This window comes from Mesorhizobium shangrilense (assembly GCF_040537815.1).
GTDB lineage: Bacteria > Pseudomonadota > Alphaproteobacteria > Rhizobiales > Rhizobiaceae > Mesorhizobium > Mesorhizobium shangrilense.
This window is the reverse complement of record NZ_JBEWSZ010000001.1, coordinates 1-108,822: the sequence shown is the minus strand read 5'-3', so window position 1 is coordinate 108,822 and position 108,822 is coordinate 1. Positions and strand designations below refer to the sequence as shown.

General features: G+C 63.3%; 122 protein-coding genes and 3 pseudogenes (1 of these 125 only partly in view). 55 read left to right on the top strand and 70 right to left on the bottom strand.

Annotated elements, in window-relative coordinates:
- Positions 1–792: the 3' portion of a serine hydrolase domain-containing protein gene (locus ABVQ20_RS00625; protein WP_354457568.1), read on the top strand. Its footprint begins 342 nt before the window's first position; 792 of the gene's 1,134 nt are visible here — the last part of the coding sequence; the start codon falls outside the window, past its left edge; the stop codon is at positions 790–792.
- Positions 793–832: 40 nt separating this feature from the next.
- Here the strand turns inward: ABVQ20_RS00625 and ABVQ20_RS00620 are convergent, their stop codons facing one another.
- Positions 833–1,084, bottom strand: coding sequence for a hypothetical protein (locus ABVQ20_RS00620; protein WP_354457567.1), 252 nt, complete (start codon positions 1,082–1,084; stop codon positions 833–835).
- A gap of 11 nt (positions 1,085–1,095) precedes the next feature.
- Here ABVQ20_RS00620 and ABVQ20_RS00615 point away from each other — a divergent pair, with 11 nt between their 5' ends.
- Together ABVQ20_RS00615 and ABVQ20_RS00610 are read left to right on the top strand one after the other, a co-directional pair.
- Positions 1,096–1,491 (top strand): hypothetical protein, encoded by a 396-nt coding sequence (locus ABVQ20_RS00615; RefSeq protein ID WP_354457566.1) that lies wholly within the window; start codon positions 1,096–1,098, stop codon positions 1,489–1,491.
- 245 nt (positions 1,492–1,736) lie between these two features.
- The gene (locus tag ABVQ20_RS00610) at positions 1,737–1,958 is read left to right on the top strand and encodes a hypothetical protein (RefSeq protein WP_354457565.1); all 222 of its coding nucleotides are present in this window, start codon (positions 1,737–1,739) and stop codon (positions 1,956–1,958) included.
- Between the two features lie 72 nt (positions 1,959–2,030).
- Here ABVQ20_RS00610 and ABVQ20_RS00605 read toward each other — a convergent pair whose 3' ends face one another.
- From ABVQ20_RS00605 to ABVQ20_RS00590, 4 genes are all read right to left on the bottom strand, one after another.
- A complete protein-coding gene (locus ABVQ20_RS00605; RefSeq protein WP_354457564.1) occupies positions 2,031–2,438 on the bottom strand; it encodes a GFA family protein in 408 nt (135 codons plus the stop codon).
- On the bottom strand, positions 2,435–2,620 hold the full coding sequence (locus tag ABVQ20_RS00600) for a hypothetical protein (protein ID WP_354457563.1): 186 nt from the start codon (positions 2,618–2,620) through the stop codon (positions 2,435–2,437). Before ABVQ20_RS00600 ends, ABVQ20_RS00605 begins: the two co-directional genes overlap by 4 nt.
- A gap of 323 nt (positions 2,621–2,943) precedes the next feature.
- On the bottom strand, positions 2,944–3,792 hold the full coding sequence (locus ABVQ20_RS00595; RefSeq protein ID WP_354457562.1) for an undecaprenyl-diphosphate phosphatase: 849 nt from the start codon (positions 3,790–3,792) through the stop codon (positions 2,944–2,946).
- Between the two features lie 179 nt (positions 3,793–3,971).
- On the bottom strand, positions 3,972–4,433 hold the full coding sequence (locus ABVQ20_RS00590; RefSeq protein ID WP_354457561.1) for a hypothetical protein: 462 nt from the start codon (positions 4,431–4,433) through the stop codon (positions 3,972–3,974).
- Positions 4,434–4,670: 237 nt separating this feature from the next.
- Between ABVQ20_RS00590 and ABVQ20_RS00585 the strand changes: the two genes are divergently transcribed.
- The gene (locus tag ABVQ20_RS00585) at positions 4,671–5,048 is read left to right on the top strand and encodes a hypothetical protein (protein ID WP_354457560.1); all 378 of its coding nucleotides are present in this window, start codon (positions 4,671–4,673) and stop codon (positions 5,046–5,048) included.
- A gap of 239 nt (positions 5,049–5,287) precedes the next feature.
- Here the strand turns inward: ABVQ20_RS00585 and ABVQ20_RS00580 are convergent, their stop codons facing one another.
- On the bottom strand, positions 5,288–5,707 hold the full coding sequence (locus ABVQ20_RS00580) for a cupin domain-containing protein (protein ID WP_354457559.1): 420 nt from the start codon (positions 5,705–5,707) through the stop codon (positions 5,288–5,290).
- 60 nt (positions 5,708–5,767) lie between these two features.
- Between ABVQ20_RS00580 and ABVQ20_RS00575 the strand changes: the two genes are divergently transcribed.
- Both ABVQ20_RS00575 and ABVQ20_RS00570 read left to right on the top strand, forming a co-directional pair.
- Positions 5,768–6,268, top strand: coding sequence for a MarR family winged helix-turn-helix transcriptional regulator (locus ABVQ20_RS00575; RefSeq protein WP_354457558.1), 501 nt, complete (start codon positions 5,768–5,770; stop codon positions 6,266–6,268).
- A gap of 165 nt (positions 6,269–6,433) precedes the next feature.
- On the top strand, positions 6,434–7,315 hold the full coding sequence (locus ABVQ20_RS00570; RefSeq protein ID WP_354457557.1) for an AraC family transcriptional regulator: 882 nt from the start codon (positions 6,434–6,436) through the stop codon (positions 7,313–7,315).
- Between the two features lie 87 nt (positions 7,316–7,402).
- On the opposite strand, the gene ABVQ20_RS00565 is transcribed toward ABVQ20_RS00570, so the two are convergent.
- Together ABVQ20_RS00565 and ABVQ20_RS00560 are read right to left on the bottom strand one after the other, a co-directional pair.
- Positions 7,403–8,974, bottom strand: coding sequence for a DHA2 family efflux MFS transporter permease subunit (locus tag ABVQ20_RS00565; RefSeq protein WP_354457556.1), 1,572 nt, complete (start codon positions 8,972–8,974; stop codon positions 7,403–7,405).
- A gap of 40 nt (positions 8,975–9,014) precedes the next feature.
- Entirely contained in the window at positions 9,015–10,238 is a 1,224-nt protein-coding gene (locus ABVQ20_RS00560) for an HlyD family secretion protein (protein ID WP_354457555.1), read from the bottom strand.
- A 144-nt stretch (positions 10,239–10,382) separates the two neighbouring features.
- Between ABVQ20_RS00560 and ABVQ20_RS00555 the strand changes: the two genes are divergently transcribed.
- Both ABVQ20_RS00555 and ABVQ20_RS00550 read left to right on the top strand, forming a co-directional pair.
- A complete protein-coding gene (locus ABVQ20_RS00555) occupies positions 10,383–11,048 on the top strand; it encodes a TetR/AcrR family transcriptional regulator (RefSeq protein ID WP_354457554.1) in 666 nt (221 codons plus the stop codon).
- 15 nt (positions 11,049–11,063) lie between these two features.
- Positions 11,064–11,291: a hypothetical protein gene (locus ABVQ20_RS00550; RefSeq protein ID WP_354457553.1), complete on the top strand. Its 228-nt coding sequence runs from the start codon at positions 11,064–11,066 to the stop codon at positions 11,289–11,291.
- Between the two features lie 52 nt (positions 11,292–11,343).
- On the opposite strand, the gene ABVQ20_RS00545 is transcribed toward ABVQ20_RS00550, so the two are convergent.
- The 7 genes from ABVQ20_RS00545 to ABVQ20_RS00515 form a co-directional block, all read right to left on the bottom strand.
- Positions 11,344–12,333, bottom strand: a complete 990-nt coding sequence (locus ABVQ20_RS00545) for an anti-sigma factor family protein (protein WP_354457552.1) — start codon at positions 12,331–12,333, stop codon at positions 11,344–11,346.
- Positions 12,330–12,869 (bottom strand): sigma-70 family RNA polymerase sigma factor, encoded by a 540-nt coding sequence (locus ABVQ20_RS00540; protein WP_354457551.1) that lies wholly within the window; start codon positions 12,867–12,869, stop codon positions 12,330–12,332. The genes ABVQ20_RS00545 and ABVQ20_RS00540 overlap by 4 nt, the downstream gene beginning before the upstream one ends.
- 46 nt (positions 12,870–12,915) lie before the next feature.
- Positions 12,916–13,254: a cupredoxin domain-containing protein gene (locus ABVQ20_RS00535; protein WP_354457550.1), complete on the bottom strand. Its 339-nt coding sequence runs from the start codon at positions 13,252–13,254 to the stop codon at positions 12,916–12,918.
- A 12-nt stretch (positions 13,255–13,266) separates the two neighbouring features.
- Positions 13,267–14,223: a metallophosphoesterase family protein gene (locus ABVQ20_RS00530; RefSeq protein ID WP_354457549.1), complete on the bottom strand. Its 957-nt coding sequence runs from the start codon at positions 14,221–14,223 to the stop codon at positions 13,267–13,269.
- A gap of 243 nt (positions 14,224–14,466) precedes the next feature.
- Positions 14,467–14,886, bottom strand: a complete 420-nt coding sequence (locus ABVQ20_RS00525; RefSeq protein ID WP_354457548.1) for a hypothetical protein — start codon at positions 14,884–14,886, stop codon at positions 14,467–14,469.
- A gap of 81 nt (positions 14,887–14,967) precedes the next feature.
- Complete coding sequence (locus ABVQ20_RS00520; protein ID WP_354457547.1) at positions 14,968–15,474, bottom strand: MarR family transcriptional regulator; 507 nt, start codon at positions 15,472–15,474, stop codon at positions 14,968–14,970.
- Between the two features lie 144 nt (positions 15,475–15,618).
- Positions 15,619–16,149, bottom strand: coding sequence for a dihydrofolate reductase family protein (locus ABVQ20_RS00515; RefSeq protein WP_354457546.1), 531 nt, complete (start codon positions 16,147–16,149; stop codon positions 15,619–15,621).
- Positions 16,150–16,954: 805 nt separating this feature from the next.
- On the opposite strand from ABVQ20_RS00515, the gene ABVQ20_RS00510 reads away from it, so the two are divergent.
- From ABVQ20_RS00510 to ABVQ20_RS00500, 3 genes are all read left to right on the top strand, one after another.
- Positions 16,955–18,037, top strand: coding sequence for an extracellular solute-binding protein (locus tag ABVQ20_RS00510; protein ID WP_354457545.1), 1,083 nt, complete (start codon positions 16,955–16,957; stop codon positions 18,035–18,037).
- A 74-nt stretch (positions 18,038–18,111) separates the two neighbouring features.
- Positions 18,112–19,626 carry an ABC transporter permease gene (locus tag ABVQ20_RS00505; RefSeq protein WP_354457544.1) on the top strand — a complete coding sequence of 505 codons (1,515 nt, stop codon included), beginning with the start codon at positions 18,112–18,114 and terminating at the stop codon, positions 19,624–19,626.
- A 3-nt stretch (positions 19,627–19,629) separates the two neighbouring features.
- On the top strand, positions 19,630–20,700 hold the full coding sequence (locus tag ABVQ20_RS00500) for an ABC transporter ATP-binding protein (RefSeq protein ID WP_354457543.1): 1,071 nt from the start codon (positions 19,630–19,632) through the stop codon (positions 20,698–20,700).
- Here ABVQ20_RS00500 and ABVQ20_RS00495 read toward each other — a convergent pair.
- Positions 20,663–21,739 carry a substrate-binding domain-containing protein gene (locus ABVQ20_RS00495; protein WP_354457542.1) on the bottom strand — a complete coding sequence of 359 codons (1,077 nt, stop codon included), beginning with the start codon at positions 21,737–21,739 and terminating at the stop codon, positions 20,663–20,665. The genes ABVQ20_RS00500 and ABVQ20_RS00495 overlap by 38 nt on opposite strands.
- A gap of 569 nt (positions 21,740–22,308) precedes the next feature.
- On the opposite strand from ABVQ20_RS00495, the gene ABVQ20_RS00490 reads away from it, so the two are divergent.
- Entirely contained in the window at positions 22,309–23,763 is a 1,455-nt protein-coding gene (locus ABVQ20_RS00490) for an aldehyde dehydrogenase family protein (RefSeq protein ID WP_354457541.1), read from the top strand.
- Between the two features lie 100 nt (positions 23,764–23,863).
- Entirely contained in the window at positions 23,864–24,820 is a 957-nt protein-coding gene (locus tag ABVQ20_RS00485; RefSeq protein WP_354457540.1) for a methionyl-tRNA formyltransferase, read from the top strand.
- Between the two features lie 483 nt (positions 24,821–25,303).
- On the opposite strand, the gene ABVQ20_RS00480 is transcribed toward ABVQ20_RS00485, so the two are convergent.
- Entirely contained in the window at positions 25,304–26,230 is a 927-nt protein-coding gene (locus ABVQ20_RS00480; RefSeq protein ID WP_354457539.1) for an NAD(P)-dependent oxidoreductase, read from the bottom strand.
- 243 nt (positions 26,231–26,473) lie between these two features.
- On the opposite strand from ABVQ20_RS00480, the gene yddG reads away from it, so the two are divergent.
- Positions 26,474–27,391, top strand: a complete 918-nt coding sequence (yddG, locus tag ABVQ20_RS00475; RefSeq protein ID WP_354457538.1) for an aromatic amino acid exporter YddG — start codon at positions 26,474–26,476, stop codon at positions 27,389–27,391.
- A gap of 12 nt (positions 27,392–27,403) precedes the next feature.
- On the opposite strand, the gene ABVQ20_RS00470 is transcribed toward yddG, so the two are convergent.
- The gene (locus ABVQ20_RS00470) at positions 27,404–27,529 is read right to left on the bottom strand and encodes a hypothetical protein (protein WP_354457537.1); all 126 of its coding nucleotides are present in this window, start codon (positions 27,527–27,529) and stop codon (positions 27,404–27,406) included.
- Positions 27,526–28,902, bottom strand: coding sequence for a transporter (locus ABVQ20_RS00465; protein WP_354457536.1), 1,377 nt, complete (start codon positions 28,900–28,902; stop codon positions 27,526–27,528). The genes ABVQ20_RS00470 and ABVQ20_RS00465 overlap by 4 nt, the downstream gene beginning before the upstream one ends.
- A gap of 637 nt (positions 28,903–29,539) precedes the next feature.
- Between ABVQ20_RS00465 and ABVQ20_RS00460 the strand changes: the two genes are divergently transcribed.
- From ABVQ20_RS00460 to ABVQ20_RS00440, 5 genes are all read left to right on the top strand, one after another.
- Positions 29,540–29,815, top strand: a complete 276-nt coding sequence (locus ABVQ20_RS00460; RefSeq protein ID WP_354457535.1) for a hypothetical protein — start codon at positions 29,540–29,542, stop codon at positions 29,813–29,815.
- A 65-nt stretch (positions 29,816–29,880) separates the two neighbouring features.
- Positions 29,881–30,849 (top strand): ABC transporter substrate-binding protein, encoded by a 969-nt coding sequence (locus ABVQ20_RS00455; RefSeq protein WP_354457534.1) that lies wholly within the window; start codon positions 29,881–29,883, stop codon positions 30,847–30,849.
- Positions 30,846–31,562 carry a L,D-transpeptidase gene (locus tag ABVQ20_RS00450; RefSeq protein ID WP_354457533.1) on the top strand — a complete coding sequence of 239 codons (717 nt, stop codon included), beginning with the start codon at positions 30,846–30,848 and terminating at the stop codon, positions 31,560–31,562. Before ABVQ20_RS00455 ends, ABVQ20_RS00450 begins: the two co-directional genes overlap by 4 nt.
- 65 nt (positions 31,563–31,627) lie before the next feature.
- Entirely contained in the window at positions 31,628–31,939 is a 312-nt protein-coding gene (locus ABVQ20_RS00445; RefSeq protein ID WP_435528403.1) for a hypothetical protein, read from the top strand.
- Between the two features lie 41 nt (positions 31,940–31,980).
- Positions 31,981–33,456: an MltF family protein gene (locus ABVQ20_RS00440; protein ID WP_354457531.1), complete on the top strand. Its 1,476-nt coding sequence runs from the start codon at positions 31,981–31,983 to the stop codon at positions 33,454–33,456.
- A 46-nt stretch (positions 33,457–33,502) separates the two neighbouring features.
- On the opposite strand, the gene ABVQ20_RS00435 is transcribed toward ABVQ20_RS00440, so the two are convergent.
- From ABVQ20_RS00435 to ABVQ20_RS00405, 7 genes are all read right to left on the bottom strand, one after another.
- Entirely contained in the window at positions 33,503–34,060 is a 558-nt protein-coding gene (locus tag ABVQ20_RS00435) for a sugar O-acetyltransferase (RefSeq protein ID WP_354457530.1), read from the bottom strand.
- 145 nt (positions 34,061–34,205) lie between these two features.
- Complete coding sequence (locus ABVQ20_RS00430) at positions 34,206–34,682, bottom strand: GNAT family N-acetyltransferase (RefSeq protein WP_354457529.1); 477 nt, start codon at positions 34,680–34,682, stop codon at positions 34,206–34,208.
- An 84-nt stretch (positions 34,683–34,766) separates the two neighbouring features.
- A complete protein-coding gene (locus tag ABVQ20_RS00425; protein ID WP_354457528.1) occupies positions 34,767–34,949 on the bottom strand; it encodes a hypothetical protein in 183 nt (60 codons plus the stop codon).
- Between the two features lie 40 nt (positions 34,950–34,989).
- Positions 34,990–35,283: a hypothetical protein gene (locus tag ABVQ20_RS00420; protein ID WP_354457527.1), complete on the bottom strand. Its 294-nt coding sequence runs from the start codon at positions 35,281–35,283 to the stop codon at positions 34,990–34,992.
- A 190-nt stretch (positions 35,284–35,473) separates the two neighbouring features.
- Entirely contained in the window at positions 35,474–35,914 is a 441-nt protein-coding gene (locus tag ABVQ20_RS00415; RefSeq protein ID WP_354457526.1) for a DUF6314 family protein, read from the bottom strand.
- 115 nt (positions 35,915–36,029) lie between these two features.
- The gene (locus tag ABVQ20_RS00410; RefSeq protein WP_354457525.1) at positions 36,030–37,946 is read right to left on the bottom strand and encodes a diguanylate cyclase; all 1,917 of its coding nucleotides are present in this window, start codon (positions 37,944–37,946) and stop codon (positions 36,030–36,032) included.
- Between the two features lie 237 nt (positions 37,947–38,183).
- Complete coding sequence (locus ABVQ20_RS00405; RefSeq protein ID WP_354457524.1) at positions 38,184–38,996, bottom strand: class I SAM-dependent methyltransferase; 813 nt, start codon at positions 38,994–38,996, stop codon at positions 38,184–38,186.
- A gap of 250 nt (positions 38,997–39,246) precedes the next feature.
- Here ABVQ20_RS00405 and ABVQ20_RS00400 point away from each other — a divergent pair, with 250 nt between their 5' ends.
- The 7 genes and pseudogenes from ABVQ20_RS00400 to ABVQ20_RS00370 all read left to right on the top strand — a co-directional run bounded on the left by ABVQ20_RS00400 (position 39,247) and on the right by ABVQ20_RS00370 (position 43,820).
- Complete coding sequence (locus ABVQ20_RS00400) at positions 39,247–39,696, top strand: universal stress protein (protein ID WP_354457523.1); 450 nt, start codon at positions 39,247–39,249, stop codon at positions 39,694–39,696.
- Between the two features lie 131 nt (positions 39,697–39,827).
- On the top strand, positions 39,828–40,523 hold the full coding sequence (locus tag ABVQ20_RS00395) for a VIT1/CCC1 transporter family protein (RefSeq protein ID WP_354457522.1): 696 nt from the start codon (positions 39,828–39,830) through the stop codon (positions 40,521–40,523).
- Positions 40,524–40,612: 89 nt separating this feature from the next.
- Positions 40,613–41,528, top strand: a pseudogene (ubiA, locus tag ABVQ20_RS00390) (4-hydroxybenzoate octaprenyltransferase).
- 166 nt (positions 41,529–41,694) lie between these two features.
- Positions 41,695–42,030, top strand: coding sequence for an ArsR/SmtB family transcription factor (locus ABVQ20_RS00385; RefSeq protein WP_354457521.1), 336 nt, complete (start codon positions 41,695–41,697; stop codon positions 42,028–42,030).
- Positions 42,027–42,530: an SRPBCC family protein gene (locus tag ABVQ20_RS00380; RefSeq protein ID WP_354457520.1), complete on the top strand. Its 504-nt coding sequence runs from the start codon at positions 42,027–42,029 to the stop codon at positions 42,528–42,530. Before ABVQ20_RS00385 ends, ABVQ20_RS00380 begins: the two co-directional genes overlap by 4 nt.
- Positions 42,520–43,347, top strand: coding sequence for an alpha/beta fold hydrolase (locus ABVQ20_RS00375; protein ID WP_354457519.1), 828 nt, complete (start codon positions 42,520–42,522; stop codon positions 43,345–43,347). The genes ABVQ20_RS00380 and ABVQ20_RS00375 overlap by 11 nt, the downstream gene beginning before the upstream one ends.
- An 83-nt stretch (positions 43,348–43,430) precedes the next feature.
- Positions 43,431–43,820 carry a VOC family protein gene (locus ABVQ20_RS00370; protein WP_354457518.1) on the top strand — a complete coding sequence of 130 codons (390 nt, stop codon included), beginning with the start codon at positions 43,431–43,433 and terminating at the stop codon, positions 43,818–43,820.
- A gap of 15 nt (positions 43,821–43,835) precedes the next feature.
- On the opposite strand, the gene ABVQ20_RS00365 is transcribed toward ABVQ20_RS00370, so the two are convergent.
- Positions 43,836–44,891, bottom strand: coding sequence for a hypothetical protein (locus ABVQ20_RS00365; protein ID WP_354457517.1), 1,056 nt, complete (start codon positions 44,889–44,891; stop codon positions 43,836–43,838).
- Between the two features lie 65 nt (positions 44,892–44,956).
- Here ABVQ20_RS00365 and ABVQ20_RS00360 point away from each other — a divergent pair, with 65 nt between their 5' ends.
- Complete coding sequence (locus tag ABVQ20_RS00360; RefSeq protein ID WP_354457516.1) at positions 44,957–46,159, top strand: cytochrome P450; 1,203 nt, start codon at positions 44,957–44,959, stop codon at positions 46,157–46,159.
- A 31-nt stretch (positions 46,160–46,190) separates the two neighbouring features.
- Here the strand turns inward: ABVQ20_RS00360 and ABVQ20_RS00355 are convergent, their stop codons facing one another.
- Positions 46,191–46,991: a hypothetical protein gene (locus ABVQ20_RS00355; protein WP_354457515.1), complete on the bottom strand. Its 801-nt coding sequence runs from the start codon at positions 46,989–46,991 to the stop codon at positions 46,191–46,193.
- 61 nt (positions 46,992–47,052) lie between these two features.
- Positions 47,053–47,925, bottom strand: a complete 873-nt coding sequence (locus ABVQ20_RS00350; protein WP_354457514.1) for a sulfotransferase family protein — start codon at positions 47,923–47,925, stop codon at positions 47,053–47,055.
- A gap of 272 nt (positions 47,926–48,197) precedes the next feature.
- Here ABVQ20_RS00350 and ABVQ20_RS00345 point away from each other — a divergent pair, with 272 nt between their 5' ends.
- The gene (locus ABVQ20_RS00345; RefSeq protein WP_354457513.1) at positions 48,198–48,977 is read left to right on the top strand and encodes a pseudouridine synthase; all 780 of its coding nucleotides are present in this window, start codon (positions 48,198–48,200) and stop codon (positions 48,975–48,977) included.
- A 14-nt stretch (positions 48,978–48,991) separates the two neighbouring features.
- Here the strand turns inward: ABVQ20_RS00345 and ABVQ20_RS00340 are convergent, their stop codons facing one another.
- Positions 48,992–49,534 carry a hypothetical protein gene (locus tag ABVQ20_RS00340; protein WP_354457512.1) on the bottom strand — a complete coding sequence of 181 codons (543 nt, stop codon included), beginning with the start codon at positions 49,532–49,534 and terminating at the stop codon, positions 48,992–48,994.
- An 8-nt stretch (positions 49,535–49,542) separates the two neighbouring features.
- Positions 49,543–49,932, bottom strand: a complete 390-nt coding sequence (locus tag ABVQ20_RS00335; RefSeq protein WP_354457511.1) for a hypothetical protein — start codon at positions 49,930–49,932, stop codon at positions 49,543–49,545.
- Positions 49,933–50,294: 362 nt separating this feature from the next.
- On the opposite strand from ABVQ20_RS00335, the gene ABVQ20_RS00330 reads away from it, so the two are divergent.
- Both ABVQ20_RS00330 and ABVQ20_RS00325 read left to right on the top strand, forming a co-directional pair.
- Positions 50,295–51,041 (top strand): SDR family oxidoreductase, encoded by a 747-nt coding sequence (locus tag ABVQ20_RS00330; RefSeq protein WP_354457510.1) that lies wholly within the window; start codon positions 50,295–50,297, stop codon positions 51,039–51,041.
- A gap of 41 nt (positions 51,042–51,082) precedes the next feature.
- Positions 51,083–52,123: an RNA polymerase subunit sigma-70 gene (locus ABVQ20_RS00325; RefSeq protein ID WP_354457509.1), complete on the top strand. Its 1,041-nt coding sequence runs from the start codon at positions 51,083–51,085 to the stop codon at positions 52,121–52,123.
- Positions 52,124–52,138: 15 nt separating this feature from the next.
- Here the strand turns inward: ABVQ20_RS00325 and ABVQ20_RS00320 are convergent, their stop codons facing one another.
- From ABVQ20_RS00320 to ABVQ20_RS00305, 4 genes are all read right to left on the bottom strand, one after another.
- The gene (locus ABVQ20_RS00320; protein WP_354457508.1) at positions 52,139–52,408 is read right to left on the bottom strand and encodes a cyclase; all 270 of its coding nucleotides are present in this window, start codon (positions 52,406–52,408) and stop codon (positions 52,139–52,141) included.
- Between the two features lie 169 nt (positions 52,409–52,577).
- Positions 52,578–53,159: a histidine phosphatase family protein gene (locus tag ABVQ20_RS00315; RefSeq protein WP_354457507.1), complete on the bottom strand. Its 582-nt coding sequence runs from the start codon at positions 53,157–53,159 to the stop codon at positions 52,578–52,580.
- A gap of 98 nt (positions 53,160–53,257) precedes the next feature.
- A complete protein-coding gene (locus ABVQ20_RS00310; protein ID WP_354462075.1) occupies positions 53,258–53,500 on the bottom strand; it encodes a manganese efflux pump in 243 nt (80 codons plus the stop codon).
- A gap of 78 nt (positions 53,501–53,578) precedes the next feature.
- Positions 53,579–54,490 carry an AraC family transcriptional regulator gene (locus ABVQ20_RS00305; RefSeq protein WP_354457506.1) on the bottom strand — a complete coding sequence of 304 codons (912 nt, stop codon included), beginning with the start codon at positions 54,488–54,490 and terminating at the stop codon, positions 53,579–53,581.
- A 93-nt stretch (positions 54,491–54,583) separates the two neighbouring features.
- Between ABVQ20_RS00305 and ABVQ20_RS00300 the strand changes: the two genes are divergently transcribed.
- From ABVQ20_RS00300 to ABVQ20_RS00270, 7 genes are all read left to right on the top strand, one after another.
- On the top strand, positions 54,584–55,321 hold the full coding sequence (locus tag ABVQ20_RS00300) for an SDR family oxidoreductase (protein ID WP_354457505.1): 738 nt from the start codon (positions 54,584–54,586) through the stop codon (positions 55,319–55,321).
- Between the two features lie 107 nt (positions 55,322–55,428).
- On the top strand, positions 55,429–55,938 hold the full coding sequence (locus tag ABVQ20_RS00295; protein WP_227345979.1) for an Lrp/AsnC family transcriptional regulator: 510 nt from the start codon (positions 55,429–55,431) through the stop codon (positions 55,936–55,938).
- Positions 55,935–57,098: a saccharopine dehydrogenase family protein gene (locus ABVQ20_RS00290; protein WP_354457504.1), complete on the top strand. Its 1,164-nt coding sequence runs from the start codon at positions 55,935–55,937 to the stop codon at positions 57,096–57,098. The genes ABVQ20_RS00295 and ABVQ20_RS00290 overlap by 4 nt, the downstream gene beginning before the upstream one ends.
- A 111-nt stretch (positions 57,099–57,209) precedes the next feature.
- The gene (locus ABVQ20_RS00285; protein WP_354457503.1) at positions 57,210–57,998 is read left to right on the top strand and encodes an ABC transporter substrate-binding protein; all 789 of its coding nucleotides are present in this window, start codon (positions 57,210–57,212) and stop codon (positions 57,996–57,998) included.
- Positions 57,999–58,101: 103 nt separating this feature from the next.
- Positions 58,102–58,773 carry an amino acid ABC transporter permease gene (locus ABVQ20_RS00280; protein WP_354457502.1) on the top strand — a complete coding sequence of 224 codons (672 nt, stop codon included), beginning with the start codon at positions 58,102–58,104 and terminating at the stop codon, positions 58,771–58,773.
- Entirely contained in the window at positions 58,770–59,444 is a 675-nt protein-coding gene (locus ABVQ20_RS00275) for an amino acid ABC transporter permease (protein WP_354457501.1), read from the top strand. The genes ABVQ20_RS00280 and ABVQ20_RS00275 overlap by 4 nt, the downstream gene beginning before the upstream one ends.
- Positions 59,445–59,470: 26 nt before the next feature.
- Positions 59,471–60,229: an amino acid ABC transporter ATP-binding protein gene (locus ABVQ20_RS00270; RefSeq protein ID WP_354457500.1), complete on the top strand. Its 759-nt coding sequence runs from the start codon at positions 59,471–59,473 to the stop codon at positions 60,227–60,229.
- Between the two features lie 9 nt (positions 60,230–60,238).
- Here the strand turns inward: ABVQ20_RS00270 and arsK are convergent, their stop codons facing one another.
- From arsK to ABVQ20_RS00230, 8 genes are all read right to left on the bottom strand, one after another.
- Positions 60,239–61,486 carry an arsenite efflux MFS transporter ArsK gene (gene arsK, locus ABVQ20_RS00265; protein ID WP_354457499.1) on the bottom strand — a complete coding sequence of 416 codons (1,248 nt, stop codon included), beginning with the start codon at positions 61,484–61,486 and terminating at the stop codon, positions 60,239–60,241.
- Positions 61,479–62,891: an NAD(P)-binding domain-containing protein gene (locus ABVQ20_RS00260; protein ID WP_435528402.1), complete on the bottom strand. Its 1,413-nt coding sequence runs from the start codon at positions 62,889–62,891 to the stop codon at positions 61,479–61,481. The genes arsK and ABVQ20_RS00260 overlap by 8 nt, the downstream gene beginning before the upstream one ends.
- 51 nt (positions 62,892–62,942) lie before the next feature.
- On the bottom strand, positions 62,943–63,263 hold the full coding sequence (locus ABVQ20_RS00255; RefSeq protein ID WP_354457497.1) for an ArsR/SmtB family transcription factor: 321 nt from the start codon (positions 63,261–63,263) through the stop codon (positions 62,943–62,945).
- 64 nt (positions 63,264–63,327) lie between these two features.
- On the bottom strand, positions 63,328–63,747 hold the full coding sequence (arsC, locus tag ABVQ20_RS00250; protein WP_354457496.1) for an arsenate reductase (glutaredoxin): 420 nt from the start codon (positions 63,745–63,747) through the stop codon (positions 63,328–63,330).
- Positions 63,744–64,853: an ACR3 family arsenite efflux transporter gene (arsB, locus tag ABVQ20_RS00245; RefSeq protein ID WP_435528312.1), complete on the bottom strand. Its 1,110-nt coding sequence runs from the start codon at positions 64,851–64,853 to the stop codon at positions 63,744–63,746. Before arsB ends, arsC begins: the two co-directional genes overlap by 4 nt.
- A gap of 25 nt (positions 64,854–64,878) precedes the next feature.
- Positions 64,879–65,214 carry an ArsR/SmtB family transcription factor gene (locus tag ABVQ20_RS00240; protein ID WP_354457495.1) on the bottom strand — a complete coding sequence of 112 codons (336 nt, stop codon included), beginning with the start codon at positions 65,212–65,214 and terminating at the stop codon, positions 64,879–64,881.
- 86 nt (positions 65,215–65,300) lie between these two features.
- The gene (locus tag ABVQ20_RS00235) at positions 65,301–66,080 is read right to left on the bottom strand and encodes an IclR family transcriptional regulator (RefSeq protein ID WP_354457494.1); all 780 of its coding nucleotides are present in this window, start codon (positions 66,078–66,080) and stop codon (positions 65,301–65,303) included.
- 36 nt (positions 66,081–66,116) lie between these two features.
- Positions 66,117–67,331, bottom strand: coding sequence for an adenosylhomocysteinase (locus ABVQ20_RS00230; RefSeq protein ID WP_354457493.1), 1,215 nt, complete (start codon positions 67,329–67,331; stop codon positions 66,117–66,119).
- A gap of 158 nt (positions 67,332–67,489) precedes the next feature.
- Between ABVQ20_RS00230 and ABVQ20_RS00225 the strand changes: the two genes are divergently transcribed.
- Together ABVQ20_RS00225 and ABVQ20_RS00220 are read left to right on the top strand one after the other, a co-directional pair.
- The gene (locus ABVQ20_RS00225; RefSeq protein WP_354457492.1) at positions 67,490–68,869 is read left to right on the top strand and encodes a sodium:solute symporter family protein; all 1,380 of its coding nucleotides are present in this window, start codon (positions 67,490–67,492) and stop codon (positions 68,867–68,869) included.
- A 73-nt stretch (positions 68,870–68,942) separates the two neighbouring features.
- Positions 68,943–69,386, top strand: coding sequence for a cytidine deaminase (locus ABVQ20_RS00220; protein ID WP_354457491.1), 444 nt, complete (start codon positions 68,943–68,945; stop codon positions 69,384–69,386).
- A gap of 13 nt (positions 69,387–69,399) precedes the next feature.
- Here ABVQ20_RS00220 and ABVQ20_RS00215 read toward each other — a convergent pair whose 3' ends face one another.
- The 4 genes and pseudogenes from ABVQ20_RS00215 to ABVQ20_RS00200 all read right to left on the bottom strand — a co-directional run bounded on the left by ABVQ20_RS00215 (position 69,400) and on the right by ABVQ20_RS00200 (position 74,843).
- Positions 69,400–72,600 (bottom strand): efflux RND transporter permease subunit, encoded by a 3,201-nt coding sequence (locus ABVQ20_RS00215; RefSeq protein ID WP_354457490.1) that lies wholly within the window; start codon positions 72,598–72,600, stop codon positions 69,400–69,402.
- Complete coding sequence (locus tag ABVQ20_RS00210) at positions 72,597–73,733, bottom strand: efflux RND transporter periplasmic adaptor subunit (RefSeq protein WP_354457489.1); 1,137 nt, start codon at positions 73,731–73,733, stop codon at positions 72,597–72,599. Before ABVQ20_RS00210 ends, ABVQ20_RS00215 begins: the two co-directional genes overlap by 4 nt.
- 191 nt (positions 73,734–73,924) lie before the next feature.
- Positions 73,925–74,053 (bottom strand): annotated as a pseudogene (locus ABVQ20_RS00205) (type II toxin-antitoxin system ParD family antitoxin); the annotation flags it as partial.
- Positions 74,054–74,069: 16 nt separating this feature from the next.
- Positions 74,070–74,843: a sulfite exporter TauE/SafE family protein gene (locus tag ABVQ20_RS00200; protein WP_435528311.1), complete on the bottom strand. Its 774-nt coding sequence runs from the start codon at positions 74,841–74,843 to the stop codon at positions 74,070–74,072.
- 160 nt (positions 74,844–75,003) lie between these two features.
- Here ABVQ20_RS00200 and ABVQ20_RS00195 point away from each other — a divergent pair, with 160 nt between their 5' ends.
- A complete protein-coding gene (locus tag ABVQ20_RS00195; protein ID WP_354457487.1) occupies positions 75,004–75,888 on the top strand; it encodes a LysR family transcriptional regulator in 885 nt (294 codons plus the stop codon).
- Here ABVQ20_RS00195 and ABVQ20_RS00190 read toward each other — a convergent pair.
- From ABVQ20_RS00190 to ABVQ20_RS00175, 4 genes are all read right to left on the bottom strand, one after another.
- Complete coding sequence (locus tag ABVQ20_RS00190; protein WP_354457486.1) at positions 75,880–76,482, bottom strand: methyltransferase family protein; 603 nt, start codon at positions 76,480–76,482, stop codon at positions 75,880–75,882. The two genes, ABVQ20_RS00195 and ABVQ20_RS00190, sit on opposite strands and share 9 nt — an antisense overlap.
- 105 nt (positions 76,483–76,587) lie before the next feature.
- Positions 76,588–77,559: an agmatinase gene (gene speB, locus ABVQ20_RS00185; RefSeq protein WP_354457484.1), complete on the bottom strand. Its 972-nt coding sequence runs from the start codon at positions 77,557–77,559 to the stop codon at positions 76,588–76,590.
- Positions 77,560–77,731: 172 nt separating this feature from the next.
- Complete coding sequence (gene dmeF / locus ABVQ20_RS00180; protein WP_435528310.1) at positions 77,732–78,964, bottom strand: CDF family Co(II)/Ni(II) efflux transporter DmeF; 1,233 nt, start codon at positions 78,962–78,964, stop codon at positions 77,732–77,734.
- Between the two features lie 8 nt (positions 78,965–78,972).
- Positions 78,973–79,251, bottom strand: a complete 279-nt coding sequence (locus ABVQ20_RS00175) for a metal/formaldehyde-sensitive transcriptional repressor (RefSeq protein ID WP_354457482.1) — start codon at positions 79,249–79,251, stop codon at positions 78,973–78,975.
- A gap of 293 nt (positions 79,252–79,544) precedes the next feature.
- Here ABVQ20_RS00175 and ABVQ20_RS00170 point away from each other — a divergent pair, with 293 nt between their 5' ends.
- The 3 genes from ABVQ20_RS00170 to ABVQ20_RS00160 all read left to right on the top strand — a co-directional run bounded on the left by ABVQ20_RS00170 (position 79,545) and on the right by ABVQ20_RS00160 (position 82,479).
- Positions 79,545–81,353 (top strand): glycosyltransferase, encoded by a 1,809-nt coding sequence (locus tag ABVQ20_RS00170; RefSeq protein ID WP_354457481.1) that lies wholly within the window; start codon positions 79,545–79,547, stop codon positions 81,351–81,353.
- Complete coding sequence (locus ABVQ20_RS00165; protein WP_354457479.1) at positions 81,353–81,709, top strand: glycosyltransferase family 2 protein; 357 nt, start codon at positions 81,353–81,355, stop codon at positions 81,707–81,709. Before ABVQ20_RS00170 ends, ABVQ20_RS00165 begins: the two co-directional genes overlap by 1 nt.
- 89 nt (positions 81,710–81,798) lie before the next feature.
- Positions 81,799–82,479 carry a hypothetical protein gene (locus ABVQ20_RS00160; RefSeq protein ID WP_354457477.1) on the top strand — a complete coding sequence of 227 codons (681 nt, stop codon included), beginning with the start codon at positions 81,799–81,801 and terminating at the stop codon, positions 82,477–82,479.
- Here the strand turns inward: ABVQ20_RS00160 and ABVQ20_RS00155 are convergent.
- The 7 genes and pseudogenes from ABVQ20_RS00155 to ABVQ20_RS00125 form a co-directional block, all read right to left on the bottom strand.
- A pseudogene (locus tag ABVQ20_RS00155) lies at positions 82,460–82,768 on the bottom strand (SAM-dependent methyltransferase); the annotation flags it as partial. The gene ABVQ20_RS00160 and the pseudogene ABVQ20_RS00155 overlap by 20 nt on opposite strands.
- Before the next feature lie 146 nt (positions 82,769–82,914).
- The gene (locus tag ABVQ20_RS00150; protein WP_354457475.1) at positions 82,915–83,487 is read right to left on the bottom strand and encodes a hypothetical protein; all 573 of its coding nucleotides are present in this window, start codon (positions 83,485–83,487) and stop codon (positions 82,915–82,917) included.
- Positions 83,488–83,535: 48 nt separating this feature from the next.
- The gene (locus ABVQ20_RS00145; protein ID WP_354457473.1) at positions 83,536–83,832 is read right to left on the bottom strand and encodes a hypothetical protein; all 297 of its coding nucleotides are present in this window, start codon (positions 83,830–83,832) and stop codon (positions 83,536–83,538) included.
- A 271-nt stretch (positions 83,833–84,103) separates the two neighbouring features.
- Positions 84,104–84,832: a class I SAM-dependent methyltransferase gene (locus ABVQ20_RS00140; RefSeq protein ID WP_354457472.1), complete on the bottom strand. Its 729-nt coding sequence runs from the start codon at positions 84,830–84,832 to the stop codon at positions 84,104–84,106.
- A gap of 243 nt (positions 84,833–85,075) precedes the next feature.
- Positions 85,076–85,225, bottom strand: a complete 150-nt coding sequence (locus tag ABVQ20_RS00135; RefSeq protein ID WP_354457470.1) for a hypothetical protein — start codon at positions 85,223–85,225, stop codon at positions 85,076–85,078.
- A 147-nt stretch (positions 85,226–85,372) separates the two neighbouring features.
- A complete protein-coding gene (groL, locus tag ABVQ20_RS00130; protein ID WP_354457468.1) occupies positions 85,373–86,998 on the bottom strand; it encodes a chaperonin GroEL in 1,626 nt (541 codons plus the stop codon).
- Between the two features lie 92 nt (positions 86,999–87,090).
- Positions 87,091–87,405 (bottom strand): co-chaperone GroES, encoded by a 315-nt coding sequence (locus ABVQ20_RS00125; protein WP_354457466.1) that lies wholly within the window; start codon positions 87,403–87,405, stop codon positions 87,091–87,093.
- A 250-nt stretch (positions 87,406–87,655) separates the two neighbouring features.
- Between ABVQ20_RS00125 and ABVQ20_RS00120 the strand changes: the two genes are divergently transcribed.
- The 3 genes from ABVQ20_RS00120 (at position 87,656) to ABVQ20_RS00110 (ending at position 88,748) form a co-directional block, all read left to right on the top strand.
- Positions 87,656–87,910, top strand: a complete 255-nt coding sequence (locus ABVQ20_RS00120) for a hypothetical protein (protein ID WP_354457465.1) — start codon at positions 87,656–87,658, stop codon at positions 87,908–87,910.
- Positions 87,907–88,173, top strand: a complete 267-nt coding sequence (locus ABVQ20_RS00115; protein ID WP_227345958.1) for a DUF1488 family protein — start codon at positions 87,907–87,909, stop codon at positions 88,171–88,173. Before ABVQ20_RS00120 ends, ABVQ20_RS00115 begins: the two co-directional genes overlap by 4 nt.
- A gap of 155 nt (positions 88,174–88,328) precedes the next feature.
- The gene (locus ABVQ20_RS00110; protein WP_354457463.1) at positions 88,329–88,748 is read left to right on the top strand and encodes a GFA family protein; all 420 of its coding nucleotides are present in this window, start codon (positions 88,329–88,331) and stop codon (positions 88,746–88,748) included.
- A gap of 280 nt (positions 88,749–89,028) precedes the next feature.
- On the opposite strand, the gene ABVQ20_RS00105 is transcribed toward ABVQ20_RS00110, so the two are convergent.
- The 7 genes from ABVQ20_RS00105 to ABVQ20_RS00075 form a co-directional block, all read right to left on the bottom strand.
- Positions 89,029–89,247 carry a DUF6500 family protein gene (locus tag ABVQ20_RS00105; protein ID WP_354457461.1) on the bottom strand — a complete coding sequence of 73 codons (219 nt, stop codon included), beginning with the start codon at positions 89,245–89,247 and terminating at the stop codon, positions 89,029–89,031.
- A 94-nt stretch (positions 89,248–89,341) separates the two neighbouring features.
- Positions 89,342–89,533 carry a hypothetical protein gene (locus tag ABVQ20_RS00100; RefSeq protein ID WP_354457459.1) on the bottom strand — a complete coding sequence of 64 codons (192 nt, stop codon included), beginning with the start codon at positions 89,531–89,533 and terminating at the stop codon, positions 89,342–89,344.
- Between the two features lie 31 nt (positions 89,534–89,564).
- Complete coding sequence (locus ABVQ20_RS00095) at positions 89,565–89,768, bottom strand: hypothetical protein (protein ID WP_354457457.1); 204 nt, start codon at positions 89,766–89,768, stop codon at positions 89,565–89,567.
- 117 nt (positions 89,769–89,885) lie between these two features.
- Complete coding sequence (locus ABVQ20_RS00090) at positions 89,886–90,968, bottom strand: diguanylate cyclase domain-containing protein (RefSeq protein ID WP_354457455.1); 1,083 nt, start codon at positions 90,966–90,968, stop codon at positions 89,886–89,888.
- A gap of 162 nt (positions 90,969–91,130) precedes the next feature.
- A complete protein-coding gene (locus ABVQ20_RS00085) occupies positions 91,131–91,973 on the bottom strand; it encodes an enhanced serine sensitivity protein SseB C-terminal domain-containing protein (RefSeq protein WP_354457453.1) in 843 nt (280 codons plus the stop codon).
- Positions 91,974–92,026: 53 nt separating this feature from the next.
- On the bottom strand, positions 92,027–92,728 hold the full coding sequence (locus tag ABVQ20_RS00080) for a gamma-glutamylcyclotransferase (RefSeq protein WP_354457451.1): 702 nt from the start codon (positions 92,726–92,728) through the stop codon (positions 92,027–92,029).
- A 28-nt stretch (positions 92,729–92,756) separates the two neighbouring features.
- A complete protein-coding gene (locus ABVQ20_RS00075; protein WP_354457450.1) occupies positions 92,757–93,545 on the bottom strand; it encodes a helix-turn-helix transcriptional regulator in 789 nt (262 codons plus the stop codon).
- 142 nt (positions 93,546–93,687) lie between these two features.
- Between ABVQ20_RS00075 and ABVQ20_RS00070 the strand changes: the two genes are divergently transcribed.
- The 6 genes from ABVQ20_RS00070 to ABVQ20_RS00045 all read left to right on the top strand — a co-directional run bounded on the left by ABVQ20_RS00070 (position 93,688) and on the right by ABVQ20_RS00045 (position 100,348).
- Positions 93,688–95,031, top strand: coding sequence for a glutamine synthetase family protein (locus tag ABVQ20_RS00070; protein ID WP_354457449.1), 1,344 nt, complete (start codon positions 93,688–93,690; stop codon positions 95,029–95,031).
- Positions 95,032–95,073: 42 nt separating this feature from the next.
- Positions 95,074–96,222, top strand: coding sequence for an ABC transporter substrate-binding protein (locus ABVQ20_RS00065; protein WP_354457447.1), 1,149 nt, complete (start codon positions 95,074–95,076; stop codon positions 96,220–96,222).
- A 77-nt stretch (positions 96,223–96,299) separates the two neighbouring features.
- Positions 96,300–97,424, top strand: coding sequence for an ABC transporter ATP-binding protein (locus ABVQ20_RS00060; RefSeq protein ID WP_354457445.1), 1,125 nt, complete (start codon positions 96,300–96,302; stop codon positions 97,422–97,424).
- Positions 97,425–97,427: 3 nt separating this feature from the next.
- Positions 97,428–98,300 (top strand): ABC transporter permease, encoded by an 873-nt coding sequence (locus ABVQ20_RS00055; RefSeq protein ID WP_354457444.1) that lies wholly within the window; start codon positions 97,428–97,430, stop codon positions 98,298–98,300.
- Positions 98,297–99,127 carry an ABC transporter permease gene (locus ABVQ20_RS00050; RefSeq protein ID WP_354457442.1) on the top strand — a complete coding sequence of 277 codons (831 nt, stop codon included), beginning with the start codon at positions 98,297–98,299 and terminating at the stop codon, positions 99,125–99,127. Before ABVQ20_RS00055 ends, ABVQ20_RS00050 begins: the two co-directional genes overlap by 4 nt.
- Before the next feature lie 51 nt (positions 99,128–99,178).
- On the top strand, positions 99,179–100,348 hold the full coding sequence (locus ABVQ20_RS00045; protein WP_354457441.1) for an iron-containing alcohol dehydrogenase: 1,170 nt from the start codon (positions 99,179–99,181) through the stop codon (positions 100,346–100,348).
- Positions 100,349–100,461: 113 nt separating this feature from the next.
- Here the strand turns inward: ABVQ20_RS00045 and ABVQ20_RS00040 are convergent, their stop codons facing one another.
- From ABVQ20_RS00040 to ABVQ20_RS00025, 4 genes are all read right to left on the bottom strand, one after another.
- Positions 100,462–101,658 (bottom strand): NAD(P)/FAD-dependent oxidoreductase, encoded by a 1,197-nt coding sequence (locus tag ABVQ20_RS00040; protein ID WP_354462071.1) that lies wholly within the window; start codon positions 101,656–101,658, stop codon positions 100,462–100,464.
- 142 nt (positions 101,659–101,800) lie between these two features.
- Positions 101,801–102,601 (bottom strand): amino acid ABC transporter ATP-binding protein, encoded by an 801-nt coding sequence (locus ABVQ20_RS00035; protein ID WP_354457440.1) that lies wholly within the window; start codon positions 102,599–102,601, stop codon positions 101,801–101,803.
- Between the two features lie 4 nt (positions 102,602–102,605).
- Entirely contained in the window at positions 102,606–103,346 is a 741-nt protein-coding gene (locus ABVQ20_RS00030) for an amino acid ABC transporter permease (RefSeq protein WP_354457439.1), read from the bottom strand.
- A gap of 17 nt (positions 103,347–103,363) precedes the next feature.
- On the bottom strand, positions 103,364–104,278 hold the full coding sequence (locus ABVQ20_RS00025; RefSeq protein ID WP_354457437.1) for a substrate-binding periplasmic protein: 915 nt from the start codon (positions 104,276–104,278) through the stop codon (positions 103,364–103,366).
- Between the two features lie 131 nt (positions 104,279–104,409).
- Between ABVQ20_RS00025 and ABVQ20_RS00020 the strand changes: the two genes are divergently transcribed.
- The gene (locus tag ABVQ20_RS00020) at positions 104,410–105,096 is read left to right on the top strand and encodes a GntR family transcriptional regulator (protein WP_354457435.1); all 687 of its coding nucleotides are present in this window, start codon (positions 104,410–104,412) and stop codon (positions 105,094–105,096) included.
- A gap of 309 nt (positions 105,097–105,405) precedes the next feature.
- Here the strand turns inward: ABVQ20_RS00020 and ABVQ20_RS00015 are convergent, their stop codons facing one another.
- Positions 105,406–106,152: an SDR family NAD(P)-dependent oxidoreductase gene (locus tag ABVQ20_RS00015; protein ID WP_354457434.1), complete on the bottom strand. Its 747-nt coding sequence runs from the start codon at positions 106,150–106,152 to the stop codon at positions 105,406–105,408.
- A 118-nt stretch (positions 106,153–106,270) separates the two neighbouring features.
- Here ABVQ20_RS00015 and ABVQ20_RS00010 point away from each other — a divergent pair, with 118 nt between their 5' ends.
- Both ABVQ20_RS00010 and ABVQ20_RS00005 read left to right on the top strand, forming a co-directional pair.
- Complete coding sequence (locus tag ABVQ20_RS00010) at positions 106,271–107,161, top strand: LysR family transcriptional regulator (protein WP_354457433.1); 891 nt, start codon at positions 106,271–106,273, stop codon at positions 107,159–107,161.
- Positions 107,162–107,561: 400 nt separating this feature from the next.
- Positions 107,562–108,620 (top strand): aminopeptidase, encoded by a 1,059-nt coding sequence (locus ABVQ20_RS00005; protein WP_354457431.1) that lies wholly within the window; start codon positions 107,562–107,564, stop codon positions 108,618–108,620.
- The last annotated feature ends 202 nt before the right edge of the window (positions 108,621–108,822 follow it).

Sequence of the window (108,822 nt, the reverse complement as noted above, 5' to 3'; positions counted from 1 at the left end):
TGGGGCGAAGGCCTGATCCCGTCGTTCGAGGCGTCGGTCTCATCCATCCTGCCCGAGCTCGCCGGCTCGGCCTATGACGGCGTCAGCATCAAGAATGTGTTGCAGATGTCGTCGGGCGCGGGATGGAACGAGGACTACAGCGATCCGAACTCCGACATCAACCGCTTCGCCGCCATCACCGCCAATGGCGGCTCGTTCAACGCATTTCCGGCGACACTGAAGAGAGCCCGCGAGCCCGGCACGTTCAACCTCTACAACAGCACGGACACGCAGGTGCTCGGCATGCTGCTGACACGGCTGACCGGCCGCCCCATCCACGACTATGTCCGAGAAAAACTCTGGCATCCGCTCGGCATGGAGACGGAAGGGTTCTGGCTGCTCGACGACCACGGCATGGAGATGGCCTATGCCGGCCTCAACGCCACGGCGCGCGACTATGCCAAGGTCGGCGAGCTTTTCCGCAACCAGGGCCAGTGGCACGGAAGGCAGATCGTGCCGGCGCGATGGGTCGAGGCATCGGTCACGCCCGACGCGCCGCACCTCATGCCCGGCGATACCGGCTTGTCGGATTCGCTGTTCGGCTATGGCTATCAGTGGTGGGTGCCGGCGGGCGGTGACGGCGCATTCGCCGCGATCGGCGTCTACAACCAGTTCATCTACGTCAACCCCTCCAAGGGCGTGGTCATCGTCAAGCTGTCGGCCAGCCGGCGCTACGGGCTGACCAACGATGAGACGTCCTATCGCGAGTATGAGACGGTCGACATGCTCGCCGCCATCGCCACGGCTGCATAGAACAGGCGCATAGACCTGGCCGGATTGACGCGCCCCCGCATCATTCGCGTCGGGGCGGCGGCGTGTCGGCGGGCTTGGGGTTGTCGATGCTGCTCTCGTTCACCTGAAAGGCCTTGCCCTCGACCTTTTCCGATCTGGTCCCGTCACCGGATTTCTGCAGGGGCGGCTCCGCCGGCAGCACCTTCCTCGGCCCTTTGTCGTTCACCGAGTTTTCATTGATCTGGAACGCGATGCCCTCGACCTTTTCAGGGTGAAGTTCTTCGCCGGTCCTGGGGTTGATTTCTTTCGCCACTGGAAATCTCCATGTTCCGCCGCATCGAACGCGCGCCGGCCGAGGGTGAACGTCCGCCTTCGCGGTGGGTTCCCAAACGCGCTACGAACATCGGCCGGAACCATTTGCCGTCGGCCGCCGTTCTGCCGATGATGAAGGTTCGAGCGATGATGAAAAAGACATTGACCCTTGTGATTGCCGCCCAGGCCGCTGCCGCCCTTGCCTTGCTGCTGGTGGCGACCTTTGAACTGACGCCGGGACCGGCCGTCGCCGCGCAAACGGCGACCGCCGAAAAGACGCCGGTCCGGCAGACCTCCGCCGACGATTGCAGCAAGGCGACATGGCCAAACATCCCGCAACATTGCCTGGACAACAGTTCCGGCGCCGGCCGCACGGTTTCGGCCGTGGTTGTCATTCCCGACAACTAGACCTGGCAAACCAGGCCCCGCAGGCAAGTCAGGCGCGGACTGTGAGATTTATTCCCCACCGATAGCGCAGGCCACTCACCGAACAGGTCCGCGATTGACCCGCGAGCAGCAGAAGTCCCAACTTACAAAATCGTATGGCAGTCCGCCGAGAAACCCCAAGACAGGCTCTTGCCGCCCGCGTTAGACTGGGCTGATTTGGCGCCGCGGCGGTGGCCTGATCTCCACATATCAGGGAAGTTGCAAATATGAACCGAACGCTTACCGGGCTTGCCGTCATCCTCGGCATCCTCCTCATCATTCTGGGCATCGTCTACTGGACGGTTCCCGCCGGCTCGCTGCCCGGCTTCATCCCCGGCGCCGAAGCCGGATCGACGGTCGTTCACTTCAAGCATGGGCTGGGATCGGTCATCGTCGGGCTGGCGCTGTTCGCCTTCGCCTGGTTCCAGAGTGGCCCCAAGCAGGGCTGATCGAGACTTCGATCATGCGGTCGCATGCCCGCGCCTCCATAAGGGGCGCGGGACAGGTTTTTAGTACGTCCCCTATGGCGAAGCAGCCCCACCGTCCTGCGCCGCCTCGCGATCATGCTCGAACTGCTCGGCCCATTGCAGGTTGAGGAGCCAGGGCTCGCGCCGACCGATCCACAATTCATAGGCCGGAATAAGGTCGCTTGGCGCCTCGTCGAGGCAGCCGAGCATGATCTCGGCCTCGTCCGCGCGCAGCGATGCCACTCGCGAGCCGCAGGTCACGCAAAAACTCCTGCCGGCGAATGTACCGAGTTGCCCGGTGCCCTCATAGGCTGACCGGAGCCACACGCCGAAGAAGTTGAAGGCGCTGCCGCTGGTGCGCCGGCAATCCTGGCAATGGCAGACGCCAATCCGCAAGGGCAGACCGTTCAGACGAAAGCGCGCGGCGCCGCAAAGGCATCCGCCGGTTCGAACGTCGCTCATGGCGCCTCCACATGTCTGGCCGGTTTCCGGTTCTCGTCGGGGTTTGGCGTGGGCATCTCGTCGGGAAGCAGGTCGGGGCCGGACTCGCGCACATCCGGCGTCCATGTCGGCGCGTCAGCCGGTGGTTCGTCGTTCGGATCTGGCCTCGGCGTGTTCGCAATGCTGAATTTCATCAGGCTCATGGCGGCAATCTCCTTCGAGCGCCAACGAGCGACCGGTTGGATTGTTCCGGCCAGTCAGATCCAGTCTAGACATGGCATGCCCATGAAAAAAGCCCCGCCGGCTGAGCCGGCGGGGCCTTGTCCGAAAGCTGACGCGATCAGCCTTCACCGCCTTGAGGGAAAGCGGCTGTTTTCAAAACTTCCAGCGCGCCGCAAGGTTCCTTCCCTCTGGCAGGGCAATGGCATATTCTTGCGAAGATAGACCCTCACCCTGGCTTACCGGGGCGAGCCACGGGTCTCGCCCGTCCTTCGGCGCCCCACAAGGGGGCGGGAATGCCGCCCGATCAGAGCTTCAGCACCGCCATCGCCAGGCAACCGGCGACGACGCAGTAGATAGCAAAGGGCGTCAGCGTGCGCGTCTCGAAATATTTGAGCAGGAAGCGCACCGACAGATAGGCGCTGACGCCCGAACAGACCGCGCCGACGACGGCCGGCGCCAGTCCGACCGCGCCATTGGCGAACAGGTCCGGCACTTTCAGCACGGCGGCGGCGAAGATGATCGGCGTCGCCAGCAGGAAGGAATAGCGCGCGGCATTGTCGTGCGAGAGCCCGGTCACCAGGCCGCCGGCGATGGTCATGCCGGTGCGCGAGAAGCCGGGGATCAGCGCCAGGCATTGCGCCACGCCGATGAGGATGCTCTTGCCCCATGACATGTCGGCCAGCTTGCGGTCGTCATAGGCGCCTTCGGTGGTGGCGTGGCTGCGCAGCCATTCGACACCATACAGCGCGATGCCGTTGAGGATGAGCGCGCCTGCGATGATGTCGGCGGCGGAAAACAAATCCTTCAGCCGCTGCTCGAACAATATGCCCAGAATGCCCGCCGGTATGGTTGACACGATGATCAGCCAGCCGATGCGCGCATAGGTGTCTTCCTTCTTGATCTGGCGTTCGGCCAGCGAACGCAGCACGCCGCTGACGATCGCCACCCAGTCGCGCCAGAAGAAGCCCAGCAGCACAAGGGCTGTGGACAGGTGCGTGAGAACCAGGAAGGACAGGAAGGCATCGCTCGACTGGTCGAGATTCCAGCCGAGCAAGGCCGGGATGAGCACGCTGTGGCCTAGGCTGGATATGGGGAAAAGTTCCGAGAAACCCTGCAGCAATCCGAGAATGACTGCCTGAACATACGATACCATTTAATGCCTTTCCTTTTTTCTGCCTCCCAAAGCCCACGCCTCCCGGACATCGTGGACTTCTCGTTTTCCGACGGTTCGCCGTGCGGATCAGTTTCCCGTGGTTTTGATACGCGCGTAAGACACGGGCGGCGGCCGGCACTCTATTCAAGCCGGACAGGCGTCCGCAAGGTGCTCTGGTATCACGGCTCGCCGATGAGCTTGCAATGCAATGTGAGCGGCGCCTGTTGCGCAAGCGTCAGCGCGTCGTCGAAGAAGTCGCAGTCCAGTATGTTGTCGGGACCGCTGCGGCGCGCCGAATAGACGTTCACATTGACCATGACCTTGCCCTCGGTCAGCCATTTGACGTGGCCCCGTTCGAAGGCCTTGCCGGTGACGTCAACGGACGCAACCGTGCTGTCGACGGTGATCTCTTCCCTGCCGAGATCGATCTGCCCGACTTCGTTCGCTTTCTTGGCAAAGGCGGGTTTCGGGTCGCCATAGTAGGACGCGGCAACGACGATGCCCTCATGCAGCCGGGCAAGCTCGCTTGCCGCCTTGGCCGACAGCGACAGATCGATCCTGAAGCCGTAGCTGTCACCAGCTTGGGCAGCACTCGCGGACACCGTCAACAGGGCGACGAGCCCAACTTTCAACCAGCCCATGCCCGTCCCCTCCAGCCGCGATCCATCGCAATATGTTTTGGGCGCTTACAATCCTTGTACCGGCCCGGCTGTCATGGCGCCTCTCTTTTCCGTCTCGATTCGTGCATTTTTGCAAAAGCCCGAATCAGATTCATCGTATGCGTGGTCGCAGCAGCCCGGCAGCCATGGTTGCCAGGACTTTCCCGGATTACCCCCGGATATCGCATCGCCATCGACGCCGTCAGAGGATTTCTAGAGATGTTGCAGCTCAGGCATCTGGCGTTCGCGTCCTCGGTGGCCCTCATGATGGCGACGCCGGCAGCGCACGCGGCCGCCATGCCTCTGCCCCTGCCCTATAAGCCCACCATCACTGTGGTGGACCGCCTGGCCAATCCCGTGCCCAGCCAGGATGTCGGCCCGGGCGACGACCAGTCCGCCCAGCCCGATGAAGTCGCGCCCGACGACCTGCCGCCGACCGATGAAATCCTGCCGCCGGACGTCAATGACGAGAACAACACCGACATGATGCAGCCCGACGAGATGCCGCGCGATGGCGGCGACGCCCCAAGGCCGCCCGCCGTCTCCAACGACAACGATAACGGCCAGCTGCCGCAGGACCAGGACGACGGCAACTGAGGCAGGGCGATCTGTGGCGGCACGCCTGGCCTCGGCGCCGCATCGCACGATTTGATGGGGCTTCGCCGCCATCATCCTTTTTGGTTCCGTCTATACCGGTTGGCACTATGCCGTGGACGGCTATCTGGCGATCATCATCGTTTCGGCGCTGTGGTACCTGACCGGGCGTGCGATCTTGCCCGCCGCGAGCAACAGAGCCTAAAGCGCGCCGCCTCGTCCTGGCCAGTTCGGCAGGGCACCTAAACAGGAATGAGCCCGTGGCGGAGCATGATCTCCTTGGCCCTGGCCAGGTCCGGCTTGCCAGGAACGTTGATCACCTCTGCCATCTCCTCGAAGTAGCGGCGCGCTATGGTGCCCGGGGTCATCACCGCCAAGGTCCGGGACCTGCCCTCATGCAGGTTCTCGTGATGATGCACACTCCCGCGCGGGATGAACACGGTGTCACCGGGACCGAGCAGTTGCGTGCGGCCATCGGCGGTGACCGTCAGGACGCCCTCCAGTCCGTAGAGGGTTTCGTCGGCCTCCTGATGGTAGTGGGGGGCCGGTACGCGAGCGCCCGGCGGAATAACGCACTCGAACACCGTGGCGCCTTCCTCGTTGACAAGGAAGGTCAATTCCAATTCGCCGATCCGAACAACCTTGTCCGCACGCGCTTCCATTGTTCTGCTCCCTGATGTAAAATGACTTTACGAAATATCGTGTAAAGTGACTTTACAAACATGTCAACGCCCAATCTACTTGCGGATCGTCAGGCCAATGGCAAGGTGCCGGGCCAACCGTTTTTCGGCGCCCTCCTGCGCATGACCTGGGAGCACGTGCGCGACCATCTGTCCCGCGCTATCCGCGATGCCGGCTTCAGCGACTTGCAGGAAGCGCATTTTCCCATGTTCAGCTACCCGGTTCCGGACGGTATCCGACCGTCTGATCTGGCGCGCCAGAAGCGAATGTCGCGGCAGGCGATGAACTACCTGATCGTCCAGCTCGAGGACCTCGGCTATATCGAGCGGCGCGCGCCCGAAGGCGGCGATCGGCGCCTGATCTACCTGAGTGCACGCGGCAAGCAGGTCGTCGACGTGATCCTGGCCACCATGCGCCGGTTGCACACGCAATGGGCGCACGACATCGGCGAACAGCGCTTCAACGACTTCGTCGACGTGCTGAGGCAGCTGTCCACCCGGATGCAGGAAGAGAGCGCGGTCACCCAGGCTGCGGACCCATAAGCCGCGGCCGGGGCCGCAAGCGCTCCCTTGTCGACGCTCGTCCATAAACTGGGTGTGCCCGTAACGGTCCTTGGCGATGTTCCGCGACGCGTGACAAAACCGCAAGATCGGTCGAGCAAATTGTGGCCATGAGCGACTAGTTGAAGCCGCCACGGAGGACGGACGATGAAGGCGGCGCTTCAAAATCACCATGCCCGGATGCAACGGGTGCTGGACTACATCGACCGGCATCTCGACAGTGATCTGGACCTGGAAACGCTGAGCGGTGTCGCGGCCTTCTCGAAGTTTCATTTCCACCGGCAGTTTACGGCGACCTTCGGGTTGTCCGTGCATAGCTATGTCCAGCTTGCCCGTATGAAGCGCGCTTCGCACCGGCTGGCCTACATGGACGCCCAAAGCGTCACGGACATAGCGATGGATGCCGGTTACGATGCACCGGACGCCTTCGCCCGCGCCTTTCGGCAAAGGTTCGGGCAATCGCCTTCATCGTTCCGGAAGTCTCCCGATTGGGAGCCGTGGCATGCGGCCTTCGGGCCTCTCGACAACGCCAGGAGCAAGCTCATGCAGAAGACTTTTACCACTGACGACGTAACGATTCGCGATGTGCCCCCTACGCCGGTGGCGATCATGGAGCATCGGGGCGACCCCGCAACGCTCGGCGCCACCATCCAGCGGTTCATCGCCTGGCGCAAGGCCGCGGGTCTGCACCCCAGGACAAGCCCGACCTTCAATGTCTGGCGTTCCGAGCGGCGACCTACGCCGCCTGCCGATTATAGCATGGACCTTTGTGTCGGGACCGACCAACCGATCGAGGCGAACGGTGAGCAGATCAGAGCCGGCGAGATCCCTGGCGGACGCTGCGCGGTGCTGCGCGTCGTCGGCAACACCGACAATCTGGAGCCCGCCGCGCTCTACCTTTATCGCGAGTGGCTTCCGGCCAGCGGCGAGGAGGCACGCGACTTCCCGATCTATTGCCAGCGGCTGGGCTTCTTCGCGGAAGTGCCGGAGCACGAGGCGGTCGCGGACCTGTTTTTGCCGCTGAAATAACGCGCTGCGACGGCGGCCTGTCCCTTCCGATCGCAAGAAACGGACAGGCCGCTATCCACCCAATCCCGGCCTCTATGGGATCATGCTCTAATGGGCGACAGCGCCTGTGGACTGCCCTTTCTTGGCCAGCATCACAAGGAACGCGGCGGCGAACAACGTCGCTCCGAGAACGACGAATGTGTCGCTGTATCCCATGATCACAGACTGTTTCTGAACCGCCCTTCCAAGCGCCACGATAGCCTTCTGGCGGGCGGCGTCGAAGTCCGACACGCCGTGCGCCATGAAGTACTGTGTCGTCTGCTCGATGCGATCGCGGACCTCCTGGCGAAACACATTGATCGAGATGCCATTGATGTTGGAATGGAACTGCTCGCGCCTGGTGAATATCGTGCCCAGCATCGCCACGCCGACGGCGCCGCCAAGATTGCGCAACATATTGAAAAGACCGGAGGCGGCGGCTGATTCCTCCTTGGCGATTCCCAGCATCGCGATGCCGGTCAACGGCGCCATGGCAAAGGCTTGCCCGACCGCGCGCACGACATTGGGCACGAAGAACTGATCGCCGGCGGTATCAGGCGACATGGTCATGTTCATCATGCAACTGATGCCGAACAGGCCCAGTCCGAAGCTCACCAGAAGCCGCGTGTCGAAGATCTTCATGAGTTTCGGCACGAACGGGATGACGATGAGCTGCGGCAGCCCCGTCCAGGCCATGACGGACCCGATTTGCTGGGCATTGTAGCCCTGCGCCTGGCCAAGATATTGAGGCAGGAGAAAGACCGAGCCGAACAGCCCAAAGCCGAACAGCGCATTGGCCAGGGTTCCAAGGCCGAAGTTGCGTCTGGCAAGCAGCCTCAGATTGACGGCCGGATTTGCGACGCTGAGCTCGGTGACGATGAAGATGGTGAGAAATACCAGGGCCACCAGGGCAAGCTTGATGATGAAGGTCGAGCCGAACCAGTCGTCCTTGTTGCCTTCCTCGAGCACGGTCTGCAGGGCGCCAAGCCCGATCGCCATCGAGATGATGCCCAGCCAGTCGCCCTGCTTCAGCAGGTCCAGGCGCATTGGGGTTCTCTCCAGCGTCATCGAGAGAACCAGGACCATGATCGCTCCCGGCACCAGATTGATGAAGAAGATGTACTGCCATCCGAAATTCTCGGTGAGGTAGCCGCCGATCGTCGGTCCGATCGCCGGTGCGAAGGTTGCCGTGACCGCGAACATCGCCATGCCGATCGGCTGCTGCGCCTTCGGCAACTTGGTCAGTATCAGCGTGAACGCCATGGGAATCAGCACGCCGCCGGTAAAACCCTGGATGCCGCGCAGCACGATCATCTGCCCGAGGTTCTGCGCGAAGGCGCAACTCGCGGAAAACGCGATGAACAGCACGGAGTTCACCAGCAGGAAGATACGAAACGAAAACACCCGGCTCAGATAATCGCAGAGCGGGATGACGATGATTTCGCCAATCAGATAGCTGGTGGAAATCCATGCCCCATTGTCCACGCCAGTGCCAATGCCGCCCTCGATGTTCAGCAGCGAGGCATTGGTGATCTGGATGTTCAGGACCGCCATGAAGGCCCCGATCAGCCCCGCTGAAACCGTGATCCAGTCCCTGGCGCTGGCGGAATGTTCGTTGCCCGCGGCCGCTTGATGCGACATGGCGCGTCCTTCTCTCGATTGTTCGTGACCACTCGCCCGGTCAGTGAGCCGTCTTCACGGCTGGATCCTGGGTGTCGATCGTTGGCACGACCGACATGCCCGGACGCAGAATTCCGGCCAGGGGACTGCCCGCCTCCACCTTGATCTTCACCGGAACGCGCTGGACGATCTTGGTGAAATTGCCGGTCGCATTGTCCGGCGGCAGCAAGGCGAACTCCTGGCCACTGGCCGGTGCGACGCTGTCGACGATGCCTTTGAGGACATGGGCCGGGTAGCTGTCGACATCGATGGAAACCAGTTGCCCGGGCCGAATGTCGGTCAGCTGCGTTTCCTTGAAATTGGCGACGATGTAGACCGACGATAGCGGCACGACGCTCATCAATGCCGTGCCCGCCTGGACGAACTGGCCGACACGCAACGTCCGATTGCCGACGACGCCGTCGATCGGCGCGGCGATCGTCGTGTAGCTCACATTCAGCTCGGCCTGGTCTTGAACACCCCTGGCATGCTCCACGTCCGCCTGAGCCTTGGCGAGCTGTGCCTCGAGACTGGTGACTTGCTTTTCAGCGGCCGCCATGGCCGCCTCGTCACGCTGCAGCGTGGCTTTTGCGATCGCCAGCTTCGAGACGGTCTGCTGGGCATTCTGGACCGACCCGGAACCATTCTTTGCCAGCGTGGCGTATCTGACGTTCTCCTGCTCGGCGAATGTCAGGTTGGCCTGATCCAGCAGGACAGTCGCCCGCGCCTGGTCGATCAGCGTGGCCTGTTGGTCGATCGAGGCTCGAAATTCGGCGACAACGGCATTCGCCGCATCGACATTGGCCCGGGCCTGGCTAAGGGCGACCAGATAGTCGCGGTCATCGATCCTGGCGAGCGGCTGGTTCATCTTCACGGACTGATTGTCCGTGACGAGAACCTCCTTGAGATAGCCGGAAACCTTCGGCGCCAGGACGGTGGAATCGCTCTTCACATAGGCGTCATCGGTTGACACCTGAAAGCGGCCAACGGTCCAGTAGTCCCAGCCATAGGAGGTGCCACCGCCCAGCGCCGCCAGGGCAGCCACACCCAACAGCGCGCGCTTGAGCCAGGGCCGTCCCGGCTTTCGGATCGCGTCCGTCGCGGGAACATCCGCTGGCGCCCCAGAGTCGAGCCGGAGTGGTTCGTCAAGCCGGGGCGGCGCCTCGATCCTGGGCGGCGAGTCGAGCCGGCTGGGGTCTATGGTCTCGAGAAGCTTGAGATCGGGGCGGCTGACGTGATCGTTCATGATTGCCTCCACGGCTTGATCGGCCGCTTTGGTTTCGGCCTGATGTCGATTTTGGTAATAACTGTTACCACCTTGGTTGACAAATACGGTAACTTACCGTACCAGTCAAGCGGCAAACTGATTTGTCTCATTCACGAGGTTGAAATGGCCAGACGTACAACGACACGGCCGTCACCCGACCAACGCCGATCGGCGATGCTGGAAGCCGCCGCGGCTGTTTTCTTCGAACAGGGCTACTCCGCCACCAGCATCGACGCGATCATCGGCAGGCTGGGAGGCTCGAAGCGCAATATCTACAACGAGTTCGGCAACAAGGAGGGCCTGTTCACCGCGCTCGTATCAGAAACGTCCGACAAGGCCCTTTCAGCGCTGACGGCCGAGAGCATTGAAGGACATGACATCAGGGAAACGCTGCTCGAATTCGGCCGGCGGCTCCTGGCGATCTACATGTCGCCGACACTGATCGGCGTCTATCGAACGATCATGACGGAAGGGACACGGTTTCCGGATCTTGCCAAGGCTTTCTTCGACCGCGGCCCGGGTCGCGCCTCCGCCCGGCTCGGCGAAGTCCTCGAACAGGCCAAGGCGAGACATGAAATAGACGTCGATGATTGCAAGATGGCGGCGGATCTCTTCGTCGGCATGCTGCGCGACAATCACCATTTGCAGGTCGTGCTCGGCCTGCGGCCGCCCCCCGCCCCCGCCGAAGCCGAAACAATCGTCGTTTCGGCCGTCACGATATTCCTTTCCGGCATTGGACGCCGAAGCCCGACGCCTGCGTTGGCACATGACAGGCATGAAAAGCCCTGACGCCAGGAGGCGGCAATGAGGACCAGGCAAGACGAGCTAACACTCGAGGAAATGCTGTCCGATCCCATAGTCCTGCTGCTGATGCGCAGCGACGGGCTAAATCCCGACGATGTCCGCGCCGCCTTGGAAATGGCTGAAAAGACACAGCGTTCCCGCATGGCGGGCATTCGCGACCGCCGGCAGGCCGGGCAGAAAGTAGTCACAATCCGCTTTGGCGAAAAACCTTCGGCACCTCGAAGCTAGGATTCTCACGGGCCTGGATGGTGGGGCAATCGCATATGGCAGCGCCCGCCCCTCACTTCGCCGCTGCCCTGAAGCGCGCGGCGAAATCGTCGAGCTCCGGCCGTTCCATGTCGGAGATCGCCCAGTAGGAGAAGGCGCCGTCGCTCCAGCGCACCATCGAGAAGCCGCCGGCCGAAAGGTCCGTGGGCGCGGTGGCGGTGCCCTTGTCCTGCGGGGCTGCGACCAGCGTGATCAGGTGCTCGCGGTGGCGGTAGACCAGCGCCGGCACCGGCCGGTCGGCGATCACCTCGACCCGGCCGCCGACAAGCGCGTAGCCGTCAGCGGCAAGGTCCGGCGCCGGCGGCGACACGCCGATCCGGGCATCCAGCCACGGCTTGACCGTGTGCCGGTCGGACGAGGCAATGTCGAAGGGGCTCGAGGCAAGCAGGCTGCGGCGATGGCCGCCGGCCACGGCTTCCGCGAAACTGTCGGGCGCATTGCTGGTCATCACCCATTGCGTCGCGCCGCTGGCCAGCACCGCGGTGACCACGATCGATGCCGCCAGCGACCGCCATTCGAAGGAGCCGAAGCCGCGCCGCGCCAGCCGGGCTTGCGACGGCCTCGGCTGGGCGCTTTGCCTGCGCGCGGTCTGGCCAGGCAGCGCCGAGCGCAGGCCCTGCTGCACATCTTCCGCTTGCGCTGGCGCAGCCTGCGCCGGTGAGGCTTGCGCCGGCGCTACCGGAGCTGGTGCGACTTGGGCAGGAGCAGGAGTAGGAGCAGGCGCGGCCTGCGCGAACGCTGACGTGCCCTGCGCGGCGCCGATCGAGCCGATCGCCGCCATGCGCGCCATGAAATCATCGCTCACCTCGACGCGCGGCAACCGCGCGACCGCGCCCTGCAGGGCGACGATGCGGGCATGCTCGGCGGCAAGCTTGGGGTCCGCGGCTATGCGCCGTTCCACGGCCAAGGCCGCGGCCGCGTCGAGTTCGCCATCGACAAGTGCATGGATCATCAGCTTCATGCCTTCGGCATCTTCGGGCAGTCCATCGTCACGGGCGCTCATGGCGCTCTCCCAAGTTCAGTCATCAGCAGGCCACGCGCCCGCGCCAGCCGCGACATCACCGTGCCGATCGGCACGGCGAGCATGGCCGAGATCTCGCGATAGCTGAGGCCGTTGATGTCGCGCAGCACCAGCGTCTCGCGAAAGGGCTCCGGCAGCCCGGCGATCGCCGCTTCCAGCGTCGCCGTATCCGCCTTGGCGATTAGGCTCGCCTCCGGACTGTCCGTGTCCGGCATGCTGACGCCCTGCCCCGCCGCCATGTCGTCGAGATCGGCGAGATCGCCGACCGCCATCACGGCGCGCGGCCGGTTGCGCGCCAGCCAGGAATAGGCGGCGTTGCGCACGATGGTCAGCAGCCAGGCGCGGGCATTGCCGCCGGCATAGCTGGCGATGCCGGCATGCGCCTTGAGGCAGGCCTCCTGCACCACATCCTCGGCATCGGCCATGTTGCCCGTCAGCCAGCGGGCGAGCGAGAGCGCGTCGCCGAGATGGGGAAGCACCACCTCGCCGAAGCGCTCGGCCGCGGCCTTCTCGCTCAACACCGTTCCATCGCCGGGCACTCCGGACAGGATTTGCCGCGCGCCTTCAAGGGGCGACGGTGATCTTGCCCTGCATGTGCGGGTGAAGCCCGCAGAAATAGGCGAAATCGCCTGCTTTGGTGAAGGTGAAGGCATATGTGTCACCGGTGTCAAGCGCCTTGGAGCGGAACGAGCCGTCATTGGCGACGACGAGATGCGGGATGTCATCGTCATTCTCGAAGGTCACGGTGGTGCCGGGCTTCACCGTCAGCGCCGCCGGCGTGAAGGTGAAATTGTCGATCTTCACCACCGGCGCGTCGGCCGCCTGCAGCGGCGCCGGGGCCAGCACGGCAAGGCTGAGCGCCGCGAGAGGACCGACAAAAGGCCGGGTCGGAAAGCGGATCATGCTGTTGTCCCCTCACGCCAGGGTCGAGTCGATGATGGCGAGTTCCTGCCCGCCCTGCTTCACGGCGACGCTGGAGGTGCCCAGCAGGCCGCGCAACTGGCCGGCCGGCACCGTCATCGGTCCGGGCGACGCGGCCGTGCCGGGCGCCGGCTGCGGGAATGCGGTCGAACGCGCGGTGTGGAAGGTGACGTTGCCCTCCACCTTCTGCATGATCTGGTGGATATGGCCGTTGAGCACGGTGACCGACCCGAACCCCTTGAGCATGCTGAGCGCCTGCGCCGCATCATCCGTGCCCCAGCCCCATTCGGGATAGACGGCCCACAGCGGAATGTGGGCGAAGACGACGATCGGCGTCGATGCGCTGACCACTTTCAGGTCATCGGCCAGCCACGCCAGTTGCTCAGGCCCGAGATTGCCGAGCCCGCCGGCCTTGAGGTTGACGACGTTGACGAGGCCGACGAAATGCACGCCGTTCTGGTCGAACGAATACCAGCCGGCGCCCTTGGTGCCCTTGCCATAGCGATCGAGATAGGCCTTGCCGTTGCCGTCGTCGATGACATCGTGCTCGCCCGGCACATAATGCACGTCGAAGCCGGCGCCGCCGATGATCTGCGCGGCGTTGTCGAACTGCGCCGCCTTGGACAGATGCGTGATGTCGCCGGTGTGGATCATGAAGGCGGGCTTTTGCGGGAGCGCCTGGATCTTGCCCATCGCTTCCTTCAGCGTGTCGATGGCATGCGGGTTGGCCGCCTTGTCGAAGCCGATATGGCTGTCGGAAATCTGCAGGAAGGTGAAGCCGCCGGCCATCGCCTCGGCGGCCTGCGCCGCGCCCAGCAGGTTCAGCGATACGGGCACGCCGCCCGACATCGTCCACAGCACGCCGGTGCCAGCCCAGATCATGCATTCCAGCGCATGGCGGCGGCTTATGCCCTCGCCTTCGCCGTCGTCATCATGGTGGTGATGGGTCATGTCGATCTCCTCGACGCCGCAAGTGGCGTCTGATGAGGAGACAGGCGAAGGCGCAGGTTTATTCCCGGCGTTTGCGATTTGGCCGATCACGGGTTCGTGATCGGCCCGGCAATGTTTGCCGCCAGGGGCCAAGGCGGGTTCCGCCTTATGACCCTTGGTTTGAAAAGGCGAACCTGATCAAGGGGATAAAGGACTGTCCAGATTCAAACCCTGAGGCAGGCTTCCGCGTCTCGCCTTTCACGCTCACATGCAGTCCTGCATCGCGCGGGCGGACTTCTGGCGTGCCGCTTCGCCGACTACCGCCGCACCCGCGCCGGCGGCCGCACCGGCTATGCCTGATGCGGATCCGCCAAATGGTATCAGCCCGATAACGCTCGACAGCACGGCCGTTCCAGTTGCCGTTGCCTCTGCGTTTCTTGCCGCCTCCGCGCATTTCTGGCCGTTGCCCGGGACTTGCTGCCCCTTGCGGGCCTGCTGCTTCTGGGCCTTCTGAGCGCCGCGACCGCGCGGCGCGTCAGCCAATCCCAGTGCCTTTTGCCTGGCATAGGCTTTCTTGTTCGCGGCTCTTTGCGCCTCCGACATCTCGACATCGTCGGCCATGGCTGCCGAGGTGGGAATGATGGTGGCGAAGATGAGCGCACATGCAAACAAACGTTTCAACATGACCTGTTCCTTGTTGCTGGATCAGGTCCTGCTATTGGCAACGATACGGGAGTTCAAACCGGATCGATTACAGTTTGATGGCTATTGTTCCGCGCTCGCCCGCGCGGGATCATAGATATAGCCGTGCTTGCGCGCGATTTCCTTGCGCGCCTGCAGGAAGATACGGCCAATCTCGAAGAGGCGCTGTGTCGGCATCAACAGAAGGCGCCGGCGATCCTCTGGATCAGGGGTGCGGACCAGCGTGCCCGACGCCACCATGTCATCGATGTGCCGGCTGATCGTGACGTCGCTGGCGAAGGCCTTGAAGTAGGTTGCCACCTGTTTCAGCGTCAATATCTCGCCCTGCAACCATTTGTGGCCGATCAGGGTGAAGATCATGTCGGCTTCGAAGATGCTGCGCCAGGGATGCTTGAGAAACCCGCCCTTGATCATTTGCCGGCGAAACTCGGCCCGATATTCCAGCCAGGACACATCCGAGGCCAGCAGCGCGCGCTGCTCGGGGTCGAGCGCAACCGCCCCATGTTGATCGATAGAGAGAACGTCGTTCAATGTCCCTGCAGGACTGATCGCACTGTCCGAATTTTTCATCAGCCAATATCTTTCGTAAGCCAATATCTTCCATAAGATCGAAATTCGATATCGTGAGAATAAATCACTATATGTTTTGACCCTGAGCGGTTGCAATCGCCTGCTGTACTTTTCCCGATGTCTCCTGGATTGGTGAGATCAGCGTCAGGCAGGAACGTAAATCAACCTGATCACGCCCTCGCCGACGTGATCGGTGGAGACGAGGCGCAGTGGTGGCCGTGGGCCGGCGAAGAACGGCTTGCCGCGACCAAGCACCACCGGGTGCAGGTAGAGCCGGTACTCATCGACAAGACCAAGGTCGGTCAGGCTTCGCGCCAGCTCTGGTCCGGAAACGGCAATCTCGCCGGCGAGTCGATCCCGCAGGCCACGGATCACCGCCTCGATATCATGCTGGACAAGCGTGGCGTTGGGGCCGACTGACGTCAGCGAGCGCGACACCACCCATTTCGGCTGGCGCCGCCACGCCACTGCGAACTCGCGGCGCTCCGCGCTCCACTCGGGCTGGTCTTCGTCCCAATAGCGCATGATCTCGTACATGCGGCGACCGTACACACTGCCCGTCAGGCCGCGCACATGTTCTATCCAGTGACGAAAAAGAACAGGACCTACCGACATTTCCTCGTGGTCGACATAGCCGTCCAGCGACTGGTTCATTCCAAAGACAAATTTCGCCATGCCGAAAATCTCCACCGCAATCTATTCAGTATAGCGTGGAGAGACATTGCGCAAAAGTGAGATTGGGCGGGCGCCGCTTTGTCGGCGTGACGAACAGGCCAAAAGAATAGCAGAAGAATTGTAGCTAATTGCCACTTTGGCTGATGGCGACGGGTCGCTATTGGTCCGCACGGCATCCGCGCTCGGCCGGGCGGTGTGAGCGGGGCGCCAGACACACAATGGGTCTTCACCCTTCGGGCGCTTGCGTGCCCGTTGCCGGCGCGGCTTGGTCCGCGTCCGGCCAAATCGGGAGCATGGAATTGCAGGACGGAACTTTGAATCCCCTGGGGTCGGCGACCAGGACGCGTCTTCGGCATGCAAAATCACCTCTGGCCGGGGCGTCGATGATCGCGCTTGCCCTGCCCGAACGACACGCGGCGCTTTCGGGCACGCTTCCGAGGCGGGCAGCCTTGCCGAGGCTGGCACTCTGAAACTCGCGAGGACCGCAAGATCCGCCGATGGCGGCGACATTGGATGCTTCGCATCCGCAACAGAAAGGGTATTTCCGACCATGAAGACAAGATGGGCTTTCCCCGCCCTGCTCGGCCTGCTTTGCGCGGGCTGCAGCAGCAGCGATGCGCGCATGAGCGCGTTGCACGCCGACATGGCCGGGCGGTTACTCCCGGCACCGTCGATTTTGGTCGATCACGGTTATGTGATGATTTCAGCGCATGCTTATGCGCCAGTCGGCCGCCAAATAACTTGATGATGAGTGTCATATATTCTAGGCCGAATATATTCACGCACTCAGATGTCGAGGATCCACATGCTCCGTTGCATTCCAGGCGAAACTCCCGCAAGGCCCGTTTCGCTGCGGTCGCGGTCGACGCGCCCGGCCGGTGGCCGCCTTGCGGTCGCCCTGCTGGCACTGCTGCTTCCAGCCGCCCTGTCCGGCGGCGCGGCGGCGGGCGAGCCTGACCATTTGACGCTCTATGGCGCTCAGCATCCGCAGATGCTCGACATTCTGGTGCAGGGCTTCAAGGCGCGGACCGGGATCACCATCGACGTGCGCGCCGGCGATGCGCCGGAGATCGCCAACCAGATCGCCGAGGAAGGTACTTCCTCGCCGGCCGACCTCTACATCACCGAGAACTCGCCGGAACTGCTGCTGCTGGAGGAAAAGGGCCTGCTGGCCCCGGTCGACAAGGCAACGCTGGCCGAGGTGCCCGCACAATATTCGTCCGCGACCGGCGCCTGGGTCGGCTTGCTGGCCCGCGAGAATGTTCTCCAGTTCAACACCTCGATGATCAAGGAGGAGGCCCTGCCCGCCTCGCTGCTCGACCTTGCCAAGCCCGAGTGGAAGGGCAAGGTGGCCATCTCGCCGACCGACGCCGACTTCATGCCGATCGTCAGGGTGGTCGAGGTGCTGAAGGGCAAGGACGCCGCGCTCGCTTGGCTCAAGGGGCTGAAGGACAATGCGCAGGTCTATGACGACGACGAGGCTGTCGTCGCGGCGGTCGATCGCGGCTCCGTCGCCGTCGGCCTCATAAACAGCTACTATTGGTATCGCTTCCGCACCGAGGCCGGCGCCGACAAGATCAAGAGCGGCATCCATCATTTCGCCGGCGGTGATGCCGGCGCCCTGATCAACATTTCGGGCGCAGCCGCGCTGAAGGCGTCCAAACACCCACAAGAGGCGCAGAAATTCCTGGCTTACGTCGTCAGCAAGCAGGCCCAGCAAGCGCTGGCCAACAACGATATCGTCTTCGAATACCCGCTGGCCGCCGGCGTCGCCGCCAATCCGGCGCTCAAGCCGTTTTCCGAACTCCAGCCTCCATCCATCAACCTCACCCAGCTCGGCGATGATGTGGAGCCGGCGCAGCTGCTGCGCGACGCCGGCCTGCTTTGACTCTTTCCGGCACGATCGGGACACGGCGGCGACAGGCCGAGTCCCGGAGGCGATTGCCTCCGGGACTGTTGGCCGTGTCGGCGCTCGTCTCGATCGTCGTGCTGGTGCCGCTCGGCTTTTCGCTTGTTCGCGCGCTGAGCGTGGCGCCGGCCAAGGCGGCTGCGCTGATCTTCCGGCCGATCGTCGGCGAGCTGCTGATCAATACGGTTGCGATTGTCGTGGCCACGACGCTGGTTTGCGGCCTGGTCGGCCTGTTCGCCGCATGGACCGTCGAGCGTCACGACTTTTCCGGGCGGTCGTTGCTGGCAACGCTCTTTGCCGTGCCGCTAGCCATTCCCGCTTTCATCACCAGCTACGCCTGGGTGTCGATCAGCCCGCTGTTCGAACAGTTCGGCGGCGCGCTCGTGGTGCTGAGCTGCTCCTATTTCCCCTTTGTCTACCTACCGGTCGCGGCCGCGCTGCGCGGTCTCGATCCGACGCTGGAGGAAAGCGCTGGGGTGCTCGGCGTCGGGCGATGGGGCGTGTTCGCGCGCGTGGTGCTGCCGCAATTGCGGCCCGCCCTGTTCGGCGGCATGCTGCTGGTGGCACTGAACACGCTGGTCGAGTTCGGCGCCTTCACCCTGCTGCGCTTCCGCACCTTCACCACGCAGATATTCGCCGAATACAAGACCGGCTTCAACGGACCGGAAGCATCGCTGCTGGCCGTCATCCTCATCGCTTTGTGCCTCGTCTGCCTGTTGCTGGAAGCCATGCTGCGCGGCAGGACGCGCTATGCCCGGGTCGGCAGGGGCGGCAGGCGCGCCATGCGCACAAGGCTCGCCGGCTGGACAAAACCGCCGATCCTGGCCGCCTGCTGCCTGCTGGTGCTGATGACGATCGGCGTGCCCTTCGGCATGATCGCCTTCTGGCTGATGCAGCACAATTCGGCCGCCATATCGCCCGTGATAGCCTCACCCGAACTGCTTGCCGGCGCCACCCTGTCGTCGATCGCCTACGGCGTTGCCGGCGCGGCGCTGACCCTGCTGCTTGCCGCGCCGCTGGCTTTCCTGGCCAGCCGCTATCGCGGGCCGCTGGTAACCGTGATCGAGCGCGCGGCCTATCTGGCGCAAGGCGTGCCCGGAATTGTCATCGCACTGTCGCTGATCTCGCTCACCGTGCACAATCTTCGGCCCATCTACCAGACCTCGTTCCTGCTCCTCCTGGCCTATGCGATCCTCTTCCTGCCGTTGGCGATCGTCAGCATGCGGGCGACGTTTGCGCAGTTGCGGCCAAGCCTCGAGGACGCGGGCCGTTCGCTTGGCCTGTCGCGCTGGGGCGTGGCGCTGCGGATCGTCGTGCCGCTGGCGGCGCCGGGCATCGGCTCGGCCGCAGCGCTGGTGTTCATCTCGATCACCACCGAGCTGACGGCGACGCTCCTGCTGGCGCCGATCGGCGTCCACACGCTGGCCACGCAAATATGGGCCGATACCTCGACGCTGGCATTTGCCGCCGCAGCACCTTATGCCGCACTGATGACCGGCCTGTCCCTGCTGTCGACCTTTTTGCTGACCCGGCAATTCGGCAGGCTGGCCGTCACTGCGACGGAGTAGCCGATGGCGGAACTGATCATCGAGGGGTTGAGCAAATCCTATGGCGGCCGGCCGGTGCTGAAGACCATCGACCTCAGCGTGCGCTCAGGCTCGCTGGTCGCGATCCTCGGCGCCTCGGGCAGCGGCAAGACGACCCTGCTGCGCCTGATCTGCGGCTTCGACCAGCCCGACGCCGGCACCATCCGCATCGACGGCATCCTGATGTCGGGCGCCGGCGTGCACATGCCGCCCGAAGGCCGCAAGATCGGCTATGTGGCGCAGGACGGCGCCCTGTTCCCGCATCTGTCGGTTGCCGACAACGTGCTCTTCGGGCTTGCGCGCGGCGAGCGCCGGGACAGGCGGCGGCTGGCTGAGCTGCTCGCCATGGTCGGGCTGCCCGCCGGCTTCGCCGAGCGGACACCGGATCAGCTGTCGGGCGGCGAGCAACAGCGCGTGGCCCTGGCCCGCGCGCTGGCGCCGGGGCCACGGCTGGTATTGCTGGACGAACCCTTTTCCGCGCTCGACGCGGCACTGCGCATCGAAACGCGCAATGTCGTCATGGCCGCGCTGTCGGCCGCCGGCGCAACGGCGCTGCTGGTGACGCACGACCAGCCGGAGGCGTTGTCGATGGGCGATCCGGTGGCGGTGCTGCGACATGGCCGCATGGCGCAGGTGGCGAGCCCAGGCGAGCTCTACCGTGCACCGGCAGATGTCGACATCGCCCGCTTCGTCGGCGAAGCCATGATCCTTGCCGGCACCGCTGGCAACGGCAAGGTCACCTGCGCGCTGGGCAAGCTGCCGCTCGCCGCCGGCATGCCGGAAGGCAGCGTCGAGGTGCTGATCAGGCCCGAGCAGATACGTCTGGTGCCGTTCCGCTATGGTGCCGGCGTTTGGGCGAAAGTGAACAGCGTCAAATTCTTCGGTCCCGACGCCATCGTCCAGCTCACCGCCGTCCAGGACGGACTGACCCTGTCCTTCACCGCCCGCGTGGCCGGACACCGGGCGCCGCAGCCGGATCAGGAGGTAAGCGCCGTTGTCGAAGGCGAGCTGGTCACCTTCAAGAATTCTCCCGAAAGAACTTCTTCACGGTCTTGACCACGCCGGCGTCGGAGACGGCGTAACCGGGCAGCGCGTTGATGGCGCGGCGGTATTCGGTGCCGCTGATGATTTCGCGCAGCCGCTCCACCGGGCCCGAATTCAGGATGTTGCTGCGGCACAGGAAAAAATAGTCCTCGGTGATGACATGGACGAAGTCGAGGTCGAACTCGATCGCTGCGGCCTCGACGCCGAAGCCGGTGTCGGCCATGCCCCTGGCGACATGGGCGGCCACCGCCGCGTGGGTGAGCTCGACATTCTGGTAGCCGGTGATCCCGTCCGAATTGATCTTGCCTTGCGCCAGGAGTTGCTCGAACAAGAGCCGCGTGCCCGAGCCGATATCGCGATTGACGAAGCTGATGCCCGTCCCCACCAGCGACTGGATGCCGGTGATGCCAAGCGGGTTGCCGCGCTTCACGAACAGGCCCATCGCGCGGGTGACGAAGCCGAGCACGCAATAGACGCTCGGGTCCAGCCAGCGCTTGCAATCGGCGGCCGCGCGCTTGCGCAACTCGCCATGCGGCAGATGGATGGCGGCGAGTTCGCATTCCTGCGCGCGCAGCGATTCCAGCGAGGCCTGGTTGGTCATGTAGCGGACATCGATGTCCGCCTTTGGTTCCCGGGCCAGGAAGTCGCTCAGCTTGGAGATCGCAAAACCGTGGCTGGCGTGGATGCGCACGCGCGGCGGCACGTCGGGCAGCAGGCTTGCCAGCTCCATTTCCAGTTCCTGCGCGATGTTGTGCAATTGCGGCCCGAGCCGCGCCTTCAGATGCTGCTCGGCCCACACCAGCTTGTTGCCGAGTGCCGTCAGCTGCGTGCCCTTGCCCCGGCGCCGCTCGACCAGCGGCTCGCCGAAGAAGGCCGACCACTGGTCGACGAGGTTCCAGGCATGGCGATAGGACATGCCGGTGTGCTCGGCGGCGGTCGCCAGCGTGCCCGTCGACTTGACTTCGCGCAATATGCCCAGGATCACGCGCATCGAATGCGGCGACGTCTCGCTGGTGAAATGCCATGTCGCTTCGATGTTGATACGGACCATTTCACTCCTACCGGCCGATCCACGGTCACGCATATGCCACCGCCGTGACCGACCGAGGCCATCCATATCCGCCGTCTCCAACCTCTTGTCGCTCCCGGGCGATAAAAAATAGTCGACGGACAGGTGCGGCCGGAGCGGAAAATCGACGACAAATCGCACGCTATGTCATCCCTGCCATCACCAGCAATATGAAGTCCACGACATATTGATCTGGCTATAGCGGTTGTTTTGAAATGGGCCGATGGCGGCATGGGCCGGCTTGGCGCCTTCCGGACAAAATGGCGTTTGAATCGCATTTCAGCGCTTTCACGCCGCGAAGCCGCGCCTGCATGTCGCAATTCAGGCTTCGACGCATCCGGCACGAAAAAACGAAGGGAACCGGCGCCTACGAAATCCGCATCGATCGGTCGCGAAAAACAGCGCGCTGACCTTCCATTTCGCTGCCCGGATCACGCCGCAGCGGCACATTCTCACTGGCAGAACACATCATATTTACAGGCCTTGGCCGCTGCTCCTAAGCGTAGGGAAGCAAGTGGCCCCTCGTAGGCCGGCGCCATGGGAGAGAGACGATGAACGACATGACCGTGCGCGGAAAACAGGATCTCCTGATCGGCGGAAGGCGCGTCGCGCCGCTGTCGGGCCGCTATTTCGAGACGCTCAACCCCGCCACCGAAGAGGTGATAGCGCTGGTCGCCGAGGCCGGCGCCGACGATGTCGACGCCGCCGTCCGTTCCGCCCGCGACGCCTTCGAGGGCGCATGGGGCAATATGAAGGCCAGCGACCGTGGCCGGCTGATGCTGAAACTCGCCGACCTCATCCGGCAGTCGGAAGACGAGCTGGTGGCGCTGGAAAGCCTCGATTCCGGCAAGCCGGTCTCGGCCATCCGCCGCCAGGACCTGCCGGCTGTCATCGACACGCTGACCTACTATGCCGGCATGGCCGACAAGATAAACGGCCAGGTCATCCCCGCCCGCACCGATGCCCTGACCTATACGGTGCGCGAGCCGCTCGGCGTCGTCGGCGCCATCATCCCCTGGAATTTCCCGCTTATGATCGGCATGTGGAAACTGGCGCCAGCACTTGCCTGCGGCTGCACCGTGGTGCTGAAGCCCGCAGAGATCACGCCGCTCACGGCTCTGCGCATCGGCGAGCTGGCCCTTGAGGCCGGCTTCCCAGCCGGCGTCATCAACGTCGTGCCGGGCTTCGGCAAGATCGCCGGCCAGGCGCTGGTCGATCATCCCGATGTCGACAAGATCAGCTTCACCGGCTCGCCGGCGGTCGGCAAGCACATCCTGCGTGGCGCCGCCGGCAATCTGAAGCGGGTGACGCTGGAACTCGGCGGCAAATCCGCCAACATCATCTTCCCGGATGCCGATCTGGACGCGGCGGTGAAGGCGGCGGCATCGGGCATCTTCTTCAACACCGGCCAGGTCTGCTCGGCCGGATCGCGCATTCTCGTGCACGCCGACATCTACGATCAGGTGGTCGAGCGGCTGGCCGCCCGCGCCGCCTCGACCCGGATCGGCAATCCGCAGGAAACCTCCACGGCGATGGGTCCGCTGGTGTCGCAGGTGCAGATGAAGCGGGTGCTCGACTATATCGACATCGGCCGCAACGAGGGCGCCACCGTGGTGACCGGCGGCGGCCGCGCCGGCGACACCGGCTACTATGTGCAGCCCACCGTCTTTGCCGGCGTCGAGCATGACATGCGCATTTCCCAGGAAGAAATCTTCGGGCCGGTCGCGACCGTCATCAAGTTCACCGACGACGCCGATGCGCTGCACATCGCCAACGGCACGGTCTACAGCCTCGCCGCCGGCGTCTGGAGCACCGACATCGCCCGCGTGCATCGCTTCGCCCGCAAACTGAAGGCCGGCACCGTATGGATCAACACCTACGGCCCGACCGACATCCGCCTGCCATGGGGCGGCACGCGTGACTCCGGCTACGGCCGCGAGCACGGCGACATGGCCATCGAGAATTTTACCGAGCCCAAGGTGGTCTGGATCAACACCGGCCCCTAACGGTCGATACGAAACTTAGCCGGATAATCATCAACTGGCTCATGCTGAACCCGCCTCCGGCGGGGTCGGGAGAGCCATGCCCAATCGGAAGGGAATTGCCATGCGTCTTGCAATCATCGGACAACAGGCTTTCGGCGCCAGCGTGCTCGACGCCTTCCTGAAGCGCGGCGACGAGATCGCCGGCGTGTTCTGCGCCCCGGAAAAGGAAGGCGCGAGGCCCGATCCGCTGAAAGTCGCCGCACAGGAGCGCGGCCTGCAGATTTTCCAGTTCCCGTCGCTGAAAAGCACGCCGGCCCGCGACGTGCTGCGCGGGCTCGATGTCGATCTCGGCGTGATGGCCTATGTGCTGCAATTCGCGCCGCAGGATTTCGTCACCATACCGCGCTTCGGCATGATCCAGTATCATCCCTCGCTGCTGCCCAACTATCGCGGCCCGAGCTCGATCAACTGGCCGATCATCAAGGGCGACAGCAAGACCGGACTGACCATCTTCCGGCCCAATGACGGCCTCGACGAAGGTCCGGTCATCCTGCAGAAGACCGTGGCCATCGGCCCCGACGACACGCTGGGCAGCCTCTATTTCAACCAGCTTTTCCCGCTCGGCGTCGAAGCCATGCTGGAAGCCGCCGACCTCGTCGTGGCCGGCCGCCATCAGGAGATCGTCCAGGACGAGACCCAGGCCAGCTACGAAGGCTGGTGCCGCGACAAGGAAGCCCGCATCAACTGGCATGCCCATATCGACCACACCTACAATCTGATCCGTGGCTGCGATCCCTCGCCTGGCGCATGGACGATGATCGGCGACACCAAGCTGCGCATCTATGAAACGCGCAAGCACCCCGTCCGCCGCTTTGGCGATGTTGCCGGCAAGCCCGGCGAGATCGCTTCGATCGGCGAAAAGGGAGTCGAGATCATCGTCCAGGGCGGGAAGCTCGAACTGCTGAAGGTCCGGCCCGAGGGCGGCGCAAAAATGTCGGCGGCGGAGTTCTTCAAATCCCTCGGCGTCACGGTGGGCAGCGCCATCGCCGACCGCAAGACTTTTTCCGAAGCGGCCTGATCAGGGCCTCAAGCGATATCGCGAGGAGGGCTGGCAGGCCCTCGTCTCGCTCTGCTACCGAGACGTTCCACCTACCAGGCAGTGCAATCGCATAGGGCTGCGCTGCCCCTCACCGTCTGCTACGCGACCACCTCTCCATCTATGGCATGCACACATTTCCAAGCGGCTGGTCTTTCGCGATAGCGTGCATGGCAGCTTGGCGCATGCATTGTCTTATCCTGCGCTGGTCGACCCCCACTCCGTCTCGGCTTCGCCGAGCCACCTCTCCCCCGATCGACGGGGTAGAGGAAAGGCGCCAAGCTTTTTGCCGTCAACGCTCCTCCAGCAGCGCTCCCTTCCTTTCCCTCCGGAGGGGGGAAAGGTGGCGCTGCGAAGCAGCGACGGATTGGGGGAATCACGTGGCAACCAAGCCTCGGGCCGACCAGACCCGGCAAGTTAAGGTGGGGGTCCCTCTTCACAAGAATCTGTACACAATTGCCACCCTCAGCCCTTCGGCGGCGCCACCTCCCAGGGGGCAATCCAGTCGCCGGCGACGCGCAGCGCCACGCCGGCATCGTCCTCGATCAGCTTGCACACGGTCATTTCGCCGGCGCCCATGCCGTAGCGCGCGCCGGCTTCCTTGAAGCGGTCATGCGTGGCCCGCGTCAGTTCGTTGCGCGTGCCGGTTTCCGCCAGCAGCTCCTCGATCAGGCCGAGATCCTTCAGGCAAAGCGCGATCGGGAAGGACGGGTCGTAGTGTCCGGCAAAGATCGACGGCACGTCGTGCTGCAGCACGAAACTGTCGGCGGCACCGCCCTTCATCACCTCCCACCACACATCCGGCTCCAGCCCGGCGAGTTTGGCGGTGACCATCGCCTCGCCGATGGCGGCGGCGTGGATCTTCCACAGCTGGTTGTTGACCAGTTTGGCGACATAGCCATTGCCGTGCTTGCCGACGCGGCGGACCTCGCCCATCGCCTCGATCACCGGCCGGACGACCTCGATGTCGGCATCCTCGCCACCGACGAACATCGGCATGTCGCCGCGTATGGCGGCGTCCACCGAACCGGTCACCGGCGCATCGACGGGATGGCCGCCCTTGGCTGTGAATTCAGCCCCCAGCTCGCGCATCAGCTTCGGGCTGGAGGTGGTCAGGTCAATCCAGTATTTGCCCTGGCAATTGGTCGACAGGAAGCCGTGCGGGCCGCGCACCACCTGTTCGATCTCCTTTGGCCCGAACACCATGGTGACCACGACATCGCAGCGGTCGAGCACGTCGGCCGGGTGCAATCCCGCCTCTGCGCCCTTTTCCACCAGCACAGCCGTCGCCTCGTCGCGAATGTCGTTGACGACCATGGCAAAGCCCGCCCGCCGGATGTTGAGCGCGGCGTTGCGGCCCATCATGCCGAGACCAATGAAACCCACTTTCATGCAAGAACTCCCTCAAGTCCGCCGGACACGGCCAAGCTGGGGCATGGAACGGCACGGCGCAACTTTGGCCGGCGACATCCGATAGTCCGGAAACGCCCGGTGCATTTTGGCATCAAGCCTGGTCAGGATCGGACAGTCTCGATGCGGACCACGTCGCTTTCTCGATACCGGGCGACCGTATATGGCAGCGCACAGCCTCGTCGGCATGCGACGATTCCCGCTCGAACTGTGGGAAGACGCGACGTGCACAAGACCATCCCGACCCTCATCGGTTTCTCGGCCATCCTGACCTGGTCATTCCTGGCGCTGCTGTCGACCGCCGCCGGCCCGATCCCGCCCTTCCAGCTGGCGGCCATGACCTTCCTGCTCGGTGGTCTCGTTGGCGCCAGCAGCTGGGTCTTCCGCCCCGGCGCGATCCAATCGCTGCGACAGCCCTGGCAGGTGTGGGCGACGGGCACGGCGGGGCTGTGCATCTACCACTGCGCCTATTTCTTCGCTATCCAGTCGGCGCCGCCCGTCGAGGTCAGCCTGATCGCCTATCTGTGGCCGCTGCTCATCGTCGTCTTCGCCGCCTTCCTGCCCGGCGAGCGCTTGAAGGCCCACCATCTGGTCGGCGTGTTCCTCGGCCTTGCCGGCGCCATGGTCGTCATCACCAAGGGCGGCCAGGTCGGGCTGGCCAATGGGGTGATGACCGGCCATGTCATCGCTTTGTTCTGCGCCTTCATCTGGTCGGGATATTCGGTTGTCTCGCGCCGCTTCGGCCAGGTGCCGACCGATGTCGTGGCCGGCTATTGCTTCATCACCGCCGCGGTCGCCTTCGCCCTGCATCTGGCGCTCGAACCCACTGTCTGGCCACAGACATCGACGCAGTGGGCCGCCATCGCCATTCTCGGCGCCATACCGCTGGGCGCCGGCTTCTACGCCTGGGACTATGGCTGCAAGCACGGCGACATCATGATCCTGGGCGCCCTCTCCTACGCGGCACCCCTGTTCTCAGTCATCGTGCTCTTGCTGGCGGGCTTTGGCGTCTTCCACTGGTCGGTCGTGCTCGCCTGCGTCCTGATCACGGTCGGCGCCGTGGTCGCCGCCAGGGACCTGCTGTTCAAGCCACGGCAGGCCGTGGCAACGGCGACGCCGGGGTCGAATCCGTCAGCGCCATGATCGACGATCGGCTCAGAACTTGCCGCTGATGTTGAAGAACACGGCGTCGCCCTTCATCCGGTTCTCGGTCTCGACCTCATGTGCCCATCGCAGGTCGAAATCGACCTCGGTCGTCTTGAACTTGGCCTTGTATTTCACGAGTGGGCCGACCGCGATGGAACGACCCCTGAACCCGTCATGGGCATCGGCGAAGGGCCGCGATCGTCCTGGATCTGATAGAGAAAGCCGGCGAGCCCGCCGACCGAAAAGTTCTCGCTCAGGTTTTTGGCGACGGCCAGGTCCAGATGGGCAACGGCGCCGCTGTAATAGTCGGTGTCGTTGTTCTTGGTGTTGATGTCGATGCCGAGCTTGGCCGAGAGGTCGAGTCCATATTCGGGCACCAGCCGGGTGAAGCCGATCGCCGGCGTGAACGTCCAATAGTTGAGCCCGATGAATGCGAGGTCGCCGTTCTTCCATTCGCCGGTTGGCGCGGTAACCGTCAGCGAGGCCGAGAACCAGGTGTTCAGCGCATCATTGTGCCAGCCCAGCACGACAGGCGCGAAGGCGATGTCGCCGAGGGCCGCGACGTCCTGCTCGGTCCCGAGCGGACCGAGCGTCGCGTGCACTCCCGTCCAGCCGATAGGAACCACGGCCTGGACGGCATAGGTCCAGTTGCCGGGAAGATGCAACTCGGGCACATAGACCGCAGCGAGCGCGGTGGTCCAGATGTCGCCCTTCATCCCGAGAGCGACGGTGTTGTTGCCGATCGGCACCTCGCCGCTTGCCTCGCCATGATAGTAGACGTTGGAAATGCCCCAGTAGACGCCGGGCACGGGCGGCACGATGCCTGTCCCCGGAGCGGCGAAGCGCGGATCGACAGTCGGATCGTCGGTCTCAACGGCTTTGCATTTGAGGACGCCTCGTGGGCCGAACCTCGCCTTGAACTGCGGGTCCTTCGGATAATCGGGATTTTCCGGCTCTTCCTCCGCGTTCAGATAATAAAGATTGCCGAAGAACTCGTCGAACCCATGTACAGTCGGCAGGAATTCGTTGCGGTCGCCAAGATGGTTTTTGCCGAATTGTCCGGTCGCGTAGTCGAGTGCCTTCAGTGCCGTGGCTATGGTGATATCCTGCGGCTGAAGGCCAATGCCGGAGCCTGGAAGGCCTACCTTGGACATGCCTGTACGCAACGTCGCCTGCCCCGTGATAAAGGACGAGCGACCTGCCGTGCAGCTCTGCTCGGCGTAGTAGTCGGTGAACATCATTCCTTCCTTGGCGAGGCGGTCGATGTTTGGCGTGCGATAGCCCATCAGGCCGAACGTGTAGGCGCTGATGTCGGACTGGCCGATGTCGTCGCCGAAGATGACGAGGATGTTCGGCTTGCCGGCCGGCTGGGCGCTCGCCGGCGACACAGCGGGTGCCGACGCGAGCGCGGCGGTTGCCGCGGCCAGCGCCGTGCCGGCAAGAAGCACGTTCCGGCGGCTGATCTCCGGGCCCGAGCGCCCGGTCTGCGACGAAATACTTTTGCTCATGACTTCCTCCTCAAGGGGCGAGAGGGAGGGCTCTCCGATGTCGTGAAGGCTTCAGTGGGGTGCCCCTACCGGACGATGACCTAGAGGCCGCCGCAGCGGTAGTAGTAGGCGCCGTAGCAGCTAGCTAGCAGTACGCTCAGCCGGTAAGCGGTCCGGCGCACGACCCGCCACGTCGACGCCGGCATAGGACAGCGGCGTCAGAGTATGGCTGATCCGCGCCTCGGCAGGCGTTGCGAAGCCCAGCTTGAAGTCGAGGGTTCTGTCGGCGTCGCCAACCTAAACGCGGCGGCGGCCGCCCGATGCCGCGCACGGGATCGCAGCGCCAAACAGCAGGCGCCTTCTCGAAATCGACAACAACGACAGCATAGCGTCCCCTTTTCATCATTGCGGCAACCAGAGGTCGCAAGACCGAGAGGCATGGTAGCATCGCGCCGACCAATAATTCCGATAGAAACCCGCATGTCTGGCCGCCTTGCGTCGGGCAATACTCGCCGACCTACTTGCTCTGCCAGCAAGCAAGCAAAGAATTGCCGCCTCGTAGTCTAGAATAGCCGATCGAGAATTTCGCGCTATGCGATTTGTGCCATAGTTTGCTAAGGTGGTTCTGAGCGGGGAATGAATCCGGGAGGACCGTTCCATGGCAGGGAACTACGGCTCTTCAGAGCAGGATGACTGCTCTGAAACCAAACCGGACCGCGACACTACCGGGACTCCCGGGCTATTTGCGATCAACACGATCAGGCTGGTCAATGCCGACGATCTGCGTGCCGGGGTCGGCCTGGCGGTAAGCGCTCCGTTGTCTGTCGTGGATCCCAGCACGCGGCGCAATCTTAACGGTCAGACCAACAATCTGGCTGAGCAGGTCGGAGGCACCTCCGGGTGGCAATCGACCGACGAAACCTGTTGCCGATGAACTGCTCACTCAGTGATTTGGATCTCTCGACTGGATTCCAAGTGAGCACTCGAAGAGGACACCTGATGGCCGATTTGGTGAAACTAGTATTGAAAGTGGCGGTAGCAGCCTCGGTGATCGTGCTTGGCGGTATTCGCGCCCAAGCGGCCGATCTTGTTATCGCAATGCCGAACTGGTCGTCGGGCCAGGCTACAGCCAACATCCTGAAGGTGAGCCTCAAGAAGGAGTTCGGGATCGATGCAGATGTGGTGGAGATGGGCACTCTGATCGCGTTCGCCGGCCTGAACTCCGGCCAGGTGGACATCCATCCGGAGGTCTGGCTGCCGAACCTAGACAACCTCGTCAAGAAGTATGTCACCGATGCCGGTACGGTCGCGATCAGCCCGATCGGCGTTCCAGCCTGGCAAGGCATCTGCGCCAACCGGACAGCGGCCGACAAATACGGCTTCAAGGACATCTCCGACCTCAGTGATCCCAAGAAGACCGAGGCGCTCGACACGGACGGGGACGGCAAGGGTGAAATGTGGATTGGCGCCGAGACGTGGTCCTCGACCACGATCGAGCGCATCCGCGCCAACAGCTACGGCTACGCCAAGAACCTGTCGCTGCTGGAGATGCCGGAAGATGTGGGCATGGCGGCGGTCGATGCGGCGGAGGCGACGGATCGACCGATCGTCTTCGCTTGCTATGCGCCGCATGTGGTTTTCAAATTGCACGACATCGTCCGTCTGACGGAGCCGCCATACGATGCCGCCAAATGGAAAATCGTCCTGCCGACGGAAGACCCGCAATGGCTTTCGCAGTCGCAGGCGGCCGTTGGCTGGGACGCGGCCCACTACCACATCGCCTACGCGACTTCGTTGCGCAAGAAACATCCCGAGGTGGTCCGCTTCCTGGAGCATGTCGACTTCAAGCCGGAGGAGGCGATCGACATGAGCTATGCGATCCAGGTCGAGCGGCAGGCGCCCTCTGCATACGCCGAGCAATGGGTAGCCAAAAACGAGGCGCGCGTCGAAGGGTGGGCCAAGCAATGACCAGGTGGACGAAGACAAAGCTTGGCACGCAAGAACCGCCGAGGAAACCTCGCGGCAGGCATGCGGCAAGCCTCGCGGTCGTGCTGTCACTGGGGTTGGTTTTTTCCACCACCGCATCCCTTGCCGCGGGGACGCAGGTCTACGATCCCAAGACACGCATGTGGACGGACTACAATCGCACCAAGGCCTACCAGTACTACAAGCTTCACAAGCAGGTGCCGGATGCCTTCCGTCCTCAAGTGGTCAAGTTCCGGACCGCCGAGCAGCCCGGCACCATCATCATCGATGGCAACCAGCATTTCCTCTATCTCGTCCAGCCCGGCCAGCAAGCGATCCGCTACGGCATCGGGGTCGGCAAGGATGGCTTCGGATGGGCCGGCATCGTGAGGGTCGGCCGAACGGCGGAATGGCCGACCTGGACACCGCCGGCGGAAATGGTTGCCCGGGATCCAAACGCCCGGCCCTGGGCCAACGGCATGCCCGGTGGGCCCGACAACCCGCTCGGGGCGCGCGCGCTCTATCTCTATGAAGGCGACCACGACACCATCTACCGCATCCATGGCACGCCCGAACCGTGGACCATAGGATTGGATGTGTCATCGGGATGCATCCGCATGAACAATGACGACATCACCGATCTCTATTCCCGCGTCGCGGTGGGAGCGAAGGTCATCGTGTTGATGCAGGGTGCGGCCCTCTACAAGGGCGTGTGATCAAAGGACGGACATATGTTCGATAAACGGGGGACAAGATCATGGCGATAGCAATCGGCGGACGGATGAGGATGAGGCAGTGGGCGGTTCACGGACCAGCCACGATGGTCATCGCGGTGGCTCTTGCAGCGTGCCAGAGCGCACCGACACCCGACCAGATGTCGAGGACGAAGGTCGAAACCGCGCCGGCCGATCTCCAGCTTCTTTGCGCTGGCGCGGCGGCGAAAGCGAGTGGGGTCGATAGCAGCAAGGCGTTGCCGACCAGTTCGCGCAAGCTCGATTCCAAGAGCTACCAGGTCGAACTCAATGTCGCGGGAAAGCCAACGAGTTGCATCGTCGATACCGACGGCAAGGTGGCTTCGGTCCAGCCGGCCTGACGATCAAGAGCCGAATGCGTCGAAGCGGGGCGACCATCAAAATGTATTGGACGAGCATGTTCAGCCGGGCTCTGGCCCTGACTGTCACTCTATTTCTTTCGCTCCTGGTCATGCCCTTGATGACGTCAGGGGCTTCGGCCGAAGACCTCTCAAGCGTGGCGCGCGTCAAGAACTGGACCGGCGATTTCGACGGCATGGAGAAGCGCAGGGTTATCCGTATCCTCGTGCCCTATTCGAAGACGATCTATTTCATCGACAAGGGCAAGGAGCTTGGAACGGCGGTTGAACTCGGCCAGGCGCTCGAGGATTGGCTGAACAAGCGGCTGAAGAAGACCAAGGAGGTCGAGAGGATCCGGGTCGCCTATGTGCCTGTGGCCAGGAAGGACCTTCTGCCCGATCTGGCGGCGGGGCTCGGTGACATCGTCTCGGCCGACCTTACGATCACGCCGGCACGGCGGAAAATCGTCGATTTCTCCGATCCGATAGCCAGCGGCGTCATGGAGACGCTTGTGACCGGCCCTGCCGCGCCGCCTGTCGCCTCGCTGGACGATCTCGGCGGCAAGGAAATCTATGTCCGCGCGACCAGCAGCTACTACGAGCACCTCGTCGGGTTGAATGCCGGGCGGAAGGCGGCGGGCAAGCCCGAAATCATCGTCAAGAACCTCGACGAGAATCTTGAGGACGAGGACATCATGGAGATGGTCAACGCCGGGCTGCTGCCATGGTGCGTGGTCGACCGCTTCAATGCACGCATCTGGTCCCAGGTTTTCGACAAGCTGGTCGTGCATGACGACATCGCTGTCTCGACCGGCGGCGACATTGCCTTCGCCATCCGCAAGGACAGCCCGAAACTGAAGGAAGTGCTCGATGCCTTCGTCAGGGAACACAGGGTTGGAACCACCTTCGGCAACATACTGAAGAAGCGCTACTACCAGAGCGACAAGATGGTGCGCACGGCCTATGCGCCCGCGGAGATGGCCAAGTTCCAGGCGCTGTGGCTGGTGTTCCAGACCTACGCCAAGGAGTATGACTTCGATCCCCTCCTGCTCGCCGCCCAGGGTTTTCAGGAATCGCAGTTGAACCAGAGCCAGAAGAGCCCGCGCGGGGCGGTCGGCATCATGCAACTCCTGCCCTCTACCGCGGCGGACAAGGCGATCGGCATCGAGGGTATCGCCGACAGTCCGGAGCGAAATATCGAGGCCGGCGCAAAATATCTGCGCCATCTGTCGGGGGTCTACATCACCGACGATGGTCCGAGGCCGCTTGACCGGATGTTGCTGACGCTCGCCGCCTACAATGCCGGGCCAAACAATCTGAAGAAGTTTCGCAGCACCGCGACCCAGATGGGCCTCGATCCCAATGTCTGGTTCGGCAATGTCGAGAACGGCGCCGCCAGGATCGTCGGGCGCGAAACCGTCCAGTACGTCTCCAACATCTACAAATACTACATCGCATATTCGATGTATGTCGAAAGGCTCACGGCGCGGAAGGACGCAGGCAAGCCAACTCCCAACTGAGTCTCGATGACGCCACAGACTGGGTTCGACCCTTGCGGACGTTCCCTCACTCGGCAATCGAGCGGATGACCCGCGCCGGATTTCCTCCGACAAGGGTGTTCGGCGGAACGTCCCCGGTGACGACCGAACCCGCCGCGACGACCGAGTTCTCGCCAACGGTCACGCCGCCGATGATGGTCGCGCCGGCCGCGATCCAGACGTTTCTCTCGATCACGATGGGCTTTGCAATGACGCCGGCGCGCCGCTGCGAAGGTTCTATCGGATGGCCGGAGGTGATGATGCTCACATTCGGCCCGATCATCACATCGTCGCCGATGTCGAGCCCGCCAAGGTCATAGAAGGTGCAATTCTGATTGACGAAGACATTGCGCCCGACGGTGATATCGAGCCCGCCGGTCGTGTAGAACGGCGGGATCAGCATAAAACTGTCGTCCACCGTCTTGCCGATGAGATCGCTGAACAAGGCCCGGACTTCATCCGCGTCATTGTACGTCAAACGGTTGAGAGCGGCGGTGATCGCCATGGCTCGTTTGACATTTGCCGACATGGCCGCCGATTCCGGCGTTCTCCGGGGAACGATGATGGTGCGACCGTCGCTCGCCATTTGTTGTTTTCCTCCGGGTTCGAACGACCGTCCGGCGCATGACGGCCGCGCCGGGAATCACTGAAGCCGACCATAAGACCGAAGCATGGGTATCTGTTCAACCGGCCGGTCAAGCAGAGCCGATCGGTTCGATCCAGGGCTCTGATTACTTTCCGCCCACTTCCAGATCACGATCCAGGAACACCTGGTCGCACAAGGGGATGCCGTCGACGAGCAACCCTTCCGCGTATCCGCTCGCCGGGCCGAAGGCGTCGCGCACGATCCGCTCCATGCGGAACCCCTGAAGCTGGTAGAAACGCAGATTGCCGGTATCGGCGGCGGCGGTCGAAACGACCAGGCGGCGGCCATGACGTTCGCCGCAGAACACCACCGCCGCCTCGGTGAGGGCACGGCCGATGCCCTCGCCTTGCCTTGCTTGGCTCACCGCCATGCTCTTCAGCTCGAACACGCCGACCTCATCGGTCTCGATGATCTGCGCATGGCCGATGACGGCATCGCCGTCGCGGGCCACCAGCACCTCGCCAAGCGCGATGTAGAAGGCAATCTGCGTCGGGGAATCGTCGGCCAGGACAAAGAGCGGCAACAGTGCGGCACGGTCGGCTTGGTATATTTCGATATGCATGGCCAACCCCGGCGAATGATGAGGCGCAGCCTCATACGGCGCGCCGCCGCGAATGCCAACATCGATGGTGCGACAATGCCCTGATCACGGCGTCACGCCCAACTCGCGAAGCGCGGACCTGGCCGCATGGTATTCGTCGAAGCCTTTGGGACAATCGCTGATGGCGGCGCGGTAGAGCCGCAGCGCTTCATCGTTTTGCCCCTGCAGCCGGCTGAGTTCGGCCGTATAGAAATTGGCCTCGCACACCTGTCCGGTCTTGGTGGTCACGTCCGGATCTTCGGCTGCCTTCATATGCTGCCGGCGGGCGTTACTCGGCCGGATCGGCCGTCATTTCCGCTTCGATCACGGCAATCGGCGCGGTGCTGCCGCCGCTGTTGCCCACCACATAGATACGATTGACCGGATCATAGGTGATCGCGACACGCTCTCCTGGAGCAAGATCATGGAGCCGCGCCCCAGGCACGAACCTGAATTTCCGCCCGTCCGGCAGTGTCGCCACTCCGTCTTTCCACCGGCGGCGGTTGCGAAATCGGGCTTCGATTCGAATGCTGGTGCGCACGCCCAAGGGAAACAAATTCCTGGCCAGAACACGCTTTTTCATGAACACCCCCCGGTGCTGTTGCGCGACGGGATCTGACCCTCGCTTGACGAACTTCAACCGAAGATGGGGGAAAAGCCGGCCGCACGCATCCCCCAGATGGGTGATTTTGGCACCATTTCTGGGTGGTTCCGATACCATTTCTGGGTGGTTCTGGCCGACGGTTCGGGCTTTGATGGCGCGCACCAACACTCTACAGGCGACTGAAGCGGCTGAGGCTCGCATAATTCTTGCGCGGGCCTTTGACCCGCCAGCCTTCTGCCCATTCGTCCGGACCGCGAAACAGGAAACGCCCGATATAGACATCCGAGCCGCAATCATGACGAACGGTCTGCGAAGCACGCCCGTCAAGGCTGATGAAGGCGGAACCGTCGGCACGCTGGACAAGGATGGTGTCGCCCAGCCTTTCCAGCCTGTAGCTCCGGCTTGCCGGCAGCGTGCGGTCGCCAAGGCGGATTTCGCCGCTTTCCGTGAACGCATCAGCCGTCACCACCGCCTGTCCGGAAAACACGCAAGGCGGGCCGCCATTGAAGTCGATCACCGTGCGGCGAACGTGCCACGAGCCGATGAAGGCATCGGCCGGCAACGCCGGCGCGTCGCCCTGTGCAGGCCTTGGACGATCGATCGCGTTCATGGGCTTTGCCGTGGTAGAATACCCGTGATCCTCTTTGTATCCGTAATAATACAGCATTTCGGCTCGTACGTGCGTTCAGGACTCCCGCACGCCCAGAGGGGCGCTGAACTGGGTCTCACTTTCGCTTTTGCATGCCTTGCGAAAGCGGTGCACTGACATGCGGGCGCCAGCCATGCACGCGGTCGCGGCCCGCCGCCTTTGCGCCATAGAGCGCTTCGTCGGCGCGCCGCAGCAACTCGGCTCTTTCCATCGACGGCCCGGACACATCGAAAGCCGCCACTCCGATGCTGATCGTCACGATCTTCATTTCGCTTGCATCGTGCGCCAACCGGAGGTCGCGCACCGCGCGCCTGAGATTTTCGGCAATCAGGAACGCGCCCCTCGCATCTGTCTCAGGCAGGATCACCGCGAACTCCTCGCCGCCATAGCGGGCGGCCGAATCCGCCGGTCGGCGCGCCGTGGCCTGGATGCATCTGGCCACGGCGCGCAGGCAGTCGTCGCCTGCCGGATGGCCGTAATAGTCGTTGAACCGCTTGAACCAGTCCACGTCGATGAGCAGCAGGCTGAGCGGTGTCGCGTTTCGCTGGCTGCGCGCGAACTCGAGCATCAGGGAGTCGTCGAAAGCCCGGCGCGTCATCAGCTCGGTCAGTCCGTCGCGGTGCGCCAGAAGGCTCAGCTTCTCGTTGGCTGCGAGCAACTCCGCCTCGACTTGCTTGGCGGCGGTAATGTCCGAAATCACGCTCAGGCTGCCACCGTCGTCGGTCGGCCTCGTCCTGATATCCAGCCACCGCTCGTCCCCCAACCTGATCTGGAGGTTGCTGGCGATCTTGCATGACCCGATGATGCCTTCGATCCATTCCTCGATCTTGCCCGGCGGCACGATCTCCTCGCCGCGCTCGGCCGCCACGCGAAGGATATCGCGATAATCGGCGCCCGGCTGCCTCACATCGGCGGTCAGGGGAAACATTGCGCGATACTGGTCGTTACAGAGCCGCAACTTGCCTTCGGCATCGAACATGACGAGCCCATCGGCCATGTGCGTCAGGGCATTGGTCAGCCTGACCCGGCTGTCGGCCAGTTCGTTCTCAAGGTCCTTGCGCGCGGTGATGTCGCGGTTGTGAGTGATCATGCCGATGATCGCTCCTGCCTGATCACGAAACGGCGCCTTCATCGTCGACAGCCAGCCGAAAACATCGCCTCTGTGATGAAGCCGTTGTTCGATGGTGGAAGGTACGCCCGCCTCGAGAATGGCGAGCTCGTCCTCGCGGAACTTCCGCGCCGTCTCTTGCGGATAGAAATCGAAGTCGGTCTTGCCGATCAGTGCACCAGCGTCGGGCGCATGCATGAGCATTGCCGTGGCGGGATTGGCGGCGATGAACCGGCCGTCGAGATCCTTGACGTTGAGGCAGTCGGGCAGCGCCTCGACGATGGCCTTGTAGATACGCTTGACGGCAAGCGCCTCGACGCGGCGCCTTTCCTGGTAAAGTGCAAGCCCGGAAATCACGATAGAGACGAAAACGAGAAGCGTGGTTGGAAGCGTTACGTCCGCCCAGACTGCCCGCATGATCGGCGACGGCAGTACAATCAGGCCAAGCGGGAACGCCGCCGCGGTGGCAGCGCCGAGAATCACGATGTCCGTCCTGCCGGGTGCGCGCCCCCTCAAGGCGAAATGGCCGGCCATGCCGATCACCGTGGCGATGCCTATCGTGGCGATGCCCGCGACAGAGCCGATGCCGCCCTCAAAGACACGGAACGCGACCGCCATCATACCGGCGATGACGCCCGCGATCGGCCCCCCGAAAAAGCCGGCCAAGGCAATCATCGTTCCGCGCAGATCCACGAATACACCGGGCTGGAGCGGCACGGGTGTCATCATCACGGTCACGGCGCCGACGCCCATGAGCACGCCGAACGCCGTGGTACGCACCGGCGCCGCCTTGCGCGTCAGCCACACATGCGTGTGGATCCAGACTGAAACGAACATCGCGACCACGGCGAGGTTCGCCAGAAGCTCGGACCAGGGCGAGCCCATTTGTGCGCCTCCAAATTCTCCTGCTTTTCGTCGCGCGAACCACTAGCTACGCCCCTGTAAGACAACAAAGTGTTACGTCGCTGCTCCATGCCGCGAGCGCCACTGGATCCTCGAAATGCACATGGCTTCGCCGGATTGTGCGTTCGGCGGTCTCTACGAGAGGCGCTGGAAGGCCAAGGGCGCGATCCGGCCGCCGCGTGACAGCGGAATTTCACGAAGTGCCGGGATAGTCCTCCCCTACACCACAGCCACGACCACATGGGCCTGGATTTTGGCTGTGACCTCGCCGTTGCCATGTCTGCGTGCGATCGCGGAGGCGGCGTAGTCGGTCGCGGCTTGCAGTTTTCCCGCGTCCCTGGCTTCGATTTCGCTGCGCAGAACAGTTCCCTGGCAATAGGCGATGGCGGGAAGGCGCGGCGAGGATGCGCGGCTTTGCTCGGCCCTCGTTTCGATCACCACGCGGGAGAAACCCGCGTCCTCCAGTTCGTCGCGGATCCGTGCCGTATCGTGGTAGCCGTGCGGCGTGCGTGCCAGAAAGCGCGGCGGATCGTTCGGAAAAATCTCTGCCAGGGCATTCGTCACGTCATCGGCAAATACATTCTCCTCGATGCGATCCCATACGTTGAACAGGAAATGTCCTCCGCGCTTCAGGACTCGCTTTGCTTCGCGGTAGCCGGATGGACGATCGGGAAAGAACATTGCGCCGAACTGACAACAAACGAGATCGAAGGCGGCATTTTCAAACGGCAGCGCCAGCGCGTCCGCTTGCAGCCATTTGATGCGACTGTCTGGGGCTTGTCGCGAAGCGGCGTAGTCGAGCATCGGCTGGTTGAGGTCGGTTACGATATAGCTTGCGCCGGGTGACAGTTTTGGCGCCAATGCGCGGGTGACAACCCCGGTGCCAGCGGCGATTTCCAAAACGGCTGTTGGCGAGAACGACGCCGCTCGTCGTGCAAGGTCCGCGGCGAACGGCTCGAAAATCAACGGCACCATATAGCGGTCGTAGTTTTCCGGAATCGAGCCGGCGAATACCTTGTCCGTTTCCAACATTACCGCCACCCTCCGTCCGATTGATGGTTGGCGAGACTAGCACATAACGATCCGCGCTGGTGGTTTTCGACCGAGAGGCGTCCAGCGCCCGTGTCGCCGCACATGCTCGTCTGGCCTTGATTCACATCAAGGTGGCCCTGTGACGGAGCGGGTAGCGAAGCTATATCAAGCTCAGCCTCCCAAGGCTCCCGTCACCCCAAGGGCGCGCATCGGCACTCGAATGCCCCTTTGCACAACAGGTCACATCATCATGTACAAGCATCTGCTTATCGCCACCGACGGATCGGAACTGGCCGAGAAGGGCGTTACCCACGGCCTGAAGCTGGCCAGCAGCCTCGGCGCCGCCGTCACCTTCGTCAATGTCACCGAGCCGTTCCCGATCTTCGCCTGGGGCGGCGCCATGGCCGGCTATGCCGCCGGTGATGAATTCGCCGCCTATGAGGAAAGCGCGCGCCAGTATGCCAAGGAGATGCTCGGCCGATGCAAGGAGTCCGCGGATGCACTGGGCGTTCATGCCAAGGTTCTGCATGTCGAAAACAGGAAGCCCGCCGAGGCGATCCTGGAGCTTTCGCAGGCCCAGGGCTGCGACCTGATCGTCATGGCCTCGCACGGGCGCCAAGGTCTGGGGAAGTTGCTTTTGGGCAGCCAGACGGCGGAAGTGCTGTCCTACACCGAGATCCCGGTGCTGGTGGTTCGCTAGCAGGATATGGCGCACAGGCGGCGCGAGCCGCCAATTCGCGAGAATATCAACGTGCGATATCCAATAATATCTTGGCGGCGACAACCCTTGGGGAACTTTCGGGCCTTGGGGAACTTTCGGGATAGAAAAGCATGAGCCGCAGTCACGCTGAAAACCATCTCGTCTCGCGCATCGGCTGGCTGCGCGCCGCCGTGCTGGGTGCCAATGACGGAATCGTCTCCACCGCGAGCCTCATCGTCGGAGTTGCTTCCGCCTCCGCCGCAAGTTCGGAAGTTCTGGTTGCTGGCATTGCCGGGCTGGTGGCCGGCGCCATGTCGATGGCGGCCGGCGAATATGTATCGGTCAGTTCCCAGTCGGATACCGAGAATGCCGACCTCGATCGAGAGCGTCACGAACTCCGGACCCAGCCGGAATTCGAGCGCGCCGAGCTGGCGCAAATTTACATAAAGCGCGGGCTGGAACCAGACCTTGCTCGCCAGGTGGCCGACCAGCTGATGGCCAGGGATGCGCTCGCAGCGCACGCCCATGACGAACTTGGCATCACCGAGATGACCACGGCGCGTCCGATCCAGGCAGCGCTAACCTCAGCGGCGACCTTCAGTGTCGGCGCGGCGATGCCGCTGCTGATGGTCCTGATTTCACCAGCCACAATGCTGGTACCCGCGGTCTCGGTGGCGTCCCTGCTGTTCCTCGCCTTGCTGGGCGCCATCGGCGCCAAGGCGGGCGGCGCCAACATCCTGCGAGCGACACTGCGCGTCACCTTCTGGGGCGCCTTCGCCATGGCCCTGACCGCCGGCATCGGTGCGCTGGTCGGCAAGGCTGTGTAAGCCATCGGCTGGACCGGTCGGCCAGGGCGTTCGCGAGAGTCGGTTCCTGTAGTGAAGAGTATCGTCAACCAGTGGATATCGACTCCCACATGACTGCAATCGGCCGACCCGACCTCAGCGATATCCATGCCGGCGACTGGGTCGATCGCCGGCTGCCCGCGGCGTGGCGGCCCTACACGAGGCTCGCGCGGCTGGACCGGCCCGTCGGCGTCTGGCTGACGCTTTTTCCCTGCCTTGCCGCGCTCATCCAGGCCACACATGGCTTGCCCGCGCTCTGGCAGTTGATCGTCTTCTGCCTCGGCGCCCTGCTGATGCGAAGCGCCGGCTCCACCGTCAACGATATCGCCGACCGTAACTTCGATGCGCATGTCGAACGCACCCGCTTCCGCCCCTTGGCCAACAGCCAGTTGCGCACCCACCAGGCCATTGCCTTTCTGATTGCCGAACTCGCGCTCGCGGCATCGCTGCTGTTTTTCCTGACCCCCTACACGCGCCTGATCGCACTCTGCGTGCTGCCGCTCGTCTTCATCTATCCGCTTTGCAAGCGCTTTACCCATTGGCCCCAGGCGGTGCTGGGGGCGGCGTTCAATTGGGGAATGCTGATGGCATGGGCTGAGGTGACCGGCCACGTGCCTGCCGGAGCCGTCATCATGTGGATCGGCGCCATCGCATTGGCAGATCGGCTATGACACCGTCTACGCCTATGTGGACGTGAAGGACGACACCCGCCTCGGCCTGAAATCGACGGCGATCCTGTTCGGCCGGAAGGGCAGGATCTGGATCGGCCTGTTCTACGCCCTCACCGTCGCATCATGGTCGCTGGGCGGCTGGCTGTCGGGCATGTCGCTGCCATACGCCGCGGGAATGGTGGTGATCGCCGCCCATCTCGCCTGGCAGACATGGCGTATCGACCTGCAACGCCCGGAGCTGAACTTCAGGCTGTTCCTGTCGAACATCCTGACCGGGCTGCTGCTGGCAGGCGCCGCGCTGGCAGGGACCTGGTAGACTGGCACGCCGGTGCCTCCACCGATCAGCTTTCGTAAAGCCCGCTTTCCACCGCCATAGCGCGATCCTGGCTCACGCCCTTCCCAAACGAAGACGCCAACACCGTTGACGTAACGGCTTCGCTTAGTTATAGAACCAATTAGTTCCAGAACTGATTGGTTCCGTAATGACTATTGAATTCTCCCTCGACCACACATTCGCGGCACTGGCCGATCCGACGCGTCGGGCCATTCTCGCCCGGTTGCTCGACGGCGAAGCGTCGGTCGCCGAACTGGCGCAGCCCTTCGCGCTGACCGTGCGCGCCGTTTCAAAGCATGTCGGCGTGCTCGAGCAGGCCGGGCTGGTCAGCCGCAGCCGGGCGGCGCAAAGGCATCTCAGCCGCATCGAGCTTACCCCCCTGCGCGACATCGACCGTTGGCTGGACGACTATAGAAAACTCTGGGAAGGCCGCTTCGACCGCATGGAAGACCTGCTGCGGCGCGAGGCGGACAAGACGCCATGAGCGCGCACGAGCCCATGGAAGCCGCCGCCGACCGCAGCTTCGCCATCGAGCGCACCTTCAACGCCCCGGTCGAGCGCGTCTTCCGGCTGTGGACCGATCCGCTTCTGGTGGCGCAGTGGTGGGGCATCAAGGACTGCACCATTCCGCATTGCGCGCTCGACGTCAGCGTCGGCGGCCGCTGGCGCATCGACATGCGCACGCTGAGCGGCGCGCTCTACCGCAACCAGGGCAGCTATCTCGAAGTCGTCGAGAACGAACGGCTGAGCTATTCCGACGAGCCGGATCCTGAAATCCGCGAATGGGCCGGCAAGCCTCCGGGACAAAGCCGCCACACCGTCACCTTCACGCCCGACGGCAAGCGAACCCATGTCCATTTCGAGGTGACGCTGGCGAGCAGCGCCGACCGCGAGCGCCTGCTGGCGCTGGGCATGCGCGGCGGCTGGATGCAAAGCTTCTACAGGCTGGAAGAGCTGATAGAGGGAACCCACCATGCTGACTGAAAACGCCCAGCCGGCAACGACACAAGCCGTCCTGTCGAGGGACGGAACGCCGATCGCCTGCGAGCGCCGGGGCAAGGGCCATCCGCTGATCCTCGTCGACGGCGCGCTCTGCTCGCGCAGCATGGGGCCGAGCGGCCCGCTGGCCAAGGCGTTGGAGAACCATTTCACCGTGTTCCGCTATGACCGCCGTGGCCGTGGCGACAGCGGTGACACCGCGCCCTACGCCGTCGAGCGCGAAGTCGACGACATCGATGCCGTGCTGCAGGCCGCCGGCGGCGAGGCCTATCTCTGGGGCATGTCGTCGGGCGCCATGCTGGCGCTGATGGCCGCAACCCGCCTGCCCGGCATCCGAAAACTCGCGCTCTACGAGGCGCCGCTGATCGTCGACGGCAGCCGCAAGACCACGCAAGCCGACTGGGCCACGATCCGGGCCGCCATCGCCGGGGGCCGGCGTGGCGACGCCGTGACCGCCTTCCTCAAATCGGTGGGCATGCCCAGTCTGCTCATCCTCTTCATGAAGCTGACGCCGATCTGGCCGAAGCTGAAGGCGGTGGCTGATACCTTGCCCCATGACGGCGCCATTGTAGCCGGCGATCAGCTCGGCAAACCGCTGGATCCCGCCCGCTGGGCCGGCGTGAATGTGCCGACGCTGGTGACCGATGGCGGAAAGAGCCCGACCTGGATGCGGCATGGCAACAAGGCGCTGGCCGACGCCCTGCCCAAGGCCAGCTACCGAACGCTGCCAGGCCAGAATCATATGCTGAAGCCCGCCGCGCATGCGCCGGTGCTGACGGCGTTTTTCAGCGAGCGGGATTAGCAACGCGGACGACCCCGTCTTCATCGGCATCGCAAAGCGGCACCGCCCATCGCCGGAAGGCTGATCCAACAAGGAGATCGACCATGCAGCTTCGCCACATCCTCATCAAGGTGGACGACCAGGACAAGGCTCTGGCCTTCTACACCTCGGTCATCGGCTTCGTGAAAAAGCACGACGACGATGGCGGCCGGGCCCGCTGGCTGACGGTCGTGGCGCCCGATGATGCCGAGGGCACCCAACTGGTGCTCGAACCCAACAGCGATGCGCCCGCGCGCGCCGCCCAGAAGGCGCTCCATGACGCCCATTTCCCGGCGGCACTCATCACCACCCGTGATATCCATGGTGAATTCGACCGGCTCACCCGCCTCGGCGTGAAATTCCTGGGGCCGCCGCAACGCATGGGTCCGGTAACTGCAGCCTTTTTCGACGACACCTGCGGAAATTTCATTGTGATGGCTCAGCCATCCGCCTGAGGCGCGGCGGCGCTTTCAACCCCGGCCGAACGCACTGCTGACCAGCTTCTTCAGCGCGCGCAGGCGTCGCTGCCGGGCGAACTTCGCCATGCGCAAGCGCACCGCATGCATGGCTTCTGCATGGATGGCGTCGACACTCATGCTGCCATCGCCGAGCAGCAAGCTCGGGCCCGACACCGAACGCATTATCCCGCGAAATGCCTTGGCATGCATATCGGCGTAGCGCGTGTAATCGACCCCCGCATCCCAACCGCGCGGGCGCGACATGACTGTTGGATTGTTGTTGATCTCGAAAGTCTGGACGCGCCCGTCCACCAGACCATAGTCGATGCGGCCGTAATCGATGCCAGCCAGGGAGAAAATCCGATCAAGTTGCGCCGCGTGCGGATTCTCTTTCGCATAGGCGATGCTTTCAGCACGTTCGGCATCGCCAAGGATGGCTTCCGAGAACTTGATGTACCAGGAGTGACTGCTGAAACAGTGTTGCGCGTAGATCTGGTCGCCAACCTTGAACGCCGCGTATTTGCGGAACCGGCCATCCGCCGAAGGGGCCGTGCCATATTCGACGATCATTACATCCGGGTCTTCACGGATGTAGGCCGGCAAGGCGGCGATCGCCTTTTCCAGCCCCTGCCCGCTATCGATCAACCCGGTCAAGGGTGGGTCGTGCCGGCTCTCCCAGCGCACGAAAACCGGGAAGCGCCGAATCTCATGGCGCTCGCCAAGCCGGTAGATATCGAAATCATTGAGTCCGGCGGCCTTCAAACGCTTCAGCAACGCGAAGCGGCCGAGGACGACGGCGGGGTTGTTGAGCAGGAGAAGCTCGGGATTGAGCGAGGCAATGCGTTGGTGAAGTGAATTGACCGCCTTCAACACAGGCGGAGAAAGCCTCTCGAAATCCGTGAAAACGAAGGTGCCGGGTGTAACGGTGCCAAGCCGCGCCGCGCGCTCGTAAGGGATGATCCGCACGAGATCGCCAAGCCCATGGTCATAATAGCCAAGCAGCACGCCGATCGTGTAAGCGTGTTGGCGCGTGCAGAAATAGTAGATCGGCCCCAGGTCGACGGTCATGGTCTGAAGCTGGTATCCGGGCGGGCACGGCGCATGCCCGACGAGATGGGACTTTTCGAAAGACGATGCACAGCGAGCTTTCTTCTGCCGTTGCGTTTGGGACCGCGGAACATCCCTGGCAAGGTGTTCGTGCCGGCGCCTTCAAGGGTGCCGCCGATACCTATGCGATCCATGACGAAATGCGGCGAGAAGCCCCCGTCTGGCAGGCGCCTTGGGGCGACGTCTACGTCACCCGATACGACCTGGTTTCCAACAGTCTCGTCAACCGCAAGCTCTCGCATGTGCCACCCGGCAGTGAGACAGCGGAGCCGCATTCGGCGATGCGCGACTGGCTCATCTATCAGGAAGGCAGCGCCCACGCCGCCCTGCGCAAGGCCCTGCAGCAACCCTTTGTCAGCAACGGCATGGCGGCATTGCGTCCGGTGATCGATGACGCGGTGAAAGAATTCATCGGCGATGCCTTGTCCGGAACCGTCGATGTCGTGGCCGCCTTCACGCGCGCGGTGCCCGAGCGCATCATCTGCCGGCTGCTTGGCGTACCGGCGCGAGATATGCCGATGATCCGGCAATGGTCGGGCGCGATCCGAACCATGCTTGACACCGGCTTCGACGACGCCTTCCTGGCCAGCGCAAACCCCGCCGACGAGATGTCCGACTATTTCGTCGCGCATGTCAGCCATCTGCTCACAGCCGGCCCCATGCCGCCGTTGCTGACCGGGCTTCCGAGCCTTGCCGACGCCCTGGGACTGGTGGCTGCCGGGCGCAACATCGCCTTCCTGGCTTTTGCCGGCCATGAGACCACGGTGCATCTCATCGGCAACATGCTGTTTCATCTGTCTCGCCAGCCGGACCAATGGTCTTCCATGCGGGCCAATCGGCGGCTTGCCGCCAATGCCGTTGCCGAAACGCTTCGGCTGGAAAGCCCGGTGCAAAAAATCTGCCGCTGGCCGCTCGAACCGGTCGTGCTCGACGGCCAGGAGATCGAAAAAGACCGCCTGTTGGTATTGCTGGTCGGCGCAGCCAACCGTGATCCGTCGCAGTTCCCCGCTCCCTCGCGTTTCGACATCGCCCGCACCGGCAAGCAGAACCTCGCTTTCGGCCGGGGCGCGCATGTCTGCATCGGCAGGGCGCTGGCTGAAATGGAAGGAGCCATGGTTCTGAACGCAATGTTGGACCGCTGGAAAACCGTTGAGCAGATCGATTCCCGATGGATGGACAATTCCTCCATGCGGGGGCTCGACAGTTTGGTTCTAAGTCTGATGGGGTGATCCGCGCGCCGCGCCAGCTCATCATCGCCGTTCACGCCGATGCATCCGCAAGGCCTTTGGCAAAGCTTGCCGCCCCGTACCGTTTCAAGTTCTTCACATCGAGCTCGGCCAGGCAAGCAAGTTCGACACCCCGATTATGACCGGGATTGGTTTTCAGGAAAAAGGCCGCGAAACGGTTTCGCACCGCGATCTCCTTCGCATCGGCCCACTCATCTCGCAAATGGCCTTGCGACGGACCGAAGTCGACCAGACCGGTGATCGGGTCGAAGGATCGTCCATAGCGCGCACGGGCTATGGCATCACGAACCTCTACCAGTCCCGGCTTGGCGTCTCCATCGATCGCCGGAACAAACTCGCGGAAGAAATTGGGCAAGATGCGGAATGTACGGTGCCCCTTGATGATGGGAAACCAGAACAACCGACCTTTGATCCTGGCCTTTGCAGCGCCGGCGGCCCGGAAGAAGCCACGTAGCAGGACGGGATCGCCCCAGCGCGAGGCGTCCAGAACAGTGTCACCGGAAAACAGATAGTGGATCGTCTCGGCGCCGATTGCATGTCGTCTCACAAGGTAGGTCGAGAACCCGATGATCGCCTTGTTGCGGCGAACAACAACAACGCCATCCTTTTCCGAGAGATCCCGCTCGAAACCATCACGATCAGTTGCGTCATAGTAGGTCTCGTACAACGAGAACATCTGGTTCCGGTCGGTGGTCCCCAGCCGTTCAACCGAAATTGTCGCGCAGTCGATAGTTTCCTCGCCGCTTACCGCATCCGACACGTACCGCTGTCCACCCCTTGAAACGTCAATCGTTTCAATATGACTCCGCAGCATGGATGTTCAAGGCGTAAAGGACGATTTACGGCCAAGTTCTGCTACATATCTTTTGGCAGGCTCAAATCTCCAGGCTGCCACCGCCGCCCGAATATTGAAATAGGCGTCGAAGGATGCGGCAACGCCAGTTGATGGCCCATATCTCGGAGGCCTTGAGCGCTGATTTATGGCTGCCGATACTTGCAGCTGAGATGGGAGCTTCTGAAAGATCGGTTTTGTAGGATCGCCAGTATTTATGTAGCATGATCTGTCGGATGCTCGTGCGCTTCGCCGAATCCGCGGTCAAGATTGTCGATCCCGGCGCAATATCAAAGCGCCGCCATAGGTCCCGCAGCGCGCCAGCCGGATCCGCCACCGCATCCTCGTAACGGACAAAAACAATTCTTTTACGGAGTGCTTCATCCGACCGCTGCGTTCTGACCGTGGCCAGATACGCTCGATTGTAAGTCCTGCACATGCGGGAGAGATTTTTGCTCGACGCCAGAGTCTCGCGCCTCGGCCAGAATTTTCGTTGCTTTTCACCAACCTTCAGGATCGACGCGATGACGTCCTTTGGTTCCCGAACGGAGACGGCGAATTTCGCTTCGGGCAATAGTCTTGCGACGAGCGGCAGCGTCGGCGCAACTTCAACCGTGCGCAATACGAGGCATGCCGGCTTTCCGGAATGCAGCCATGCGTCGTGCAGCCGATCCGTGACGAACTGACGCGTGACCGCCAAAAAATCGGCGTTTGACTTCGCGTAGTCGCTTACAAAAGCGCTTTCACTGTTGGAATACGTATGAAAGAGCTGAATGAAATCCATGATGTAGCGGGCAGGTGCGAGGCGTTCGCCTGCGTCAGGCGAGGTGGAAATCAGCCGATGAAGCAGCGACGTGCCGCTGCGCATGCTGCCGGTGACAAAGATCAATTTGAAAGGGAGTGGTGAAAGAGACATGATCACCGTTTCAAAAGGATAGAGATGAATGGACGGGTGACTGTGTAGCCATTGGTCCGGATGGACTTATCCGCCCAGGAGGTATCACGTCATTGCGGAACAACAATAGATGAATTCTTCCCATGTCAGATCTTTGCATATCACCCGTATTTGGTGGGCGAATGCGTCATGACACATGATCGGACAATACGCTTGTTGGCAGAGCATTCGCCTTGCGATATCCGCGTCCGCCATGGCATCAGTCCCGGGCAGCGGACAGAACCACAGTGAGCATGACCCGACGAACACCAACCGGGCGCAGGCCCGCAATCAGCCAGCCCGCCGCCAGCAGGCCGTCGATCACAGGCGTCAGCCTCAATCGCGCTCTGTCAAAACTCGGCCTGTGCTCGCGCACGCAGGCCGAAGTGCTGATCGCCGAGGGGCGTGTGCGCGTTAACGGCAAGGTGACCGGCAACGCCTCCGCCCGCGTCGACCTCAACCGCGACCGTATCGTCGTCGACGACAGGCCGGTGGTTGCCGAGCGCAAGGTCTACCTGATGCTCAACAAGCCGCGCGGGCTGGTCACCACCCGCGACGACCCGCAGCAGCGCGACACGGTCTATGCCTGCCTGGAAGAGCTCGACCTGCCCTTCGTCTCGCCGGTTGGCCGGCTCGACAAGGCGAGCGAAGGCCTGCTGCTGATGACCAACGACACGCGCTTCGCCAACCGGTTGATGGACCCGGCCTCGCATTTGCCCAAGACCTATCATGTGCAGGTCGACACTGTGCCGGATGAGACGATGTTGGACAAGCTGCGCGCCGGCACGACGGTCGACGGCGAGACACTGACCGCCAATTCGATCGCGCTTTTGCGCAGCGGCGGCCGCACCGCATGGCTGGAGATCGTGCTCGACGAAGGCCGCAACCGCCACATCCGTCGCCTGCTCGCCGCTCACGACATCAAGGTCAAGCGCCTCATCCGCATCGCCATCGGCCGCCTTGAGCTGGGCGACCTCGCCAAGGGCACGGCGCGGCACCTGACGCCGGAGGAGATGGCGCTGCTGGGTGACTGAGCGACGCGTCGCTGCTATTCGACGTTAATGCTTACGACCACCGTGCGAGCATTACCCGTGAATGTATGGATCGATAAGGTCACCTGATCATGCCCTTTGAATCCGGGCTTTGACCTGTAAAGCCCCCTCACTCCCTGAACTTGTCGAACGTTACATTTGTACCGCACATTCCCCTTGGAGAAGCTGGGATATATCTTCCCGGAGACAAGCCGGAAGTTGCCGTGACTTGGGCCGGAAACCGCCCTTACCTCGTCCTTGCCCATGCTTGAACAGTCCGGGTTCAGGGTCGCGTTCATGAAGACGTAAATCTCTTGTCCGGACAGTGCTGTCTTTTCATAACTTGTCGAGTTGCCAAACGCGGCGGCCGGAGAGGCCGTAAGAAGCGCAAGCGCGGTTATGACACCTGTCGTACGGCGGATCATTTCAGCTCCCCTTTTTGAGTTTTCATTGGTGGATTTGCGAACCTTCGGGCAAGCCACCACCCCTTGAAGCAGGCTTGTCCACCATCCGACGCCGATGGCGTGACTGGCCAGACGCAACGCACCCTGGTCCATCATCTGAAAGCCTATTCGACGCTGATATATATGACGGTGCTGAAAGAATTCCCCGTATATGTATGAATGGACAGATTTACCTGATCCCGCCCCTTAAATCCGGCGTTTGATCTGTATAGAATCCTGATCCCGTCAACTTTCCGGGAATTACATTTTGAGCGCTGATCCTTCTTGGGATAGAACGCAAAAGTCTTTCCATGCACGATCTTGATTTTTCCATGACTTGGCCCCGAAGTTGCCCTTACATCGTCATTACCTGCCTTCGAACAGTCTGGATTAAGTGTCGAGCCTCCGTAGAGATAAATCTCCTGTCCTGAGAGTGCTTTCTTTTCAACGCTTGATGAGTGCGTAAACGCGGCGGCCGGAGAGGCCGTAAGTGCTAGGAGTGCAAGCGCAGTCATGACACCTGTCGTACGGCAGATCATTTCTCAGCTACCTTGTGACCGATTGATTTTTCCCCGTCTGGTGGTTTTATGACAGCCTCAAGCAAGTCGCCAGTCTAGGGACAGACTTACTCATCAATTTCTAGTTATCGAAATACAGTTCGCCGTTCCAAAATCTGGATTGCACTGGCCAAGAAGCTGTTCTTGACGCCCAGGAAAACTTCCTCACCACGGGGTGGAGCCCGCCGGATGGCGCCCGCTTGATCGAGCCAAGCCTATCGCCTGAAGGTTTTTTGCCCCTCACCGATGATTTCCGCCCACATCCGCTGTCCTCATCATCAGGCACCGGAATGGTCCGGGCCGGAACAGCGAGGTGATCCATGGGATCGTTGCAAGGTCACAATATCGTCGTGGTCGGAGGCAGCCGGGGTGTCGGGCGCGCGATCGTCGAAACCGTGTTGAGCGAGGGCGCGACGGTGCTTGCCGTCGCCCGGGGCGCTGCCGATTTGAAACAGCTCGCCTGGGAGCGGCCCAGGGTAAAAACGCTTGTCGCCGACGCCACGCGGGAGGCCGCTCCCGATGCGGTCTTCGCCGCGCTGCGGCCGGATGTGCTGGTGATGTCAGCCGGCGCGCTGGCCCCATCAGCACCCGTGCAGGACCAGAACTGGGAGGATTTCTCCGCGAACTGGGAGATGGACGTCAAGGCGTCGTTCCTGTTCTGCAAGGCTGCACTGCAAGGGGGGTTGAAGCCGGGGAGCCGGGTGGTGCTGATCTCCAGCGGCGCCGCGCTCAGCGGCGGCCCGCCGAATTCCGGCGGCTATGCCGGCGCCAAGCGCATGCAGATGTTCCTCGCCGCCCACAGCCAGAAGGAGTCGGATCGGCTTGGCCTCGGCCTGCGCTTCATGGCGCTGGCGCCGATGCGCATCATGGCCGGCACGGGCGTCGGCCAGGGCGGCATTGCTGGCGTTTCGGCCTATCTCGGCATCAGCCCGGCGGATTTCCTCGCCAGCATGACCGATGTGCAGACGCACGCCGATGTCGGACGCGCCGTGGTCGCACTCGCCTCCTGTCAAGCTCAAGGCATCTCCTTCACGGTCAGCGGCAGCGGCCTTGCCGCGACGGCATGAGGCGCGCAGGATGCCGGCGGATTCACCACGGTAGGCTCGCCATGACGGACGCTCCCGGCGCTTCCGAGCCCCAGGGCTCGACGGGCCAGCCGATCCTCGATCGGCTGGCCTTCGAACGGCTGACACAAGCGCACCGCCGCGAACTCAAGCTGCATTGCTACAGGATGATGGGCTCACTGCACGAGGCCGACGACCTTGTGCAGGACACTTTTCTCAAGGCATGGCGCGGTCGTTCGCAATTCGACGGACGCGGCTCGCCGCGCGGCTGGCTCTACACCATCGCCACCAACAGCTGCCTCAACGCCATCAAGGCAAGGTCTTCAGCGCATCGCATCCTCGAGCAACCCGGACGGCTGCCGACCGAGGGGCGGGCTACCGGCGGGCCGGCCGCCGAACTCGCCTGGCTGGAGCCCTACCCGGACTCGGAACTGCCAGACCTCGCCGATGGCGAGCCCGGTCCTGAAGCGCGCTACGAAACAAGCGAAGCCGTGCGGCTTGCCTTCGTCGCCGCGATCCAGCTGCTACCGCCCCGGCAGCGCGCATCCCTTCTGCTGTGCGACGTGCTGGGCTGGTCGGCGCTTGAGACCGCGCAATTGCTGGGCGGCACGACCGCCTCGATCAACAGCGCCCTGCAGCGCGCCCGCGCGACGCTGGCGATGCGCTATCCGCAGGGGCGTCCCGTGGAGCGCTCGCGGCCCAACCGCGAAGAGGGCCTGCTGCTCGAACGCTATATGCAGGCCTGGCAGGCCGCCAATCTTGACGACCTCGTCGAACTGCTGCGCGAGGATGCCATTTATCATATGCCGCCATGGCGCGACTGGTACAGGGGACGCGACGCGATCCACGATTTCTTCAAGACCGTCTGGGGCAATTTCGCCGGCTACCGTCCGGTCGCCACCCGCGCCAACGGCCAGCCCGCGGTCGCCGTCTATGCGCGCCGTCATCAAGAGCCCGAATGGCGCGCCCACTCGCTGCATGTCATCGAGCCAGCCGACGGCGGCATCGCCTCGCTGACGATCTATGTCGGCCCGCTCGGCCCCGATCTGTTCGGAGCCTTCGGCCTGCCGCCTGCATGGCTATGACGAAGGAACGGCCACTCAGGCCTTGTTGGTGATCCACATGGTTGGTGCCCCGACCACGCCGGCGCCCTCCATCGCCTTTTTCAGATCCGGGCTTTTGATGAAAGCCTGCGCGTCCGCGACGCTGGGGAAATCATGGGTCACGGTCACGTCGTTGGGATTGTCGGCCGCCTGATAAACACTCTCGGCCTTCACGCCCTTGGCTTTTTGCGTGGGACCAAAGGCGTCGTAGACTTTGCGCCAGGCCTTGTAGTCGGACACGGTATGCCGCACGAACAACGTCGTCATATTCCATTCCTCCCAGGCTGTTTTTCTCGTTTCGCCCAGCATTCCGATGATGGGCACTCAACCGTATGCCTCCCCCTGATCGTTGGCAAACAACGCAGGGTTGCAGAAAATCCGGTCTATCTGGAATGGTGCGGCGTCGTTTCGGCGTCTCGATCCGCGCTGCTGCCCCCTATCTCTGGTTCCACTTGCGAATGACCGGCTCGCCCGGATCATGCTCATAGCCGAGCACACTGACGCTGGTCGTATCGAGCACCAGCAGCGCGCCCCCTTCCGGCCGCAGGCCGACCCAGCGCGCGCCAAGCACGCGCAGGAAATGCGCGCTGGAAAAGATCAGGATGTTGCCACCGGTTTCGCGCAGCTGCCGGACAATCCTGTCCGCCCGCGCGCCAACGTCGGCGGCGCTCTCGCCCTTCGGGCAGCCGTCGCGAAACACGTTCCAACCGGGCCGCTCGGCCAGGATCTGCCTGGTCGTCAGCCCTTCATAGGCGCCATAGTCCCATTCCTGCAGGTCGTCCTTCCTGACGCTCTCCCCACCGAAGCCGGCGAGGACGCTGGTGTTGTAGGCGCGCTGCGACGGGCTCGACCACACCGCGGAGAACGACAGGCCTTTCAACCGATCCGCCACGCCACGCGCGGCCGCCTCCCCGGCTTGCGTCAAAGGCATGTCGGTGCGGCCGGTGTGCTGGCCAGACAGGCTCCATGCCGTCTCGCCATGCCGAACCAGATGGATTTGTGGAAGCACGCTGCTCATTGCCGGCCTTTCGCTGCTATCTGTCCGACCAAGCTGTAGCGGTCCGCGCCGCGCCGCGAAAGGTCCGGCGATGAACCGGCCGGATGGCGCAGCCGGCGTCAGGCCGTCAGGTGTTCGTAGAGGATGGAACTGCCAAGGCCGATCAGCGCGAGGCCGCCGAGAATTTCCGCGTAGCGCCCGAAGCGGGCGCCGAGAAAGCGCCCGGCAAGCACGCCGCCGGTCGACATCAGCATGGTCGCCGCCCCGATGGCAAGCGCGATCACGACGATGCTGACGTCGAGAAAAGCCATCGACACGCCGACCGCCATCGCGTCGATGCTGGTGCCAACGGCGGTCGCTATACTTTCCAGGCAGCACTGTGAAGCCGAGCCGCGACTTGAACGAGACGGCCCGTGATCGTTCCAGGCGCGCCGCGATAGCTACTCGGCGTTTTCACCCTGCAGGAGTCGCTTCGGAGAACGCCCAAACACACGTTTGAACGCATTGCCGAAAGCGCTTTCGGACGCGTAGCCAAGTGATTGTGCCAGACCACCAACCGATGTCCCGGATCGACGCATGGCCTCCCGGGCGCGGTGCATCCGCCAGCGCGTCAGGTAGTCGAGCGGTGCCTGGTCGACCAGCTCCTTGAAGCGGCGCGCAAAGCCTGAACGCGACATGCCGACAGCGATGGCAAGCTCTTTTACCGTCCAGCCATGGCCGGGATCATTGTGGATCAGGCTGAGGGCAGAGCCGATGCGTCGGTCGGTCAACGCGCCGACCCAGCCTGTGCTGCCGATGCCTTCCCTGGCGACGTAAGCTCGCAACGCCTGCACGAGCAGGATGTCTCCCATGCGACGTGTCATCAGTGTCGAGCCCATCAACGCCGCATCGAGTTCTTCGTCGAGCACCGCCAGCGAGCCGCGCAGGATCGTCGCTGCCCGGTCGCCTTCCGGGATGTGCATGAACCTGGGAAGGGCATCGAGCAGGAACTGCGCATTGCCGCCCACGAAGACGAAGCTTCCCCCGACCAAAGCCGTCTCATCACCCCCGTGCCGAGCGACATTCGAATGCTCCCAGTCGAAGGACGAGATCCCGTCTTCGGGCTTCAGGGAAAGATCATTGGCGATCACATAGGCGGGGGCGTTGGCCAGCAGAAAGGTATCGCCGGAGCCAAGTGCGAAGGGCCGCTCGTCCGGCAACGTGATCCAGCATTGACCACGAAGAACGGCCGCGAACTTCAACGCTGGCTTTGCGGGAAAGCGGAACGACCATCGCCCGCTCGCTTCGAGACGCGTGCAACGCGCGCTCCGGATGTCCAGAAGCGAAAGCACATCGGATAAGGGATCGATCATGGCAAGATTGGACGATCGCGACGAAACGATGGAGCTTTGAGCATAGATAATCCACGGGCCCTTCACAACATTAGATCGTGAAAGGAGACAATCATGTCTGGAATAAAGGGAAAAGTCATCGCGATCACTGGTGCCAGCAGCGGCATCGGGGAGGCAACGGCGCTCTTGCTTGCCGAACGAGGAGCCAGGGTTGTGCTCGGAGCTCGGCGCGCCGATCGTCTTGACGCGCTCGTCAGCACCATCGTGAGCGCGGGCGGCGAGGCAGTCTGTCTTGCCATGGACGTGAAGAACCGTGAGGACCTTGCAAAGCTCGTTGCTCTTGCCTGCGACAGGTTCGGCAAGATCGATGTTCTGATCAACAATGCCGGTATTGGCCCGAACTCCCTGCTCGATGACCTGCGCGTCGAGGATTGGGAAGAGATGATCGACATCAACATAAAGGGGCCGCTCTACGGCATCGCAGCGGCTTTGCCGGTGTTTCGCCGCCAGGGCTTTGGCCACTTCGTCAACATTCTCTCGACGGCGGGGCCGATCATCAAGCCGACAATGGCGGTCTATGCGGGAACAAAGAACGCGGTTCGGGCGATCGCCGAAGGTTTGCGACTTGAAGCCGGCCCCACGCTACGCGTGACAAACATATCGCCGGGCTTCGTCCAGACGAACTTCGCGGACTCGATGACCAATCCGGAGATCAAGGCGGAGATCGAAAAACGCATGGGCGAAATCGCGATCTCCCCCAATGCTATCAGCCGCGCCATCGCCTTCGCGATCGAGCAACCGGCCGAGGTCGATGTGAGCGAGATCGTCATTCGACCCACCGCACAGGCTTGATTGTTCCTCGCAACGCAGCGCTTGCAGTTATGAAAAATTTCTCGTAGTCTCTTTTCATATAAAGAAGAAATTGTACGTTATTTTTCTCATATATGAAAGCATGAGCCTTGCGGGAACATCTCGATCAGACTGACAGGCGGCTGGTGAAGCTGCTGTCCCAGGACGCGCAGCTCGGCGTCAACCGGCTTGCCGAGAAGATGGCGATATCGGTGCCGACGGTGCGCTCGCGGCTGCGCAACCTGATCGACCGCAACCTGCTGAAAATCGTCGGGCTGCTGAACCTGACCGAGCGCCCGGAACTGATCTCGGCCATCGTCGGCATCAACGCCCAGGGACGCGGCCAGGCGCGTCAACTGGCTGAGCGCATTGCCGAATTGCCCTTCGTCAACTCGGCCTCGGTGGTCACCGGGCGCTTCGACATCATTGTCGACGTCACCGTGGCCGGCGATGTCGCCGACCTCTATCGCATCACCAGCGAGCTGATCCCCGGCGCCGGCGTGCCTGGCGAGGTGGTGCGCAGCGAGACCTTCGTCGTCATGGCCTCCTGCAACAAATGGGTCAGCCTGCCGGAAGGCTGCTGGTCGGACGAAACGCCGGCGCGCAAGGAAATGCCATGAAGATCGCGGTTCTGGGTGGGCTTGGCCTGCAAGGTCGAGCGGCGATCGCCGATCTCGTCGCCAGCGAGGGTGTCGAGGAAGTCGTCTGCGTCGACACCGTCACGGACGGAGCGGCCCGGCTTGGCGGCCTGACCGACCTCTCCCGCGTGCGTTTCGTCGTGCCTGAGGGCGCCATCGCCTCGGTGCTCGGCAACGTGCTCGCCGAAGTCGACGCCGCCATCGACCTGTTGCCGCAACCGCTGATGCGCGAGGCCGTGCTGGCGGCGATCGCAACCGGCACGCCGCTGGTCACCACCAATTACGGCAAGGCCATCGCCGATCTCGCCCCGGCAGCGGAACAGGCCGGCGTCTCGATCATGACCGAATGCGGGCTCGACCCCGGCATCGACCTTGTGCTCTATGCGCGCGCCGCCCGGCAGTTCGACGCGATCACCGCGATCGATTCCTATTGCGGCGGCATCCCCGAGCCGAAGGCGATGGCCAAGCCGCTTTGCTACAAGGTGAGTTGGAACTTCGACATGGTTCTGGTCAGCCAGAACCGCGACAGCGTCATGATCGAGGACGGTGAACGCGTCGCGGTGCCGGCCGGCCAGCAGCACGACAATCCTTTCATCCACGAGATCGAAGTCGCGGGCCTCGGCCAGTTGGAAGCCTTTCCCAATGGCGATGCGCTGCACTATGTCGAGATGCTGGCCGCCGCGAAGGGGCTGCGCCGCTCCGGCCGCTACACGCTGCGGTGGCCGGGCTGGTCGGCGTTCTGGGCGCCGCTCAAGGAACTCGGCTTCCTGTCCGAAGACAAGGTTTCGGGCATCGGCGCCAGCCCGCGCGAATTCCTCGGCCGGCTGCTCGGGCCGCAACTGCAATATGGCCCCGGCGAAAAAGACCTCTGCGTGATGCGCAACGTCTTTTCCGGCACCCAAGGCGGCCGCGCCAAGACGGTGACGTCGGACCTGATCATCGAGCGCGACCTGGCTTCAGGCCTGTTCGGCATGAGCCTCGGCGTCGGCTACCCCGCCAGCATCGTGGCGCAGATGCTCGCGCGGCGCGAGATCACCACACCTGGCCTTTTGAACCCGCTCCTGCATGTGCCCGACGAACCCTTCTTCGACGCATTGGCCAGGCGCGGCATCAAGGTTGCCGAGACGGTGGCCTGGAACTGAGGAGACAGATTTTCGAACGGTGGCCGCCGCCGGCAAACGGCGCTGCCGCTCAAAAAAGCGCCCAAGGGAATCCGCGGGCAAAATAACAACGACAACAGGGAGGAATACAAAATGAAGACTGCCAGACTTTTCATCGCCGGACTCGCGCTCGCCGGGCTCACCACCGCTGCCAGTGCCGGAACGCTCGACGAGATCACCAAGCGCGGCGAATTGCGCGTCGCCGTGCAGACGCAAGGACCGCCCTTCTCGCTGGTCGGCGCCAATGGCGAACGCACCGGCAGTTCGGTTGAACTGGCCGAGCTGATGGCCAAGGAAATGGGTGTGAAGATCACCTTCCTCGACTTCGACTGGGACGGCCTGATCCCGGCGCTGTTGTCGGGCAAGGCCGACCTTCTGGTGGCCGACATGACACCGACGCTGGCGCGCGGCATGAAGGTCGCCTTCACCACGCCTTACATGTATACGGGCAGCACCGTCTTCACCAAGGCCGACGGCAAGTTCAAGACCACCGAGGACTGCAAGGCCAAGGGCACCAAGATCGCCGTGCTGCTCGGCGCCACCGGCGAGAAGGAAGCCAAGGCCGCCTTCCCCGATGCCGACATCAAGAGCTACAAGGGCGGCGGTCCACTGCTGCTCGACGCCGTCAACAACGGCCAGGCCGATTGCGGCGTCAACGACGTCTCGGCGGTCAAGGGCCAGTCGACAGCCTATCCGGCCGGCAGCTTCACCATCATGCCGGAGCTGTTGTCGAAGGAGCCGCTTGCCTTCGCCACCCGCTATGACGAGCCGGACCTGCTTGTCTGGATGAACCTGTTCCTCAACCAGGTCACCATCGACGGCCGCCTGCAGAAGAACCTCGACTACTGGGTCAATTCCGACGCCTGGAAGAAAGACCACTGAGGAATTAGGGAGTAGGTGAGTAGGGACCGGTGAACGGCCGTTCCGACATGCTTCCCTACTCCCTACTCCCTACTTACTATTCACCATTCACCGCCGCGTGCTCATGCTCGAGAACTTCAGTTTCCGCACCATCGTCGAATACCTGCCCCTGTTCGGGCAGGGCCTGGTCACGACCGTCTGGCTGTCGGCACTGTCCTTTGTCGGCGCGCTGGTCGTCGGCATCGTGCTGTGCGCCATGAATTTGCAGCGCGGCTGGCTGTTTCGCGCGCCGGCCAAGGCCTATATCGACGCCGTGCGCGCCACGCCCTTGCTGGCGCAACTCTATTTCCTCTATTTCGGCCTGCCCCGCCTCGGCTTCGTCCTGCCCGAGCTCGTCGTCGGCATCCTCGCTCTGTCGCTGAACAGCGGCGCCTACATCGCTGAAATCATTCGCGCCGGCATCCTGTCGATCCCGCGCGGCCAGGTCGAAGCCAGCGTCGCCTCCGGCATGACCTATGTCCAGCGCATGCGCCTGGTCGTCCTGCCGCAGGCCTTCAAGGTGACGATCCCGCCGCTGCTCGGACAGGCGATCGTGCTGGTCAAGGATTCAGCACTTCTGTCGCTGATCTCGGTCGCCGAGCTGACGCGCGCCGGGCAACTGCTGGCGTCCGACCGCTTCATGCCGGCGGAAGGTTTTCTCACCATCGCCGCCTTCTATCTGCTCCTCTACTATTGCCTGAAGGGGCTGGCTGGCCTGTCCACGCGCTGGCTCGGCTCGGCGAGGGCGCGCACATGATCTGGCAACAGCTCCAAAGCCTCGCCGGCAGCTATCCGCTGGCACTGCGCGGCCTCGGCATGACCGTGGTGCTGTCGCTGATCAGCCTGGTGCTGGGCACCCTGCTCGGCTTTGGCCTCGGCATATTGCGAACCGGCGGCAACCGGCTGATCAGCACGGTGATCGGCGCCTGGGTCGACCTGATCCGGGGAACGCCCTTCCTGGTGCAGATCTTCCTGATCTTCTTCATCCTGCCGGAGTTCGGCATCGAGCTCGATGCCTTCACCGCCGGCATCATCGCGCTGACCAACCTGGCCGCCTGCTTCATCTGCGAGATCGTCGCCGCCGGCATCCGTTCCGTGCCGACCGGCCAGGTCGAGGCAGCACTGGCGTCCGGCCTGTCGCGCTGGCAACGCATGCGCCAGGTGGTGCTGCCGCAAGCGATGCGCATCGTGCTGCCGCCGCTGGTCGGGCAATATGTGCTGCTGATCAAGGACTCTTCCGTCGTCTCGGCCATCGGGCTGACCGACCTCACCCGCGTCGGCTGGCTGGTGGTGCAGCGCGTGCCCAACGGCTTGCTGGTCTTCTTCCTCGTCGGCGTCGGCTACTTCATCGTCTGCTATCCGCTGATCATGCTGGCACGCCGGCTGGAGCGCCGCATGGGCGCGGCGCATGGCGAGGTGCAATTGTGACATCGAACCCCAAAGGTCCGGCAAATATGACCAGAACAAGCCTGATCAAAACGGGCATGATCGATTTTCGCGGTGTCAACAAATGGTTCGGCGCGCTCAATGTGCTGAAGGACATCACGCTGAGCGTCGAGCCGCGCGAGGTGGTCGTCGTCTGCGGACCCAGCGGCTCTGGCAAGAGCACGCTGATCCGCTGCATCAACGGGCTGGAGACGATCCGCGACGGCGATCTCACCGTCGACGGCCAGCGCCTCGGCGACCCCGCCACCAACATGACGCTGCTGCGCACCGAAATCGGTTTCGTCTTCCAGTCGTTCAACCTCTATCCGCACAAGACCGCGCTCGAGAACGTGACGCTTGCCCCCATCCATGTGCGCAAGATCCCGCGCACCGAGGCCGAGCAGGCCGGACGCGAATTGCTGGCCAAGGTCGGCCTCGCCGACAAGGTCAATGCCTACCCAGCGCAACTCTCCGGCGGCCAGCAGCAACGCGTGGCGATCGCGCGTTGCCTGGGCATGCGGCCCAAGATCATGCTGTTCGACGAGCCGACTTCCGCGCTCGACCCCGAGATGATTTCCGAAGTGCTCGACGTCATGGTGGCGGTCGCCGAGGAAGGCATGACCATGATGGTGGTGACGCACGAGATGGGCTTTGCCCGCAAGGTCGCCCAGCGCGTGGTGTTCATGGACGCCGGCGCCATCGTCGAGAGCGGCACGCCGGAGGAATTCTTCTCCCACCCCAAGACCGACCGCAGCCGCGCCTTTCTGAGCAAGATTTTGCGGCATTGACGAGCCCGGCTAGGTCGCTTCTCCCGGATTCCCCTGAACCACAAACGCAAGCCGGCCGTCGCGCCGCCTGAGCAACGCGATGGCAAGGAAGGCGCCCACACCGCTCGCCGCCACGACCACCAGCACCCACAACGAATTGGCGACGGATGTCCGCGCCATCATGAAGGCCAGCGCGAACGGCGCGAAGGCCGAGGTGAACTGGCGGGCAGCGCTCGCCCACCCCAGCCGCGCGCCATAGCCCTCGCGGCCGAAGAGTTCGAGCGGCAAGGTACCGCCGACGATGCTGGTGAGCCCGGAACCGAGGCCGAACAGGAACACAAACAGGAACGCGCCGGGCAGCCATGGCGTGGTTAGCAATAGCGTGCACAGCCCGACTGCGAGCAATGATGCGGCAATGACGGCGAGATGCGTTTGCGCAAGCCGCCCGCCAAACAGCATGTTGATGAGCCGGCTAGCGACCTGCGAAGGACCGAACAGGGTCGAAACGAAGAGGCCGGCGGTGCCCAGCCCAAGAGCCGCCGTCAGCGGCACCATGTGGATGAGAATGGCCGACAGCACAAAACCCTCGGCGGCGAACCCCACCAGCATCAAGACGAACGCGGCCCGCCCGCGACGGGCATCAAGCGGGGCTTCCGCTTCATGGATCAAGCCGCGCCCCTCGCCTTGCAGCGTGGCCGTGGCGTGGCGGCGCGACAGGCGCATCAGCCAGGCATGGAGCGGCAGGCAGAGCCCGAGATTGAGCGCGGCGAACACCAGATAGACCTCGCGCCATGTCAGATGGGCATGCAGCATCGAGGTGAGTGGCCAGAACAGGGTAGAGGCAAACCCCGCGATGAGCGTCAGGTGGGTGATGCTGCGTTGCGGCCAGGGAACCCCGATCTGCACGATCGCCACGAAGGCGGTGCTGTAGAGGACGAAGCTGGAGGCGAGTTCCATCGCCAGCAGCGCGAGAACGAAGGTCACCCGCCCGGGCGCGACGGCGCACAGAGCCAGCGCCATGGCCGCCGCCACCGAACCGATGGTCATGATGCGTCCGGCGCCGAACCGGTCGGCCCAACGCCCGGCCGTCGGTGCGAACAGGCTGCCGGCAAACAGCGACACGGACAGCGCGCCGAACACCCAACCTTGCGTGAGGCCGAATTCTTCGGCCATCGCCGGCGCCAGGATCGAGAAGCTGTAATAGAGCGTGCCATAGCCGACGATCTGGGTCAGCCCGAGCGCCCAGATCGCCTTGCGCAGGAGAGACCGGTCAGGCATCGACGCTGGTCGCCACGGCTCTTCTCGTCTGCGTACCGGCTCCACAGCCGCAACCCGCTGCGCCCTTTGCCTTTGCGTCGGCGTCCTCGACGCAGCAGGCGTTGGCATCGGCAGGAGCAGGCCCACCGCAGCACCCTGCATCGTCCGATCCCGTCACGCGGTCGGCGCTGCACACGCCGGTCTCCGGCAACACCAGCCGCACCTCGTGGGCCGCGACATGATCTCCGGCAATGTCGGCAACCACCGAGCGGACCTGTTCGTAGCCGGTCGCCATCAGGAAGGTCGGCGCGCGGCCATAGGATTTCGAGCCGACGATGGTGAAGCCGGGTTCGGGATGGGCGAGTTCCACGATGCCATGCGCGGGAACTGTGCCGCAGGAGTGAAAATTCGGATCGATCAGCGGCGCCAGCGCCGGCGGCGCTTCGACAACGGGATCGAGCGCAATGCGGATCTCGCCAAGGAACGACAGATCAGGCCGAAACCCTGTGGTCACGACGATGCGGTCGACGGCGAGGTTGAACGGCTTGCCGGCCAGGCTGGCGTCGACCGTGAGCCCCTCGCCTTGCGGCGCGATGCGGTTGACGGCGAAAGGCGCCAGCATGTTCAGCCTGCCGTCCGCCATCGCCTGCTTGGCGGCCAGCCCAAGCGCACCGCGTTCCGGCAACTGGTCGTTCAGCCCGCCGCCAAGCAGCCTGTCGACGCTGCCATGGCGCAGCGCCCAGAATATCTCGGTGCCGGATACCGCGTCCTGCAGTTCCATGAGCGCCAGGGCGACGTTGATGGCCGAGTGCCCGCCGCCGATGACGAGAATGCGTTTGCCCGCATAATCCTCCCTCGCCTTGCCGACCACGTCGGGAATGCCATAGGCGATGCGACCCGAGGCCTCGCCTTCGCCGGGCACCGGCAGCCCGTCGACGCCGATCGGGTTCGGCCGCGACCACGTTCCCGAAGCGTCGATGACGGCGCGGGCGAGAACGCGGTGCTCGCCGTCCGCATCGCGGCAACGGATGACGAAGGGCGCGTTCTTGCGCCCTTCATTGGCGACCTTGTTGTGTCCGTGGCGCGTGATGGCGGTGACCTCGACGCCGAGCTTCAGATTGGCGGCGATCGCCGGAAGGGCGGAGAGCGGCGCCAGATAATCGCTGACGATCTCGCCGCCGGTCGGCAGCCCCTGTTCGTCTGGCGCTTTCCAGCCGGAGCGCTCGAGCAGTGTCCGCGCCGCTGCGTCGATATTGTACTCCCAGGGCGAGAACACCCGCACATGGCCCCATTCGAGCAGTGCCGCGCCAACGCTTTCGCCGCGTTCAAGGATGAGCGGGCGAATGCCGCGTTGGACGAGATGCGCGGCGGCGGCCAGGCCGACCGGGCCTGCACCAATCACCGCGACGGGAAGTTCTGCCATCATGTCCATATATTCGATCCTTCTAGTATTTTCGAATTAAGAAAGCAAAAAAAATCAGGCGATCGCCTTGCCCACGACGGGAGCACAAGTAGCGTCCGCGCAGCACTCGTCGGCGAGATAGCCGATCAGCGCATTCATGCCGGGATAGTTGGCGCGGCAGATCAGCGTCGTCGCCTGCCGCTCCTGGCTGACAAGGCCGGCATCGACCAGCCGCTTGAGGTGATGCGACAGCGTCGACGACGGGATATCGAGCTTGCCCTGGACGCTGCCGACGGGAAGCCCGTCATCGCCGGCGCGCACCAGGATGCGGTAAAGCTGAAGCCGCGTCGGGTTGCCGAGCGCTTCGAGCTGGGAGGCTGCTTGTTCGAGTTTCATGGAAATAGGGATACGCGCTACTTTTCGCGTCGTCAACAAAATTTCGAAGAATGTGGAAATATGATCAGTCGGCGCGCTTGCCCGGCGCGTGAACCATCTCGCCGTCCTCCTTGGCGAAGGCCCCGATCTGCGGGTTGGGCAGGATGTCCAGCACCTTCTCCGACGGCCGCGCCAGGACGACGCCGAGCGGGCTGACCACGATCGGCCGGTTGATCAGGATCGGATGCGCCAGCATGAAGTCGAGGATCTGGTCGTCGCTCCATTTCGGGTCGTCAAGGCCGAGTTCGGCATAGGGCGTCCCCTTCTCGCGCAGCAGGTCGCGTGGCGCCATCCCCATCGCCGCGATCAGTTCGACCAGTCTTTCGCGCGACGGCGGCGTCTTCAGATATTCGATCACCTGCGGCTCCTCGCCCGATTGCCTGATCATCGCCAGCGTGTTGCGCGAGGTGCCGCAGGCCGGGTTGTGATAGATGGTGATGGTCATTGCGCGGCCCTTTCTGTCGACACGGTTTTCTTGACGGCGGCGCCCTGCTCGTACCAGCCCCGGCTGCGGTTGACGATCCACACCACCGACAACATCACCGGCACCTCGATGAGGACGCCGACGACGGTGGCGAGTGCGGCGCCCGAATTCAGCCCGAACAGCGCGATCGCGGCGGCCACCGCAAGCTCGAAGAAGTTCGACGCGCCGATCAGAGCCGATGGCCCGGCGACGCAGTGCCGTTCGCCGGACAAGCGGTTGAGCAGATAGGCAAGGCCGGAGTTGAAATAGACCTGGATCAGGATCGGCACCGCCAGCAGCGCGATCACCAGCGGCTGCGCGATGATCTGCTCGCCCTGGAAGCCGAACAACAGCACCAGCGTCGCCAGCAGGGCAAACAGCGACAAAGGCTGCATGGCGGCCAGCAGCGCATCGAGCCCGGCCTGCCCTTTCACCGCCAGCAGCCGGGCGCGAACCAACTGCGCGACGATCACCGGCAGGACGATATAGAGCGCGACCGACAGAACCAGCGTGCCCCATGGCACGGTGATGGCCGACAGGCCGAGCAGCAGGCCGACGATGGGGGCGAAGGCGACGATCATGATCGCGTCGTTGAGCGCCACTTGCGACAGGGTGAAGTTTGGTTCGCCACGCGTCAGGTTCGACCAGACGAACACCATCGCCGTGCAGGGTGCCGCGGCAAGGATGATCAGCCCGGCAATGTAGGACTCGATCTGTGCGGCGGGCAGCCAGGGCCGAAACAGAAAGCCGACGAAGAGCCAGGCCAGCAGCGCCATCGAAAACGGTTTTACCGCCCAGTTGATGAACAGCGTCACGCCGATGCCGCGCCAGTAGGTGCCGACCGCGACCAGCGACGCGAAATCGACGCGCAGCAGCATCGGCACGATCATCAGCCAGATCAGCACCGCGACGGGAATGTTGACCCTGGCGATCTCGGCCGAGGCGATGGCGCCGAACACGCTCGGCAGCAGATGGCCGAGCGTAACGCCGGCGACGATGCACAGCGCTACCCACAGCGTCAGGTATTTCTCGACGAAGCCGATGCCGGGCCGCGCCGCTTCGTTCGCGTTCAGAGCGTGATCGGTCATGATGGCTTTCCCCGCTCGTTACGTCTCAGCAGCACTTGCAGGTCACGGCATCGATCACCGGACGGCAGAGCTCCGGCGCGCCGTTGCAGCAGTCTTCCATCAGGTAGGACAGGAGGTCGCGAAAGCCGGTCATATCAGCGACATAGCGCACGATCCTGCCGTCGCGCTCGGGCCGGATCAGCCCGGCATGGACAAGCACCTTGAGATGCGCCGACATGGTGTTCTGCACCGTATCCAGCCGGGTCGCGATCTCACCCGCCGGAACGCCCGGCGGCCCGGCGCGCACAAGTAGCCGGAAGACATCCAGCCGTGTCTCCTGCCCCAGGGCGGCCAGCGCGTTCAAGGTGCTCTTCTTATCCATATATCCGAATCCTTGGATTTATGGATGTTTAGATACAGCCTCCGCAGGGGCCTGTAAAGCCGCGTCAATTCTGGCGTTCGATCTTCTCAGCGCGTGTCCAGTTCGCCGGGCGCCAGCAGCGCGCCGATCTCGGCGGCGGCCTGGGCGGCATGGCGGCGCACGGTGGCGAGGTCGAGCATGCTGTAGGTCGTCGCCACATAGGGCACGGTCAGCGCCGCGACGGCGTCGCCATAAGGCCCCATCACCGGAAAGGCGAGATCGGTGACGCCGGGCTGCAGCCCATCGGGAACCTCCTCATGGCCCGCGGTGCGGATCAACGCCAGCGCGCGCTCCATGTCGGCCTTTTCATCTTGGATACCAGAGGCTTGCAGCCATTGATTGATTCTGTCCTGCGGCTGGAACGCCATCAGCGCGCGCCCGGTCGCCGTGCCGAACAGCGGGAACTCGGCGCCGACGCGGACCCGGAACCCGAAGGAAGCCGGGCTTTCCACCTGCGCCAGGATCAGCACCCGGCCGGCATTGTGGACGCCGAGATTGCAGGATTGCTGGATCTCGTCGGCCAGCCGCCGCATCGAGGGCAGCGCCGCCTGGACCAGGCCGCGTAGCGGCTCGTGCCGGTGCGCCAGTTCGAACATGCGCGTCGACAGGAAATAGAGCCCGGCCGGGCGGTCGCGAAAGATGTAGCCGCGCCGCTCCAGCGCCTGCAGCACGCGGTAGATCTGGTGGATCGAGCGCCCGACCGCCTCGGATATCTGCCCCTGGTTTAGCCCGTCCTTCTGGTTGGCCAGGAGTTCGATGATGTCGAACGCCTTCTCCAGGGCCGGAACCGAATAATCCGGCGCCTCAGCGCCGCCCTTGCCAGCCATGCCCATCTTCCCCGGTCGAATCAGGAAGCAGTATAGTTACGTCGCCGCGCCCATCGTAGCCATCATCAGCCGGGCGATCCGCCGGTTGATGTTGTCGGGCACTGGCTGCGCTCCCGCTGTCAGCCGGTTGCCCGCAAGCCCCTCGCCCTTCGCCACCCGCTCCAGCGACAGCGCCTGCAGCATGAAGCCGATATCCATGGATTCGATCGAATTGCCCTTCGGCTCAACGCCGGCGAGGTTGAACATGCGGCCTTCCGCGACAAGGATGACATGCCGGCCATTGGCGAGGTCCAGCCGCTGCAAGGTGCCGTCGAGATCGGTGACACCAGAGGTGATGGCTCGCAGGCCTTCCGTATCGATCTCCCAGGGGAAATGCCCGGAATTGGCCAATACCGCGCCGTCTTCCATGGCGGCGATGGCATCGGCCGGCAGCACGCCGGCGCGGCCGGTGGCGGTGATGAACACCTGCGCCCACGGTGCGAGGTCGGCCAGCGGCGCCACCCGGTAGCCGTCGAGCGCGGCCTCCAGCGCCTTGATCTCGTCGACCTCGACGACAGCGACCCGACCGCCCAGCGCGCGCAGATATTGCGCAATGCCGCGCCCACACCAGCCATAGCCGATGACGCAGAAGCGCCGGCCGGGGATCATCAGATTGGTGATGCGCATGAAGCTTTCGACCACCGACTGGCCGACCGCGTGCTTGTTCTCGCCGATCGCCTTCAGCGGGCTGTCATTGATGACGATCGACGGAAACGGCACCTTGCCGGCCAGTTCGCCGCGCAGCCGGTCGCCGCCCGAGGTCGTCTCCTCGGTGCCGCCCAGGATGGACGATGCGAGCCCCCGCTCGACGATGCCGGCGGCAAGGTCGGCGCCGTTATCGAGCAGCATGTGCGGCCTGGCATCCAGCACCCGCGCCAGATTGGCGTGATGGTCGGCCAGCGTGTCGGCGCGGCTACCGAAAATGCCGATGCCCTGGCTCTGCAGGAAGGCGACGACATCGTCCTGCGTCGAGCCGTGATTGCCGGTGCCGACGATCTCGGCGCCGCCCTCGGCGAGCACTTCGAGCAGCACCGCCGTCTTCGGCTCGACATGCAGGGACACGCCGATGCGCTTGCCGGCGAAGGGCTGCGTCCGGCGGAATTCCCCGCGCAATGCGGCCAGCATCGCCATGCGCGAGCGGATCCAGGCGATGCGGGCGCGGCCGCGCTCGACCAGTTCCGGATTGCGGGTTGTTGCCTCGGCGTGGGTCATTCGATGTCTCCGCTATGGTCCAGATTCAGCACTTGCAAAAAAGATTTTTGCATGTGACAAAACTTGCAGAGGGTCGTCAAGCCCCCGCGAAGGGGGGCGAGCGAACAGAATTGCGCGGCGCCAACAGCGCCATCGACTTGCATGTGAAGGGGGTACAAATGGGAAATCTGGATATCGCGATCGTCGCCGTCTATCTCGTGGCGGTCACCGCCATCGGGCTGTTCTTCGCCCGATCGATCAGGACCGAGGAAGACTACATCGTCGCCGGCCGGCGCATGGGGCCGCTATGGCTGACCATTTCGGCCTTCGCCTCGTGGACCGGGCTCGCCGGCCTGTTCGGCACGCCCGAAATGGTCGTGCGCTACGGCATCGCCGGCTCATGGTGGTGGTACACCTTCCCCATCGGCCTGTTGCTGATGGGCATTTTCCTGGCGAAGATCGTGCGCCAGCGCATGCATGTGACGACGCCCGACATCGTCGCGCAGGATTATCCGGACTCGGTGCGTATCGCCGCCTCGCTGGTCACCAGCTGGAACTATCTTGCCTGGGCGGCGGCGCAGGTGTTCGGCATCTCCATGGTGTTCACCCTGTTTTCGGGCATGGATCCGACCACCGGCGCCATCGTCGCCTTCCTGGTCGTCATCGTCTACACCATGCTTGGCGGCTTTCTCGCCGTGGTGGCGACCGATGTGCTGCAGGCCGTCATCTTCCTCATCGTCATCGGTGTCGTCGCCCCGCTGTTTGTCGTCTTCGGGCCGGGCGTCTCGCATGTCTATGAAGCGACCAGGGACATCCCCGGCTTCTACAACCTCTTCGCCAACGTGCCGCCGGCGACCCTGTTCGTCTGGTTCCTGCTTTTGCCCGCCGGCTTCATCGACACGATCGGTTTCCAGCGCGTCTTTTCCGCCAATTCGCCGGACACGGCGCGCAAGGGCATGATCAATGGCTTCGTCATCATGGCCGTATTCGGCCTCATCCTCACCTTCCTGGGCGTCGCCGCCAAGGCGTTGCTGCCCGCCGGCGCCAACCCGGTCAACGCCATGCCCGACCTGATGGTGCAGCTTTTGCCGCACGGCGTTATCGGCGTGCTCGTGGCTGCCTTCCTTGCGGTGGCGATGTCGACGGCCAGCACCACACTGCTCGTCACCGCGACGACGCTGCAGCGCGACGTGATCTCGCGTTTCCGGCCCGACGCCAGCGACAAGGAAAGGCTGTGGACCAGCCGCATCCTGCTGCTCGTCCTTGGCCTCGTCGCGCTGGTCGTGGCGCTCAGCGTGCCCGGCATCGTCACCATCCTGATGCTCGGCTTCTCGGTCTATGTGCCTGGACTGCTGCTGCCGGTGCTGTCGGCCACCTTCGGCTGGCGCATCCCTGTGTGGTCGATGCTGTCGACCATCGTCATCGGCGCCGGCTCCACCGCCATCCTGGTGCTGCTGGGCGAGCCCGGTGGCATTCCGGCCTCCCTGGTCGGCTTCATCCTGTCAGCCATCCCCTTCGCCGTCGGGCTTGTTACCCGCCCGGAACGGCAGGCCGCTTGAAGTCAAAACACAGATCGAACAACAAGATAGAGCCCCATCCTGAATCAGTTTGGGATGGGGCGCGGAGACACCGATGATAAGAACCAGCTTCGACGCACTTTCGCAGGCCGACAAGGCGCTGGTGACCGCAGCGGCGCAAGCGCGCGAAAAAGCCTACACGCCCTACTCCAACCACAAGGTCGGCTCGGCCGTGCGCACCAAGTCAGGCCGGCTGTTCGCCGCCTGCAATGTCGAAGTGGTGACGCTGCAGCAATCTGTGCATGCCGAGCGCAACGCGGTGATGCAGATGGCCGCGGCCGGAGAACGCCAGATCGAGGCCATCGTCTGCCACGGCCCCTATTCGGGCGTGCCCTGCGCCGAATGCCGGCAGGTGATCTGGGAGTTCTGCTGTGATGATCCCGAGGTAATGATCATCGGCTCGACGCTCGACGGCGAGATCGAACTGATGACCATCGGCGAGATCTACCCCAGCCCCTACGGGCCGGGAACCAAGGGCATCGACCCGCGCAAGTTCTGAAGCGGAGCTGCCGTCAGCGCCGCTTCGCCGCCTGAGGTGTTTCGTGCAGTTTTGGCGGCAGCGCCGCCGGCCGAACTTCCGGCCGCGGACCGGCCGCCGGTGCGGGGCCGGCGCCGGGTACGACGATTTCCGAATCGGCCTTGCGGCGCCAGAACCATCTGAGATGGCTGAACCGGCTGAGATAGATATAGACGACAGGCGTGGTGTAAAGCGTCAGGAACTGCGACAGCAGCAAGCCACCGACAATGGCGATGCCCAGCGGCCGGCGAAGCTCGGAGCCGGCGCCGCTGCCCAGCGCCAGCGGCAGGCCGCCCAAGAGTGCCGCCATCGTCGTCATCATGATCGGCCGGAAGCGCAGGATGCAGGCCTGGTAGATCGCTTCTTCCGCCGGCAGGTTGCGTCGTCGCTCGCCCTCCAGCGCGAAGTCGATCATCATGATGGCGTTCTTCTTGACGATGCCGACCAGCAGGATGACGCCGATCAGCGCGATCAGCGAAAAATCATAGCCGAGCGCCATCAGCGCCAGGAAGGCGCCCACGCCCGCCGACGGCAGCGTCGACAGGATGGTGATCGGGTGCACGAAGCTCTCATAGAGGATACCGAGCACGATATAGACGGCGATGATCGCCGCCAGGATCAGATAGGGCTGGTTGGCCAGCGATGACTGGAACACCTTTGCCGAGCCCTGGTAGCGCGCCGTCAGCGTCGCCGGCAGGATCATCGACTGTTCGAGCTTCTGGATCGCCGTGATGGCGTCGCCGAGCGAATGGCCGGCCGCCAGGTTGAACGACAGCGTCACCGCCGGAAACTGATCCTGGTGGTTGATCGTCAGCGGCGACACCGACGTCTCGTAATGCGCCAGCGTCGACAGCGGCACCATCTGTCCGCTGGTGCTGGAACGCACGAACAGGCGCGCCAGCGCCGAGGCATCCCCCTGGAAGCGCGGCTGCAGTTCCAGCACGACATGGTGCTGGTCGAGTTGGGTGAAGATCGTCGCCACCTGGCGCTGGCCGAAGGCGTCATAGAGCGTGTCGTCGACGGCTTGCGGCGTGATGCCGAGCTGCCCGATCAGGTCGCGGTCGATCTTCAGCGTCATCCTGGGCGCGCTCGCCTGCAGGTCGCCGGTCACGTCCTGCAATTCGGGCAAGGTCTGCAATTTGGCCAGTATGATCGGCGCCCATTTGAACAGCTCGTTCACGTCGGGATCCTGCAGCGTGTATTGATACTGCGTCTTGCTGACCCGCGCGCCGATCTGCACGTCCTGGCGGGCCTGGCCGAACAGGGCGATGCCCTCGACCTTGGCCGCCGCCTTGCGCAGGCGATTGATCACCTGCGTCGCCGTCGCATGCCGCTCGCTCAGCGGCTTCAGGTCGATCATCAGCCGGCCGCTGTTCACGGTCGGGTTGGCGCCGACCCAGTAATAGACCGTCTGCACATCGGGATCGGCGGTGACCACCTTGGCCAGTTCGTGCTGGCGTTGCACCATGGCGTCGTAGGAGATGTCCTGCGCCGCTTCCGAACTGCCCGAAATGGTGCCGTTGTCCTGCTGCGGAAAGAATCCCTTGGGGATGACCTGGTAGAGATAGAAGGTGGCGCCGAGCGTCGCCGCCATGAACAGCAGCATCACCGGCTTGTGGCGGAGCACCCAGCGCAAGCCCACCTCATAGACATGCAGCATGCCGGTGAAAGTGGCTTCGAGAGCCCGCGACACGACGTTCTCGCGCGCATTGTGGTCGATCGGCTTCAGCAGCCAGCCGCACATCATCGGCGTCAGCGTCAGCGAAATCAGCCCGGACATCATGATGGCGATGCTGACGGCGACCGCGAATTCGCGAAACAGCCGGCCGATCAGCCCGCTCATCAGCAACAGCGGGATGAAGACGGCGACCAGCGACAGCGTCATCGAGATGATGGTGAAGCCGATCTCGCGCGATCCGCTGAGTGCCGCCTGCAGCGGCGTGTCGCCGTTCTCGATGTGGCGGATGATGTTCTCCACCATGACGATGGCGTCGTCGATGATGAAGCCGACGGCGATGGTCAGCGCCATCAGCGACACATTGTCGATCGTGTAGCCGAGCAGGTACATCGCCGCGCAGGTGCACAAGAGCGACACCGGAATGGTGATGCTGGGGATGAGCGTCGCGCGCACATGCCGCAGGAACAGGAAGATGACCAGCACGACCAGCCCGATGCTGATCGCCATGGTGAACTGCACCTCGGAGACGGATGAGCGGATCGTCTGCGTGCGGTCGCCCAGGATCTGCATCTTGACCGACGGCGGCAGCGTGCGCTGAAGCTCCGGCAGCACGTTCTTGATCAGTTGCACCGTCTGGTTGATGTTGAAGCCCGGCTGCTTGTGGACATCGATGATGACGGCCCGCTGGCTGCCTAGCCACGCCGCCTGCCGGATATCCTCGACGCCGTCGATGGCCGTGCCGATGTCGCTGACGCGGACCGGCGCGCCGTTGCGGTAGGCGATGATCACCGAATTGAACGACGCCGCATTGGACAGCTGGTCAGTGGCGTCGAGCGTCAGCGATTGGCGCGGACCGTTCAGCGTGCCCTTCGGAGCATTGACGCTTGCCGTCGCGATCGCGGCGCGGATATCCTCCAGGCTGAGCCCGAGTGCGGCGGCCGCGGACGGGTTGACCTGGATGCGGACCGCCGATTTCTGCTCGCCATGGAAGTCGACGAGCCCGACGCCAGTAACGCGCGACAGCTGCAGGGCCAGGTAGTTCTCGACATAGTCGTTGACCTTGTCGATCGGCAGGTCGGTGGAGGTGACGGCGATCGACATCAGCTGCGCGTCGGCCGGATTGGCCTTTTCGTAGGTCGGCGGGCTGGGAAGGTCCTTCGGCAGGTCGCCGCCGGCGGCGCTGATCGCGGTCTGCACGTCCTGCGCGGCGCCGTCGAGGCTGCGGTCGAGATCGAATTCGACCTGGATCGAGGTGCGCCCGAGCGAGCTGCTCGAACTGATCGACGTCACGCCCGAAATCAGCGCCAGCTGCCGTTCGAGTGGTGCCGCAACCGTCGTCGCCATCGTCTCGGCGCTCGAGCCCGGCAGGTTGGCCGAGATCTGCAGTGTCGGGATGTCGACCTGGGGCACGCCGGCAATCGGCAGCAGGAAATACGCCACAAGGCCGACCAGCGTCACGCCGATGGCCAGCAGCGTGGTGGCGATCGGCCGGACGATGAAGGGCGCTGATATGTTCATGGCGCGAGTGCCGCCTGGGCCGGTCCGGTGACGTCGACCAGGTCCCCCTCCTGGACGCGGTACTGGCCGTCGGTGACGACGGTGTCGCCGGGCTGGACGCCTTCGCCTACGACGGCAAGCTCGGCATTCGAATACGCCACCGTCACCGGCCGTTTGACGATGTGCCTGTCCTTGCCGACCACGAAAGCATAGGTCCCGTCGGGTCCGCGCACAATCGCCGTCACCGGAACCGTGACCACGCCGCGCTGGAATTCCACCTGGACGCGGACATTGACGAATTGTCCGGGCCACAGCCGGTCGTCGGCATTGTCGAAGACGGCGCGTATCCGGATTGTCGCGGTGGCGCCATTGATCTGGTTGTCGACAACGCTGAGGCTGCCGGTGGCCAGTTGCTGGCCGCCATTGTCCTGCGCGACCACGGGGGCATTGCCGGCCTTCATCACCGCCTGGATACGTGGGAGATCGGCGGACGGCAGCGAGAAATCCACCGCGATCGGATGGATCTGGCTGATCCGCACGATGCCGCCGGTGTCGCTGGCGCGGATGATGTTGCCGGCATCGACCATGTGGATGCCGGCCCGGCCGTCGAGCGGCGAGCGGATCTGCGTGAAGCGCAGCTGGATCTGCTGTATGTCGATGGCGGCCTGGTCGACCTTGACGGTCGCTTCCAGCTGCGCCACGGCGGCCTTGGCAGTGTCAAGCACCTGCGTCGAGCCGACGCCCTTGGTGGTCAGCGTCTGCGCACGGGCGAGATCCAGCCTGGCATTTGCCAGCGACACGTCATCGCGCGTCCTGGTGGCCTGGGCCTGCTCCAGCGCCGCTTGCAGTGGTTGCGGATCGATCTCGGCGATGAGGTCGCCTTCATGCACGTCCTGTCCGTCGGCGAAGTCCAGCTTGATGAGCTGGCCGTCGATGCGGCTGGTCACGGTCACCGTGCGCAGCGGCGCGACGGAGCCAAGGCCGACGAGAAACACCGGCACATCGGCGCGGCGCGCAACGTCGGCAACTACCGGAATTGCGGCGCCCGCCGCCAGGGCGTCGACAACGGCCGAAGCGCCTGCCACGCCTAGAGTGAGTGAACCAAAAACAATGGCCCGAAGGGTTCGGAAGGCCTTGCACCAGTCGGCGATCATGCTTGGTCTCGTCCGTCCGGTTCTACGTCGTGTACAGTGGACGTGCGGCGAGTTCCTGACAAACCACGGTCCCGTGACCGGCATCTTTGCGGGCTCAACCTTTCCGGCGCATCACCGCCAGCTTACCGATCTGTAAGTTCCCCGCCTTACGGGATTGATGTCAGCGAGGCCTCAAGCGGCATCGGCGGCTCTTACCTGGCATGCCTGGCCCGCATCTCGCTCAGGAAAGCAGCGCTGTCGAAGGCAGCGGGTGCACCCGATTCCTCGCCGGCAATGAGCGCGTTCTGCAAGGCACGGACCTTGGCTTCGTGCTCTTCCAGCTACGAGGCATTGCCGTCATCCCCGCAGGATGGGATCGAGCACGGGCAGGCTGACGATCGACGCCATGGCGATGAGGCCATAGCAGGCCCAGCGATAGCTGCGTTCGCTTGTGCGGCCAAAGAGGCGCGATCCCAGATAGAGACCGAACCCGTAAAGCGGGCCGGTCACCAGCGCCAGGGCGATGACAGGCCGCGTGATCAGGCCGCCGCCCAGATAGCTCGCCATGGTCAGCGCGGTAGATACCCCGAAATACAAGACGATGTTGGCGCGCACGACCTCGCCATTGTTGCCTCCACCGAGCCAGTAGGCGACCACAGGCGGGCCGCCGACCTGGGCGGCGCCTGAGAAGAAGCCGGACAACCCACCGATGCCGATGGTAAGGGGCGTGGCGGGGCGGCCGTGATAGCGCCAGCCGGACATCAGAAGGCAGAGTAGCAAGGCGACGAGCAGCACGATGGCCCAGCGCAGCGCCAGCGGGTCCATGCTGGTCAGCGCATAGGTGCCCAGGGGAACGCCGACCAGCGCGCCGAGCGTCATCGTGCCGACGCTGCGCCTGTCGGCCAGCCGCCAGGCCTTGGGCAGCAGGCCAAGGGCTGCGACGGCGTCGATGATCAACAGCAGTGGTGCCGTCGTTTGCGGCCCGATGACCGAGCTTGCCAGTGGCATGAAGATCAAGGCCGCGCCGAAGCCGGAAAAGCCGCGCGCCAGACCGGCGATGAACGCGATCGCCAGAAGGAAGAGGATCGCATTGCCGGACTGGCCGGCGATCGACAGATCAGCCATGCTCATGCCCGACCCGCATCGACGGTCGCGGACCACTGCGCTGGTCGGCGGATTTCGTTGGCATCGTCGCCGCGGATCATTGCGTGTCTCCGGTTATGGACACGGCGACCTTAACGCAGCATTCTTACAGCTCCGCAAAGAAAGATTGCCGGCTAACACTGCAAAAATGCACGACATCGACTGGAACGATTTACGCTACGTGCTGGCGCTGGCCCGCGAAGGCTCCTTCGCCGCCGCCGGTCGCCGGCTGGGCCTCGATCCGACAACGGTCGCGCGCCGCCTGCGGTCGATCGAAGGCGCACTCGGCGTGCGCCTGTTCGAGCGCGGCGCCGAAGGCGAGATGCGGCCGACGCAGGCTGGCGAGATCGCGGCCCGGCGAGCGGAAGCCGTGGAGGCGGAAATCAGCGGCCTGACGATGGCAGTAAAGGGCGCCGACAGCGAGGTCAGCGGCACGGTGCGGGTCTCCGCCGTGCCGATTCTGATCAACCGGGTGCTTATTCCGGCGATCGCGGACCTTGCCGCCCGCCATCCCGGATTGCGGGTGGAACTCATCGCGGAATCCCGCGATGTCAGCCTGACCCGGCGCGAGGCCGACATCGCACTGCGGCTTGCGCGACCCGGCGAGGAATCCGGCAGCCGGGTGATCGCCAGGCGCATCAGCATGCTCGCCTACGCCGCCTATGCCATGAGCAGCCTGTCCGCGCCCGACCTCCCCTGGCTGACCTATGAGGACGGCATGGCGCACCTGCCGCAGGCGCGCTGGATTGCCGGCGTCGCCCGCAAGGACGGCTACGCGCCGGTCTTCGTCAACGATGCCGAAGCGCTGCTGCAGGCCGTCCTCGCCGGGCTTGGCCGCTCGCTGCTACCCTGCATCGTCGCCGATCCAATCGCCGGCCTCGCGCGCGGGCTGGGGGATGGGCATGCGTTTCCGGCGCGCGAACTGTGGCTGCTCACACACCCCGACCTTCGCCACCTCGCCCGCATCGCGGCGGTCACCGCCTGGATCGAGGCGACGATCGCGCGGCTGGAGGGTCAATCCGCTTCAGCATGATGATCGAGGATGGCAACGTTGCCTACAGCCGCGCGAACGGGACGAGCATCGACACCCGTTGGCGTAGGCATCATAGGCACCCTCGCCCAGTTGCCGGCGCAGCCACGCCTCTTCCAGCCTGGCTTTCGTCACCATGCCCGCCAGCATGATCAAGCCGCCGATGACGCCGAGCAGCGTGCCGTTCATCAGCACGGAGGCGAGAATGGCCGTCAGCAGTCCCGTATAGATGGGATGGCGCACCAGGCCATAGGGGCCGCTTTCGACGATGTGATGGTCCGGCTTGATCGTCACCGCGCTCGACCACAAGCGGCCAAGATGCACGCGCGCCCACCAGCAGAAGGCAAAGCCCGCCAGCGCCAGGAGGTCGACCAGCCAGCCTTCGAAGTCGCTCAGCCGCCACAGGCACGGCAGCCAGGCAATGCGGTAGGGATAAACGAGCAGACAAAACCCGACGACAAGGCTGACCCGGTAGAGCAGCACCAAGCGGCCGCCTTCGACCCTCGTCGCCGCGCTCGACCAGCGCGCGGCGACGAGCCAGGAAACCACCCAGGTCAGCCACAGCAACCACAGCACAATGCCCGGTCTGAAACCCATGCGCCAATCTCCCCCTGGTCCAGTCAGGAATTCCAGGGGGTATAAGGCCGAGCCGCCGCAGCCGCTCTGCACATTCTCGTCAGCGAATGGCAGCGTTCCCTGTTCTCACGGCTGCGACAACCGGGGATAGCTCTGGTCGACGGCGCCCTGCTTGCGGGCGACACGGCATAGCTGCTCATACATGATCGTCGCTGCGTTGAGCGCGGTGATCCCGGCCACATCGTAGGGAGGCGATACCTCGACGACATCGCAGCCGACGACATCAAGGTCGCAAAGCGCCCGCAGGACGCGCAGCAGCTTGAGCGGCGTCAGGCCGCCGACGACGGGCGTTCCCGTTCCCGGCGCATAGGCCGGATCGAGGCAGTCTATATCCACCGTCAGGTAGCAGGGGCCCTCGCCCACGACCTGCCGGATGATCGCCGCAATGCCCTCGGGCGTGGCATCGTCACAGGCAACATTGTCGAGGATGGCAATGCCCAAGGGATCATCGACCCATGTGCGGATGCCGACCTGGATCGACCGCGCCGGGTCGATGATGCCCGTCTCGACGGCGGTGCGGAACATCGTGCCGTGATCCATGGCCAGTTCGCCGGGAGCCGCCTTGGGGTCCTGCCAAGTGTCGGGATGCGCGTCGAACTGGATCAAGGCCAGCTTTCCGTGACGCGCCGCCGTCGCCTTCAGCAAGGGGTAGGAGATGAAATGATCCCCGCCAAGGCAGAACAGCGTTGCCCCGGTGGCGATCGCCGCAGCCGCCGCGGCTTCGATGGCTCCGGGGATTGAGCGGGAATCGCCATAGTGGAGATAGACGTCACCGAGATCGACAGCCCTGACATGTTGAAGCGGGTCGAACCCGCCGGGATAGGCCGGCAGTTCGGCAAGCTGCCCCGAGGCGCCACGGATGGCGCCCGGCCCCAGTCTCGCCCCCGGCCGGTTGGACGTGGCCAGATCGAACGGAATGCCAAGGAAGGCGACGTCGGCGCCTTCCGCACTTCCCGCATGGGGAATTCGAAGAAATGTTCGCGCCGTGCTGAAAGTCTGCTCGGACGCGATGATCGATGATGATGTGACAGCGGACAAGGGACACCTCTCCCAGGTGTCGTCCGGCCGACACCGGTGATGAGTGCCAGGACTGGCTGCCTCCGTTTCTCGGCGGTGGAGGCATGATTGAGAGCGCGCGGCCTGTCAACCTCGGCTTTGCAGGTGTCGTCAATCCTGATGGAAGCCGGGAACGTCGCGCCGTTGCAATGGCTTACGCAGCCTTCCTGACCTCGATGGTCAGATGCGACAGGGAACGGAACCGTGTCAACCTGGCGCGATAATAATCCTCGCCGCGCCGTGTCGGCGTGACCACGGAGACGATGGCGCCGAGATGCCCCGGCCCCAGCCGCCACAGATGCAGGTCGGCCAGCTCGTCGCCTTCGCTCTCGATGGTCTGGCGAAGATTGTCGGCCATGCGACGGTCCGGGTTCATGTCGAGCAGCACGGCGCTGGTGTCGCGGATCAGCCCGAGCGCCCAGCTGGCGATGACCACGGCGCCGACGATGCCGGCCAGCGGATCCATCCACAGCCAGCCGAAGGCGCGCGCCAGGATCAGCCCGACGATGACCAGCACGGAAACGGCGGCGTCGGCGACGACATGAACCACGGCGGCGCGCATGTTGTTGTCGCGGACCGCCTTGCCTTCAGCGTGCTCATGCTCCTCGAAGGCGACCATGTGGCTCTGGCCGTTGATGGTGACATTGGCCTGGAAGGCATGCGGCTCGGGAATCTCGTCGATGGATTCCAGGCCCTCGCCCAGATCGGCGAAGGCGAAGGTCTGCCGCGCGCCATCCGGCCGCACGGTTTCGATCGAAACAGTGGAAGCCATGAGCGGCGACCCGGATTGCGCGCGCAGCCGGAAACGCGGCGGCACGCCATCCTCGAACACCTCCAGCATCACATCGCCATCCGCCGTGGAGATAATGCGCGTTTCGTCATGCCCATGCTCATCGGCGTGGCTGTGGCCATGCCCGTGGCTGTGGCCATGATCGTGATGACCGCTGCCGCTCAACAGCCAGGCGCTGGCAATGTTGACGGCAAGGCCAAGGCAGGCGACGGGGATAGCCTCGGCGAAATGGATGGGCACGGGCGCATAGAGGCGCGAGACGGATTCGTAGCCGATCAGCAGAGCGATCATGGCCAGGATGATGGCGCTGGTGAACCCGGCGAGATCGCCGAGCTTGCCTGTGCCGAAGGTGAAGCGCGGGTCGGCGGCATGCCGGCGCGCATAGGTGTAGGCAAGGGCCGCCAACAGCAGCGCGCCGGCATGCGTGCTCATATGCAACCCGTCGGCGACAAGCGCGATCGAGCCAAACAAGAGGCCGCCGACGATCTCGGCCACCATCATGGCCGCGCAGAGCCAGATCACCGCCCAGGTCTTGCGCTCGCTCTTGCTGTGCTCCTCGCCCAGGAACATATGGCTGTGAATGGCGGCTGTGCTCATGACGGAACTCACTTCACATAGGTACGGATGACATCGAGCAACTCGTCGACCGCTTCCGTGTTGAGCGCGCCGGGGTGGCGCTCCGCGTCGACGAGATGCGTGCGCACATGGTCCTCGATCACCTCGCTCATCAGCCCGGTCATGGCGCCGCGTGCGCCGGCGATGAGATGCATGACCGCCTCGCAGCCAACCTCGCTGTCGAGCGCCCGCTCGATGGCCTCGACCTGGCCCTTGATGCGGCGCACGCGCGCCAGAAGCTTCTGTTTTTCACGGATCGTGTGCGTCATGCCGCCGATGTAGCATAGCCCCCTACCCTATACAAGGTATTCATCCATCTCCGTGATCGGCGCCAAGAGGCAGGCATGACTGCATCCGGCACATGCTTTACCCGCGCCGGTATTGGTGCAAGAGTTTGGCCGGGTTGGGAACAGTGCAGAACTGCGCATCGAACTTGTTTGGTAGCGGAATTCTATCACAAGCCCTCGGTGGGTTGAGCGCGGAAGCCGGCGGCGCCAGTTTTGGCGTGACGGCCGATCCACGCCGCACCGGGCGGCGGCTCCTAAGGGCGGGTTATATTGGCATGAACTATTTCGAAGGGCGTTCGCTCACGCACGACTGGACTTCCTTTCACCTGGAAGTCTGGGAAAGCTTGCTTCGCGACAAGGTCCACTCCGCCACCGAGGTGCTGGAAGTAGGCTCGTTCGAGGGCCGATCGGCGCTTTTCTTCCTGCAGTTTCTGCCAAAGTCGCGGATAATCTGCGTCGATACGTTCGAAGGCGGTATCGAACATATCACCGCGGGGTCGGAACACGCAGCCGACATGGCCGACGTCGAGGCCCGGTTCGACCACAACATGAAGCCGTTCGCTGCACGGGTCGACAGGCGCAAGGGCGCCTCGATCGATGTCCTGCCGCAACTGCGCACCGAGGAACGCGTGTTCGACATCGTCTATATCGACGGCGATCACCGTGCCGCCTCGGTCTTTGCCGACGCAAGCCTGTGCTGGACCTTGCTTGACCATGCCGGCGTCATGATCCTGGATGACTATCGCTGGAAGCTGGACTATCCGGTCACCGAGCGTCCGGCCGCGGGCATCGACGCCTTCCTTCAAGAGATCGACGGCGACTTCGACCTGCTGCACAAGGGCGAGCAGGTCATCATCCGCAAAAAGCTGCCGGCGGCAGCCTCGGGCATCACGCTGGGAGGCCGTGGCATCGACGGACTTGCCGGCGGCGCCCTCGTTGCTCCCCTCGTCAGCTTCGTCGTCATCGCCTGGAACTACGGCCGCTATGTCGGGGCAACGATCGATTCCATCCGCAAGCAGGATTATCCGCACTTCGAATGCATCGTCATCGACAATGGCTCGACGGATGATAGCGCCGAAGTCATCGCCAGGCACATCGACGGCGACAGCCGGTTCCGGCTCGAAACCTTGCCCCAAAACCATGGCCAACTTGGCGCCGCGCTATGGGCGCTGGACAAGATCAAAGGTGGTTTCGTCAGTTTCATCGATGCCGACGACGTGCTTTTCGAGAACTACGCCTCGACGCATATCCAGGTGCATATGGCACTGCCCAGAAGTGTCGCCTTCACCTCTGCCAATGTCGCGGAAATGGATGTCGACGGCAACGCGCTGTCGTCCTCCTACCTGCACCACAAGCTCGAGCGAAAGGACGCTGTGCGGGGATTGCGCCCGGCGCAAACAGTGCTTCGGCTGCCGACCATTTCGGCCTCGACCTACAGATTCCTGGCCGACAACACGGCGAGCGTTCCAAGATGGCAGCAAGGGTGGTTTTGGGCGCCGGGCACAGCGAACATGTTCCGTGCTTCGGTGCTGCGTCTGGTCATGCTGGGTGACGGCAGCAAACCCTACATGCACCCCGCCGATGGCTACTTCAACGTCGTCAGCCACGCATTCGCCGGCAGCGCGCTCGTCAATGTGCCGCTATCGGGATACCGGTTGCATCCGAGCAACTACTATGCGGTTAGCGAGAGCATCGATGGCTTGCGGGGCGGAACGGCGGCTTTTGCGAAGAAATCCCGTGATTTCACCTATGAGACCATCGATCTCCTGCTGAGGGAATGTGAGCGATACGCCTGGGCCATCGGAACCGACTTCTGGTCCGTTCTGGATCAGGTCACCCGTCAGGAACGGCAGATGTTGCGTCCCTATTTCGCCGATGAGCGCGCCTTTCAGCTCTTCATGCACCATGCGCCGAAACTGGTGGCCGTCTTCGGCCGCCGGGTGTTTCGCCGCCAGGTGGTGGCGCGTTTTTCGGGGTGTCAGGCCAGGGCAATCCTGCGCGCCGGTCTCGGTCGCCTGACGCTGTGCGATCACTGGAAGATAATCTCCAGCCGCCATCGCATTCGCAGATCGAAGCAAAAATAATGGAGAAACGTCCGAAAGTAAGCTTCGTCATCATCAACTACAACTACGGGCTCTACGTCGAACAGGCCATTTCGAGTGTGATGTCCCAGGACTATGCCGACTTCGAGTGCTATGTGATCGACAACAATTCGACGGACACGAGCCGGGAGGTGATCGCGCGGTTGAAAATTCCGACGACAGGCTTCGGCTGGAATATCTCGACACCAACCTCAACCAGATGGGTGCGTTCCTGCATGTCCTCGACAGGCTGTCCGGCGACCTGGTCAGCATTGTCGATGCCGACGACTTCCTCCTTGCAAATTATGCGGCCTTCCACGTCCAACTGCACCTCGACTGTCCCGGGCGGGTGGCGGTAACGTCGGGGGGCGTTCTCGAGGTGGACTCGGCGGGATGTCCGATATCGCCGAGCTTCGCGTGGTTCCTGCATGGCAAGGTCGGCGCTTCCTTGGACAAAGCCGACATTCCACCTTCGCCCGGCATTCTCGTCGGCCAGGAGCGCGGGGTGCTGTGGCGGCAGTCCACAATCATCGCACCGCATGAACCCGGCTGGCATTGGTCGCCAGGTACCGCCAACATGTATAGGCGCTCGCATCTGCAGCGTGCCCGGCCCATGCTGGATGTGGTCAACGCGTCAGCGACCGACAACTACTTCATGCCGTTCGTGCATGCGCTGGGCGGTTCGGCCTGCATCGACATCCCGCTGTCGGCCTACCGGATTCATGGAAAGAACCGTTTTGGCGAAATACCGTCGCTTTCAGGCCTGAGGACGACCGGCGTAGCCGCTTCAAAGCGCTCGGCAACGCATCGAAGGGCCATGATAAAGGCGCTTGCCGCGCGAGCCCGCGATTTTGTCGCGACCCACCCGCAGTCCTTCTGGACACTGATGGACGCACCCGCTGCCTGCGACGGCGTTTCGCGGCAACGCTATTTCACCGACCCGGCCATCCAGGAAATCCTTGCCGACCATTATGGCGAGCTGATCGCGGCTTGCGGCGAAGCGCAAACAAACAGCGAATTGCGCACCCGCATGGGCGCCAAGGCCTTCGCTGCATTCCTGGTCTACCTGCGCACGCATCGCCAACGCGCTTTGGTTGAGACACGCCCTGCCGCCCCCTCGACACGATGAGGATCATCGGCCGTTCCTTCTCCACATCGAGTTCCGGCTGGTCCCTGATCTGCTGTTCTGTCGGCCGCCATACCATCACCCGGTCGATGCGGAAGCCGGTGTCGATCAGCATGTTCAGCGTCGTGCCGATGGTGCGGTGGTGCTTGATCGCGCCCTTGGCCAGCCAGTCTGTGCGGCGCTCGCCCTCCACCGAATAGCCGTCGATCGGCCAGGCCTGGCGCCCGGCCTCGTCCAGCGCCCAGCCTGGATTGGTCGGCGCCATGTAGCTCGGATGCTCAATGGTGAAGACCGGTGATATCGTGACGTTCGCGATGCCGGCGATCGTTCCCGCACTGTCAGACGCTCATCAACGGCGCCATAGAGCCCGTCATCACCAGCCTTCGGCTAACGCCAGCGGCGGGGGACCGTGGTGGCGTGGAAGGCTTTTGTGGGGGCTTAGTCGCTTTCGACGGTGACGTTGATGAAGTCCCGATAAATCTCGACGTGAATGAGGGGAGTGCCATCCAGAATCGCACGCCTGGCGGCGTTTGTGAAAGTGCCGCTGTCCAGCATGCGCTCCAGCTTTGCGCGGTTGCCCTTGTCGAGAAAGAAAGAGTCTCCCTCGTCCTCGTCTTCCCCTTTGCCGTAGACATAGAGGTTAGCGCGATCCTGACGAATAATGGCGGCCGCGCTGGTCAATCGTTCGCCTGACGAGTTGAAATGGTCGGCTGCGCTCAGACGCGCCGTGTAATTTTCGATGGGCCCAGCAAATGCAGCGGTAGAAGCAGCCAACAAGATGGCGGCAGCCAAATATAACGGTTTCATGATTCCACCCCAAAATCCAAACGGATCATCTAGACGGTAGTCGAGGGGATGTCGACTACGGGGATCGCAAGCATCCATGATCCAGCGCCCCGGCAGCGATTTGAAATCCTTGCCGGTCGGTACGAGCCGCAGCTTCGGCAGGCTTTTCTTGAAGCCATTGACGACATCCGCTCGAACATTGTCTCGCGCCGTATCGTCGAGCACCTGGAGCGTGGCGACATCAACGGGGAACCGTGGTGGCCTATGCCGCTTTCATTGCTGGCTAAATCTGGCGGGCATTGGAATACCCGTTTGCATCCCAAGCACGCCCGTTGCCCATGAGCGCATCTCCGGTGAAGCATCGCTCGACTTCAGTATTGATATGGCCAATGAAAACATATCTTCGGATGGCTTTTGGTTAGCGGCCATATAGGTAAAATATCCGACAATGATCGCACATCCTATCGATATGATCGGCGAAGCGAATAGCATCGTCGCCTGGACAATTGATCGGCTGCGTTGAACCAGGTTGGGCTTCGGAAGCTCTTCCTCATCAATAATATCAGTCATTCCACTCCCCTGCGCAGAACACCAACGCAGGAACTGTGGATTACATTAGTTAAAATGCGGATAAGGCCATTTCGGCGGACGGAGGGACAGTAACCGATGCTCAGGCGCCTATCACCTCGCGAGCGTTGGAACCAGCTATGATCCTTTGCTGCGCACGGCCTGCATCGAGGCAATCGACGACACCCCGTCGAACATTATGCTCCGGTTCGACGTCCGCAACGTAGACGTCGAGCGGCGGCTCAGGGATCATTCCTCCTGCAGATCGGCGCCCCTACCGGCCCGCGGACACGATCAGGATCATCGGCCGCTCCTTCTCGACATCGAGTTCCGGCTGGTCCCTGATCTGCTCTTCGGTCGGCCGCCACTCCACCAGGCGGTCGATGCGGAAGCCGGTGTCGATCAGCGTGTTCAACGTCGTGCCGATGGTGCGGTGGTGCTTGATCACGCCCTTGGCCAGCCAGTCGGTGCGGCGCTCGCCCTCGACCGAATAGCCGTCGATCGGCCAGGTCTGGCGTCCGGTCTCGTCCAGCGCCCATCCCGGATTGCTCGGCGCCATGTAGATCGGATGCTCGATGGTGAAGACGAAGCAGCTGCCGGGCACCAGCGCCTCATGCACCACCCGCATCAGCCGCGCGAAATCCTCGACATAATGGAAGGTCAGCGAGCTGTAGGCGAAATCGAAGGCACCAGTGGGCAGCACCAGCGTGTCGAGATCCGCGATGGCATAGGATACGGCGGGACTGTTGGTATCCTGCCGCGCCCGCGCCAGCATGTTTTCGGAGAGATCGAGGCCAACAACGCTCTTTGCGCCCTGCCCCGCTGCCCAGCGGCAGAACCAGCCGAAGCCGCAGCCGAGATCGACAACCCGCTTGCCCTTAAGTTCAGGCAAAAGCGCTGTGATCGCCGGCCATTCGGCCGCGCCGTCCAGCCCGTAGAGCGAGCGCGACAACTGGCCGTAGCCTTCGTAGAAATCAGCCTGATCGTAGATGTTTTGTGCCATTGTCTTCATCCCTTGGGTTCGCGGATGGACGAGGCGGAACGCCAAAAACCTCGTCCGTTACCGGCGAGGCTGCAAGCGCAATCTATTCCTAAGCGAGTCTGATCCGAACCGGGATCATGCCCCAAAGCCAGCGCGCCTGCATCCCGCCTGTTGGGATGCCGGCCGCCGGGCACCGATATGGGTTTCGTGTTCGCGCATGGGCGGAAAAGACAACAGAACCGCTGTGCCGTCAACGATGCCCGATCACATCGGGCGCTTGTCGCCGAGCTTGCGTGGGGTGCGCGGTGGGGTGGCGGTGGTCTTGTGCGCAGCGGCGATGCGCAGGATGCGCTCGAAGCGGCTTTCCTCGGCCACTTTGGTCTTTGGTGTCGGCTTCGGGACGAATGCACTCATGGATCGATCTCCGTGCTGACTGTCTGCCGTGGCCGCGCGCCGGGACATTGCCCCGGCGGCGATCTTGTAAAGCCCGGCTCAGATGAACCGAGGCGCTGCGATTCAGGTCACGCCTAGCCTTCGCAGGCCGGCCTCACCTGAATCCGATCAGTAACCGCCCATGCCGCCACCGGCGGCAGGTGCTGCATCCTTGGCCGGGATGTCGGTGATCATGGCTTCGGCGGTGATCAGCAGGGCCGCGATCGAGCCGGCGTCCTGCAGTGCGGTGCGCACCACCTTGGCCGGATCGACGATGCCTGCCTTGATCATGTCGACATAGACCTCGTTCTGGGCGTCAAAACCCTGATTGTGGTCCTTGCTGTCGGTGAGCTTGCCGACAACGATCGAGCCTTCGACGCCGGAATTCTCGGCGATCTGGCGGATCGGCGCTTCCAGCGCGCGCAGCACGATGGAGATGCCAGCGGTGACATCGTCATTGGCGCCGGTCAGGCCGGCAAGCGCCGACCTTGCGCGCAGCAGAGCCACGCCGCCGCCGGGCACGATGCCTTCCTCGACCGCCGCGCGCGTCGCATTCAGCGCGTCGTCGATGCGGTCCTTCTTTTCCTTCACTTCCGACTCGGTGACGCCGCCGACGCGGATGACGGCGACGCCGCCGGAGAGCTTGGCCAGCCGCTCCTGCAGCTTTTCCTTGTCGTAATCGGAAGTCGTCTCCTCGATCTGGCCCTTGATCTGGGCGACACGCGCCTGGATGGTCGCCTTGGTGCCGGCGCCGTCGATGATCGTGGTGGTGTCCTTCTCGATCAGCACGCGCTTGGCGCGGCCGAGCATGTCGATGGTGACGTTGTCGAGCTTGATGCCGAGATCCTCGGAGATCATCTGGCCGGCTGTCAGCACGGCGATGTCTTCCAGCATCGCCTTGCGGCGATCGCCGAAGCCCGGCGCCTTGACGGCAGCGACTTTGAGGCCGCCGCGCAGCTTGTTGACCACCAGCGTGGCCAGGGCCTCGCCTTCGACGTCCTCGGAGATGATCAGCAGCGGCCTGCCGCTCTGCACCACGGCTTCGAGGATCGGCAGCATCGCCTGCAGATTGCCGAGCTTCTTCTCGTGGATGAGCACATAGGGCTCTTCCAGCTCGACGCGCATCTTGTCGGCATTGGTGACGAAATAGGGCGAGAGATAGCCACGGTCGAACTGCATGCCTTCGACGACGTCGAGTTCGGTCTCGGCGGTCTTGGCTTCCTCGACGGTGATGACGCCGTCATTGCCGACCTTGTCCATCGCCTTGGCGATCATCTCGCCGACGGTGGCGTCGCCATTGGCGGCGATGGTGCCGACCTGGGCGATCTCGGCCGACGACTTGACCTTCTTGGCCTTCGCCTTGATTTCGCCGACGACGGCGGCGACGGCCTGGTCGATGCCGCGCTTGAGGTCCATCGGGTTCATGCCGGCGGCAACGAGCTTGGCGCCTTCGCGCAGGATCGAGGCGGCCAGCACGGTTGCCGTGGTGGTGCCGTCACCGGCGAGGTCGTTGGTCTTCGAGGCCACTTCGCGCACCATCTGCGCGCCCATGTTCTCGAACTTGTCGGCAAGCTCGATCTCCTTGGCGACGGTGACGCCGTCCTTGGTGATGCGCGGCGCGCCATAGGCCTTGTCGATGATGACGTTGCGGCCCTTGGGGCCGAGCGTGACCTTCACCGCGTTGGTGAGGATCTCGACGCCGCGCAGCATGCGGTCGCGCGCGTCGGTGGAGAATTTGATTTCCTTGGCAGACATGGTTTTTTCAATCCCGTTTTTGTGGTGGGCCCGTTCGTGTGGTGGAAGTGGGCCGCTCGCGGGAGCCTGGCGAAGGCCGGCTCCTCAGAGGTTCAAGCAGCCTTCTTGGCTTCGACGGTCTTGTCGATGACGCCCATGATGTCGGCTTCCTTCATGATCAGAAGGTCTTCGCCGTCGATCTTGACCTCGGTGCCCGACCATTTGCCGAACAGGATGAAGTCGCCGGCCTTCACGTCGAGCGGAACCAGCGCGCCGTTTTCGTCACGTGCGCCCGGGCCGACCGCGATCACTTCGCCTTCCTGCGGCTTTTCCTTGGCATTGTCGGGAATGATGATGCCGCCCTTGGATTTGGTATCACCTTCAGCGCGACGAATGACGACGCGGTCGTGGAGTGGCCGAAATTTCATGAGGTCTTCTTTCCTGGGGCCGGCACAGGCGGCCACGCCCCTTCGTATATAGGCGCATTGGCACTCGATAGATAGGAGTGCCAAAAATTATTCACGACCGGGTTTGAATATTCAAAAGTATTTTTGCGCGCGGTCGATTCCTGATATTTACCAAAATCCAAATATTGTAAAAATTGAATTTTCTCCGCTGAGTCCCTATTTATCGGACAAGTTCGTTTTCACAATTTCAAACACAAGGGAGATTTAGCCAATGTCCGAAGGCAATCCGAGTATCATGGAAAAGGCTGAAGCCCGCTTCGTGGACAAGCAGAAGAAGACGGCCGAGCGCAACAAGGCGACCGCCGAATACATGTCCGAGGCGAAAGCCCGGGAGATCAAGACGGCGAAGCTGAGGGAATTGCGACTGGCCAAGGAAGAGGCCGACCGCGTCGCCGAAGCCTTGAACCCGACGCCGAAGAAGAAGCGGGTCACCAAGAAGGCCGCCGCAATGGAGGCAAAAACATGAGTCTCACCTTCCCCAACCGCAGCCGCAGCTATGACGAGGCCGGCAAGCGTATCCGTTTCGTCGGCCATGACGGCATGTTCCAGATTTCCTTCTCGGTCGCCGCTGATGCCATGTCGAAGATGCGACCGGGCACCGCGGCCAACGAAGCCGGCTACCTCGCCGCATTCGACACAGAGAGCAACGCCATCCGCGATGTGGCGTCGAAGGCCTATGACCGCACGCGCAAGAGCATGTATGTGCTGACGGCCGCCGATTTCGGGTAGAGCATGATCCCGAAGAATGGGAACAGGTTTTCGGAAAAGATCATGCTCAAACAAGAGATAGAGCCGCATCCCGATTTCATCGGGATGGAATAGGCCCTAGAGCCCGATCGACCCCTTGAGCTAAGCACTCGCTACAACTCAAGGGGGCCGTGGAATTGACATCCGCAACAATCAAGGCGCGTGCGGCGAAGCCCAGGCGCTATTCGGGCGGCTGCCTTTGCGGCGCGGTGCGTTTCGAGGCGATCGGCCCGGCTGAAGCGCCGCATACCTGCTCATGCCGCATGTGCCAGCGCCACACCGGCGCCCTGACCGCCGCCTGGGTGGAATTTCCGAGCGACAAGGTGACCTGGACCGGGACCGGCGGCCTTCCGTCCGTCTACCGGTCATCGGAGTTTTCGAGCCGCGCCTTTTGTCAGGTCTGCGACAGCACGATCGGCGCCATCGACGACAAGCCCGTCATCGCCTTGCTGCTGGGCATCTTCGACAAGCCAGCGGCCAGGGAATTGATGCCCGCCTACCACTCATACCGGGGCGGACGGCCGAAGTGGTGGCATGTCGAGGCGACCACCGAGTAGCCCGCCGCCAATCGCATTCCGGTCGGCTCACATTGTGCACACGGCGCGGCATTTTCGAGAACTGGAACGCCCATGACATCGACGATGCTGGTACGGCCGATGCGGAAATTCGCTGACGATTTCACCTACCGTCAGCCGAGCTCAGCCGCTCAGGCTGCAGCACCGTCATCGAGAATGCGCGCGCCGGCAGCGACGCGCCGCCATGCCACGACGATGCCGCATCCGCCGAAGCGGGACCAATGCCCGAACGCTGATCTCCGTCATCCGAAGCCGGATGAAATCAATCCATCTCCTCGACCATCGCCCGTATCTTCACGGCCTTTTCGAAATGGTCGAATTTGTGGGTTCGTATCCACCATTCGGCGGCTTCCATCAGAAGGTCGGGGTCGTCATTCCTGTTTGCGAAGAACGCATAGAACGACACGCCGACGCCGGGGCCTTTCTCGGAGATTTTGCGGTCGCAGACCTCCAGTATCTTTTCCTTCAGGCTCGCTCGCACGGGGAATCCTCTTGTTTGTAGTTTCACGCCACCGCGCTGTTCCAGCGGCACATGCCGGCCTGGATCGCGCGCGTTTTGCGGTTTGATGTCGGGATCAGGACTTTCGATCGGCCTTTTCGCGCCGCTTGATATCCAGCACATTCATCCGCACCACCATATCGTCGGCATCGCGCGTGCTCATGCCAACCAGGACCCGTTGCTTGAGCACGGCGGGCTGGCCGGTGAAGACGTCGACGATGGTCCAGCTTTGCGCTTGCTCCCTGCGCAGTGCATAGCGGTTTGGCATGATGGAATTCCGGTTGGTTCGGCCCTGAAGGTCAGGCCCGCACGATGAAGAACACGGCGACGAGGACAATGATCGTCCAGACGACGATGGAGAATTTCAGGGCAGCACCACCATGAGTGGCGAGAAGGTCGCGCAGGCGGTCAGCCATCTGTCCCGGCCGGGCCGGCGCGGCCACGACGATCGGCGCCTTCAGCCCGAGCTTTCCGAATACAGGCAGCGGCGACGGCTCACGCACGAAAGACCTCGGATGTCAGGAGAAGGCCGGAAAGGCCGGATATCTTCATAACACCTTTTCTGGAATGCCTTGCATGCCAAATGAAAATGGCGTGCCGCAGCGGCGCCACACCTGCCGTCAGGCGGCGGCGCGGCGACCTTTCCTGCCGGTATCGGGCTTGAAGATCCGGAACGTATTGCGGCCCGCCGCCTTGGCGGCATAGAGCGCGGTATCGGCCTTCATGAACAGGTCGCACATCGCGCCCGTCTCGACGAAGGCAACGCCGACCGAGGCGCCAAGCTTGAGCGGTTGGCCACGGACGCTCACCGGCTCACCCATGGCGTCGATAATGCCCCGCGCCAGCCCGGAAACCGCGCCACGGTCGAGATGCGGCCCAAGCAGCACCGCGAATTCGTCGCCGCCGACACGGGCGACCAGATCGGCTCCCTGGCAGACAGTGCCGAGGCGCGCGGCCGCTTCCTTCAGGCAGTCGTCGCCGACGACATGGCCGAACGTGTCGTTGACCGCCTTGAAGCCGTCGAGGTCTATCAACAGCAGCGCGCCGACCGCGCCCTGCCCGGCCTGATCGGCCTGCGACAGTCGCGCCTGGAACTGGCCGCGATTGGCTAGCCCCGTCATGACGTCGAATTCCGCCAGATAGCGCATGCGGTCCGACAGGAGCTTTTCCTCGGTGATGTCCTGCTTCATGCCGAAGATGCGCACGGGCACGCCGTCCTCGCATTCGACGGTGGCGGTGATGCGGATCCAGCGGCTGCGGCCGGCAAAGGTGATTATCTCTGTATCAAGCGTGAAACCGCTGCGCTCCTCGATCGCCCGGCCGCGCATCGCCTCCAGCACCTTGCGCGACGCCGGCGGATAGCAGGCCAGCGCACGCTGGCGATCGGGAAGCGTGCCGCGCGGCAGGTCGAACAGATCGTAGACCACATCGGTCCAGTGCAGCGTCTCGTCGGGCAGGCTGCATTCCCACACGCCTATGCGCGCGGCGGCCGAGGCGCGGTCGAAGATCTTGCGGCTGTGCGCCAGCGAAACGCCCTGCTCGCGGATCAGCTCGGCCTGACCAGCGAGTTCACCCTTGAGCCGCGCGATGGTGGCGGCATCACGCCGGCGGGCGCGCTCAGGCGAGCCACCGACGGCGTCCGACACGCCACCGCGCAAGCGCGACGCGTTCGGCCGCGCAGGACCTTTGAGGCTGTACGGCATATGGGGCGTGTCCAGGCTCTGTTGTCGCCGCCTTCCTTGGAGCGGCAATGCCACAATCGCGCGGAAGCGATTAATATTTTCTGAGGAGCCGATGGGCCTGGGAGGAATTGATGGGGATAGGTTGCTTGCCTCACCGGATGCCGATCCGCGAGAACAGGCGGCTTAGTGGGTCTCGGAGGGCTTGATCCGAATGCCTTGCCCTACAGTGTCATTGGGCACGTTGACGACCACGTCGACGGGATAAGCGCCAAAGCTGGATTTGCTGATCACACCCGAAACCAGATGGGCGATGTCGTCGGCTGCAAATTCTGACCGGATGTCGAGGTACCACGACCAATCGTTCGTTTCCGGCCAGTGCGCCAATGCCAGCCATGCCTCCTTGATTTTCGGCTCGCCGCGCAAGAATGCATGAAGATTCGCGATAAGTTGCTCCGGCCGTTCTGCGGGAACCCCCAGAAACATCTGGGTGTCTTTTTCGAGCGTGCGTTGGACGGGGCCCCCGAGCAATGAGGCAAGCTCGCTGGCTGTCCAACGGACGCCATAGCTCGAACCGGGGTTAAGAACAGCGCCATCCTTGACGACCAAGCCCAACAATATCGCGCCATTAACCCTTATGTACCCGGTGCCAGGGCCGAAGACTTCAACTATCCTGGCTTCCGATGTGAACATAGCGGGAATCGGCTTTCCGTCGGCATCCACCACATTCATAATGTTTACGCCCTCCCCGAACTCTGTCGTGCGCTGTTGCACGGTCTGAGGTGCCTCAGGCGTCGCGGCAAAGAGGTCGGTGGCTAGCAATTCTTCCTTGAACCGGTCTCGTTTGGACGGGTCCGTCGCGGCCTCCACAAGCAGATACTCGAGATCGTTGATCGGTTGGAAGTGCTCGTTGCTACTGCCGATGGACTTTGGACGGGTGGGAAGCGCTATGTCTGTAGCGCCTGCTTCAACGGCGTCATCCGGTTGCTTTGCTAGAAACGAAGTGAGCTGAGCCAGGAACTTCTTCATCCCACATGATTGGCGTAAAAAATCCCTTGGGCAACAAAGATCCGGCGCGCTTGTTACTCAATCGTAACCGCCCGCCTGATCTCATCAGCCACCAGCGCCTGCAACTGCCACAGATTGCGGTCGCGAATGCCGAGGTCTTCGAGGTGGCGGATCGTCTCGAACAGGTATTGCGCGCCTGAGCCCCAATGCCCGACGGCATGCGCCAAGGTCGCCGCGATCGCCGGCTTGTCCAGGCGGACATAGCGCGGGCTCGCCGGATTGACGACGAAACCCAGCGCCCGCGACACGCCGCCTTCTGTCCTCACCTGCAACCAGCGGGGCACGTTGACGGCAGGCAGGATGGTCATCTCGCGGCGCAGCAGCGCGTCGAGATTATCAGCCAGTGGTTCGGCGATCTCGAACACCATGCCCTGGCACTGGCCGCCGCGATCGAGCGCCATCATCAGGCCGGGCTGCTCGACCGTGCCCCGGTAGCGCTTGACGGTGAAGCAGAACGACCGGTGCCAGCCCGTAGCCACCGCCCTTTCGCCACCACGAACCTCGCCAACCGGATTCCACAGCAGCGAGCCATAAGCGAACAGTTTCAGCGGCCCCACCGGCGCCGAGGCCAGCACCTCGTCGCGCACGCGGACATAATCGGCGTCGGTCATGTGGATCATGCCCGGCGTCGGCCCGGCATCCTCGACGACGCGCAGCGTGCGCGCGACCAGTTCCTCCGTCAGCGCCATGGGCGCCTTTTGCCGGCTAATCTTCATGCCATCGTTCATCGGACACACCGGGCCATCATTGCTTCGAAAGGTGGAAAATAAACATCGAGAACAGCTCGGACTGGCTGGATATCCGAAGCTTCTGGTGGATGTTCTTGCGGTGGTTCTTCACCGTCCCCTCGGCGATGTTCAGCGCGTCGGCGATGGCCGCGCTCGAATGTCCGCGCAGGATCAGCGATGTGATCTCGATTTCGCGCGGCGTCAGCACGCCGCCCGTCATCCTGTTCAGCGTCGCGTTCATCGGATCGACCGGTTCGCCTTCGGTCTCGCCGGAGCCAAGGCGCGCATGGCTCCAGTTGCGTTCGACCAGCAGGCGGATCACCGGTTCGGCGTCGTGGATAATCTTGAGGTCGCGCCGCCCGAAGGCGGGCGATTCCATGGGGCGGGTGAAGCTGATGACGATGGCCGCACTGCCCGCCGGCCGGCAGACGATGCCGACCTCGTCGCGGATTTTGGTCAGGCCGTAATGCCTGCGGAAATATTCCGAACTGTAGAACTGGTCCGGCGCCATTCTTCGCAATTGCCTGACCCCGATGGCCTTGAGGTCCGTCGCCGCGCGATAGAAGGGGTCGAGCAGGTAGGGTCCATTCGCATAGGCGGTGATCACGACCGCCGCGCGTACGGGATCGATATTGTGGTAGAGGCAAACAGGCTTTTCCGTGCCGGAATAGGCGAAGATCATCACGATATCGAGGTCGATGATCGCCTTCAGCGCCTCCTCGATGCGCTGCGGGAAGTCCGGCGTGCCGACCTCCTGGATGGCCGCTGCAATCTTCCTGTTCCATGGCGCGAAGCCTGTCGTCACCACGATCCTCCGTTCCTCTGGTAGCACTTTGCGCGCCTTGCCAGGGCCATAGCAATTTTCCTGCCCATCTGTCCCTAACGGGATATTTTGTTGCGTGAAGCCCAAGCCTAGCCTCAGGGCGAAAATACTGGGGCGGTCCTATATGTCGACAGTCAATGATACCGGGGCGAGCTTCGCGGCGGGCCTGGAAAAGCTCGGTGCCAAGGCCGTGCATATCGGCATGATGGACCCGGCCGGCGAATTTCGCGACAAGCTGGTCTCCGCCGACAAGGCGGTCAAGCTGGCCGCCAAGGGTTATCCGTTCTGCGAGGTCCTGTATTTCTGGGACATCGCCGAAAAGACCTTCATCGACGGCGCCTTCATCGACCGGCCGGCAGTCCTCGATGCTTCCAGCCTGCGCAAATATCCGTTCGCCGAGGATGCCGCACTCTGCATCGCGGATTTCTCCGGCGATTTCGGCAAGCGCTCGCCGCGCAATCTTTGCCAGCGGCTGATCGCAGAGGCCGCCGACCTGGGCTTCGACGTGTTCTCGGCCTTCGAATACGAGTTCTTCCTGTTCGACGAGACGCCGGAAAGCCTGCGCGCCAAGGACTATCGCGACCTCACCTACTTCGCGCAGGGGAACCGCACCTATTCGCTGCAGACTTCAGCCATCCATGGCGACCTGCTGCAGGGCCTGCACGACACCATGACGACGATGGGGATCGGCCTCGATGCCATCCACACCGAGCTTGGTCCCGGATGCTTCGAGGCGCCGCTGACTTACGCCAAGGGCCTGAAATCCCCTGATGATGCGGCCTTGTTCAAGAATTTTGCCAAGGGGTATTTCTCCCGCCACGACCTGACCGCCGGGTTCATGTCAAAACTGTCGCCGGCGCTGCCGGGCCAGTCCGGCCACCTGCATGTCTCTATGCGCGACAAGCAGGGCAATGCGGTGTTCGCCGATCCCGGCGCCGAGGACGGACTGAGCCAGCTCGGGCGCCATTTCATTGGCGGCCTGGTGAAGCTGATGCCGGAACTGCTGGCAATGTGCGCCCACACCGTCAACGCCTACAAGCGGCTGGTGCCTGGCGCCTGGGCGCCGACTTCAGCCAATTGGGGCGTCCAGAACCGCACGGCGGCGGTGCGCGTCATCAATGATGAGCCGGAATCCACCCGCGTCGAGTTTCGCGTGCCCTCGGCCGATGCCAATCCCTATCTGGCGCTGGCGCTCTGCATCGGCGCCGGCCTTTATGGCATCCGCAACCAGATCGAGCCGCCGGCCGGCAGTGGCGAGAACTTCTATGCAGCGACACCCTCGCCGGAGGCCGTCTTTCCGTCCGATCTCGGCCAGGCGACGGAGCGGCTCAACGCAAGCGCTGTCGCCCGCGAAATCTTCGGCGACGACTTCATCGACAGCTTCGTCACCGGACGGCGCTTCGAATTCGGCGAGTACCAGAAACAGGTCAGCGAATGGGAGATCCGGCGATACCTCGGCATCGTCTGATCGGGGAATTTTGGACTGAAAAAATAGAAAGGGAACAGGCAAATGAAAAAACAGGCATCAGACATTGGAGCACGGGCAGGCGTTGATCGCCGCTCAGTGCTGAAGGGCATGGGCGGCCTTGGGCTGGCGGCCGCCGGCGCCGGCATCTTCGGCATGCCGAAGGGCGCATCCGCCGCCGAGAGCCTCAACTACATGTGCTGGGAAGGTTATAACGCACCGTCGATCCTGGACCCGTTCCAGAAGCAGAAGGACGTCTCGATTTCCGTCGACCTGATCACCGATTCCGCTGGCGGCTTCGCCAAGCTCGCCGCCGGCGCGTCGAAGGATTTCGACCTCGTTTCGTCCGACAGCCCGTGGATCGCGCGCATGGGGCCGGCCGGCATCTGCCGCTACATCGACGACAAGGATTTCGCCGAGCAATACGCCGAATTCTACCCGCAGTTCCGGGCGCCTTTCACGCCGCTGCAGTTCGAAGGCAAGGCAACCGGTCTGCCGACCCGCTGGGGCTGGGTCGGCCCGACGGTTAACACCAAGTTCGACAAGCTCGAGACATGGTCGAGCTACGCGCCGGTGTTCGATGCGGCTTACAAGGACAAGATCTGCCTGCTCGACTGGGGTGACTGGCCGATCATGCCGCTGGCGCTCTATGCCGGCGTCGACCCCTATGTTTCGCTGGACCAGGCGGCGCTCGATGAAGTGCGCAAGGTGCTGCGCGCCGCCTTCAAGAACACCCGCGCTATCGTCGCCGACCTGGCGATCGCCCAGAAGGGCCTGATCGACGGCTCGTTCCGGGCGCTGATCGGCGGCGGTACCTACGCCACCTCTTCGTTGCGCATGAAGGGCCACGACTACATCCAGTCGATCGTTCCCGAGCCGAAGAATGGCCTCAAGCAGGGCATCATCTGGATGGAGGCGACGGGCCTGATCGCAAACGGCCGCGACTCCAAGGTCGCCGCCGACTTCCTGAAATACATCGTCTCGCCGGAAGTGGCCAAGCAGCTGTCGATCACCGAGGCCACTTGTAACCTCGTGCCGAATGCCAAGGCCGAAGCGCTGTTCTCGGACGCCGAGAAGAAGGCGCTGCAGATGGACTACATGTGGACGGCCTGGGACAACAGCCATTTCCACACGGTCGCGCCGAACATCGACGACATGCTGGCGATCTGGCAGGAAGAACTGGCCGCGCGCTAAAGCGCCGCCTTCAAGGCCCGCGCGTTCCGGCGCGCGGGCTCCATGATAGTTTCACCCACATTCAGGGCGGGCGAGTTTTGACAACCGCAATCATCAACGCGCCAATCATCAATGCGCCAATCATCAATGCATCTGGCATCGTCAAGGACTATGGCTCCATGCGAGCCCTGCACGGCGTGTCCCTCGACATCGGCGCGGGCGAATTCGTGGCGCTTGTCGGCCCGTCCGGCTGCGGCAAGACCACGCTTCTGAAGATCCTTGCCGGCTTCGAGGACCCGACCGCCGGCGTGCTGGAAATCCAGGGCGAGAACATGCAAGGGGTTCCGGCCGCCAAGCGGCCGACGCGCATGGTGTTCCAGAAGCTGGCGCTGTTCCCCCACAAGACCGTGTCCGACAATATCGGCTTTCCGCTCAAGCTGCAGAAGGTGGCCAAGGCCGAGATGGATCAGCGCATCGCCGCCATGCTCGATCTCATGCATCTCAAGCGCGAATACCTGACGCGCTATCCCGTCCAGCTTTCCGGCGGCGAGCAGCAGCGCGTGGCGCTGGCCCGCGCGCTGATTTCGCGCCCGAGCGTGCTTTTGCTCGACGAACCGATGAGCGCGCTCGATGCCAAGCTGAAGAAATCGCTGCAGGCCGAGCTGAAGAAACTGCATCGCGAACTCGGCACCAGCTTCGTCCTCGTCACCCATGACCTGGAGGAAGCCATGATGCTGGCCGACCGCATCTGCGTCATGCGCGCCGGCGAAGTCGTGCAACTGGGCACGCCATCCGACATCTACTACCGGCCGGCCAACATGTTCGTCGCCGGCTTCATCGGCGAAACCAATTTCCTCCCGGTCGCCGTCTCACGCGACGGCAGCGAGGCAAAGGTCACCTCGCCTCTCATAGGCGGAGACTTCGCGGTGATAGCCGGCGAGCAGGTCTCTCCCTTCCTGGGCAGCAACCAGACCGCCCTGCTGGTGCGTCCCGAAACCATCCGTTTCGTCACCGGCGCGGCCGAACCCGGCGAATGGATTCTGAACGGCACCGTCGAGGAATATTTCATCAAGGGCTCCTCGACGCAGTATCGCGTGCGCGTGCCCGGCCTGGACAAGGCTGTGGTCATGGATCTCGCCGGCTCGCTCGAACTGCCGGCTAAGGTGTCCGACAGCGTCAGGATCGGCTTTCATCCCACCCGCTGCTTCCTGCTTTCGGAGTGAGCCGTGCGAACCGATAGCAAACGCTGGGGTGATCCGGTTCTGGTGGCAACGGTGGCGCCGCTTGGCATCGTCATGCTGCTGTTCTTCATCATTCCGCTGGTCATGACCGTGGTGCTGTCATTCCAGACGACGCAATTCTACCGCCTGTCCTGGACCTGGGACCTGAAAATCTGGACTGAGGTGTTCTCCAAGCCGCATTACTGGACGATCATGGCGCGCACCGTCGCCATGGCGCTGGTCTGCGTGGTCGTCTGCGTGCTCATCGCCTTTCCGGCCGCCTATGCGCTGGCGACGCGGCTCCGGGCCTACAACGCGCAGATCCAGATCCTGATCATCTTCGCCTTCCTGACCGACGCGGTGCTGAAAACCTTCGGCTGGATCCTGGTGCTGGACAAGAGCGGCGTCGCCAACTGGCTGCTGGCGCATCTGGGCCTTGGTCCCGAAGCGCTCAACCTCCTGTTCACGCCCACCGGCACCATCATCGGCATGGTCTATGGCCTGGTCGTCTATCCGATGTTCACCATCTATCTGTCGCTGGCGCGCATCGATCGCGACCTCGTTCTGGCCGCCTATGATTCCGGCGCGTCGCGGCTGCGCGCCTTCTTCGAGGTGACCCTGCCGCTCGCCCGCCCCGGCCTCTATTGCGGCGCGGTGCTGGTCTTCGTGCTCAGCCTCGGCGCCTTCCTCGAGCCGAAGGTCCTGGGCGGCGGCACCGCGCCCCTGGCTTCGGAACTGATCCGCCAGAGCTTCGAGACGCGGGTCAACTGGCCGCTGGGCGCGGCGCTGACCCTGGTGCTGATCGTCATCGGCGCCCTGTCGCTGGCGCTCGCCGCCGCCGTGCTGATGCGCGGCAACCGCGGGAGGGCTGTCCAATGATCCCGGAACGGCTGAAGGACAGGTTCGTCGACGTCTTCCTCGTTGGCACCGTGGCGCTGCTGATCCTGTTCTTCTACGTGCCGATCCTGACGCTGGTGGTGTTCTCCTTCACCAGCAGCCGCGTGCTGACCTTCCCGATCGAAGGTTTTTCGCTCGAATGGTATGGCGAGCTGTTCCGCAAGCCCGACTTCCTGCCGGCGGTGACGAATTCCGCGATCGTGGCAGTCATCTCGACGGTCTTCGCCACCGTGCTCGGCTCGGCCGGCGCGGTGGCCTGGATCCGCTATCGCTTCCGCTTCCAGAACATCTTCCGGGCCATCAGCTTCCTGCCGTTGCTGTTTCCCCAACTGCTGCTCGGCGTGGTGATGCTGCTGTGGTTCTCGGTGCTCGGCAACTGGCTGGGCTTCTCGACCGGCCTGGCGACGGTGATCATCGGCCATATCGTCTACATCACCCCCTTCGCGCTGGTGATCGTGGCCGTGCAGGTCCATGGCTTCGACGAAACGCTGGAGGACGCCGCGCGCGATGCCGGCGCCAGCGGCTGGGAAGTCTTCCGTGAAATCACCTTCCCGCTGCTGTGGCCCGGCATCCTCTCCGCCGCGACCTTTGCGTTCCTGCTGTCCTGGGGAAATTTCTACGTCTCCTACTCGCTGGCCGGCACGGCGCGCACGCTGCCGATCTTCGTCTACAGCGGCATCGCCGTCGGCTCCTCGCCGATCTATCCGGCGCTGGCCACGCTTAACTTCATCCCCGCCCTGGTCCTGGTGTTCCTGGCCGATTTCCTGCGGCGCCGGGCGCTCAAACGACAGAAGCTGGCGACAGCCTGATTTCCAGACACTTCCCAAGCCATTCCTCAGCCAATCCAAGGTAATGATCCCATGACCGCTTTCACCCCGGCCGTCTCCGCCAACTGGAGCTTTCCGACCTCCGTGCGCTTCGGCAATGGCCGCATCGGCGAACTGGCTGATATCGTCCGCGAACTCGGCGCGAAGCGGCCGCTGGTCGTCACCGACGATGGCCTGAAGACGCTCTTTCCGGTGCAACGAACGCTGGAAGTGCTGAAGGCGGGCGGGCTGGACGCCGGCTTCTTCCACAACGTCAAGCCGAACCCGACCGGCGGCAATGTCGACGATGGCGTGGCCTTCCTGAAGCTGGGCCAGCACGATCTCGTCATCGCCATCGGCGGCGGCAGCGCGCTCGACGCCGCCAAGGCGATCGCGCTGATGGCGACGCAGTCGATCCCGATGTGGGATCTCGAGGACATCGGCGACAACTGGAAACGCGCCGACACCTCCAATCTCATTCCCGTCATCGCCATACCGACCACCGCCGGCACCGGCTCGGAACTCGGCCGCGCCTCGGTCATCACCAACGAGCAGGAGAAGCGCAAGGTCATCGTCTTCCACCCGCGCATGATGCCGGACGTCGTGCTGATGGACCCGGAACTGACCACCGGCCTGCCCGCCCACATCACCGCGGCCACCGGCATGGACGCGCTGTCGCACGCGCTCGAAGCCTATTGCGCGCCGAGCTTCCACCCCATGGCCGAGGGCATCGCGCTCAACGCCCTGCAACTGATCAAGACCTGGCTGCCCCTCGCCGTGGAGGATGGCAAGAACATTGAGGCCCGCGCGCAGATGCTGATCGCATCCGGCATGGGCTGCGTCGCCCTGCAAAAGGGCCTAGGCGCCATCCACGCGCTCGCCCATCCGCTGGGCGCGCTGTACGACACCCATCACGGCCTGCTCAATGCCGTACTGATGCCCTATGTCGTCGGGTTCAACGCCTCGGTGCTGGAAGAAAAGCTCAGCCTGCTCGCGCGCTTCCTCGATCTTCCCAGCCACGATTCAGCGGCGGTGGTCGACTGGATCATCGACCTGCGCAAGCAGCTCAACATCCCCGCCACCCTGCCGGGCATCGGCCTGACCGACATCGACGAAGAGCGCGTCGCCACGATGGGCGAGACCGACCCCAGCGCCGGCGGCAACCCCATCAAGCTCGACCGCGAGAAGCTGCGGATCATCCTGCGGGCCGCCATTGCGGGGTAGTTAACGCCGAGCGCTTGAACCAGCGTTCAAAATGATGGATCTCGCGGAAGCGGCCTGAACATTTCTTCACTTGACCAGCCCTGCCGGAAGGACGGTCGAAGGGCGATCTGCGACTAGGCGGCGAGAACCCTGCTCACCAGTTGGGCGGTGCGCGGCGCGAGGGTCAACCCTACGTGTCCATGGCCGAAAGCAAGGATGACATCGCGCCCTCCTCTCGATGGCCTGATAACGGGGACGGAATCGGGCATCGAAGGACGGAATCCGAGCCAGGTGCGGCTCGGCTCCCCGAGGTCCGGGAAAAACCGCCGCGAATTCACCACCAGCGCCTCGACCAGCCGCGGGTTGGCGGGCGCGGCCAGACCGCCGAGTTCCACCAGCCCGGCAACGCGCATCCGCCCCTGCATCGGGCACATATAGAAACCGTTCGCGGTCGGACAGACCGGCCGTTCGACCAGCGGTTCGGCCATGTCGAACTCCACATGATAGCCGCGCTCCGTATCAAGCGGCAGGCGGTCTCCTATCTGGTCGGCCAATTTGCGCGAATGGGCGCCAGCGGACAGAATTGTGGTGCGCGCGCAAATCTCGAATGGCGCGGCCACGACCCGAATTCCATTGGACTCACGGGCGATCGTTTGTGCGGAGGCCCGAATGAATTCCACGCCCGCCCTCTGAACCGCCACGGTCAAGCGACGCATCACCTCACCCGGATCGCGAAGATTGGTGGCGTTTGGAAAGAACAGGCCGCCTCCTTCGAGAGGCGGCAGCCGAGGCTCGAGCTTGAGCACCTCATCGGCCGAAAGCAGTTCCTGAGCGACGCCGTGGCTGCGGCGCAGCTCAATATCCGCGGCCGCTGCCTTGAACGCCTTACGCGTCTCATAGAGATAGAGGCAGCCTTTTGCGGATAACAAATCCGATGCGCCGATCTGGGTTGCGAATTCCTTCCATTGAACCGATGCGTCCGAAACGAGGTCGGCGATCCGGCCGGCATTCTCCCGATATCTGTGCGGCAGGGATTCGTAAGCAAACCGCGCCAGCCAGGGAAACAATGTTGGCAAGGCGGATGTGCGGATCGACAGGGGACTGTCCGCATCAAGGAGCAGGGAGAGCAGGTTGCGGAGAACCGAGGGCGTGCCCACGGGCATGATCGCGTAGTCCGCGATGCTCCCGGCATTGCCATAAGATGCGCCACTGCCGGGCTCGTTCGGCTCGATCACGACGACCTCGCGCCCCTCGGAACGAAGCCTGAGCGCAATCGCCAAACCTATGACGCCGCCGCCGATCACGGCAATGTCGGTCGAGATCCTGCTCATCTGGTCCACATGCGCTGGGTCAAATATGGTCGATGGCGCGGCCAAGGAGCGGGCGAAGCGGCGATTGCGGCGCGCCGCATGGCCCCTATCGCACTATGCGCCAATGATGGGTCTTGGTCGGGCTGCTGGCCGAGTTGGCGGCTCACGCAGGCGCGGCGTAACGCGCGACATAGGCAGCCGTTCGTGCTTCACGCGGCTTGTCGAGCACGTCCATCGCCGTTCCTTGCTCGATGATCCGGCCGCCGTCGATGAAGACGACCCAGTCCGACACTTCACGGGCGAAGGGCAGTTCGTGGGTAACGAGAATCATCGTCATGCCGTCCTTCGCAAGTTCTCGCATCACACGCAGTACCTCGCCGGTCGATTCCGGATCGAGCGCGGAGGTCGGCTCGTCGAACAAAAGCACGGTGGGACCGAGGGCGAGCGCCCGCGCGATCGCCACGCGCTGCTGCTCGCCGCCCGACATGCGTTCCGGATAGGCCGTTGCCCGATGCGCGAGACCGACGCGCGTCAGCAGGCGCACCGCGCGCTCGACGGCTTCGCGCTCGCTTATTCCCGCGGCGTGCATCTGGGTGAGAACGACATTTTCAACTGCCGTAAGATGCGGAAAGAGGTTGAAGCGCTGAAACACCATGCCGACGCGCTGGCGCAGCTTGGCAAGGCTCCTGCAGGTCACCGCGCCCTTGGCGCAGATCGGCTCGCCATCGACTTCGATGACGCCATCGTCGGGCTGCTCGAGCAGGTTGACGCAGCGCATCAGCGTCGTCTTGCCGCCGCCGCTCTGGCCGATGATGCTGACGATCCGGCCGGATGGGACGTCGAGATCGATGCCGCCCAGCACCTGCCTTCCATCGAAGGATTTCCGCAGGCCACGGATGGTGACCGCAGGTCTGGCTCCGGACGCCATCGCGCCACGTGCCATATTGAGTGTCTCGTGTGGCATCGATCTAGGCTCCGCTTGCAAGCAGTGTCTTCGCCAGCCTCAGCCGCCGCCGGCGCCCAAGCGACAGTGGCACGCCCGCCTGTATCGTCCGCTCCAGCCAGAGCAGGCATTGCGAGACCGGATAGCAGACGGCGAAATAGATCGCAGCGATCACCAGATAGACTTCGAGCGCCCGAAACGTTTCAGAGGCGATCAGCTGCGCCTGGGTCATCAGTTCAGCCGCCGAGATCGTCACCAGCAGCGACGTCGATTTCAAAAGGTCGACGAACATCGTGTTGGTGCCCGGCAGCGCCAGCCGCAGCGCTTGAGGCAGTATGACATGGCCGAAGGTAGTGCCGCGGCCAAGACCCAGCGCCTGGGCCGCCTCGTTCTGGCCGGAATGGATGCCGGCGATAGCCGCCCGGAAGATTTCCGACAGATAGGCCGCATAAAACAAGACGAGGCTTAGCACGCCGGCGACGAAGACACTGAGCTTGATGCCCACCGACGGCAGGCCGAAATATGTGACGAAGATAATCGCGAGCAGCGGGACGTTCTTGAATATCTCCGTGTACAGAGCAGCCGGCAGACGCACCAAACGCAAGCGATTAAGGCGCATCAGCGCCAGCACGAGGCCGAGGGTTGCAGCGCCGACAAAACTGGCGGTGGTGTAGGCCAGGGTCCTGAGCAGACCCCAGCCGAGATTGCTTGCATAGTCGCTCCAGGGAACCTGGAAGAACTCGGTGAGAGTGTGGAAAAGGGACATGTGCTTGCCCCCGGCGCTCAAGGCGCGATCGAGGGCGGCGACCAGTCCGCCGGACGGTCCACGCCACGGCGCTGAGCCGCCATCTCCGGCGAAGGAACCAGGAACTGCTTCGGATCACCGCCCCATTTGGTGACGAGTGCGGCAAGCGAACCGTCCTTGTACATCGCATCGATCTGGTCAGAGACCGCCTTGGCTAGTTTCGGCGCCTCTTTCGGCAGGTAGAAGCCGGTCATGTACGGCTGGAAATATTGGTAATCAGGGTGGGCCTTGACCTCGTCGGCGGTCGGCGGCGCCAGGTATGCGACCCGGAACTTCATGTCCGGACGCTCCTTCTGCTGGTAGATGATCAGCAGCGGGTCAAGAAAGCCGACATCCAGCCTACCCGATGAGAGATCCTGGAAGACACTGTCTGCCGACGGATAGGTGTGCGGGTTGGCATTGGGCACTTGCTTGATCGATTTCGCCCAGACATAGCCGGTGACTGTCCCGAGATCCTTGCCTTCCAGGCTATTGACGTCCGGATAGTCTGCCGTGCCCTGCACCGCCATCGCCGGTGGCGAATAGTAGGGCGGGTCGGTGAAGAGACCGACCTTCTGGCGCGCGTCCGACCAGGCGATACCGCCGATCGTGATATCGGCACGCCGCGATTGCACCGATGCCAGCATGCCGGGAAAGTCGGTGACGCTGACGTCCGTCTTGAGGCCCAGCTTTTCGGCGACCGCGGCGAGGATGTCGCTGTCCAACCCGACCAGCTTGTCATCCTTCATCGCCGTGTAGGGCATATAGGGCTCGATCGTGACCTGCAGGACGCCCGGCTTCAGCGTCTCTAATCCGTCCGCACGCGCCACCGTGGCCAGCAATCCAATCCCAACACCCAGCAAGGCGGCAATGCCAACCTTGAGTTGCGAGCGCGACAAAACACCCTTTTCCATCACCGAAACCTCCCTGTCCTCGGATCAATATACTTGTGATATATTGATATCAATATATTATATGAATCCGTTGTCAAGTGATTCCCTGGCGATCGGATTCGATCATTCGGGACCGTAGAAGGGTGAGTTGGATGGACGCGCGGATGCCGGAAGAGGATGCCGACAACGTCGAGGCTGGCTCGACATTGGCCGAGCGCACCTATCTGCAGCTACGGGAGGACATCATCACGGTTAAGCTGGCGCCCGGTACGCTGCTTCGTGAAACGGACCTCATGCGGCGGCTTGACGTGGGGCGCACCCCAGTGCGCGAGGCGCTGCTACGGCTGCAGCGCGATGGCTTCGTCGATGTCAATGGCCGCCGCGGAACCTCCGTCAGTACGATCGACATCAGCGATCTATCCGCGATCTATGAGGCTCGCGCGAGAATTGAATCCTGGGCGACGCGGCTGGCCGCCGAACGTCTGCGCGAGCCCGAGCGCCGCGAAGCCCAGGGCCTGATCGCCGAACTCGCCGCCTTTGCGAACCCTCCAGAACTCGAACCCCTGCTTGCGCTCGATCGCCGCATCCACCGCTTCATCTATCGCGCCGCCAAGAATTCCTACCTGTTCGACACGCTCGACCACTACCACAACCTGTCACTCAGGATCCTGCATGTGGCGACGCGGCGGTTTCCGGAGCTCATGTCGGGCCTCGACAAGGTTCTGCAGGAGCAGACCCAGATGCTCGAGGCGGTTTGCCGAGGAGATGGCGAAACAGCCGAGCGCATTGCACTGCATCACGTCCTCAGTTTCGAGCAGGACGTTCGCAAGATCATCTGAATTCGCGTCCCGCAACGTGTTTCAGCCGCCGGACGATGTGGCTGATCGTTCCGCGTCAGCACCACCCAAATCAGACGCGCGTCAACGAATGACCTAATTGGAGCCGCAAGCGGACTGGCAGGTTGCGGGTGGGAGGATGCGCAGGCAGACATCCGATGGGATGCTGCCGCGCGTCCCTCATCAGTTGTTCGGAACGGTAGATCATTATTGGACTACCGATAGCTCAATAGCTCGTAGCTCCGGCTTCGGACTTCACGAAGGATGCAGACCTCGTTCGGACTTTCGAATTCGGCAGGCACTTCGAACAGTTCAGCGCTGGCCCCCGGACACACTGATCCTTTCACCGGTCACCCAGGCCGAACGATCGGAGGCAAGAAAGACGGCGACCTCAGCGATGTCGTTGGGTCTGCCTATCCTCCCCATTGGCAGTCCGGCGCCGATGGTTTCTGCGGCAGCATCGTCGACGCCCAAACCGGCCAAGCCCTCGGTTGCGGTCATGCCCGGCGCTATCGCGTTGACACGGATTTTGCGTCCGGCAAGCTCGCTGGCGAGCGCCTTCGTCACGGCGTCGACCGCGCTCTTTGAGGCGGAATAGACCACCGAGTTGGGAACGGGATTGATGCTGGAGATCGAGCTTAGATTGACGACGCTTCCGCCTTCCTCGCCGAAATAGGAAATCGCTTCGCGGATGGCGAGGATCGTTCCGAGGACGTTGGCGTCAAATTGCCGGTGGAAATCCTCTCTGGTCACCTGCTCCAAAGCGGTGAAGTTGAAGACGCCGGCATTGTTGACGAGGATGTCCAGCCGGCCAAAGGCGTCCTTGGTCACCTCGAACAGGCGCTTTACATCCGCGCTCTTGCCGACGTCGGCCTGGACCGCAACCGCCTTGCCGCCGTCTTTCACGATCGCCGCGACGACCTTGTCGGCACCGCTTTTGCTAGAGGCGTAATTGACGACGACCGAGGCTCCGTTGCCGGCCAATTGCCTGGCGATCTGTGCGCCGATTCCTTTGGAGGCACCCGTAACGACGGCGACTTTTCCGCTCAGTTCTTTCATGGAAATCTCCTTTGATGCTGGAGCGCCCCAATCGGGACGAGCTCTCGCCACCAGAGATAATTGATGCAAAATTCCTGCGGTATTGCCTCGTTTTGGATAATATATATACTTCTATCGTATGAATGATCGCCTCAATCAGCTTTCGCTTTTCGTCCGTACCGTCGAGACGGGCAGTTTTTCGAAGGCCGCGCGCGAATTTGGGCTTTCCCAGCCCTCGGTCTCAAGAGCGGTAGCATCCCTGGAGGCCAGGCTCGGCGTCACGCTTCTTCAACGCACGACGCGCCGTCTTGCCACGACCGACGTAGGTCAGGCCCTGGCGATGAGCGCCCGCGAAGCCTTGGCCGCGATTGAGGAGGCGGAGAATGAAGCACGCGGCGCAGACAGGCTGTCGGGGGTTTTGCGCGTCAGCATGCCTGTGGCCTATGGCGTGCGCCAGGTCATTCCACGCCTCCCAGGCTTCCTCGCGCTGCAGCCGGAACTCAAGATCGAGCTCATGATGTCCGACCGTTTCGACGATCTCGTCGCCGAAGGCGCTGATCTCGCGCTTCGTCTTGGCAATCAGCCGGACTCAGCCTTTCTGACGCGCAAGCTGGCTACAACAGACAGGATCGTCGTTGCCTCTCCCACATATTTGACGCGCCGAGGCGTTCCCGCAGATCTCGACGAACTTGGCGAACACGACTGCCTCGGCGGCCCCGTAGACGCCGGGCGGGAGGTCTGGTCGTTCCGACACGGCGAAAAGCGCGAAGATGTTGCGATCGACGTGGGTGTTCGCACTGGCTCCGGTTCGGGTGTCATCGCTTGCGCCGTCGCCGGGCTAGGAATTGCAGTCGCGTCGACATGGATGTGCGCAGAGGAGCTGGAAGATGGCCGGCTCGTGAGAATTCTCGCCGACTACACGCTTGAGCGGATTGACGCCTACGTCGTATTTTCGTCTGGACGGCAGCCGTCGCGGAAGGCGCGGGCGTTCAGCGACTATCTGTCTGAGGCGCTCAACGCAAAGAACTAAGCTCGTGAGAAAGAGGCATGCGGACTGAGTTCCTGATGCGATGCGCGGGAGCGAGTCGAAACCGATCATGGCAGTAATCGGGACGACAAACGAAGTTACCGAGGGCGATTGGCGTTTTCGATCTGTTTTCTCGCCGAGAAGGGCGCCGAAGTTACGTTCCAACACGGCTGCTCGCGCGGCTGTTGAGAGCGATGACACTTTCGTTCTAGATGGTCGAGGGACCCGCCGAAGGAATGGCTGCTTTTGAGAAGCCATTTGGCGCCGCGAAATGACCAGCATAGGGAGCAAAGCCGATGCCTGCCATCCCACCAACCCTTGACGAAAATCCGCGCGCCTGTTTGAGACTGGAGCGAATGCGGACATTTGCTCTGTGGGGAGATGAGCCGGCGATGGCCAACCTTTGAAGCGCTTCTTTCACTTGCTCGCCGCCATCATCCTGGCATCCGCCCTCACCGGTTGCACCAGCGTTTCCTATTACGCGCAGTCGATAGAGGGCCATGTGCAGCTCATGGCGGCGCGGAAGAATGTCGGGGGGCTGATCAACGATCCTTCGACGCCCAAGGCGTTGCGCGCCAAGCTGACGTCGGCCAGCGCCATACGCCGCTTTGCCACGGATGAGCTGGCGCTGCCCGACAACTCAAGCTACCGCTCCTATGTCGATGTCGGCCGGGACGATGTGACCTATGCCGTCTTTGCCGCGCCGCAATTCTCTCTCGCGCCGGTAACATGGTGCTTTCCGGTCTTCGGCTGCGTCCCCTACCGGGGTTACTTTTCGCTGAAAGCCGCGGCCGAAAGTGCTGCCGAACTGCGTGGAAAGGGGCTGGACGTCTATGGGTCGGGCGTCACCGCCTACTCCACGCTGGGCTGGTTCAGCGACCCGCTGCTCAGCACCATGCTGCGCCAGGACGACACCTATATCGCCAGCCTCATCTTCCATGAGCTGGCGCATCAGAAGATCTATGTGAACGGCGATTCCGCGTTCAACGAGGCGTTCGCGGTTTCCGTTGAAACCAGCGGCACGAGGAAATGGTTGCGCGCCACGGGAAACCGCGCCGGGTTGCGCCGCTACGAGGCCGACCGTCAGCGCAGCGCGGATTTTCTCGCGCTGGTGGCGAAAACGCGCGACGAGTTGGGCCAGGTCTATGGCAGTCCCCCCAGCGCGGAGAAGATGGCGGCCGCGAAGGCAGCCGCGATCGACAGGCTGCGCGCGCGCTACCGGCACATGCGCGACACGCGCTGGGGCGGATATCGCGGATATGACGGCTGGTTCGACAGCCCCATCAACAACGCAAAGCTCGCCGCGACCGCCGTCTACGGCGAACAGGTTCCGGCGTTCCTTCGCCTCTACGACCTGTGCGGAGGCGATTATCCGAGGTTCTATGCCGCCGTTCGCCGGATCGCAGCCCTGCCCCAGCCTTCGCGTGCCCAGGCGCTGAAGACGGCGGCTACGTGTGATTGACACTGACGAGCAAGCAGCCCGCCGCACAAGCCCAACTGGCGGCTCGGACAGTCAATCACATAGGGCGCTCTCCGTCTCGGCTTCGCCGAGCCACCTTGTATCTACACGAGAGAGATTTCGTGGGATTGAAGCGATTGAGCCAAGGTCCGGGCGGCCGCCCGGACCTTGGCTTGGCGAAGTCGCCCGTACCACCTGAGGTTAC

Coding starts and splice junctions, on each gene's coding strand:
- ABVQ20_RS00615 (WP_354457566.1), top strand. CDS start 1,096: ATGTTCCGCCGCATCGAACGCGCGCCGGCCGAGGGTGAACGTCCGCCT.
- ABVQ20_RS00610 (WP_354457565.1), top strand. CDS start 1,737: ATGAACCGAACGCTTACCGGGCTTGCCGTCATCCTCGGCATCCTCCTC.
- ABVQ20_RS00605 (WP_354457564.1), bottom strand. CDS start 2,438: ATGAGCGACGTTCGAACCGGCGGATGCCTTTGCGGCGCCGCGCGCTTT.
- ABVQ20_RS00600 (WP_354457563.1), bottom strand. CDS start 2,620: ATGAGCCTGATGAAATTCAGCATTGCGAACACGCCGAGGCCAGATCCG.
- ABVQ20_RS00595 (WP_354457562.1), bottom strand. CDS start 3,792: ATGGTATCGTATGTTCAGGCAGTCATTCTCGGATTGCTGCAGGGTTTC.
- ABVQ20_RS00590 (WP_354457561.1), bottom strand. CDS start 4,433: ATGGGCTGGTTGAAAGTTGGGCTCGTCGCCCTGTTGACGGTGTCCGCG.
- ABVQ20_RS00585 (WP_354457560.1), top strand. CDS start 4,671: ATGTTGCAGCTCAGGCATCTGGCGTTCGCGTCCTCGGTGGCCCTCATG.
- ABVQ20_RS00580 (WP_354457559.1), bottom strand. CDS start 5,707: ATGGAAGCGCGTGCGGACAAGGTTGTTCGGATCGGCGAATTGGAATTG.
- ABVQ20_RS00575 (WP_354457558.1), top strand. CDS start 5,768: ATGTCAACGCCCAATCTACTTGCGGATCGTCAGGCCAATGGCAAGGTG.
- ABVQ20_RS00570 (WP_354457557.1), top strand. CDS start 6,434: ATGAAGGCGGCGCTTCAAAATCACCATGCCCGGATGCAACGGGTGCTG.
- ABVQ20_RS00565 (WP_354457556.1), bottom strand. CDS start 8,974: ATGTCGCATCAAGCGGCCGCGGGCAACGAACATTCCGCCAGCGCCAGG.
- ABVQ20_RS00560 (WP_354457555.1), bottom strand. CDS start 10,238: ATGAACGATCACGTCAGCCGCCCCGATCTCAAGCTTCTCGAGACCATA.
- ABVQ20_RS00555 (WP_354457554.1), top strand. CDS start 10,383: ATGGCCAGACGTACAACGACACGGCCGTCACCCGACCAACGCCGATCG.
- ABVQ20_RS00550 (WP_354457553.1), top strand. CDS start 11,064: ATGAGGACCAGGCAAGACGAGCTAACACTCGAGGAAATGCTGTCCGAT.
- ABVQ20_RS00545 (WP_354457552.1), bottom strand. CDS start 12,333: ATGAGCGCCCGTGACGATGGACTGCCCGAAGATGCCGAAGGCATGAAG.
- ABVQ20_RS00535 (WP_354457550.1), bottom strand. CDS start 13,254: ATGATCCGCTTTCCGACCCGGCCTTTTGTCGGTCCTCTCGCGGCGCTC.
- ABVQ20_RS00530 (WP_354457549.1), bottom strand. CDS start 14,223: ATGACCCATCACCACCATGATGACGACGGCGAAGGCGAGGGCATAAGC.
- ABVQ20_RS00525 (WP_354457548.1), bottom strand. CDS start 14,886: ATGTTGAAACGTTTGTTTGCATGTGCGCTCATCTTCGCCACCATCATT.
- ABVQ20_RS00520 (WP_354457547.1), bottom strand. CDS start 15,474: ATGAAAAATTCGGACAGTGCGATCAGTCCTGCAGGGACATTGAACGAC.
- ABVQ20_RS00515 (WP_354457546.1), bottom strand. CDS start 16,149: ATGGCGAAATTTGTCTTTGGAATGAACCAGTCGCTGGACGGCTATGTC.
- ABVQ20_RS00510 (WP_354457545.1), top strand. CDS start 16,955: ATGCTCCGTTGCATTCCAGGCGAAACTCCCGCAAGGCCCGTTTCGCTG.
- ABVQ20_RS00500 (WP_354457543.1), top strand. CDS start 19,630: ATGGCGGAACTGATCATCGAGGGGTTGAGCAAATCCTATGGCGGCCGG.
- ABVQ20_RS00495 (WP_354457542.1), bottom strand. CDS start 21,739: ATGGTCCGTATCAACATCGAAGCGACATGGCATTTCACCAGCGAGACG.
- ABVQ20_RS00490 (WP_354457541.1), top strand. CDS start 22,309: ATGAACGACATGACCGTGCGCGGAAAACAGGATCTCCTGATCGGCGGA.
- ABVQ20_RS00485 (WP_354457540.1), top strand. CDS start 23,864: ATGCGTCTTGCAATCATCGGACAACAGGCTTTCGGCGCCAGCGTGCTC.
- ABVQ20_RS00480 (WP_354457539.1), bottom strand. CDS start 26,230: ATGAAAGTGGGTTTCATTGGTCTCGGCATGATGGGCCGCAACGCCGCG.
- ABVQ20_RS00465 (WP_354457536.1), bottom strand. CDS start 28,902: ATGAGCAAAAGTATTTCGTCGCAGACCGGGCGCTCGGGCCCGGAGATC.
- ABVQ20_RS00460 (WP_354457535.1), top strand. CDS start 29,540: ATGGCAGGGAACTACGGCTCTTCAGAGCAGGATGACTGCTCTGAAACC.
- ABVQ20_RS00455 (WP_354457534.1), top strand. CDS start 29,881: ATGGCCGATTTGGTGAAACTAGTATTGAAAGTGGCGGTAGCAGCCTCG.
- ABVQ20_RS00450 (WP_354457533.1), top strand. CDS start 30,846: ATGACCAGGTGGACGAAGACAAAGCTTGGCACGCAAGAACCGCCGAGG.
- ABVQ20_RS00445 (WP_435528403.1), top strand. CDS start 31,628: ATGAGGATGAGGCAGTGGGCGGTTCACGGACCAGCCACGATGGTCATC.
- ABVQ20_RS00440 (WP_354457531.1), top strand. CDS start 31,981: ATGTATTGGACGAGCATGTTCAGCCGGGCTCTGGCCCTGACTGTCACT.
- ABVQ20_RS00435 (WP_354457530.1), bottom strand. CDS start 34,060: ATGGCGAGCGACGGTCGCACCATCATCGTTCCCCGGAGAACGCCGGAA.
- ABVQ20_RS00430 (WP_354457529.1), bottom strand. CDS start 34,682: ATGCATATCGAAATATACCAAGCCGACCGTGCCGCACTGTTGCCGCTC.
- ABVQ20_RS00420 (WP_354457527.1), bottom strand. CDS start 35,283: ATGAAAAAGCGTGTTCTGGCCAGGAATTTGTTTCCCTTGGGCGTGCGC.
- ABVQ20_RS00415 (WP_354457526.1), bottom strand. CDS start 35,914: ATGAACGCGATCGATCGTCCAAGGCCTGCACAGGGCGACGCGCCGGCG.
- ABVQ20_RS00410 (WP_354457525.1), bottom strand. CDS start 37,946: ATGGGCTCGCCCTGGTCCGAGCTTCTGGCGAACCTCGCCGTGGTCGCG.
- ABVQ20_RS00405 (WP_354457524.1), bottom strand. CDS start 38,996: ATGTTGGAAACGGACAAGGTATTCGCCGGCTCGATTCCGGAAAACTAC.
- ABVQ20_RS00400 (WP_354457523.1), top strand. CDS start 39,247: ATGTACAAGCATCTGCTTATCGCCACCGACGGATCGGAACTGGCCGAG.
- ABVQ20_RS00395 (WP_354457522.1), top strand. CDS start 39,828: ATGAGCCGCAGTCACGCTGAAAACCATCTCGTCTCGCGCATCGGCTGG.
- ABVQ20_RS00385 (WP_354457521.1), top strand. CDS start 41,695: ATGACTATTGAATTCTCCCTCGACCACACATTCGCGGCACTGGCCGAT.
- ABVQ20_RS00380 (WP_354457520.1), top strand. CDS start 42,027: ATGAGCGCGCACGAGCCCATGGAAGCCGCCGCCGACCGCAGCTTCGCC.
- ABVQ20_RS00375 (WP_354457519.1), top strand. CDS start 42,520: ATGCTGACTGAAAACGCCCAGCCGGCAACGACACAAGCCGTCCTGTCG.
- ABVQ20_RS00370 (WP_354457518.1), top strand. CDS start 43,431: ATGCAGCTTCGCCACATCCTCATCAAGGTGGACGACCAGGACAAGGCT.
- ABVQ20_RS00365 (WP_354457517.1), bottom strand. CDS start 44,891: ATGACCGTCGACCTGGGGCCGATCTACTATTTCTGCACGCGCCAACAC.
- ABVQ20_RS00360 (WP_354457516.1), top strand. CDS start 44,957: ATGCACAGCGAGCTTTCTTCTGCCGTTGCGTTTGGGACCGCGGAACAT.
- ABVQ20_RS00355 (WP_354457515.1), bottom strand. CDS start 46,991: ATGCTGCGGAGTCATATTGAAACGATTGACGTTTCAAGGGGTGGACAG.
- ABVQ20_RS00350 (WP_354457514.1), bottom strand. CDS start 47,925: ATGTCTCTTTCACCACTCCCTTTCAAATTGATCTTTGTCACCGGCAGC.
- ABVQ20_RS00345 (WP_354457513.1), top strand. CDS start 48,198: ATGACCCGACGAACACCAACCGGGCGCAGGCCCGCAATCAGCCAGCCC.
- ABVQ20_RS00340 (WP_354457512.1), bottom strand. CDS start 49,534: ATGATGGACCAGGGTGCGTTGCGTCTGGCCAGTCACGCCATCGGCGTC.
- ABVQ20_RS00335 (WP_354457511.1), bottom strand. CDS start 49,932: ATGACTGCGCTTGCACTCCTAGCACTTACGGCCTCTCCGGCCGCCGCG.
- ABVQ20_RS00330 (WP_354457510.1), top strand. CDS start 50,295: ATGGGATCGTTGCAAGGTCACAATATCGTCGTGGTCGGAGGCAGCCGG.
- ABVQ20_RS00325 (WP_354457509.1), top strand. CDS start 51,083: ATGACGGACGCTCCCGGCGCTTCCGAGCCCCAGGGCTCGACGGGCCAG.
- ABVQ20_RS00320 (WP_354457508.1), bottom strand. CDS start 52,408: ATGACGACGTTGTTCGTGCGGCATACCGTGTCCGACTACAAGGCCTGG.
- ABVQ20_RS00315 (WP_354457507.1), bottom strand. CDS start 53,159: ATGAGCAGCGTGCTTCCACAAATCCATCTGGTTCGGCATGGCGAGACG.
- ABVQ20_RS00305 (WP_354457506.1), bottom strand. CDS start 54,490: ATGATCGATCCCTTATCCGATGTGCTTTCGCTTCTGGACATCCGGAGC.
- ABVQ20_RS00300 (WP_354457505.1), top strand. CDS start 54,584: ATGTCTGGAATAAAGGGAAAAGTCATCGCGATCACTGGTGCCAGCAGC.
- ABVQ20_RS00290 (WP_354457504.1), top strand. CDS start 55,935: ATGAAGATCGCGGTTCTGGGTGGGCTTGGCCTGCAAGGTCGAGCGGCG.
- ABVQ20_RS00285 (WP_354457503.1), top strand. CDS start 57,210: ATGAAGACTGCCAGACTTTTCATCGCCGGACTCGCGCTCGCCGGGCTC.
- ABVQ20_RS00280 (WP_354457502.1), top strand. CDS start 58,102: ATGCTCGAGAACTTCAGTTTCCGCACCATCGTCGAATACCTGCCCCTG.
- ABVQ20_RS00275 (WP_354457501.1), top strand. CDS start 58,770: ATGATCTGGCAACAGCTCCAAAGCCTCGCCGGCAGCTATCCGCTGGCA.
- ABVQ20_RS00270 (WP_354457500.1), top strand. CDS start 59,471: ATGACCAGAACAAGCCTGATCAAAACGGGCATGATCGATTTTCGCGGT.
- arsK (WP_354457499.1), bottom strand. CDS start 61,486: ATGCCTGACCGGTCTCTCCTGCGCAAGGCGATCTGGGCGCTCGGGCTG.
- ABVQ20_RS00260 (WP_435528402.1), bottom strand. CDS start 62,891: ATGATGGCAGAACTTCCCGTCGCGGTGATTGGTGCAGGCCCGGTCGGC.
- ABVQ20_RS00255 (WP_354457497.1), bottom strand. CDS start 63,263: ATGAAACTCGAACAAGCAGCCTCCCAGCTCGAAGCGCTCGGCAACCCG.
- arsC (WP_354457496.1), bottom strand. CDS start 63,747: ATGACCATCACCATCTATCACAACCCGGCCTGCGGCACCTCGCGCAAC.
- arsB (WP_435528312.1), bottom strand. CDS start 64,853: ATGACCGATCACGCTCTGAACGCGAACGAAGCGGCGCGGCCCGGCATC.
- ABVQ20_RS00240 (WP_354457495.1), bottom strand. CDS start 65,214: ATGGATAAGAAGAGCACCTTGAACGCGCTGGCCGCCCTGGGGCAGGAG.
- ABVQ20_RS00235 (WP_354457494.1), bottom strand. CDS start 66,080: ATGGCTGGCAAGGGCGGCGCTGAGGCGCCGGATTATTCGGTTCCGGCC.
- ABVQ20_RS00230 (WP_354457493.1), bottom strand. CDS start 67,331: ATGACCCACGCCGAGGCAACAACCCGCAATCCGGAACTGGTCGAGCGC.
- ABVQ20_RS00225 (WP_354457492.1), top strand. CDS start 67,490: ATGGGAAATCTGGATATCGCGATCGTCGCCGTCTATCTCGTGGCGGTC.
- ABVQ20_RS00220 (WP_354457491.1), top strand. CDS start 68,943: ATGATAAGAACCAGCTTCGACGCACTTTCGCAGGCCGACAAGGCGCTG.
- ABVQ20_RS00215 (WP_354457490.1), bottom strand. CDS start 72,600: ATGAACATATCAGCGCCCTTCATCGTCCGGCCGATCGCCACCACGCTG.
- ABVQ20_RS00210 (WP_354457489.1), bottom strand. CDS start 73,733: ATGATCGCCGACTGGTGCAAGGCCTTCCGAACCCTTCGGGCCATTGTT.
- ABVQ20_RS00200 (WP_435528311.1), bottom strand. CDS start 74,843: ATGAGCATGGCTGATCTGTCGATCGCCGGCCAGTCCGGCAATGCGATC.
- ABVQ20_RS00195 (WP_354457487.1), top strand. CDS start 75,004: ATGCACGACATCGACTGGAACGATTTACGCTACGTGCTGGCGCTGGCC.
- ABVQ20_RS00190 (WP_354457486.1), bottom strand. CDS start 76,482: ATGGGTTTCAGACCGGGCATTGTGCTGTGGTTGCTGTGGCTGACCTGG.
- dmeF (WP_435528310.1), bottom strand. CDS start 78,964: ATGAGCACAGCCGCCATTCACAGCCATATGTTCCTGGGCGAGGAGCAC.
- ABVQ20_RS00175 (WP_354457482.1), bottom strand. CDS start 79,251: ATGACGCACACGATCCGTGAAAAACAGAAGCTTCTGGCGCGCGTGCGC.
- ABVQ20_RS00170 (WP_354457481.1), top strand. CDS start 79,545: ATGAACTATTTCGAAGGGCGTTCGCTCACGCACGACTGGACTTCCTTT.
- ABVQ20_RS00165 (WP_354457479.1), top strand. CDS start 81,353: ATGGAGAAACGTCCGAAAGTAAGCTTCGTCATCATCAACTACAACTAC.
- ABVQ20_RS00145 (WP_354457473.1), bottom strand. CDS start 83,832: ATGACTGATATTATTGATGAGGAAGAGCTTCCGAAGCCCAACCTGGTT.
- ABVQ20_RS00140 (WP_354457472.1), bottom strand. CDS start 84,832: ATGGCACAAAACATCTACGATCAGGCTGATTTCTACGAAGGCTACGGC.
- ABVQ20_RS00135 (WP_354457470.1), bottom strand. CDS start 85,225: ATGAGTGCATTCGTCCCGAAGCCGACACCAAAGACCAAAGTGGCCGAG.
- groL (WP_354457468.1), bottom strand. CDS start 86,998: ATGTCTGCCAAGGAAATCAAATTCTCCACCGACGCGCGCGACCGCATG.
- ABVQ20_RS00125 (WP_354457466.1), bottom strand. CDS start 87,405: ATGAAATTTCGGCCACTCCACGACCGCGTCGTCATTCGTCGCGCTGAA.
- ABVQ20_RS00120 (WP_354457465.1), top strand. CDS start 87,656: ATGTCCGAAGGCAATCCGAGTATCATGGAAAAGGCTGAAGCCCGCTTC.
- ABVQ20_RS00115 (WP_227345958.1), top strand. CDS start 87,907: ATGAGTCTCACCTTCCCCAACCGCAGCCGCAGCTATGACGAGGCCGGC.
- ABVQ20_RS00100 (WP_354457459.1), bottom strand. CDS start 89,533: ATGCCAAACCGCTATGCACTGCGCAGGGAGCAAGCGCAAAGCTGGACC.
- ABVQ20_RS00090 (WP_354457455.1), bottom strand. CDS start 90,968: ATGCCGTACAGCCTCAAAGGTCCTGCGCGGCCGAACGCGTCGCGCTTG.
- ABVQ20_RS00085 (WP_354457453.1), bottom strand. CDS start 91,973: ATGAAGAAGTTCCTGGCTCAGCTCACTTCGTTTCTAGCAAAGCAACCG.
- ABVQ20_RS00080 (WP_354457451.1), bottom strand. CDS start 92,728: ATGAAGATTAGCCGGCAAAAGGCGCCCATGGCGCTGACGGAGGAACTG.
- ABVQ20_RS00070 (WP_354457449.1), top strand. CDS start 93,688: ATGTCGACAGTCAATGATACCGGGGCGAGCTTCGCGGCGGGCCTGGAA.
- ABVQ20_RS00065 (WP_354457447.1), top strand. CDS start 95,074: ATGAAAAAACAGGCATCAGACATTGGAGCACGGGCAGGCGTTGATCGC.
- ABVQ20_RS00050 (WP_354457442.1), top strand. CDS start 98,297: ATGATCCCGGAACGGCTGAAGGACAGGTTCGTCGACGTCTTCCTCGTT.
- ABVQ20_RS00045 (WP_354457441.1), top strand. CDS start 99,179: ATGACCGCTTTCACCCCGGCCGTCTCCGCCAACTGGAGCTTTCCGACC.
- ABVQ20_RS00040 (WP_354462071.1), bottom strand. CDS start 101,658: ATGAGCAGGATCTCGACCGACATTGCCGTGATCGGCGGCGGCGTCATA.
- ABVQ20_RS00035 (WP_354457440.1), bottom strand. CDS start 102,601: ATGCCACACGAGACACTCAATATGGCACGTGGCGCGATGGCGTCCGGA.
- ABVQ20_RS00030 (WP_354457439.1), bottom strand. CDS start 103,346: ATGTCCCTTTTCCACACTCTCACCGAGTTCTTCCAGGTTCCCTGGAGC.
- ABVQ20_RS00025 (WP_354457437.1), bottom strand. CDS start 104,278: ATGGAAAAGGGTGTTTTGTCGCGCTCGCAACTCAAGGTTGGCATTGCC.
- ABVQ20_RS00020 (WP_354457435.1), top strand. CDS start 104,410: ATGGACGCGCGGATGCCGGAAGAGGATGCCGACAACGTCGAGGCTGGC.
- ABVQ20_RS00015 (WP_354457434.1), bottom strand. CDS start 106,152: ATGAAAGAACTGAGCGGAAAAGTCGCCGTCGTTACGGGTGCCTCCAAA.
- ABVQ20_RS00010 (WP_354457433.1), top strand. CDS start 106,271: ATGAATGATCGCCTCAATCAGCTTTCGCTTTTCGTCCGTACCGTCGAG.